Annotated in this window: 101 protein-coding genes and 2 tRNA genes (2 of these 103 cut by a window edge); 50 read left to right on the forward strand and 53 right to left on the reverse strand. The window is 60.5% G+C overall.

The window, feature by feature from the left end:
• From purH to AC1D19_RS14370, 4 genes are all read left to right on the forward strand, one after another.
• On the forward strand, positions 1-1,453 hold the 3' portion of the coding sequence (gene purH, locus AC1D19_RS14355; protein WP_477763614.1) for a bifunctional phosphoribosylaminoimidazolecarboxamide formyltransferase/IMP cyclohydrolase. The gene continues 155 nt to the left of window position 1, outside the view; the window shows 1,453 of its 1,608 coding nt (coding positions 156-1,608); its start codon lies beyond the left edge, outside the window; it ends in the stop codon at positions 1,451-1,453.
• A 189-nt stretch (positions 1,454-1,642) separates the two neighbouring features.
• On the forward strand, positions 1,643-2,938 hold the full coding sequence (gene purD, locus AC1D19_RS14360; protein ID WP_477753243.1) for a phosphoribosylamine--glycine ligase: 1,296 nt from the start codon (positions 1,643-1,645) through the stop codon (positions 2,936-2,938).
• A gap of 100 nt (positions 2,939-3,038) precedes the next feature.
• On the forward strand, positions 3,039-5,816 hold the full coding sequence (locus tag AC1D19_RS14365) for a hybrid sensor histidine kinase/response regulator (protein WP_477763615.1): 2,778 nt from the start codon (positions 3,039-3,041) through the stop codon (positions 5,814-5,816).
• A 65-nt stretch (positions 5,817-5,881) separates the two neighbouring features.
• Entirely contained in the window at positions 5,882-6,478 is a 597-nt protein-coding gene (locus AC1D19_RS14370) for a MarC family protein (protein ID WP_111284385.1), read from the forward strand.
• 85 nt (positions 6,479-6,563) lie between these two features.
• Here the strand turns inward: AC1D19_RS14370 and AC1D19_RS14375 are convergent, their stop codons facing one another.
• The 6 genes from AC1D19_RS14375 to cobG form a co-directional block, all read right to left on the reverse strand.
• Entirely contained in the window at positions 6,564-7,214 is a 651-nt protein-coding gene (locus AC1D19_RS14375; RefSeq protein ID WP_477763616.1) for a hypothetical protein, read from the reverse strand.
• Between the two features lie 57 nt (positions 7,215-7,271).
• A complete protein-coding gene (locus AC1D19_RS14380; RefSeq protein ID WP_477763617.1) occupies positions 7,272-8,087 on the reverse strand; it encodes a hypothetical protein in 816 nt (271 codons plus the stop codon).
• A gap of 207 nt (positions 8,088-8,294) precedes the next feature.
• The gene (gene cobJ / locus AC1D19_RS14385) at positions 8,295-9,998 is read right to left on the reverse strand and encodes a precorrin-3B C(17)-methyltransferase (RefSeq protein ID WP_477763618.1); all 1,704 of its coding nucleotides are present in this window, start codon (positions 9,996-9,998) and stop codon (positions 8,295-8,297) included.
• The gene (locus AC1D19_RS14390) at positions 9,998-10,729 is read right to left on the reverse strand and encodes a precorrin-2 C(20)-methyltransferase (RefSeq protein WP_477763710.1); all 732 of its coding nucleotides are present in this window, start codon (positions 10,727-10,729) and stop codon (positions 9,998-10,000) included. The genes cobJ and AC1D19_RS14390 overlap by 1 nt, the downstream gene beginning before the upstream one ends.
• Positions 10,729-11,355, reverse strand: coding sequence for a precorrin-8X methylmutase (locus tag AC1D19_RS14395; RefSeq protein ID WP_477763619.1), 627 nt, complete (start codon positions 11,353-11,355; stop codon positions 10,729-10,731). Before AC1D19_RS14395 ends, AC1D19_RS14390 begins: the two co-directional genes overlap by 1 nt.
• Complete coding sequence (gene cobG, locus AC1D19_RS14400) at positions 11,348-12,670, reverse strand: precorrin-3B synthase (RefSeq protein ID WP_477763620.1); 1,323 nt, start codon at positions 12,668-12,670, stop codon at positions 11,348-11,350. Before cobG ends, AC1D19_RS14395 begins: the two co-directional genes overlap by 8 nt.
• Positions 12,671-12,838: 168 nt before the next feature.
• Between cobG and cbiE the strand changes: the two genes are divergently transcribed.
• The 22 genes from cbiE to ureC all read left to right on the forward strand — a co-directional run bounded on the left by cbiE (position 12,839) and on the right by ureC (position 34,674).
• Positions 12,839-14,050: a precorrin-6y C5,15-methyltransferase (decarboxylating) subunit CbiE gene (gene cbiE / locus AC1D19_RS14405; protein WP_477763621.1), complete on the forward strand. Its 1,212-nt coding sequence runs from the start codon at positions 12,839-12,841 to the stop codon at positions 14,048-14,050.
• Positions 14,043-15,140 carry a cobalt-precorrin-5B (C(1))-methyltransferase gene (locus tag AC1D19_RS14410; RefSeq protein WP_477763622.1) on the forward strand — a complete coding sequence of 366 codons (1,098 nt, stop codon included), beginning with the start codon at positions 14,043-14,045 and terminating at the stop codon, positions 15,138-15,140. Before cbiE ends, AC1D19_RS14410 begins: the two co-directional genes overlap by 8 nt.
• Positions 15,137-15,865: a cobalt-precorrin-6A reductase gene (locus AC1D19_RS14415; RefSeq protein ID WP_477763623.1), complete on the forward strand. Its 729-nt coding sequence runs from the start codon at positions 15,137-15,139 to the stop codon at positions 15,863-15,865. The genes AC1D19_RS14410 and AC1D19_RS14415 overlap by 4 nt, the downstream gene beginning before the upstream one ends.
• A 253-nt stretch (positions 15,866-16,118) precedes the next feature.
• Entirely contained in the window at positions 16,119-16,517 is a 399-nt protein-coding gene (locus tag AC1D19_RS14420; protein WP_477763624.1) for a DUF2946 domain-containing protein, read from the forward strand.
• Between the two features lie 47 nt (positions 16,518-16,564).
• Positions 16,565-17,044, forward strand: coding sequence for a copper chaperone PCu(A)C (locus tag AC1D19_RS14425; RefSeq protein ID WP_477763625.1), 480 nt, complete (start codon positions 16,565-16,567; stop codon positions 17,042-17,044).
• 21 nt (positions 17,045-17,065) lie between these two features.
• Positions 17,066-17,521, forward strand: coding sequence for a DUF2946 domain-containing protein (locus tag AC1D19_RS14430; RefSeq protein ID WP_477763626.1), 456 nt, complete (start codon positions 17,066-17,068; stop codon positions 17,519-17,521).
• Positions 17,522-17,605: 84 nt separating this feature from the next.
• Complete coding sequence (locus AC1D19_RS14435; RefSeq protein WP_477763627.1) at positions 17,606-19,723, forward strand: TonB-dependent copper receptor; 2,118 nt, start codon at positions 17,606-17,608, stop codon at positions 19,721-19,723.
• 130 nt (positions 19,724-19,853) lie between these two features.
• The gene (locus AC1D19_RS14440) at positions 19,854-21,233 is read left to right on the forward strand and encodes a PepSY-associated TM helix domain-containing protein (protein WP_477763628.1); all 1,380 of its coding nucleotides are present in this window, start codon (positions 19,854-19,856) and stop codon (positions 21,231-21,233) included.
• 136 nt (positions 21,234-21,369) lie between these two features.
• Positions 21,370-22,158, forward strand: a complete 789-nt coding sequence (locus AC1D19_RS14445; RefSeq protein WP_477763629.1) for an ABC transporter ATP-binding protein — start codon at positions 21,370-21,372, stop codon at positions 22,156-22,158.
• Positions 22,155-23,114, forward strand: coding sequence for an ABC transporter substrate-binding protein (locus tag AC1D19_RS14450; RefSeq protein ID WP_477763630.1), 960 nt, complete (start codon positions 22,155-22,157; stop codon positions 23,112-23,114). Before AC1D19_RS14445 ends, AC1D19_RS14450 begins: the two co-directional genes overlap by 4 nt.
• Complete coding sequence (locus tag AC1D19_RS14455) at positions 23,111-24,121, forward strand: FecCD family ABC transporter permease (RefSeq protein ID WP_477753261.1); 1,011 nt, start codon at positions 23,111-23,113, stop codon at positions 24,119-24,121. Before AC1D19_RS14450 ends, AC1D19_RS14455 begins: the two co-directional genes overlap by 4 nt.
• A gap of 248 nt (positions 24,122-24,369) precedes the next feature.
• On the forward strand, positions 24,370-25,635 hold the full coding sequence (gene urtA / locus AC1D19_RS14460; RefSeq protein WP_477753262.1) for an urea ABC transporter substrate-binding protein: 1,266 nt from the start codon (positions 24,370-24,372) through the stop codon (positions 25,633-25,635).
• Between the two features lie 164 nt (positions 25,636-25,799).
• On the forward strand, positions 25,800-27,302 hold the full coding sequence (urtB, locus tag AC1D19_RS14465) for an urea ABC transporter permease subunit UrtB (protein ID WP_477763631.1): 1,503 nt from the start codon (positions 25,800-25,802) through the stop codon (positions 27,300-27,302).
• The gene (gene urtC / locus AC1D19_RS14470) at positions 27,302-28,381 is read left to right on the forward strand and encodes an urea ABC transporter permease subunit UrtC (RefSeq protein ID WP_477763632.1); all 1,080 of its coding nucleotides are present in this window, start codon (positions 27,302-27,304) and stop codon (positions 28,379-28,381) included. Before urtB ends, urtC begins: the two co-directional genes overlap by 1 nt.
• Positions 28,378-29,247 carry an urea ABC transporter ATP-binding protein UrtD gene (urtD, locus tag AC1D19_RS14475; protein WP_477763633.1) on the forward strand — a complete coding sequence of 290 codons (870 nt, stop codon included), beginning with the start codon at positions 28,378-28,380 and terminating at the stop codon, positions 29,245-29,247. The genes urtC and urtD overlap by 4 nt, the downstream gene beginning before the upstream one ends.
• Before the next feature lie 120 nt (positions 29,248-29,367).
• On the forward strand, positions 29,368-30,066 hold the full coding sequence (gene urtE / locus AC1D19_RS14480) for an urea ABC transporter ATP-binding subunit UrtE (protein WP_477753266.1): 699 nt from the start codon (positions 29,368-29,370) through the stop codon (positions 30,064-30,066).
• 30 nt (positions 30,067-30,096) lie between these two features.
• Positions 30,097-30,936 (forward strand): urease accessory protein UreD, encoded by an 840-nt coding sequence (locus tag AC1D19_RS14485; protein WP_477759992.1) that lies wholly within the window; start codon positions 30,097-30,099, stop codon positions 30,934-30,936.
• Between the two features lie 174 nt (positions 30,937-31,110).
• Positions 31,111-31,413 (forward strand): urease subunit gamma, encoded by a 303-nt coding sequence (gene ureA / locus AC1D19_RS14490; RefSeq protein ID WP_477753268.1) that lies wholly within the window; start codon positions 31,111-31,113, stop codon positions 31,411-31,413.
• Between the two features lie 9 nt (positions 31,414-31,422).
• On the forward strand, positions 31,423-31,956 hold the full coding sequence (locus AC1D19_RS14495) for an N-acetyltransferase family protein (protein WP_477753269.1): 534 nt from the start codon (positions 31,423-31,425) through the stop codon (positions 31,954-31,956).
• Positions 31,957-31,962: 6 nt separating this feature from the next.
• Positions 31,963-32,496, forward strand: coding sequence for a GNAT family N-acetyltransferase (locus AC1D19_RS14500; RefSeq protein WP_477759993.1), 534 nt, complete (start codon positions 31,963-31,965; stop codon positions 32,494-32,496).
• Positions 32,496-32,804, forward strand: a complete 309-nt coding sequence (locus AC1D19_RS14505; protein WP_477753484.1) for an urease subunit beta — start codon at positions 32,496-32,498, stop codon at positions 32,802-32,804. The genes AC1D19_RS14500 and AC1D19_RS14505 overlap by 1 nt, the downstream gene beginning before the upstream one ends.
• A 169-nt stretch (positions 32,805-32,973) precedes the next feature.
• Positions 32,974-34,674, forward strand: a complete 1,701-nt coding sequence (gene ureC, locus AC1D19_RS14510) for an urease subunit alpha (protein ID WP_477763634.1) — start codon at positions 32,974-32,976, stop codon at positions 34,672-34,674.
• Between the two features lie 44 nt (positions 34,675-34,718).
• Here the strand turns inward: ureC and AC1D19_RS14515 are convergent, their stop codons facing one another.
• From AC1D19_RS14515 to AC1D19_RS14525, 3 genes are all read right to left on the reverse strand, one after another.
• Positions 34,719-39,806: an NEL-type E3 ubiquitin ligase domain-containing protein gene (locus tag AC1D19_RS14515; protein WP_477763635.1), complete on the reverse strand. Its 5,088-nt coding sequence runs from the start codon at positions 39,804-39,806 to the stop codon at positions 34,719-34,721.
• Positions 39,807-40,148: 342 nt separating this feature from the next.
• Complete coding sequence (locus tag AC1D19_RS14520) at positions 40,149-40,454, reverse strand: chaperone modulator CbpM (protein ID WP_477753459.1); 306 nt, start codon at positions 40,452-40,454, stop codon at positions 40,149-40,151.
• A gap of 23 nt (positions 40,455-40,477) precedes the next feature.
• Positions 40,478-41,425 carry a DnaJ C-terminal domain-containing protein gene (locus AC1D19_RS14525; RefSeq protein ID WP_111284472.1) on the reverse strand — a complete coding sequence of 316 codons (948 nt, stop codon included), beginning with the start codon at positions 41,423-41,425 and terminating at the stop codon, positions 40,478-40,480.
• Positions 41,426-41,723: 298 nt separating this feature from the next.
• Between AC1D19_RS14525 and AC1D19_RS14530 the strand changes: the two genes are divergently transcribed.
• Positions 41,724-42,998 carry an Hsp70 family protein gene (locus AC1D19_RS14530; RefSeq protein ID WP_477753460.1) on the forward strand — a complete coding sequence of 425 codons (1,275 nt, stop codon included), beginning with the start codon at positions 41,724-41,726 and terminating at the stop codon, positions 42,996-42,998.
• Between the two features lie 114 nt (positions 42,999-43,112).
• Here the strand turns inward: AC1D19_RS14530 and AC1D19_RS14535 are convergent, their stop codons facing one another.
• The 3 genes from AC1D19_RS14535 to AC1D19_RS14545 form a co-directional block, all read right to left on the reverse strand.
• Positions 43,113-44,126 (reverse strand): AI-2E family transporter, encoded by a 1,014-nt coding sequence (locus tag AC1D19_RS14535; RefSeq protein ID WP_477763636.1) that lies wholly within the window; start codon positions 44,124-44,126, stop codon positions 43,113-43,115.
• Between the two features lie 233 nt (positions 44,127-44,359).
• A complete protein-coding gene (locus tag AC1D19_RS14540) occupies positions 44,360-44,668 on the reverse strand; it encodes a PsiF family protein (RefSeq protein WP_007990866.1) in 309 nt (102 codons plus the stop codon).
• 64 nt (positions 44,669-44,732) lie between these two features.
• The gene (locus AC1D19_RS14545) at positions 44,733-45,527 is read right to left on the reverse strand and encodes an AraC family transcriptional regulator (RefSeq protein WP_477763637.1); all 795 of its coding nucleotides are present in this window, start codon (positions 45,525-45,527) and stop codon (positions 44,733-44,735) included.
• Between the two features lie 97 nt (positions 45,528-45,624).
• Between AC1D19_RS14545 and AC1D19_RS14550 the strand changes: the two genes are divergently transcribed.
• Complete coding sequence (locus AC1D19_RS14550) at positions 45,625-46,500, forward strand: DMT family transporter (RefSeq protein WP_477763638.1); 876 nt, start codon at positions 45,625-45,627, stop codon at positions 46,498-46,500.
• 15 nt (positions 46,501-46,515) lie between these two features.
• Here AC1D19_RS14550 and AC1D19_RS14555 read toward each other — a convergent pair whose 3' ends face one another.
• The 3 genes from AC1D19_RS14555 to AC1D19_RS14565 all read right to left on the reverse strand — a co-directional run bounded on the left by AC1D19_RS14555 (position 46,516) and on the right by AC1D19_RS14565 (position 48,447).
• A complete protein-coding gene (locus tag AC1D19_RS14555; protein ID WP_477763639.1) occupies positions 46,516-47,406 on the reverse strand; it encodes an esterase/lipase family protein in 891 nt (296 codons plus the stop codon).
• Between the two features lie 96 nt (positions 47,407-47,502).
• Entirely contained in the window at positions 47,503-47,808 is a 306-nt protein-coding gene (locus AC1D19_RS14560) for a DMT family transporter (RefSeq protein WP_477763640.1), read from the reverse strand.
• A complete protein-coding gene (locus AC1D19_RS14565) occupies positions 47,809-48,447 on the reverse strand; it encodes an FMN-dependent NADH-azoreductase (protein ID WP_477763641.1) in 639 nt (212 codons plus the stop codon).
• A 110-nt stretch (positions 48,448-48,557) separates the two neighbouring features.
• On the opposite strand from AC1D19_RS14565, the gene AC1D19_RS14570 reads away from it, so the two are divergent.
• Positions 48,558-49,472: a LysR substrate-binding domain-containing protein gene (locus tag AC1D19_RS14570; RefSeq protein WP_477763642.1), complete on the forward strand. Its 915-nt coding sequence runs from the start codon at positions 48,558-48,560 to the stop codon at positions 49,470-49,472.
• A gap of 137 nt (positions 49,473-49,609) precedes the next feature.
• Here the strand turns inward: AC1D19_RS14570 and AC1D19_RS14575 are convergent, their stop codons facing one another.
• Positions 49,610-51,685: an AsmA family protein gene (locus AC1D19_RS14575; protein WP_477763643.1), complete on the reverse strand. Its 2,076-nt coding sequence runs from the start codon at positions 51,683-51,685 to the stop codon at positions 49,610-49,612.
• A gap of 387 nt (positions 51,686-52,072) precedes the next feature.
• Between AC1D19_RS14575 and AC1D19_RS14580 the strand changes: the two genes are divergently transcribed.
• From AC1D19_RS14580 to AC1D19_RS14610, 7 genes are all read left to right on the forward strand, one after another.
• On the forward strand, positions 52,073-52,501 hold the full coding sequence (locus AC1D19_RS14580) for a hypothetical protein (protein ID WP_477753470.1): 429 nt from the start codon (positions 52,073-52,075) through the stop codon (positions 52,499-52,501).
• 170 nt (positions 52,502-52,671) lie between these two features.
• Positions 52,672-53,304, forward strand: a complete 633-nt coding sequence (locus AC1D19_RS14585; protein WP_046039880.1) for a TetR family transcriptional regulator — start codon at positions 52,672-52,674, stop codon at positions 53,302-53,304.
• A gap of 286 nt (positions 53,305-53,590) precedes the next feature.
• Positions 53,591-54,091 carry an urease accessory protein UreE gene (ureE, locus tag AC1D19_RS14590; protein ID WP_477763644.1) on the forward strand — a complete coding sequence of 167 codons (501 nt, stop codon included), beginning with the start codon at positions 53,591-53,593 and terminating at the stop codon, positions 54,089-54,091.
• On the forward strand, positions 54,088-54,762 hold the full coding sequence (locus AC1D19_RS14595; RefSeq protein ID WP_477763645.1) for an urease accessory protein UreF: 675 nt from the start codon (positions 54,088-54,090) through the stop codon (positions 54,760-54,762). Before ureE ends, AC1D19_RS14595 begins: the two co-directional genes overlap by 4 nt.
• A 23-nt stretch (positions 54,763-54,785) precedes the next feature.
• Positions 54,786-55,400, forward strand: coding sequence for an urease accessory protein UreG (gene ureG, locus AC1D19_RS14600; RefSeq protein WP_007979691.1), 615 nt, complete (start codon positions 54,786-54,788; stop codon positions 55,398-55,400).
• Positions 55,401-55,429: 29 nt separating this feature from the next.
• The gene (locus AC1D19_RS14605; protein WP_477763646.1) at positions 55,430-56,002 is read left to right on the forward strand and encodes a HupE/UreJ family protein; all 573 of its coding nucleotides are present in this window, start codon (positions 55,430-55,432) and stop codon (positions 56,000-56,002) included.
• Positions 56,003-56,232: 230 nt separating this feature from the next.
• Positions 56,233-57,366 (forward strand): AGE family epimerase/isomerase, encoded by a 1,134-nt coding sequence (locus tag AC1D19_RS14610; protein WP_477763647.1) that lies wholly within the window; start codon positions 56,233-56,235, stop codon positions 57,364-57,366.
• Positions 57,367-57,389: 23 nt separating this feature from the next.
• Here AC1D19_RS14610 and AC1D19_RS14615 read toward each other — a convergent pair whose 3' ends face one another.
• The 10 genes from AC1D19_RS14615 to amaB form a co-directional block, all read right to left on the reverse strand.
• Complete coding sequence (locus AC1D19_RS14615) at positions 57,390-58,295, reverse strand: cation diffusion facilitator family transporter (RefSeq protein ID WP_477763648.1); 906 nt, start codon at positions 58,293-58,295, stop codon at positions 57,390-57,392.
• Positions 58,296-58,467: 172 nt separating this feature from the next.
• Positions 58,468-59,229: an SDR family oxidoreductase gene (locus AC1D19_RS14620; RefSeq protein ID WP_477763649.1), complete on the reverse strand. Its 762-nt coding sequence runs from the start codon at positions 59,227-59,229 to the stop codon at positions 58,468-58,470.
• A 297-nt stretch (positions 59,230-59,526) separates the two neighbouring features.
• Positions 59,527-59,775 (reverse strand): hypothetical protein, encoded by a 249-nt coding sequence (locus AC1D19_RS14625; protein ID WP_477763650.1) that lies wholly within the window; start codon positions 59,773-59,775, stop codon positions 59,527-59,529.
• A gap of 297 nt (positions 59,776-60,072) precedes the next feature.
• Complete coding sequence (locus tag AC1D19_RS14630) at positions 60,073-60,789, reverse strand: ABC transporter ATP-binding protein (RefSeq protein ID WP_477753479.1); 717 nt, start codon at positions 60,787-60,789, stop codon at positions 60,073-60,075.
• Complete coding sequence (locus AC1D19_RS14635; protein ID WP_477753480.1) at positions 60,786-61,661, reverse strand: ABC transporter ATP-binding protein; 876 nt, start codon at positions 61,659-61,661, stop codon at positions 60,786-60,788. Before AC1D19_RS14635 ends, AC1D19_RS14630 begins: the two co-directional genes overlap by 4 nt.
• Positions 61,658-62,941, reverse strand: coding sequence for a high-affinity branched-chain amino acid ABC transporter permease LivM (livM, locus tag AC1D19_RS14640; RefSeq protein WP_477753481.1), 1,284 nt, complete (start codon positions 62,939-62,941; stop codon positions 61,658-61,660). Before livM ends, AC1D19_RS14635 begins: the two co-directional genes overlap by 4 nt.
• A gap of 3 nt (positions 62,942-62,944) precedes the next feature.
• Positions 62,945-63,859 (reverse strand): ABC transporter permease subunit, encoded by a 915-nt coding sequence (locus AC1D19_RS14645; RefSeq protein WP_223462544.1) that lies wholly within the window; start codon positions 63,857-63,859, stop codon positions 62,945-62,947.
• Between the two features lie 239 nt (positions 63,860-64,098).
• Positions 64,099-65,232, reverse strand: a complete 1,134-nt coding sequence (locus AC1D19_RS14650; protein ID WP_477763651.1) for a branched-chain amino acid ABC transporter substrate-binding protein — start codon at positions 65,230-65,232, stop codon at positions 64,099-64,101.
• 363 nt (positions 65,233-65,595) lie between these two features.
• Entirely contained in the window at positions 65,596-66,879 is a 1,284-nt protein-coding gene (gene amaA / locus AC1D19_RS14655; RefSeq protein WP_477763652.1) for an L-pipecolate oxidase, read from the reverse strand.
• Between the two features lie 144 nt (positions 66,880-67,023).
• Entirely contained in the window at positions 67,024-68,514 is a 1,491-nt protein-coding gene (gene amaB / locus AC1D19_RS14660) for an L-piperidine-6-carboxylate dehydrogenase (protein WP_477763653.1), read from the reverse strand.
• Between the two features lie 174 nt (positions 68,515-68,688).
• Between amaB and AC1D19_RS14665 the strand changes: the two genes are divergently transcribed.
• The 3 genes from AC1D19_RS14665 to nadE all read left to right on the forward strand — a co-directional run bounded on the left by AC1D19_RS14665 (position 68,689) and on the right by nadE (position 71,756).
• On the forward strand, positions 68,689-69,600 hold the full coding sequence (locus AC1D19_RS14665) for a LysR family transcriptional regulator (RefSeq protein WP_477763654.1): 912 nt from the start codon (positions 68,689-68,691) through the stop codon (positions 69,598-69,600).
• A gap of 97 nt (positions 69,601-69,697) precedes the next feature.
• Entirely contained in the window at positions 69,698-70,924 is a 1,227-nt protein-coding gene (pncB, locus tag AC1D19_RS14670; protein WP_477763655.1) for a nicotinate phosphoribosyltransferase, read from the forward strand.
• Positions 70,925-70,928: 4 nt separating this feature from the next.
• Positions 70,929-71,756 (forward strand): ammonia-dependent NAD(+) synthetase, encoded by an 828-nt coding sequence (gene nadE / locus AC1D19_RS14675; RefSeq protein ID WP_477753182.1) that lies wholly within the window; start codon positions 70,929-70,931, stop codon positions 71,754-71,756.
• Between the two features lie 151 nt (positions 71,757-71,907).
• Here nadE and azu read toward each other — a convergent pair whose 3' ends face one another.
• Positions 71,908-72,354 carry an azurin gene (azu, locus tag AC1D19_RS14680; RefSeq protein WP_477763656.1) on the reverse strand — a complete coding sequence of 149 codons (447 nt, stop codon included), beginning with the start codon at positions 72,352-72,354 and terminating at the stop codon, positions 71,908-71,910.
• A gap of 343 nt (positions 72,355-72,697) precedes the next feature.
• On the opposite strand from azu, the gene AC1D19_RS14685 reads away from it, so the two are divergent.
• Together AC1D19_RS14685 and AC1D19_RS14690 are read left to right on the forward strand one after the other, a co-directional pair.
• Entirely contained in the window at positions 72,698-73,285 is a 588-nt protein-coding gene (locus AC1D19_RS14685; protein ID WP_477753180.1) for an LOG family protein, read from the forward strand.
• A gap of 68 nt (positions 73,286-73,353) precedes the next feature.
• The gene (locus tag AC1D19_RS14690; protein ID WP_110660080.1) at positions 73,354-73,545 is read left to right on the forward strand and encodes a hypothetical protein; all 192 of its coding nucleotides are present in this window, start codon (positions 73,354-73,356) and stop codon (positions 73,543-73,545) included.
• Positions 73,546-73,758: 213 nt separating this feature from the next.
• On the opposite strand, the gene AC1D19_RS14695 is transcribed toward AC1D19_RS14690, so the two are convergent.
• The 11 genes from AC1D19_RS14695 to rnr all read right to left on the reverse strand — a co-directional run bounded on the left by AC1D19_RS14695 (position 73,759) and on the right by rnr (position 90,480).
• Positions 73,759-74,649: a transglutaminase family protein gene (locus tag AC1D19_RS14695; protein ID WP_477763657.1), complete on the reverse strand. Its 891-nt coding sequence runs from the start codon at positions 74,647-74,649 to the stop codon at positions 73,759-73,761.
• Positions 74,649-77,135 (reverse strand): circularly permuted type 2 ATP-grasp protein, encoded by a 2,487-nt coding sequence (locus AC1D19_RS14700; RefSeq protein WP_477763658.1) that lies wholly within the window; start codon positions 77,133-77,135, stop codon positions 74,649-74,651. Before AC1D19_RS14700 ends, AC1D19_RS14695 begins: the two co-directional genes overlap by 1 nt.
• Before the next feature lie 88 nt (positions 77,136-77,223).
• On the reverse strand, positions 77,224-80,499 hold the full coding sequence (locus AC1D19_RS14705) for a transglutaminase family protein (RefSeq protein WP_477763659.1): 3,276 nt from the start codon (positions 80,497-80,499) through the stop codon (positions 77,224-77,226).
• Positions 80,500-80,768: 269 nt separating this feature from the next.
• Positions 80,769-83,072, reverse strand: a complete 2,304-nt coding sequence (locus tag AC1D19_RS14710) for a YgiQ family radical SAM protein (protein ID WP_218430973.1) — start codon at positions 83,070-83,072, stop codon at positions 80,769-80,771.
• Between the two features lie 105 nt (positions 83,073-83,177).
• Positions 83,178-84,572: a replicative DNA helicase gene (dnaB, locus tag AC1D19_RS14715; protein WP_477753176.1), complete on the reverse strand. Its 1,395-nt coding sequence runs from the start codon at positions 84,570-84,572 to the stop codon at positions 83,178-83,180.
• Positions 84,573-84,694: 122 nt separating this feature from the next.
• Positions 84,695-85,141, reverse strand: coding sequence for a 50S ribosomal protein L9 (gene rplI / locus AC1D19_RS14720; RefSeq protein ID WP_034149636.1), 447 nt, complete (start codon positions 85,139-85,141; stop codon positions 84,695-84,697).
• 19 nt (positions 85,142-85,160) lie between these two features.
• On the reverse strand, positions 85,161-86,054 hold the full coding sequence (locus AC1D19_RS14725; RefSeq protein WP_223462530.1) for a YybS family protein: 894 nt from the start codon (positions 86,052-86,054) through the stop codon (positions 85,161-85,163).
• 36 nt (positions 86,055-86,090) lie between these two features.
• Positions 86,091-86,321, reverse strand: a complete 231-nt coding sequence (gene rpsR, locus AC1D19_RS14730; RefSeq protein ID WP_002551829.1) for a 30S ribosomal protein S18 — start codon at positions 86,319-86,321, stop codon at positions 86,091-86,093.
• A gap of 28 nt (positions 86,322-86,349) precedes the next feature.
• Positions 86,350-86,772, reverse strand: coding sequence for a 30S ribosomal protein S6 (rpsF, locus tag AC1D19_RS14735; RefSeq protein ID WP_008048087.1), 423 nt, complete (start codon positions 86,770-86,772; stop codon positions 86,350-86,352).
• Between the two features lie 307 nt (positions 86,773-87,079).
• Positions 87,080-87,847: a 23S rRNA (guanosine(2251)-2'-O)-methyltransferase RlmB gene (gene rlmB, locus AC1D19_RS14740; protein ID WP_110661045.1), complete on the reverse strand. Its 768-nt coding sequence runs from the start codon at positions 87,845-87,847 to the stop codon at positions 87,080-87,082.
• The gene (gene rnr, locus AC1D19_RS14745; protein ID WP_477763660.1) at positions 87,844-90,480 is read right to left on the reverse strand and encodes a ribonuclease R; all 2,637 of its coding nucleotides are present in this window, start codon (positions 90,478-90,480) and stop codon (positions 87,844-87,846) included. The genes rlmB and rnr overlap by 4 nt, the downstream gene beginning before the upstream one ends.
• Positions 90,481-90,704: 224 nt before the next feature.
• Here rnr and AC1D19_RS14750 point away from each other — a divergent pair.
• From AC1D19_RS14750 to AC1D19_RS14765, 4 genes are all read left to right on the forward strand, one after another.
• Positions 90,705-90,791: transfer RNA gene (locus AC1D19_RS14750), tRNA-Leu, on the forward strand.
• A 167-nt stretch (positions 90,792-90,958) separates the two neighbouring features.
• A tRNA-Leu gene (locus AC1D19_RS14755) sits at positions 90,959-91,045 on the forward strand.
• A 262-nt stretch (positions 91,046-91,307) separates the two neighbouring features.
• The gene (locus tag AC1D19_RS14760; protein ID WP_477763661.1) at positions 91,308-92,318 is read left to right on the forward strand and encodes an extracellular solute-binding protein; all 1,011 of its coding nucleotides are present in this window, start codon (positions 91,308-91,310) and stop codon (positions 92,316-92,318) included.
• Positions 92,318-93,874 carry an ABC transporter permease gene (locus tag AC1D19_RS14765; protein ID WP_477763662.1) on the forward strand — a complete coding sequence of 519 codons (1,557 nt, stop codon included), beginning with the start codon at positions 92,318-92,320 and terminating at the stop codon, positions 93,872-93,874. The genes AC1D19_RS14760 and AC1D19_RS14765 overlap by 1 nt, the downstream gene beginning before the upstream one ends.
• Before the next feature lie 90 nt (positions 93,875-93,964).
• Here the strand turns inward: AC1D19_RS14765 and AC1D19_RS14770 are convergent, their stop codons facing one another.
• From AC1D19_RS14770 to AC1D19_RS14825, 12 genes are all read right to left on the reverse strand, one after another.
• Positions 93,965-95,899, reverse strand: a complete 1,935-nt coding sequence (locus tag AC1D19_RS14770; protein ID WP_477763663.1) for a methyl-accepting chemotaxis protein — start codon at positions 95,897-95,899, stop codon at positions 93,965-93,967.
• Positions 95,900-96,048: 149 nt separating this feature from the next.
• Positions 96,049-97,338: an adenylosuccinate synthase gene (locus tag AC1D19_RS14775; protein ID WP_477753169.1), complete on the reverse strand. Its 1,290-nt coding sequence runs from the start codon at positions 97,336-97,338 to the stop codon at positions 96,049-96,051.
• Between the two features lie 54 nt (positions 97,339-97,392).
• Complete coding sequence (locus tag AC1D19_RS14780; protein ID WP_477753168.1) at positions 97,393-98,580, reverse strand: ATP phosphoribosyltransferase regulatory subunit; 1,188 nt, start codon at positions 98,578-98,580, stop codon at positions 97,393-97,395.
• 310 nt (positions 98,581-98,890) lie between these two features.
• Positions 98,891-99,760, reverse strand: a complete 870-nt coding sequence (gene hflC, locus AC1D19_RS14785; RefSeq protein ID WP_007973264.1) for a protease modulator HflC — start codon at positions 99,758-99,760, stop codon at positions 98,891-98,893.
• Positions 99,760-100,935, reverse strand: a complete 1,176-nt coding sequence (gene hflK, locus AC1D19_RS14790; RefSeq protein ID WP_477763664.1) for an FtsH protease activity modulator HflK — start codon at positions 100,933-100,935, stop codon at positions 99,760-99,762. The genes hflC and hflK overlap by 1 nt, the downstream gene beginning before the upstream one ends.
• A 96-nt stretch (positions 100,936-101,031) precedes the next feature.
• A complete protein-coding gene (gene hflX / locus AC1D19_RS14795; RefSeq protein WP_008048071.1) occupies positions 101,032-102,333 on the reverse strand; it encodes a ribosome rescue GTPase HflX in 1,302 nt (433 codons plus the stop codon).
• Positions 102,334-102,345: 12 nt separating this feature from the next.
• Positions 102,346-102,606, reverse strand: coding sequence for an RNA chaperone Hfq (gene hfq, locus AC1D19_RS14800; RefSeq protein ID WP_007902656.1), 261 nt, complete (start codon positions 102,604-102,606; stop codon positions 102,346-102,348).
• A gap of 92 nt (positions 102,607-102,698) precedes the next feature.
• Positions 102,699-103,670 carry a tRNA (adenosine(37)-N6)-dimethylallyltransferase MiaA gene (miaA, locus tag AC1D19_RS14805; RefSeq protein WP_477763665.1) on the reverse strand — a complete coding sequence of 324 codons (972 nt, stop codon included), beginning with the start codon at positions 103,668-103,670 and terminating at the stop codon, positions 102,699-102,701.
• Complete coding sequence (gene mutL / locus AC1D19_RS14810; RefSeq protein WP_477763666.1) at positions 103,670-105,580, reverse strand: DNA mismatch repair endonuclease MutL; 1,911 nt, start codon at positions 105,578-105,580, stop codon at positions 103,670-103,672. The genes miaA and mutL overlap by 1 nt, the downstream gene beginning before the upstream one ends.
• Positions 105,577-107,007 carry an N-acetylmuramoyl-L-alanine amidase gene (locus AC1D19_RS14815; RefSeq protein ID WP_477754993.1) on the reverse strand — a complete coding sequence of 477 codons (1,431 nt, stop codon included), beginning with the start codon at positions 107,005-107,007 and terminating at the stop codon, positions 105,577-105,579. The genes mutL and AC1D19_RS14815 overlap by 4 nt, the downstream gene beginning before the upstream one ends.
• Positions 107,008-107,478, reverse strand: coding sequence for a tRNA (adenosine(37)-N6)-threonylcarbamoyltransferase complex ATPase subunit type 1 TsaE (gene tsaE / locus AC1D19_RS14820; RefSeq protein WP_150727883.1), 471 nt, complete (start codon positions 107,476-107,478; stop codon positions 107,008-107,010).
• Positions 107,466-108,965 carry an NAD(P)H-hydrate dehydratase gene (locus AC1D19_RS14825; RefSeq protein WP_477763667.1) on the reverse strand — a complete coding sequence of 500 codons (1,500 nt, stop codon included), beginning with the start codon at positions 108,963-108,965 and terminating at the stop codon, positions 107,466-107,468. Before AC1D19_RS14825 ends, tsaE begins: the two co-directional genes overlap by 13 nt.
• Before the next feature lie 63 nt (positions 108,966-109,028).
• Between AC1D19_RS14825 and queG the strand changes: the two genes are divergently transcribed.
• On the forward strand, positions 109,029-110,108 hold the full coding sequence (gene queG, locus AC1D19_RS14830) for a tRNA epoxyqueuosine(34) reductase QueG (protein WP_477763668.1): 1,080 nt from the start codon (positions 109,029-109,031) through the stop codon (positions 110,106-110,108).
• Here the strand turns inward: queG and AC1D19_RS14835 are convergent.
• Together AC1D19_RS14835 and orn are read right to left on the reverse strand one after the other, a co-directional pair.
• Positions 110,090-110,701, reverse strand: a complete 612-nt coding sequence (locus tag AC1D19_RS14835) for a trimeric intracellular cation channel family protein (protein ID WP_057712247.1) — start codon at positions 110,699-110,701, stop codon at positions 110,090-110,092. The two genes, queG and AC1D19_RS14835, sit on opposite strands and share 19 nt — an antisense overlap.
• Positions 110,702-110,857: 156 nt before the next feature.
• On the reverse strand, positions 110,858-111,400 hold the full coding sequence (orn, locus tag AC1D19_RS14840; RefSeq protein ID WP_477763669.1) for an oligoribonuclease: 543 nt from the start codon (positions 111,398-111,400) through the stop codon (positions 110,858-110,860).
• Positions 111,401-111,506: 106 nt separating this feature from the next.
• Here orn and rsgA point away from each other — a divergent pair, with 106 nt between their 5' ends.
• From rsgA to AC1D19_RS14860, 4 genes are all read left to right on the forward strand, one after another.
• Complete coding sequence (gene rsgA, locus AC1D19_RS14845; protein ID WP_095943175.1) at positions 111,507-112,538, forward strand: small ribosomal subunit biogenesis GTPase RsgA; 1,032 nt, start codon at positions 111,507-111,509, stop codon at positions 112,536-112,538.
• 198 nt (positions 112,539-112,736) lie between these two features.
• On the forward strand, positions 112,737-113,144 hold the full coding sequence (locus AC1D19_RS14850) for a TIR domain-containing protein (protein ID WP_477763670.1): 408 nt from the start codon (positions 112,737-112,739) through the stop codon (positions 113,142-113,144).
• Positions 113,145-113,146: 2 nt separating this feature from the next.
• Positions 113,147-114,106, forward strand: coding sequence for a caspase family protein (locus AC1D19_RS14855; protein ID WP_477763671.1), 960 nt, complete (start codon positions 113,147-113,149; stop codon positions 114,104-114,106).
• Positions 114,106-114,597 (forward strand): toll/interleukin-1 receptor domain-containing protein, encoded by a 492-nt coding sequence (locus AC1D19_RS14860; RefSeq protein WP_477754986.1) that lies wholly within the window; start codon positions 114,106-114,108, stop codon positions 114,595-114,597. Before AC1D19_RS14855 ends, AC1D19_RS14860 begins: the two co-directional genes overlap by 1 nt.
• Positions 114,598-114,648: 51 nt before the next feature.
• On the opposite strand, the gene motB is transcribed toward AC1D19_RS14860, so the two are convergent.
• A protein-coding gene (gene motB, locus AC1D19_RS14865) for a flagellar motor protein MotB (protein ID WP_477763672.1) crosses the window boundary here: on the reverse strand, positions 114,649-114,676 show its final stretch. 1,001 nt of this gene lie beyond the right edge of the window; the window shows 28 of its 1,029 coding nt (coding positions 1,002-1,029); the start codon falls outside the window, past its right edge — the gene reads right to left on this strand; it ends in the stop codon at positions 114,649-114,651.

Below are 114,676 nucleotides of genomic sequence, written 5' to 3' on the forward strand. Positions count from 1 at the left end.
TGCCGCAGTGGAAGTCGCTGATTACACCGGCTTTGCCGAAATGATGGACGGTCGGGTGAAGACCCTGCACCCGAAAATCCACGGCGGGATCCTCGGTCGTCGCGGTATCGACGACGCCATCATGAACGAGCACGGCATCAAGCCGATCGATCTGGTTGCGGTCAACCTGTACCCGTTCGAAGCCACCATCAACAAGCCAGGTTGCGACCTGCCGACCGCCATCGAAAACATCGACATCGGCGGCCCGACCATGGTCCGTTCCGCTGCCAAGAACCACAAGGATGTGGCCATCGTGGTCAACGCCAGCGATTACGCCCGCGTCCTGGAAAACCTCAAGGCCGGCGGCCTGACCTACGCTCAGCGTTTCGACCTGATGCTCAAGGCCTTCGAGCACACCGCCGCCTATGACGGCATGATCGCCAACTACATGGGCACCGTGAACCAGGCTGCTGACACCCTCAGCACAGAAGGTCGCAGCGAGTTCCCGCGCACCTTCAACAGCCAGTTCATCAAGGCCCAGGAAATGCGCTACGGTGAGAACCCGCACCAGAGCGCGGCGTTCTACGTGGAGGCCAAGCCTGCCGAAGTCGGCATCGCCACCGCGACCCAACTGCAAGGCAAGGAACTGTCGTACAACAACGTGGCCGACACCGATGCCGCGCTGGAGTGCGTGAAGAGCTTCGTCAAGCCGGCTTGCGTGATCGTCAAGCACGCCAACCCGTGCGGCGTGGCTGTCAGCCCTGATGCCGAAGGCGGCATCCGCAAGGCCTACGACCTGGCCTACGCCACCGACACCGAATCCGCCTTCGGCGGCATCATCGCCTTCAACCGCGAACTGGACGCCGAGACCGCCAAGGCCATCGTCGAACGTCAGTTCGTCGAAGTGATCATCGCTCCATCGGTCAGCGAAGAAGCCCGCGCCATCGTCGCCGCCAAAGCCAACGTACGCCTGCTGGCCTGCGGCGAGTGGTCGGCTGACCGCGCGGCGGCCTGGGACTACAAGCGCGTCAATGGAGGCCTGCTGGTACAGAGCCGCGACATCGGCATGATCGGCGCCGACGACCTGAAAGTGGTCACCAAGCGCGCACCGTCCGAACAGGAAATCAACGACCTGATCTTCGCCTGGAAAGTCGCCAAGTACGTGAAGTCCAATGCCATCGTCTACGCCAAGAACCGCCAGACCATCGGTGTCGGCGCCGGCCAGATGAGCCGCGTGAACTCCGCGCGAATTGCTGCAATCAAGGCAGAACATGCCGGCTTGCAGGTTCAAGGTGCGGTCATGGCATCCGACGCGTTCTTCCCGTTCCGCGACGGCATCGACAACGCGGCCAAGGCCGGTATCACTGCGGTGATCCAGCCGGGCGGTTCGATGCGTGACAACGAAGTGATTGCAGCAGCTGACGAGGCTGGTATCGCCATGGTCTTTACGGGCATGCGCCACTTCCGCCACTGATACCCGCTCCCTCTGTGTGTAGGAGCTCTGCAGGAGCTGTCGAGTGAAACGAGGCTGCGATCTTTTGATCTTGTTTTTAAAAGGCAAGATCAAAAGATCGTCCGAACGCGGCCCGAGCCTTCGGCAGCTCCTACACAGTAGTTACACAGGGGTTTTGCAGCGCACCCACAGAATTTTGAGGTTTTTGAAATGAATGTTTTGATCATTGGCAGCGGTGGCCGTGAACACGCCCTGGCCTGGAAAGTGGCTCAGGATCCGCGCGTGCAGAAGGTGTTCGTGGCTCCGGGCAACGCCGGTACCGCCATCGAAGCCAAGTGCGAGAACGTCGCCATTGACGTACTGGCGCTTGAGCAACTGGCAGACTTTGCCGAGAAAAACGTTTCCCTGACCATCGTTGGCCCTGAAGTGCCTCTGGTTGCCGGTGTTGTGGATCTGTTCCGCAGCCGCGGCCTCGATTGCTTCGGTCCGACCGCCGGCGCTGCACAGCTGGAAGGTTCGAAAGCCTTCACCAAGGACTTCCTGGCTCGCCACAAGATCCCGACTGCCGACTACCAGAACTTCACCGAAATCGAGCCAGCCCTGGCCTACCTGCGTGAAAAAGGCGCTCCGATCGTGATCAAGGCCGACGGCCTGGCCGCCGGCAAAGGCGTGATCGTCGCCATGACCCTGGCTGAAGCCGAAGACGCCGTGCGCGACATGCTGGCGGGCAATGCCTTTGGCGATGCGGGTTCGCGCGTGGTCATCGAAGAATTCCTGGACGGCGAAGAAGCCAGCTTCATCGTCATGGTCGACGGCAAGAACGTGCTGCCGATGGCCACCAGCCAGGACCACAAACGCGTCGGTGACGGCGACACCGGTCCAAACACCGGTGGCATGGGGGCTTACTCCCCGGCACCAGTGGTCACCGCCGACGTGCACAAGCGCGTCATGGACCTGGTGATCTGGCCGACCGTGCGCGGCATGGCCGAGGAAGGCAATGTCTACACTGGCTTCCTGTACGCCGGCCTGATGATCGACAAGGCTGGTAACCCAAAAGTCATCGAATTCAACTGCCGTTTCGGCGACCCTGAGACCCAGCCGGTGATGCTGCGCTTGCAGTCGAGCCTGGTGCTGTTGGTCGAAGCGGCTCTGGCGCAGGCGCTGGACAAGGTCGAAGCGCAATGGGATCCACGTCCGAGCGTCGGTATCGTGCTGGCCGCAGGCGGCTATCCTGGTGACTACGCCAAAGGTGTGGCCATCAACGGCCTGGATGCAGCAGCTGCACTGGAAGGCAAAGTCTTCCACGCCGGTACTGCGCTCAAGGACGGTCAAGTCGTAACGGCCGGTGGTCGAGTGCTTTGTGCCACGGCCATGGGCGCCAGCGTCGACGCTGCACAGCAGCAGGCTTACAAACTGGCGGCATCGATTGACTGGGAAGGCTGTTTCTATCGCAAGGACATTGGCTACCGTGCCATTGCCCGCGAGCGTGGCGAAAATCAGGAATAAGGTAAACACCGCGCCAGGCAATGAACACGGTTTATTGCCTGGCTGTTCCGGCGTCGCGCATCGTTATATTCTGGCATCAACCTAACGAAGGGATTTCGCCGTGCGCTGGCTCAGGATTGCCATAAGCTTGACCGTCACTTTGCTGACCTTGCTCTGCATGCTACCGGCCCAGGCCACGCAAGGCAGTGGCTGGGCGGTATTGCTCGACGAACAGGGCGACTTGCAACTGAGCGACATCCGTTCCGCACGCTATACCAATCAATTCAGCCCTATCGAACTCGACCGCATTACCGCGGCCGAACCCGATGGCGCGTTATGGTTGCGATTCAGGCTTGCGCCGGGTAACCACGAACAGTTGCTGCGAGTGTTCGCGCCTGACCTGCGCCAGTTCAACATGTACGTGCTGGACGGCGACAAGCTGATCGATCAATCCAGCACGGGCAACGAACAGCCGCAATCCGAGCGACCATTGCCCAGCAGCGACTTCATGCTGGCCCTGCCGCAAAGCGACACTCCCCTCGACGTTTACCTGCGACTGACCTCCGACCACCAGTTACGCCCCTATATCACCCTGCAATCGGCGATCCTCGCGGCTGCCAACCAGAACCAGACGCTGATCTATGGCCTGCTTTTCGGTTGCATCGCCATGTTGATCCTGCACAATCTCATCCGCTACACCTACACCCGCTCGCACAGCGCCCTCTGGTTGGCGACGTGCGAAGGGTTGTTGATGCTCAGCCTGCTGCTGTTGCTGAACCTCGCTGGTCCCTGGCTGCCGGACTGGCATGCACTGCAAACGCCGGGGGCTTACCTGGCATTGTTAATGACGGCGCCCTGCGGTCTGATGCTTGCCTATCGCTTCTTCTCCCCGCTCGGGCCGCACCCGCTGAACCGGTTGCTGCTCGGCGAGATCCTGCTCATCATCATCTGCGGCCTGATGCTGCTGTTCGTCAATACCTTGCCGCTGAACTTCATTACCTACGGCCTGGTAGCCTTGGCAGGCCTGACCATGCTGTTCATCAGCGTCTATCACTGGCAAAAAGGTTATCGCCCGGCTCGCCTCTTCGTGGTGGCCATGGTGGTGTTCAACCTCGGGACACTGATCATCCTGCCCGCCCTGTTGGGGCTGACCCTGATCGAGCCCCATGGCCTGCTCACCACCTTGCTGGTGTTCATCTGCATCAGCGGCCTGCTGATGAGCATTGCATTGAGCGAGCGCCAGCGCCGCATCACCGAAGACCGTTTCAGCATCAGCCGTGACCTGGCGGCCAGCAACGCCGAGATCAACGCCAAGGCCGAGTTCCTGGCGAAAATCAGCCATGAGATCCGCACACCGATGAACGGCGTCCTCGGTATGACCGAGCTGCTGCTGGGCACGCCGCTTTCGGTCAAGCAACGCGACTATGTGCAGACGATCCACAGCGCCGGCAACGAGCTGCTGACACTGATCAACGAAATTCTCGACATTTCAAAACTCGAGTCCGGGCAGATCGAGCTGGACGATGTGCAGTTCGACCTCAACGCGCTGATCGAAGACTGCCTGAGCATCTTCCGCGCCAAGGCCGAGCAGCAAAACGTCGAGTTGATCAGCTTCATCCAGCCGCAAGTGCCGCGGGTGATCAGCGGTGACCCGACACGCTTGCGCCAGACCCTGTTGAGCCTGCTGGAAAACGCCCTGAAAAAAACCGATGAAGGCGAAATCCTGATCGTCGTGGCGCTCGACGAGCGCAACAACAAACCACGCCTGCGTATTGCCGTGCAGGACAGCGGCGAGCCCATGGACGCCGAAGAACGAGACGCCCTGATGCACGCCGAACTGCACAGCCGGCATTTCCTTTCGGCCACCCATCCGGGCGGCAACCTGGGGCTGGTGATTGCCCGCCAGCTGATCCGCTTGATGCAAGGGGAGTTCGGAATCAAGAGCGGCAGCAACCAGGGCAGCACGCTGTGGCTGACCCTGCCGCTGGACCCGGATCGCCTCGAACACCCGACCTCCGACCTCGACGGCCCTCTGCAAGGTGCGCGGGTATTGGTGGTGGACGACAATGACACCTGTCGCAAGGTACTGGTGCAGCAATGCAGCGCCTGGGGCCTGAACGTCAGCGCTGCGCCTTCCGGCAAGGAAGCGCTTGCACTGCTGCGCACCAAGGCTCATTTGCGTGATTACTTCGATGTGGTCCTGCTGGACCAGAACATGCCCGGCATGACCGGCATGCAACTGGCGGCCAAGATCAAGGAAGACCCGAGCCTGAACCACGACATCCTGCTGATCATGCTCACCGGCATCAGCAACGCACCGAGCAAGATCATTGCGCGCAATTCCGGGATCAAGCGCATCCTCGCCAAACCGGTAGCCGGCTACACCCTCAAGACCACTCTGGCCGACGAACTGACCCAACGCAACAAAGGTCTCGTCGCTACCCAGCCCGTGCCAAGCGGCCAGGTCCTGCCGGTCAAGGTCCCCTGCGACTTCCGCATTCTGGTGGCCGAAGACAACAGCATCTCGACCAAGGTGATCCGCGGCATGCTGAGCAAGCTCAATCTGCAACCGGATACTGCCTGCAACGGCGAAGAAGCCTTGCAAGCGATGAAAGCCCAGCGTTACGACCTGGTGCTGATGGACTGCGAAATGCCGATCCTCGACGGCTTCTCGGCCACCCAGCAATTGCGTGCCTGGGAAGTCAGCAACCAGCGGGTCCGAACCCCCGTGGTGGCATTGACCGCCCATATCCTGGCCGAACACAAAGAACGTGCGCGGCAGGCCGGCATGGACGGGCACATGGCCAAACCGGTGGAACTGTCGCAGCTGCGCGAACTGATCGAGCACTGGGTCGCCCAGCGTGACCAGCAGAATCGCGCAACGACCCAAACGTCCTGAGCCGACAGACTGCGCAACCCCTGATAGACTCCCCCTCGACTTCCCTCGCCAGTGAGCCCGGCACCATGCTCCATGTGTTGTTCAGCGTTTACCTGAAGATGCTGGTGCTCTACAGCCCATTCTTCGTGTTGTCCTGCTTCATCAGCCTGACCCGTGGTTATTCGCGCAAGGAACAGCGTCGGCTGGCCTGGAAAGTAGCGGTCGCCACCCTGGTCTCCAGTGTTCTGCTGTACTTGTTCGGCCGAGTGATTTTCAGTGTTTTCGGCATCACCGTGGACGCATTCCGCATCGGCGCAGGCAGTGTCCTGTTCATCTCGGCACTAGGGATGGCACAAGGCAAATCGGCGGTACAGACCGACAACGTGCAGCAGGATGTGACCATTGTCCCGCTGACCATTCCGCTGACGGTCGGCCCCGGCACCATCGGTGCCTTACTCGTGATGGGCGTGAGCCAGCCGCACTGGGACGACAAACTCACCGCCATTGTCAGCATTGCCCTTGCCAGCTTCACCGTGGGGGTGGTGCTTTATCTGTCCAGCCGCATCGAACGCATTCTCGGCGATCAGGGCTTACAGATAGTCAGCCGATTGATGGGATTGTTTGTGTGCGCGCTGGCGGCGCAGATCATCTTCACCGGAGTCAAGGGTTACCTGGTGCCTTGAAGCGACGGCTTGTCCAACCCCGAAAACAAGGCCCTGTGCATCAATCACAGGGCCTTGCCTTTTTATTGTGTGTAAAGCCTTTCAGTCAGGACTGGAGTTTGCGCACGAACACCTTGTTCGAATAAGCTTCGATTTTTTCGTGGACCCGTTTACGGTAGTTTTCAAACACCCGTCGGTTGAACACAAACACCCCGCCATTGGGAATGATCGCCAGCTCTCGATTGAACTCGCTCCACAGGAAAAAGTCGCGTTCAATCACGGTCGCGATGTAGCGCAAGCCAAGCAGGCAGACGACCACTTCACCCGAGGCGAGCCGCTCGCAAGGCGCGCACTTGAGGATGCCCGAGCCGCCATTGGCGACATTGCCGCGAAAGAAGTTCCAGGCAAACTCATCCAGCCGCAACGCCTGATAGGTGTCCTCGAGGAGCTGGCCCAAGCTCTCCACGCCCAAGCGGCCAATCACGCTATAACTGGCGCTGAGCAATTGTCGGACACTCGTGACCAGGATCGGTTCGGCCGGAACGATGGTCTTGAGCGTGTATCCCGCCTTGAGCAATCGCCCTTGAAAATAGTCGAACCAGACCTTCCTCGACACCTGGCCCGGGTATTTCTCATTGGCCGCCAGTTCCGCGTACAACAGGCAGTCCTGTATATCCTCCTGGTCTTGCAAACTTACCCGCTGGGTAAAGGACAACAGGCAACCACCCACTACGACAGCATTAACAGACTCGGGCATATTTACCCCCATACAGCCAGTGCTTTAATCGGTTACTTCGATCAAAGCCTGCCCACCTTATTGACCTGTCAATTGTTTGAAAAGACCATCGGCAAATTGGTCGTTATAGGCATACACCATATTTTTCTTTCGCTCGAATGCACGCCGATTAAAGTTGCGCACACCGGCGCCCTGGAAAACCTGCAAACCTTGAGTCTTGTAAGTCACGAATAAAAAGTTTCCGTTATATTCCTTATCCACCAAGTCAAGGCCGCCCATCAACATGGCCATGCCACCGCCTGGCGTCGTAATGCAAGGCACAGCCTTGAAGCTGACGACATCGTTTTTCTTGCTGCCGGCATCGACAATCTTCAGTGCATCCTTATCGCCCTTAAGCTTGCTGAAACCCGACGCCACCAGGTTCAGGACACTGCTCGCACCACTGGAAATGACGGTCTCCAGTACCTGCAACACTGCCTCATTCATCGTGATGGTGAGCTGCTTGCTGACGTATTTCTTGTAGGTGAAGCTTTCCGTCACCCAACCCACTGCCAACAATGCCTGGTTGTACTTATGGTACCGCTCTTCGTTGCTGGTTCCCTTGGGCAGGCGCCGGACCACCGCTTCAGCAAACTGCTGGCAGTCCAGCGCATCCTGCCTGTCTTCCTCCGAAAGCGCCTGGTCGAACACCACCAGCGAGGGCCCTACTACCGAAGTCCCGACACCTTGCGCCGACGAATCACTCGATGCTGCGCTCAGGATCGAGGTGGAGCGCTTGGTCCGCCCCCGTGGCGCGACGTTTTTCAGTTCTGCCGCAATGCCTTCGAAATACTTGTCCTGCATGGCATCATCAAATGCGACTTGAGCCACTGAGTGAACACTTATATCAGTCATTTAAATTTCCATTTTATTAATAAGTCGCCTCATGCGACCACCTGAAAATTAAAGCACAGGGTTGAACCGGTCAAAGCAAAAACACTTAGAACTTATTTCAGGAGTTATCAGAAAACAAAAGGGCCCGCGATAACTTTCGTTATTCACAGGCCCTACCGTTAGTTGCTACTTTGAACATCAGCGACCTTCGAACAAAGCCGCTTTCACTCAAGTGGCTGGCTTGCTTGGGTACCAGCGTGGCGTGTAAATCCAGTCACCTCCGCCAACCCGCGGAAAAGCACAGGTCAGGGACGAGCCGATCAATACCATGGTGCGCATGTCGACCTGATCCGGGGTCAACTGGCCAAGGGAGGTAACCCGCAGTGTCTGCCCCGGGCGCCCGATATCCCGACCCAGCACCACAGGCGTCTCGGGTACGCGGTGTCGGGCGACGATGTCCAGCGCCTGGCCCAATTGCCATGGACGTGCACGCGAGATCGGGTTGTAGAAAGCCAGGGCCAGATCGGCTTGAGCGGCCAGGTCCAGGCGCTTTTCGATGATTGCCCAGGGCTTGAGGTTATCTGACAGCGACAGCACACAGAAGTCATGTCCCAGCGGCGCGCCGGCCTGCGCGGCAGTCGCCAGCGAAGCAGAGACGCCCGGCAGGATCTCGAGATCAACGTTGTGCCAATGGACGTCGGTGGACTCGTGCAGCGCCTCCAGCACCGCAGCGGCCATGGCGAAAACCCCCGGATCTCCCGAGGAAACCACCACCACCGAGAGCCCCTGAGCCGCCAGTTCGAAGGCGTGGCGGGCGCGTTGCATCTCTTCGCGGTTGTCGGTGCAGTGCAGCACCTGATCGGCGCGAAACGGCCCGGCCATGCGCACATAGGTTTCGTAGCCCAGCACGTCGGTTGCGCGAGCCAGTTCAGCCTTTACTGCCGGCACCATCAGTTCAGCAGCGCCCGGCCCGAGGCCGATCACCGCCAGCCGTCCACGCGGGCGGCCGATTTGCAATGGGGCCAGCGGCTGCTCTGCCACCGCAATGGCAACGGTGTCGCTACCAAGCATGGAAAATGGCTGGCCTATGGCAGTACGCAGACGTTCGCCAAGCGCCTTCTCAGCGCCGGCAAAACGCAACGGCACGCCCAATTCAAGCGCTGCCTCACGCAACGCCGGACTGGCCATTTCCGTATCGGCGGCCAACAGACAGGCCAGCGACTGCACGGCGATTTTTCCCTGATGCAATGCCTCGCGCACCGCCGCCGCGACATTCACCAGGCCAGTATCCACAGCGACCGCCACATTGCGCGGATAGATCAACAGTTCGTTGGCAGCAGGTGCCCGCTCGACATGACTGACATGCACCGCCAATCGGGCCTGCGCATTTTCGGGCAACTGCGCCCGCGCCAGCCAAGGGGCCTCACCCTCAATTCGCACCGCTTCCCCGGCGAGCAAATCGGAGACAAAACGCTTGCCCAGTTCCAGATCGCCCAGGGCATAGCCGCTGGGCGGGTTGAGCAGGCACGTGCCGAAACGCAACTCACCGCTGGTGGTGATCGCCGCGGAAACTTCCAGTGCGGCGGCAATCTCCCGCGCCATCACATTCACCCCGCCGAGACCACCCAGCAGTGGAACCACGGCGCTGCCGTCTTCGGCCACCGCCAATACCGGTGGCTCGGCGCCTTTTTCCAGCAACAAGGGCGCCAGCGTGCGGATCACGATCCCCGCCGCGCACAGGGCAATGATCGGTGTGCCCTGCTGATAGAGCTCGCGCAGGGTCGCGCCGAATTCGTGATAGACCCGATCCGCGCCTTCGACCCGTTCGGCCAGGCCATGGATCAGGGCTGCAGGGTACACCTGCTGAATGCTGCGTGCGGTAGCGAGGCTGCCATTGCCGAGAATGACAATCGCCGGAACTGGACGAGTCATCAGCCTTGCCACCTTTCGCCGGGAACGATGATCAACGAGAAGTACGGTGAAGACATCGGCTCGACCTGATCCAGCGGCACGATCTTCTGATTGGCCATGGTCGCGCGTTCGACGTATAGCGCACGCTCGGCCAGGCCGAGTTCTTCCAGCACCTGGCGGACCTTGGGAAAGTTGCGCCCCAGTTTCATGATCACCGCCGCATCGGCATCGGCCAGGCGACGCTTGAGTTCGTCGTGCGGCAACACACCGGACAACACCGACAGACTCTGATTGCGATACACCAGCGGTGCACCGAGCACCGAGGCGCCGCCGAGCATCGAGCACACACCGGGCACGACTTCAGCCTGATAACGTTCGGCGAGCCGGTCGTGCAGGTACATGTAGGAGCCGTAGAAGAACGGATCACCCTCGCAGATCACCGCCACATCACGGCCTGCGTCGAGATGCGTGGCCAGTTCTTCGGCAGCGTCATCGTAGAAGTCGCTGATCACTTGTTCGTAGGACAGCGGCGCCGGCAAGGCTTCGGTGGTCACCGGGTACACCAGTGGCAACAGATTCTGTGCGTCTTGCAGGTGGGCTTCGATGATGCCGAAGGCGTTGCCTTTCTTGCCCTTGGCGACGAAGTACGCCACCACCGGCGACTCGCGCAGCAAACGCAGGGCCTTGACGGTAATCAGTTCCGGATCACCGGGGCCGACGCCGAGGCCGATCAAACGTCCAGGTTGCTGCATCATTCGATCTCCGTGGCGAGGGCATTGACGGCGGCGGCGGCCATGGCGCTACCGCCCAGGCGACCTTGCATGATGACAAAAGGCACGCCACGGCTGTCGGCCGCCAGCGCTGCCTTGGATTCGGCGGCGCCGACGAAGCCCACTGGAAAACCGAGGATCAGCGCCGGTTTCGGTGCACCGGCGTCGAGCATTTCCAGCAAGTAAAACAGCGCCGTCGGCGCATTGCCGATGACCACCACACTGCCTTCCAGGTGCGGGCGCCACAGTTCCAGCGCGGCGGCGGAGCGGGTGTTGCCCAGCTCGCGAGCTAGTGCTGGAACACTGTCATCGCGCAGGGTGCAGATCACTTGGTTGTTCGCCGGCAACCGCGCGCGGGTCACGCCTTCGGAGACCATCCGCGCATCGCACAAAATCGGCGCGCCGGCCGCCAGCGCATCACGCCCGGCCTTGCCTGCCCCCTCGGAAAACTGCAACCCGTCGATGGCCTCGACCATGCCGCAGGCGTGAATCACCCGAACGGCGAGTTTCTCCAGATCGGCCGGAATGCGCTCGAGGTTGGCCTCGGTGCGAATGATCGCGAAGGAGTTGCGATAGATCTCCTGACCGTCGCGGATGTAATCAAGCATCGATGGGGCTCCGTGAGCGGGCGTCGAGCAAGGCCGCGACCGCTTCAATAGTAAGGTTGCGTGCGTGCAGCGCGCCGAAACCCGGCTGCGCTGCATCGCGTAAATAGAGATCGTAGTGACCGGGGGCCACGGCCAGCAAGGTGACGGGCGCCGTATGCGCGGCGGCGCAGGAACGCGGGCAACCGCTCAAATGTACGTTCGGCGCTTGTCCGTGACGCTGCAGCAATTCGGCCAATTTCAGGGCATCACCCTTGGTTTCGGCCACCCCCTTGGCGCAACCGTTGGAACCGGTGCAGGCGATCAACCGGGACAATGGCTGATCGGCTTCGCACTGCAAGCCCAGACATTTCAATTGCCGAATGACCTCGGCGGCGTTTTTCGCGTGGACATTAGGCAGCAGCAGGCTTTGCCAGGGTGTGAAGCGCAGACTGCAATCACCGAACTCGCGTGCCAGTTGCGCCACACCCCGCAGCATCGTCGGATCGAGCCGACCCAGCGGCGGGACAGCCCCCACATAGACAACACCCGGCTCGGCCTGGGGATGGGCGCCCAAGTGCACATCACTGGAACCCGAAACCCGCTGCCAACCGACAACCGCTTGCATCGATACACGCTCAGCCAACCGAAGTAGAACGTCCTCGACCGAATACCCGACCAGCAAATGACGCATCCGCGTCTGCTCGGGGCGCGCCAGCTCCAGGAACAACTCAAGGACCGCGACCACCAGAGAGTACCCGTCAGCCAGCGCAACCGAACCGGCGGGGCTGTCCGTCGGGCATCCCGTCAGACCGAACGCCAGCCGTCGCTCGCCATCTTGTTCAAACGCCGAGAGCCACAGGTCATGGGGATGTTCGAGCATCGCCAGGTCTTCGCCGCCATCGAGCTGCACGGCGAACTTGGCACTGAGGTCGTGGAACACTTCGTGGCCTTGCAGTGTGGCGAGGATCTGCGCTGCCAGCGGGCGAGTGTCGAACAGCATGCGCAGGTCGATCCCGGCGCCGGGGCTGAGCATCAGGTTACGCACATCGTCGCCGGCCGCGTTTTGCGGTCCCAGATCGGCGGCCAGCAAGCTGTCGATCAACGCCGTTTGCTCGCTACCAATGCCGCGGATCTGCAGGTTGGCCCGGTTGGTCGCCTCGATCGCCCCGCTGGCGTACCGCTCGGCCGCAGCCGCCACGGCCTCGGCCTGGACGCTGCTGATCGAACCGCCGTTCAACTTGATCCGGCAGATACCGCCATCCAGTGCCGGGACAATACGCAGTAACCCCGGGCAAGCCGAGGGGCGTAAGGCAGCGGACAGCGGACGTTGGTTCAAGGCGGACCCGTTCAGGTGGCGAGGCGATTCACGGCGAAAGTGCGCGGTATTATGCCTGCTTTACTTCGCCGCATGAAAAGACTCCGGTCGGGAAGAGAAGGCAGTCAGCTCAAGGAACCCGCGCTATCATGCCGCCCAACAACGTTTAACGCGTGATTGAGGAATGGCATGACACCCTGGCTGACGGTAGTGGGCATCGGCGAAGACGGTTTCAAGGGTCTGGGCAAGAACGCCCGGCATGCGCTGTTGCGCGCAGCGAAAATCTTCGGCGGCCAGCGGCATCTGGATTTGCTCCCGCCGTGCATACGCGGCGAGCGCCAGCCATGGCCGAGTCCCTTCTGCCTTGAGTCGCTGCTGTCATACCGTGGCGACCCCGTTTGCGTCCTGGCCAGTGGCGACCCGATGTTCTTCGGCGTCGGCGCCAGCCTCGCCCGGCAACTCCCTGCAGCCGAGATGCTGACGCTTCCCGCACCGTCCTCCTGCTCGCTGGCCGCTGCACGAATGGGTTGGCCCTTGCAGGAGGTGGTCACACTGTCCGTGGTGGCCCGGCCTTTCGCCGCACTCAACGCCCACTTGTCCAGTGGCGTGCGCTTGCTGGTGTTGAGCAACGACGGCCGCAGCCCCGCCGCCATCGCGGCCCTGTTGCGCGAACGTGGCTTCGGCCCTAGCCGTCTCACCGTGCTGGAACACCTGGGCGGTGAAGCCGAGCGGCGTATCGACGGTATCGCCAGCGACTGGAACGATCCGCTGATCGCCGACTTGAATCTGATCGCCATCGAATGCGTCGCCGAGCCGAACACGCTGCGGCTGTCGCGACTGGCCGGCCTGCCGGACTCGGCCTTCCAGCACGACGGCCAACTGACCAAACGCGATGTGCGCGCCATCACCCTCGCACGCCTGGCCCCGGTCCCTGGCGAACTGTTGTGGGACGTCGGCGCCGGCAGCGGCTCGATCGGCATCGAATGGATGCGCGCTCACCCCAGTTGCCGCGCACTGGCCATCGAGGCGGATGCGGGCCGACAAACGTTGATCGAACACAACCGCGATGCGCTCGGCGTTCCCGGCCTGCAATTGGTTCGCGGCAGTGCGCCAATGGCCCTGGCCGGGCTGGAGCGACCGGATGCGATTTTCATCGGCGGCGGTGTCACCCGCGAAGGCGTGCTCGATACGTGTTGGGCCGAACTCAAAGCCGGGGGCCGGCTGATCGCCAACGCGGTCACCCTGCAAAGTGAAATGACCCTGATGACCTGGCGCGAGCAACACGGCGGGGAGCTGACGCGCATTCATATCGCACAAGCACAACCGCTGGGCGACTTTGACACCTGGCGCCAGGCCTTGCCGATTACCTTGCTGGACGTGACGAAACCCTTCGATGCGTGACGAAACCGCCGAACAACCCGCACCACTGCGCAGCGGCCTGACCACCGGCAGTTGCGCCACGGCCACCAGCCTCGCCGCCGCGCGTCTGCTGCTGGATGGCACATCGGCCGATGCGGTGGAAATCGTGTTGCCCAAGGGCAAACAGGTGCAGATGCGCCTGGAGTTCTGCCGCCTCACCGAGGACGGCGCCGAAGCGGGAACACTCAAAGACGCCGGTGACGATCCGGACGTGACCCACGGTGCCCTGCTCTACTCCCAGGTGCGCCTGAGTAGCGAACCCGGGACTCGCTTCAAGGCCGGTCGCGGCGTCGGCACAGTGACCCGGCCCGGGCTGGTGCTGGGTGTCGGCGAACCGGCGATCAACCCGGTGCCGCGCAAAATGATCAGCGAGCACCTGGCCCGGCTGGCCGACGAACTCGGCTACAGCGGCGGCTTCGAGGTCACGGTCAATGTCGAGAACGGCGAGGCGCTGGCATTGAAAACCATGAACCCGCGCCTGGGCATTCTTGGCGGCTTGTCGATACTCGGAACCAGCGGTATCGTCCGGCCGTTTTCCTGTGCGGCCTACATCGCCTCGATCCACCAGGGCATCGACGTGGCGAAAACCAACGGTTACCTGCACATCGCCGCCTGCACCGGCAACGCCAGCGAAGACACCATGCGCCGGGTCTACAACCTGCCGGAAATCGCCCTGATCGAAATGGGCGACTTCGTTGGCGCCGTGCTTAAGCACCTGCGCAAAGTACCGGTGGAAAAACTCAGTCTGTGCGGTGGTTTCGGCAAGATCAGCAAACTGGCGGCCGGGCACATGGATCTGCACAGTCGCCATTCGAGCATCGACCTGCCGCAACTGGCGCTATGGGCGGCACAGGTCGGCGCTGATGCGGCGTTGCAGCAGAGCATCCGCGAGGCCAACACCAGCCAGCAGGCACTGGCCATGGCCGCCGCAGCCGGGGTCGCCCTGGGTAATGCAGTCTGTCAACACGCCCTGGATTTTGCCCGCAGCGTGGTGCCGGCGCAGGTTCAGGTGGAAGTCTTTGCCATCGATCGCCAGGGCGGGATCGTTGGCCATGCGGGAGCCTTTCAATGAAGCGCATTCTCCTGCTAGGCGGCGTGACCGAAGCCATGGCCATTGCCCGCACGCTGGGGCCGCAGCACATCTATAGCCTGGCCGGTATCGGTCGGGTGCCGACGGACCTGCAATGCCAGGTTCGTGTCGGCGGCTACGGCGGCGCCGAGGGCCTGGCGCAATTCATTGGCGATGAAGGCATCGATCTGCTGCTCGATGCCACTCACCCCTACGCCGCCCAAATCAGCCAGAACGCCGCGACCGCCGCGCGCTTGAGCGGCATTCCCTGCTGGGCGCTACGGCGTCCGGCCTGGCAAGCCCAGGCAGGGGATGACTGGCGGGAAGTCAGCGATTGGGCCGAACTGATCGAAGCCCTGAAACCCTTCCGTCGACCGCTGTTCACTCTCGGCCGCGAGCCCCTGCAACACCTGGACGAAATTCCTGCGGAGCAATTCTGGACCCTGCGCGCACTGGACACGTATCCGGGCAACGAGCGCTGCGAAGTGATCGGCGCACGGGGACCCTTCCTGATTGACGATGAACGTGAGTTGTTCGAACGGCGAAACATCGACGTGCTGGTCAGCAAGAACAGCGGCAGCACGGCGACCGAGCCCAAGCTGGAAGTCGCGCGTGAGCGTGGTGTGCCGGTAATTGTCTTGAAGCGGCCGGTGTTGCCGGGGGTTGATCGGGAGTTTGAGGGTGTGACAGAAATCCTGATGGCCCTGTCGCTCTTCGACGGCTCCTGATCCCCCGTCCGCCGGGACTTTTCCTACGACACCTTCGGAGTACGCCGATTATCCATTCCAGGTCTCCAACCCTATAGTCCGGCGGATTCTGAACAAAGCTCCAGCACTACTGGCGCTTTGAAATTCACGACTATCATGAAGGCTACGAAAGGATGGCGCTGCGACACCAAACCGCACGCCGCCTTTTTACTTATCGGCCCCGATCAGGCTAAATAGCCCGCGCCTGATCGCCCACCCAAACGGATTTTGTCCCATGTCCCGACAACGGCTCGCAATTGCCTGGATAGCCTGCTTCGCAGTGCTGTTCAACATGCTCGCCATGCCGATGTCCGGAGCGATGGCACAAACGGCTAATTCACCTGCCGAACAGTTGTTGTGGGGCAGTTTCTGCAGTTCCAGCGGCACCAGGATGGTGGCGATTTCCATCGGGGACCTTGAACAGAAAGCCCCGCAAAACGACGATCATTCCAACATGCAGCATTGCTGGTGCTGCTCCGGTTCTGCGCCATTGGTGGCGTTGCCGGGGCATTCGCCACAGCTGTATTTCGCGCACTTCGAATCCAACCGAAGCCTGCCCGCCACCTCGCTCGACAGCCCGTCACCGCGCCAGCAATGGCCGAGCCTCAACCCCCGCGCGTCCCCTCTGGTGTGATTTTTTCTCGCAATTGACTGCGTTTTAAATCGTTCCGGAGAACTGCCATGTTGAACAAACTTATCGTTCTGGGCGCGTTGCTGCTGCCTGCCTGCTTTGCCAATGCCCATGATTACAAGGTCGGCGCACTGGAAATCGCGCATCCGTGGTCCCAGGAGTTGCCACCCAATGCGCCCACCGTTGCGGCGTATTTCGTGATCAACAATGAAGGCAAGACCGCCGACCGCCTGCTCAGCGTCGACACCCCCATTGCGGGCGAAGCGCAATTGCATGAGCACGTGATGCAAGGCGACATGATGAAAATGCAGCACGTACCGAGCGTGGAAGTGCCCGCCGGTGGCGAGGTCACTTTCGCACCGATGGCCTATCACGTGATGTTGCTGGGCCTCAAGGACCGCAGCCTGCTCACTGACGGCAAGCGTTTCCCCATGACGCTGCACTTCGAGAAGTCCGGTGACGTGACGGTCGAAGTCGCGGTGCAGAAGCAGGCGCCGGACACCATGCAAGCGCACGTGCACAAGCCGTAATCGCCTGAACTGAAAACGCCCATGCGCCCGCTTAGCGCCAGGTCATCCAGGTCACGCGATCAGGCATTGAGCCTGACACGCGGCAGCTGGATCAGCCTGTTCGCCATGCTGATGATCTTTATCGGTCCGCTGATTTCTCAGTCGATGCCGATGGATTCGCGCGCCATGTCGATGACCATGCCTGTGGGTATGAGCATGGACATGAGCATGGACATGTCGGCGATGGAACCTGCCGACCATGGCACGCTAGCCACCGCCGAGCATTGTCCGCCCGCCCCGGGGCACCCTGTGTTATGGGAAAAGTGCGGCTATTGCAGCCTGCTGTTCAATTGCCCGGCGCTGACCGGTGGCGTGTCTTTCGCCAACTTCGTCATCTCACCCGTCAACACGTTCACCACGCCTTCCCCACGCTTGGGCCATGCCCGGCAAACCTTCTTTCCCGGCGCCCGCACCCGCGCCCCGCCTGTCGTCGCGTAAACACTCACTTCTGATTTCACACGGTTGAGAAGACAGCCTCAGGCTGCCGGCCGTGTCGTTTACGACTGTTCGATGGAAATTGTCATGTCCAGGTTTTCTGCTGTCCCGTGCTTGAGCCCTGCCCAAGCCTCTTATGCCCTGAACGAATCCGGCGTTCGTTTCAGGCACGCCACCGCGATCCTGTGCGGTGCATTGCTGGCGCCCTCTGCGCTCGCCGATGAGCATGCCGGTCACAGTGAAGAACTGAGCCCGACAGTGATTACCGCCGTTGCCCCCAGTTCACCATTGACCATCGTCACCAACCCCAAGGAACCGCGCCAACCGGTGCCGGCCAGCGACGGTGCCGATTACCTGAAAACCATCCCGGGCTTCGCCATGGTGCGCAATGGCGGCACCAATGGTGACCCGGTGCTGCGCGGCATGTTCGGCTCGCGGCTGAACATCCTCACCAATGGCAGCATGATGCTCGGCGCCTGCCCGGGGAGGATGGACGCTCCCACTTCCTACATCTCGCCGGAAACCTACGACAAGCTCACTGTGATCAAAGGCCCGCAAACCGTGCTGTGGGGGCCGGGTTCTTCGGCCGGCACTATCCTGTTCGACCGCGAACCGGAGCACTTCGGCGAACTCGGTACACGGGTCAATGCCAGCGTGCTGGCCGGTTCCTACGGCCGCTTCGACAAACTGCTGGACGCTGCCGCCGGTGGCCAGTCGGGTTACGTGCGGGTCATCGGCAACACCGCGCACTCCGACGACTACCAGGACGGCAACAACGACACCGTGGCGTCGCGCTATGAAAAATGGAACGGCGACGTGGCCGTCGGCTGGACGCCGAATACCGACACCTTGCTGGAACTGACCGCCGGCCATGGCGATGGTGAAGCCCGGTACGCCGGGCGCAGCATGGACGGTTCGCAGTTCCTGCGCGAAAGCCTCGGCCTGCGCTTCGAGCAGTCCAACATCGGCGAGGTACTGGACAAGGTCGAGGCGCAGGTCTACTACAACTACGCCGATCACGTGATGGACAACTACACCCTGCGCACGCCGTCCGGTACCGGGGTGATGGCCGGGCCCATGGCCTCCAACGTCGACCGCCGCACCCTCGGCGCCCGGGTCAAGGCCACCTGGCGCTGGGCTGATGTGCAACTGATCAGCGGCATCGAAGCGCAGACCAACGAACATCGCCAGCGCAGCGCCATGGGTGTCGACACCTACAAGGACCTTCCGTACACCAAGGATGCCGACTTCCATAACTACGGTGTGTTCGGCGAACTGACCTGGTACGCCGCCGACCGTGACCGCCTGATCAGCGGCGCACGCCTGGACCGCGCCTCGGCCAAGGATTATCGGCAGACCACCGGCTCGGGCATGATGACCCGCCCGAATCCAACCGCCGACGACACCCGCACCGATACCCTGCCGAGCGGCTTCATCCGCTACGAGCATGACCTGGCCGACAGCCCGACCACCTTGTATGCAGGCATAGGTCACACCCAGCGATTCCCGGATTACTGGGAGCTGTTTTCACCCAAATCCGGCCCCGTCGGTTCGGTGAATGCCTTCGATTCAATCAAACCGGAAAAAACCACCCAGCTCGATTTCGGCCTGCAATACAAGACCGAAAAAATCGAAGCCTGGGCCTCGGCTTACGTCGGACAGGTTCGCGATTACATCCTGTTCAACTACACCCCGACAATGATGGGTACGACCTCGCAAGCCGAAAACATCGACGCGCGAATCATGGGCGGCGAACTGGGCGCCGCTTACAACTTCACCGACAACTGGAACGCCGACGCGGCCCTGGCCTACGCCTGGGGCAAGAACAGCAGCGATGGTAATCCGTTGCCGCAGATGCCGCCGCTGGATGCCCGTTTCGGCCTGACCTACAGCGAAGACAACTGGAGCGCCGGCGCACTGTGGAGAGTGGTCGCCGCGCAAAACCGCATCGACCAGAACAAGGGCAACGTGGTCGGCAAGGATTTCGGCAAGACGCCGGGCTTCGGCGTGTTCTCCCTCAACGGTGCCTATCGGATCAACAGCAACTGGAAGGTCAGCAGCGGCGTCGACAACCTGTTCGGCAAGGCTTACGCCGAGCACTTGAACCTGGCCGGCAACGCCGGTTTCGGCTACCCCGCCAATGACCCGCAAGCCATCAAGGAACCGGGGCGCACGCTCTGGACCAAGGTGGACATGAGTTTCTAACAAAAAAAGTCAAAAGATCGCAGGCTTCGCCAGCTCCTACATTGGAGCGCGTACGCCCTGTAGGAGCTGTCGAGTGAAACGAGGCTGCGATCTTTTACAAACAATTGATTCGCCAAGCGGAGCACAACCGATGAAACAGCCCAAAGTGAACTTCTACAACCTGGCGTGGCGCTGGCATTTCTATGCCGGATTGTTCGTTGCGCCATTCATGGTGATGCTGGCCCTGACCGGCATCATCTACCTGTTCAAACCGCAGCTCGATTCGCTGATGTACAGCAGCCTGTTCAACGTCCCGTCCGGTCATCACATCGTCCCGGCCGACGACCTGCTGACGCGGGTGAAAACGGCTTACCCACAAGGCCAGGTCACCCAATACCTGCCGCCGGTCAACGCCGAGCGTAGCGCGCAGTTTGTCGTGCTCAACGATGGCAAGGAGCTGAACGTTTTCGTCGACCCCTACCACGGCGACATCCTCGGTGAGCAAGACGCCAAGAAGAATCTGCAAGCCATTGCCCGAGCGATTCACGGTGAGCTGATGATCGGCACTGTTGGCGATCGGCTGATCGAACTGGCCGCCGGTTGGGGCGTAGTGCTGGTGGTGTCCGGGATTTTCCTGTGGTGGCCGCGTGGTCAGGCGGCAGGCATCTTGTGGCCGCGCCTGAACAGTCGCGGTCGCATATTGTGGCGTGACCTGCACGCCGTCACCGGGTTCTGGGGCGCGTCCCTGCTGCTGGTGATGCTGCTCAGCGGCATGACCTGGACCGGCTTCTGGGGCAAGCAATACGCCGAAGTGTGGAACGTGTTCCCGGCGGCCATGTGGGATGACGTACCGAAGTCCGATGTCGAGGCGCGCAGCCTCAACACCGCGACCCGCCAGACCGTGCCGTGGGCCATGGAAAACACGCCGATGCCGATGTCCGGCGACCATGCCGAACACATGGCTCACGATGGAGCGTCGGCCGGCCCGGCCTCGCCGTTGATCCGCCTGCAGGACGTACAAAACATCGCCAGCGAACGCAAGGTCGAACCGGGTTACAGCATCACCCTGCCGACCACCGCGACCGGCGTATTCACCATCGCCGTGTTCGCCGACGACCCGCGCAATGACGCCACGCTGCACATCGATCAATACACCGGCAAGGTCCTGGCCGATGTACGTTTCGAGCACTACGGCACCGTCGCCCGTGCCACGGAAATCGGCGTGATGCTGCACGAGGGCAAGATGTTCGGTGTGTTCAATCAAATCGTGGTGTTGCTGATCTGCCTGTTGATTTTGCTCAGCGCGGTCAGCGGCGTGGTGATCTGGTGGAAGCGCCGTCCGCAAGGAAAACTCGGCGTGCCGCCACTGCGCCATGACCTGCCGAAATGGAAAACCGCGATGTTGATCATGTTCACCCTGGCGGTGGCCTTTCCGTTGGTGGGCGCGTCGCTGGTGGCGGTGTGGGTGCTGGATCGTGTACTGCTGTCGCGTTTCACCCGGCAGACTGAAAGCGCCTCATCTTCATCTTGAAACAGGCGAGATGCGCGGGGCTCAATGGGCTGTAAACTCCCCCGCGCGTCACCCTCTCGCATTCTGGGTGTCCTTTCGGGCCCCTTCGCGGGCAAGCCCGCGAAGGGGCCATCAGCATCACCTCAAGAGTCACTGCATGTCCTCGCTGAACCTCACAAACCTCACCTGGTCCCCACTGGGCCACGGCCATTGCCACCATCAGTTCCAGCTCCGTGATGCCTCGTTACACGTGGCTGCCGGTGAGTTCGTCGGGCTGATCGGCCCCAACGGCAGTGGCAAGACCAGCCTGTTGCGTTGTGCCTGGCGCTTCAGCAAACCGCAAAGCGGTGAGGTCAGACTCGATCACCACAACGTCTGGAAGCAATCCTCGCGCTGGTGCGCGCAACGCATCGCCGTGGTCTTGCAAGAGTTCCCCGACGCCTTCGGCCTGACCGTCGAGGAAGTGGTCGCCATGGGCCGCACGCCGCACAAAGGCTTGTTCGATGGCGACACCCTTGAAGACCGCGATCTTATCAATCAGACCCTGGAATCTGTCGGTCTCAAGGGCTTCGAAAACCACGGCTTCGCCACCCTCTCCGGTGGTGAAAAACAGCGGGTCATCCTCGCCCGCGCACTGGCTCAGCAACCACAGTTGCTGATACTCGACGAGCCAACCAACCACCTCGATCCGCGTTATCAGCTTGAGCTTTTGAAGCTGGTCAAGCGCTTGAACATCGGCACCCTGGCGAGCATCCACGACCTCAATCTGGCGGCGGCTTTTTGTGATCGGCTGTACGTGATCAACCATGGTCGTATCGTCGCCAGCGGCACACCGAAAGAAGTCCTGACGGCTGCGCTGCTGCGCAATGTGTTCGGCGTCGAAGCGCTGATCGATGAGCATCCACTGCACGGCTACCCACGAATCACCTGGATAACCCAACCATGACTTTGCGTTCCCTGCTGCGCTGCGGCCTCTCTCTCGTGATGCTGCTGGGCTGCACCCAGGCATTGGCCGAAGCCACCCGTTACCCGCTGACAATCAAAAGCTGCAACCGCGAGGTGACCTTCAAGCAGGCACCGCAACACGCCCTCAGCCACGACATCAACATGACCCAGATGATGCTCGCCCTCGGCCTCAAACCACAAATGGCCGGTTACAGCGGCATCAGTGGCTGGAAGGCCGTGACGCCCGAGATGCACAGCATTCTCGAAGGCCTGCCGGAACTGGCGGCCAAGTACCCGTCGGTGGAAACCCTGCTCAATGCCAACGTCGATTTCTTCTTCGCCGGCTGGGACTACGGTATGCGTATCGGCGGCGATCTCACGCCACAAACCCTGCAACCGCTGGGCATCAATGTGTATGAGCTGAGCGAGTCCTGCGCCTTCGTGATGAAGCGTCCACCGGCCAGCCTCGAAGACACCTATAACGACCTGCGAAACCTCGGCAGAATCTTCGACATACAGGACCGCGCCAATGCCCTGATCGCCAACATGCAGGCGCAAGTGGCGGACATTGGCAAAGGCCTGCCCGCGGAAAAACCGCGGGTCTTCCTGTACGACAGCGGCGAAGACCGGGCCATGACCTCGGGGCGCCTGGGCATGCCGCAAGCACTGATCGACGCCGCTGGCGGACGCAATATTCTGGAGGATGTCGACGCGAGCTGGACCCGGGTCAATTGGGAAACCGTGGTCGAGCGCAATCCGCAGGTGATCGTGATCGTCGACTACAGCGAAGTCACCGCAGAGCAGAAGATTCAATTTCTGCTGGACAACAAAGCCCTGCAATCGGTGGATGCGATCAAGCACCGGCGCTTCATCGTCATTCCTTACGTGCAGGCCACGCCGGGGATCGATAACGTGCTGGCGGTCGCAACCCTGGCCAAGGGTTTCCACGGCGAATGATCAACCGTCGCTACGCCCTGTTGTTGATCGCCCTCGGTGCGCTGTTGCTGGTGTCGTGCGTGGTGTCCCTGGGTTTCGGCCCGGCACGGGTGCCGGTGGACGTGGTGTGGCGCATCCTGTTGTACAAACTGTTCGGATTAGCTGTGCCGGACTGGAACCCCGGACAAGAGTATATCGTCTGGCTGATCCGCGTCCCGCGCATGCTGCTCGGCGCGCTGGTGGGCGCCGGCCTGGCATTGATCGGCGCGGTGCTGCAAGCGGTCACGCGCAACCCCTTGGCTGACCCGCATTTACTCGGCGTCACGTCCGGCGCGACGTTGGGCGCAGTGATTGTGGTGCTGCATGTCGGTGAGATCGCTGGCCGGCTGAGCCTGCCAATCGCGGCATTTATCGGTGCATTGCTGAGCATGCTGGTGGTGCTGATGATCGCCAGTCGCCACGGTCGCCTCGACAGTGATCGTTTGTTGTTATGCGGTGTGGCGGTGTCATTCGTGATGATGGCGATTGCCAATTTGCTGCTGTTCCTGGGCGACCATCGTGCCAGTTCGGCAGTGATGTTCTGGATGCTCGGCGGGCTCGGGCTGGCACGCTGGGAGCTGCTGGCGGTGCCGACAGCCAGTGTGTTGCTCGGGCTGATTTTGCTGTTGGGCATGGCGCGACCGCTGAATGCGCTGATGGCCGGTGAACAGACGGCGGTGACCCTGGGCTTGAATGCGCGCACCGTGCGCCTGCGGGTGTTTTTGATTGCGTCACTGATGACCGGGGTGCTGGTGTCGATCAGCGGCTCGATCGGTTTTGTCGGGCTGATGGTGCCGCACATTGCGCGGCGTCTGGTCGGGGCCGAACACCGACGTGTGCTGCCGGTGTGCGTGGTGCTCGGCAGTGTATTCCTCGTTTGGGTCGACGTCGCCGCCCGGACACTGATCGCTCCGGAAGACCTTCCTATCGGCGTCGCCACCGCTGCGATTGGCGGGTTGTTCTTCATCGGCCTGATGCGCCGCCGCTGATTCACACAGATCAAGCCCGCCCCCACATTTGATTTGTGTTGCTCATAAAATCCGCGCCCCAATGTGACGCACCTCAGCGCACCAGACCACTGACCATGTCCTCTCATGGTGCGCTTGAGAACCGTGCAACCGCTCTGGAACGACGTTTCCCTGCCTTTTTCCGACCGGGCACAGCCCTTGCAAAACACACCTTCAGTAGTCCGCATCTGCCAACCATAAAAAACTTTAACGTTCATGGAGATCGCACAATGAAGCGTCGCAGCTTGATCAAGGCTTTCACACTCTCGGCATCCATTGCCGCGATGGGCATGACCTGGACCGTCCAGGCCGCCGAGACCATCAAGGTCGGTATTCTGCATTCGTTGTCCGGAACCATGGCGATCTCCGAAACGTCGTTGAAAGACATGGCGCTGATGACCATCGACGAGATCAATGCCAAGGGCGGCGTGAACGGCAAGATGCTCGAGCCGGTGGTGGTCGACCCGGCCTCGAACTGGCCGCTGTTCGCCGAGAAGGGTCGTCAGTTGCTGACCCAGGACAAGGTCGCCGTGGTGTTTGGTTGCTGGACTTCCGTGTCGCGCAAATCGGTACTGCCGGTGTTCGAAGAACTCAACGGCTTGCTGTTCTACCCGGTGCAATATGAAGGCGAAGAAATGTCGCCAAACGTCTTCTACACCGGCGCTGCGCCGAACCAGCAGGCGATCCCTGCCGTTGAATACCTGATGAGCGAAGAAGGCGGCAGTGCCAAACGCTACTTCCTGCTCGGCACCGATTACGTCTACCCGCGCACCACCAACAAGATCCTGCGTTCGTTCCTGCACTCCAAAGGCGTGGCCGACAAGGACATCGAAGAGGTTTACACCCCGTTCGGTCATAGCGACTACCAGACCATCGTCGCCAATATCAAGAAGTTCTCGGCGGGCGGCAAGACCGCGGTTATCTCCACCGTCAACGGCGACTCCAACGTGCCGTTCTATAAAGAACTGGCCAACCAGGGCCTGAAAGCCACCGACGTTCCGGTCGTGGCGTTCTCGGTCGGCGAAGAAGAACTGCGCGGCATCGACACCAAGCCACTGGTGGGCAACCTGGCGGCGTGGAACTACTTCGAATCGGTCGAGAACCCGGTGAACAAGAAGTTCGTCGATGACTGGAAAGTCTACGCGAAGAAACACAACCTGCCGGGCGCCGACAAGGCGGTGACCAACGACCCGATGGAGGCCACTTATGTCGGCATCCACATGTGGGCGCAAGCGGCGGAAAAAGCCAAATCCACCGACGTCGACAAAGTCCGCGAAGCCCTGGCCGGCCAGACCTTTGCCGCGCCGTCCGGCTACACCCTGACCATGGACAAGACCAACCACCACCTGCACAAGCCGGTGATGATCGGCGAAATCCAGTCTGACGGTCAGTTCAACGTGGTGTGGCAGACAGAAGGGCCAATCCGCGCCCAGCCGTGGAGCCCGTTCATCCCGGGTAACGACAAGAAGCCGGAGTATGCGGTGAAGAGCAACTGAGTCATTGGGTGTCGTGCCTGAGCACGTTGCTCATGCCCGACACAAATCCCTGTAGGAGCGAGCCTGCTCGCGAAGAGGCTCTGACAGTCGACATTGAAGGTGAATGTCAGACCGCTTTCGCGAGCAGGCTCGCTCCTACAATGTCCGCGTCAAGGCGACTCTTTATGCCCACTGCCATTTACCGCTTCATCCTCGCCATCGCACTGCTGTTGCCGATGGCCTCCCACGCCGGTGACGCCGAAGACTTCGTCGCCGCCAATCCCGTGCAGCAGGCCAAGTTGCTGGAAACCTGGGCCGCGCAGCCCGACCCGGCCCGTAGCAAGTTGATCAATGCCCTGCAACAAGGCGAATTGACCATCGACGGCCAACCGAAAACCCTGCGCCTGAACAACCGCCTACGGGGGCTGATCGACACCGCGCTGGCCAGCCATCAGTTGCTCACCGCCGACGCCAAAACTCGTCTGGTAGCTGCGCAGCATTTACAGAAAAGCGCCAAACCGGCGCAGTTGAAATTCCTCGACCAGCAGCTCGCTGGCGAACGGGATGAAGGTGTTCACGCGGCATTGAGCCTCGCCTTGGCCAACTTGCAATTGGTGGACGCCGATCCGGCCGTACGCCTCGCCGCTGTACGTCTGCTCGGCGAAACCGGCGACCCGTTGGCCCGCACCCGCCTCGAAGGTTTGCTCGATCCCGGCGTTGAAGCCGATGCCAATGTGCATACCGCCGCTGAAACCAGCCTCGCTCAAGTCAAACGCAAACTGCTGGTCGGCGAGATGCTCGGCCAGGCATTCAGCGGTATGTCGCTGGGCTCGATTCTGCTGCTCGCCGCCCTCGGTCTGGCGATCACTTTCGGCCTGCTCGGCGTGATCAACATGGCCCACGGCGAGATGCTGATGCTCGGCGCCTACTCGACCTATGTGGTGCAACTGATGTTCCAGCGCTTCGCTCCGCAGGCCATCGAGTTCTATCCGCTGATCGCGCTGCCCGTGGCGTTTTTCGTCACCGCTGCCATCGGCATGGCGCTTGAGCGCACGGTGATTCGCCATCTCTATGGCCGCCCACTGGAAACCCTGCTCGCCACCTGGGGCATCAGCCTCATGCTGATTCAGCTGGTTCGACTGGTGTTCGGCGCGCAGAACGTCGAAGTGGCCAACCCGGCGTGGCTGTCGGGCGGCATTCAAGTGCTGCCCAATCTGGTGCTGCCGTACAACCGCATCGTCATTATTGCCTTTGCGCTGTTTGTGGTGGTGCTGACCTGGCTGCTGCTGAACAAGACTCGCCTCGGCCTGAATGTTCGCGCCGTCACGCAGAACCGCAACATGGCCGCCTGCTGCGGCGTCCCGACCGGGCGCGTGGACATGCTCGCCTTCGGCCTCGGCTCGGGCATCGCCGGCCTCGGTGGCGTGGCCCTGAGCCAGATCGGCAACGTCGGCCCGGACCTCGGCCAGAGCTACATCATCGACTCGTTCCTGGTGGTGGTGCTCGGCGGTGTCGGTCAGTTGGCCGGTAGCGTGTTGGCGGCGTTCGGCCTGGGGATCGCCAACAAGATTCTCGAACCGCAGATCGGTGCCGTGCTCGGCAAGATCCTCATCCTTGCGCTGATCATTCTGTTCATCCAGAAACGTCCGCAAGGCCTCTTCGCGCTCAAAGGACGGGTGATCGACTGATGAACCAGCCCCTGATGCTCAAGGCCACACAAAAAGCCGGCCCGAAAGTCACGATTGCCGTAGGTGTGGTGATCCTCGTTCTGTTGCTGGCATTGCCGCTGCTGTCGCTGTTACCGGCGGACAGTACGCTGCATGTCTCCGCCTACACGCTAACGCTGGTGGGCAAGATTCTTTGCTACGCCATCGTCGCACTGGCGCTCGATCTGGTCTGGGGTTATGCCGGCCTGCTGTCCCTCGGCCACGGCCTGTTCTTCGCCCTCGGTGGTTATGCCATGGGCATGTACCTGATGCGTCAGGCCTCGGGCGATGGCCTGCCGGCGTTCATGACCTTCCTGTCGTGGACCGAAATGCCGTGGTTCTGGACCGGCACCAGCAGCTTCCTCTGGACCCTGTGCCTGGTGGTATTGGCGCCGGGGTTGCTGGCGTTGGTGTTCGGTTTCTTCGCCTTCCGTTCGCGGATCAAGGGCGTGTATTTCTCGATCATGACCCAGGCCCTGACCTTCGCCGGGATGCTGCTGTTTTTCCGCAACGAAACCGGCTTCGGTGGCAACAACGGCTTCACCAACTTCCGTACGATTCTCGGCTTTGGCATCACTGAACCGGGCACCCGCGCGGTGCTGTTTTTCGCCACTGTGCTGTTGCTGGTGGCGAGCCTGTACATCGGCTGGCGCCTGGCGCAGAGCAAGTTCGGCCGGGTCTTGACCGCGCTTCGCGATGCGGAGAACCGCCTGATGTTCTGCGGCTACGACCCGCGCGGTTTCAAGTTGTTCGTCTGGGTGCTGAGCGCGGTGTTATGCGGTCTGGCCGGCGCGCTGTACGTGCCGCAAGTCGGGATCATCAACCCGAGCGAGATGTCGCCGACCAACTCGATCGAAGCAGCGGTGTGGGTGGCCCTTGGCGGCCGCGGCACGTTGATCGGTCCGCTGCTCGGTGCCGGCGTGGTCAACGGCATGAAGAGCTGGTTCACCGTGGCGTTCCCCGAGTACTGGCTGTTCTTCCTCGGCGCGCTGTTCATCGTCGTGACCCTGTACCTGCCCAAGGGTGTGATCGGCCTGTTGAAGAAAAGAGGTGAGCAATGAGAGTCACTGCAACCGCTGAATTCATGCTCGAACCGGCTTTTTTTCCTGTGGAGCCCAACAAGGACGCCGGCAGCAGCCGCGATGCCATCGGCCTCGGCCAGCGTGTCGGCCCCGGCCTCAACACCCGCCACGGCACCATCCTGACCCTGGAAGACATCAGCGTCAGCTTCGACGGCTTCCGCGCGCTGAACAATCTGAACCTGTACATCGGCGTCGGCGAACTGCGCTGCATCATCGGCCCCAACGGCGCGGGCAAGACCACGCTGATGGACGTGATCACCGGCAAGACCCGTCCCAGTCACGGCAAGGCCTGGTACGGCGAAACCCTGGACCTGACGCAAATGAGCGAAGTGCAGATCGCCCAGGCGGGTATCGGCCGCAAGTTCCAGAAGCCGACGGTGTTCGAAGCCTTGAGCGTGTTTGAAAACCTTGAGCTGGCGCAGAAAGCCGACAAGTCGGTGTGGGCAAGCCTGCGGGCGCGTTTGAGCGGCGAGCAGAAAGACCGCATCGACGAAGTGCTGGAGACCATTCGCCTGACCTCTTCGGTCAATCGCCCGGCGGGCCTGTTGTCCCACGGCCAGAAGCAGTTCCTGGAGATCGGCATGTTGTTGATGCAGGACCCGCAATTGCTGCTGCTCGACGAGCCGGTGGCGGGCATGACCGATGCCGAAACCGAATTCACCGCCGAACTGTTCAAGACCCTGGCCGGCAAGCACTCGCTGATGGTGGTGGAGCACGATATGGGCTTCGTCGGTTCGATTGCCGACCACGTTACTGTGCTGCATCAGGGCAGTGTGCTGGCCGAAGGATCACTGGAGCAGGTGCAGGACAACGAGCGGGTGATCGAGGTGTATCTCGGTCGCTGATTTGTATCCCTTGTAGGAGCTGTCGAGTGAAACGAGGCTGCGATCTTTTGATCTGTCTTTTGAAGATCAAAAGATCGCAGCCTTCGGCAGCTCCTACGGGGATTTGAGGAGTATTTGAAAATGCTGCAAGTCGACAAACTGCACCAGTATTACGGCGGAAGCCACATCCTGCGCGGCCTGACATTTGACGTGAAGGTCGGCGAAGTCACCTGCCTGCTCGGGCGCAACGGCGTAGGCAAGACCACCCTGCTCAAATGCCTGATGGGTTTGCTGCCGCCCAAGGAGGGCGCAGTGAACTGGGAAGGTAAACCGATCACTACGTTCAAGCCGCACCAGCGTGTGCATGCCGGCATCGCTTACGTACCGCAGGGCCGGGAAATTTTCGGCCGCCTGACCGTGGAAGAAAACCTGCTGATGGGGCTGTCGCGCTTTCCCGGCAGCGAAGCCAGGGAAGTCCCTGCCTTCATCTACGAACTGTTCCCGGTGCTGCTGCAAATGAAGCAACGGCGCGGCGGCGACCTGTCCGGTGGCCAGCAACAGCAACTGGCCATTGGCCGGGCGCTGGCCAGCCGCCCTCGTCTGCTGATCCTCGACGAGCCCACCGAAGGCATCCAGCCGTCGGTAATCAAGGAGATCGGTGCCGTGATCAAAAAACTCGCAGCCCGGGGCGACATGGCGATTCTGCTGGTGGAGCAGTTCTACGATTTCGCCGCCGAACTGGCTGACCAGTACCTGGTGATGTCCCGAGGCGAGATCGTGCAACAGGGTCGCGGAGAAAATATGGAAGCCGAGGGTGTGCGCGGTCTGGTTACGATCTAATCTTTAGCGACCTAACGATAATTAGAAATCATGAATTTACCTGCCCAAACAACGCTGTTCACCCCGAGCTGGCACGCCGAGCTGGAGCTGGGTTACGCCCGCTTCGGCGATAGCACACGTCCGGTCCAGCGCCGCCACTTGGGCCCGCTGCGGGTACAGAAGCATCTGTATGCCGAAGGGCCTGAAGTCTGCCAACACATCATCGTCCACCCGCCAGGCGGGATTGCCGGCGGTGATCGGCTGGATATTTCAGCCCGCGTCGAGCGCGATGCCTGGGCGCAGATCACCAGCCCCGGCGCGGCCAAGTGGTATCGCGCCGCCGGCCCCGCCTATCAGCAGCTGAAGTTGAAGGTGGCAGCCGGTGCGACACTGGAATGGCTGCCCCAGGAGACGATCATTTTCAGCGCGGCCCAGGCTGAACTCAGCACCTGCATCGACCTTGAAGGCGATGCACGGCTGTTCTATTGGGACGTCGTGGCGCTGGGCCGGCCGGCCAGTGGCGAGCGCTTCGACCTTGGGCACTTCCAGGCACATCTGGATATCCGCCGCGACGGCCAGTTGCTCTGGCATGAACGCCAGCGCGTTGTCGGGGCGGACGGCTTGCTCGATTCGCCCATCGGGCTGGACGGGCAACCGGTGTTTGCGACGTTGTTGGTGACGGGTGAGATCGATAGCGAACTGCTGGAAACCTGCCGCTCGCTGCCCGACGACGTGCGCGGGGATTTGACCCAATTGCCGGGGTTGCTGGTTGCCCGATGCCTGGCCAGTGAAGCGCTGTTGGCGCGGGGATGGCTGATTGAATTGTGGCGACTGCTCAGGCCGGCGTTGCTCGGTCGCGAAGCGGTCCCCCCCAGAATATGGAGCACCTGAGTATGCATACCTTGTAGGTGCTGCCGAAGGCTGCGATCTTTTGATCTTGATCTTCAGCGGCACGGGAAAGACCTGGATTAAAAGATCGCAGCCTTGTTGCACTCGTCAGCTCCTACAGTCCTGTGGGTTGCAAGATTTGACACCTTTTTAACTGCCGATTATGGATCTCAAACGATGGACCTGACCCCACGCGAAAAAGACAAGCTGCTGATCTTCACCGCAGGCCTGGTGGCCGAGCGGCGTTTGGCTCGCGGCGTGAAACTCAATTACCCGGAAGCCATGGCCTACATCTGCGCCGCGCTGCTTGAAGGCGCACGCGACGGGCAGACGGTGGCCGAGCTGATGCACTTCGGAACCACCCTGCTGACCCGCGAACAAGTGATGGAAGGAATCCCGGAAATGATCCCGGAAGTCCAGGTCGAGGCCACCTTCCCCGACGGCACCAAACTGGTCACCGTCCACCAACCCATCGCCTGAGGCCGCGCCATGACTTACCACATCCGCGATGCCGTGCATGCCGATCTGCCGGCCATCCGCGACATCTACAACGACGCGGTGCTCAACACCACGGCGATCTGGAACGAGCACGCGGTCGACCTCGACAACCGCCAGGCCTGGTTCAACGCCCGGCAATCCCAGGCTTATCCGATTCTGGTGATCGTCGATGCCGACGACACGGTGCTCGGGTACGCCTCGTTCGGCGACTGGCGGCCCTTCGACGGTTTCCGCCACACCGTCGAGCACTCGGTCTATGTGCGCAGCGACCAGCGCGGCAACGGCCTCGGCCCGCAACTGATGCAAGCGCTGATCGAACGCGCCAAAGGCTGCGACAAGCACGTGATGGTCGCGGCTATCGAAAGCGCTAACGCTGCCTCCATTCGCTTGCATGAGCGCATCGGCTTTATCACCACCGGGCAAATGCCGCAGGTCGGCACCAAGTTCGGTCGCTGGCTGGACCTGACCTTCATGCAACTGACCCTGAATCCCGGCGCGCAGCCGCCAAGCATCAACCAGGAGTAATCCCCGATGAACGCCGCCCAACTGCGACGCGTCAACGTAGAAAGCTTTGCGCATTATCGTCAGGGCCTGATCGACCTGCTGCTCGATGCCGTCGGCTATGGCGCCAGTGTCGGCTTCATGGCTGAACTCGATGCCATCCAGGCGCGTGCGTATTTCGATGAGGTTCAGGAGAACCTGAACAAGGGCAATGTGTTGCTGTGGGTGGTGGTCAAGGACGAACAGGTCCAGGCCAGCGTGCAGTTGGGTTTGTGCCAGAAAGCCAACGGCCTGAACCGCGCCGAAGTGCAGAAGCTGCTGGTGCGCGAACATGCGCGGCGTCGCGGTCTGGGCCAGCAACTGATGAGTGCCCTGGAGGCGGCCGCCCTGCAGCACAAGCGCGGCATGCTTTATCTCGACACCGAAGCCGGCTCGCCCGCCGAAGACTTCTACCAATCGCTGGGCTATACCCGCGCCGGTGAAATTCCCGATTACGCCTGCGACCCGAGCGGCCGCTACAAGCCGACTGCCCTCTACTACAAGATTCTCCAAGGAGCCCATTGATGATTCCCGGTGAATACCAGATCCAGCCAGGCGAGATCGAGCTCAACGTCGGTCGGCGCACGATCAGTCTGAAAGTGGCCAACAGTGGTGATCGGCCGATCCAGGTCGGCTCGCATTACCACTTTTTCGAAACCAACGACGCGCTGTCGTTCGACCGCAACGCCAGTCGTGGTATGCGCCTGAACATCCCGGCTGGCACGGCGGTGCGTTTCGAACCGGGGCAGACCCGTGAGGTGGAGTTGGTGGATTTGGCGGGGCATCGTCGGGTGTTCGGCTTTGCCGGGCGAATCATGGGTGACCTCGACTGACAAATGCGGTGCTCCCAAAAGATCGCAGCCTCGCTTCGCTCGACAGCTCCTACAGGGACCGGGCGCGCGAATGCTGTGTGAACACCCGTAGGAGCTGCCGAGCGCAGCGAGGCTGCGATAGCGAGTAATGCGAGCGGTCTCCAAATCAATTGAATCCCAAGGCAAGCGCATGAAAATCTCAAGACAAGCCTACGCCGACATGTTCGGCCCCACCGTCGGTGACAAGGTCCGTCTGGCCGATACCGAGTTGTGGATCGAAGTGGAACAGGACTTCACCACCTACGGCGAAGAAGTGAAATTCGGTGGCGGTAAAGTCATCCGTGACGGCCAGGGTCAGAGCCAGTTACTGGCCGCCGAGGTCGTCGATACCCTGATCACCAACGCGCTGATCATCGATCACTGGGGCATTGTCAAGGCCGACGTCGGACTCAAGGACGGGCGCATCGCGGCGATCGGCAAGGCCGGCAACCCGGACATCCAGCCCAACGTCAACATCGCCATTGGCGCCAGCACTGAAGTGATCGCCGGTGAAGGCATGATCCTCACCGCCGGCGGCATCGATACCCACATCCACTTCATCTGCCCACAGCAGATCGAAGAGGCGTTGATGAGCGGCGTTACCACCATGATCGGCGGCGGCACCGGGCCGGCCACCGGCACCAATGCGACCACGTGCACCTCCGGGCCATGGCACCTGGCGCGCATGCTTCAGGCTGCCGACGCGTTCCCGATGAACATCGGCCTGACCGGCAAGGGTAACGCCAGCCTGCCGGAGCCGTTGATCGAACAGGTCAAGGCCGGCGCCATCGGCCTCAAGCTCCACGAAGACTGGGGCACCACGCCGGCGAGCATCGACAATTGCCTGAGCGTGGCCGATCAGTACGATGTGCAGGTGGCGATCCACACCGACACCCTCAACGAGTCGGGCTTCGTCGAAACCACCCTCGCCGCCTTCAAGGGCCGCACCATTCACACCTATCACACCGAAGGTGCCGGTGGCGGTCACGCGCCGGACATCATCAAGGCCTGCGGTTTTGCCAACGTACTACCGAGCTCCACCAACCCGACCCGGCCGTTCACCCGCAACACCATCGACGAACACCTCGACATGCTGATGGTCTGCCACCACCTCGACCCGAGCATTGCCGAAGACGTGGCCTTCGCCGAAAGCCGCATTCGTCGCGAGACGATTGCCGCCGAAGACATCCTCCACGACCTCGGCGCGTTCTCGATGATCAGCTCCGACAGCCAGGCCATGGGCCGCGTCGGCGAAGTCATCACGCGCACCTGGCAGACCGCCGACAAAATGAAAAAGCAGCGTGGCCCATTGCCCGCTGACGGCGAAGGCAACGACAACTTCCGCGCCAAGCGCTACATCGCCAAATACACCATCAACCCGGCGATCACCCACGGCATCAGCCATGAAGTGGGCTCGGTGGAAGTGGGTAAATGGGCCGATCTGGTGCTCTGGCGCCCGGCGTTTTTCGGCGTGAAACCGACGCTGATTCTCAAGGGTGGTGCCATTGCGGCCAGCCTGATGGGCGACGCCAATGCCTCTATCCCGACGCCACAACCGGTGCATTACCGCCCGATGTTCGCCAGCTTCGGCGGTTCGCTGCACGCCACCAGCATGACCTTTATCAGCCAGGCTGCACAGAAGGCCGGACTGCCTGAAGCCTTGGGTTTGAAGAAAAAAATCGCCGTGGTCAAAGGTTGCCGCGACGTGCAGAAAACCGACCTGATCCACAACGATTACCTGCCGGACATCGACGTCGATCCTCAAACTTATCAGGTCAAGGCTGACGGTGTGTTGCTGTGGTGTGAGCCGGCGGAAAGCTTGCCGATGGCCCAGCGCTACTTCCTGTTCTGAGCAATGCAAGAAGCCCCGGACGCCAGGCGTTCGGGGCTTGTGGGTCAGCTACCGATTTTGGTGTTCACCTTGTCCAGTTTGGCTCGGCCCAGAGCCTGCTGGGTCAACGTTTTTTCGAGTGCCTTGATGGCCTGAAATATGTCTTCATCCTCAGCGTTTTCCAGCCTCAGCTTGAGGGCATCGAATTCTTGCCGATAGGTCGTTTCCATGAAGGTTTGCCAGATCGGTTGCTCAAGGATCCGCTCAGTCAGCAAGCCCCCTTCTTCCAGAGCCAGCACGCGTTGACAGGCCGCCTCGATCATCTCCTTGCTCACCTTGGAAATAGCCCGAAACTGCATGCCTCGCGCTTGCCATGGCAGATCCAGGCGTTCCGCCAGATCCGTCATGTAAGCCAAATGCACCTCGACTTCATCGATGGTTCCACCTTCAGCTCCAGGGCGATAAAAAGTTTCTCCGGCCCGCAAGCGCTCAGCGACACGCTCGCGGGCAATCCTGCCCAGTTCGTCCAGACGCGCCTTGCCCCTCGCCAGCTGCAGCAGCTCGGCTTCCACCAGCCCCGGATTGGCCAATGCACGGGCCTCGTGCACTAATACCTCGACGCCCATGGCATTGAACAACTGAGTACCACCATCAACACAGTTGGTGGTGCTGGTCGCCTCGGCAAACAGCTTTTCCCGTAACTCGGTTCTTTCGGCCATGGCTTCTAGCATGCGCCACACTTTGGCGGTGAGTCCGATACGATAACTTTTGTCGTCGGCCTTGAAATCATAGGACTCGGTCAGCCGCCGGATTTCATTGAAAAACGGCAGCGAGCCATACTCGTCTTCGACGCTGTCCCAGATCTCCTGTTTCGCATTCCATTCTGCGTTGCTCAGCCCTTCCCCCCATTCGGAACTGTCGAGAACACCGCGTGGGGGATAGGCTCGATCAGGGTCCAGACCGATCGATTCGATGTACGTGCGCACCCGTTCAAGGTTCTCGGGCGAAATCCAGCCCTCCTCACGAGTAAAGAATGTGCGCGCCAGCAACTCCGCACGGAAGGAACCGGGCGCCACTTCGGGAATTTGCGTAAGCACGTTGAACTCAAGGTTCAGATAAATGCTACGCGGGCGATTGCGGCCAAGATAACCCGTGGGCCAGGTATTGAGCTGGCCATGGTTAAGGGTAATCGCCTGCAAGTTGGGCATACGACTGACATCAGGCGGCAAGCGTAACGGGTTGTTATCCAGGCGCAACAGGTGCAAGCGGGTCAGTCCCCTGAGGTGGGCGATTCCCTCGCTGTCCAGGGAGATGTTGTTATCGCTGAGCACCAGATGAGTCAGCTGGCGCATGTTGCCGATCTCTTGAGGAAACCGGGTCAATCTGTTTTGCGTCATGTTCAACTGCCGCAATTGCCGGAATGGCCGCAGGAATCGGACATGCTCATCACGCAGTCGTACATTGTTCAGGCTGAGTTCGGTTACATGATCAAAACTGACCGACAGTTCAGGCATCGTCGCCAAATGCCTGTCCAGAGGAAAACCATCCAGATTCAGTGCCTGCGGCGCCACGATGCCGGGTACCTCAACGCCCGCCGGTCCGGTGCGCTGCAAGCAGCGGCGGAGCTTCGTGTAGAGATCGTTTCTGGATTTCCACTCCGCGACTCCCTCGGGCGAAAGACGCCAGGATTGGGTAGGTTGGTTGACCCAAGAACGCATCGAATCATTGAAGCGGTCGAACCCGGTTTCCAGCGCAGTCACTCGCTGGTCGGCCCACTCACCAAAAGTATTCAGAAGCGCCTGTACCTGACTGTCATCCAGACCTGGAAGCAGTGAGCTTATACGCATTCGCAAAAGATCCGGGTCTTGTGAGCGCCCCCTGTAAGCGCGCATTCCGCCACGCAAACGCATGATCTGCGGGTCGTAAGCGGGCTTGCGTATCGGATGATCCAACAGGGTTTTCGAGAACGTGTCGTGTGACAGCGGCGATTGTTTAACAGCCTGACGCAGTTGCGCCCCCTGATTGATCTCAAACCCCAGCGTTTTGCGGTCGGCATCGGGCAAGGCATGCAGCAATGCCCCGTGCAGATCGTCCGCTCCATGCAGATGGCCACCCTCATGGTCGTAAGCTTCATAGCGCCCGTCTTCGCGCATGACCAACACCTTGCGCACCGAGGCATCGACCGGACCAACGCTGTCATGCAGTGCGCCGGTGAAGGAGAACGCACGGACTTCGATGCGCATCTCCTTTGGCCATTTCGGCCAGTTTGCCAGGGTATGCAGCGCCAGCCGGTCGGTGTCGGCATTACTCAATCCGTCTAGATAAAGCCCTTCATAGGCGCGACTCAAACGCAAGCCGAACACAGACTTGCGCGCCATTTCGCGCAAGCGCAACGGGATCCGTCTGTTTCGGGTCAACTTCAACAACTCGGCTTCAGCGGCATCGTCCAGCAGGGCTTGTGCGGCGGCGTTCGACAGCTCCGGAAAATCCCGCTTCAGCAGGTTTATCCGTGCATCGCTGGTGGTTTCCCGGGCCTCGTACAACGTATCGAACAGTGTTTTTTGGCTGTCTTGCGCCTGGCGGGCGATGCGTTTTTTCAGCTCGGCAATACGCGCCGAGCGTTCTTTCGCAACTTCACTGCCGAACCAGTCCTGCAATTGCGCCTCGCTGAGGGCGTCAACCACTCGTGTCGGCAGTCGGCCTTCGCAAACATCAGCCCGGGAAATGTTGAGGGTATTTTCAGGCGTAGCCTCAGCTGCACCGAAACTCAGTGACGGTCGGCCCGAAGCGGCATCGGCTTCCAGCACCAGGGCCCTGGATTCTGGCCAGCCATGTAACGCAGTAACAAACCCCGTCACTTTCTCCGACAGTTCCTGCGGCACCTGACCATTCAGGATTTGCGCACTGAGCTTGTCGGCGTCCGCGTAAGCCTTGAAGCGCTTCAGCGTATCCATGAGCAAGGGCGCCGGTGGATCATTTTCGACATGCATACGACGTAGTACGCCTTCCTCGACACCGCTGACATGCCGCACCTGCTCCAGCACTTCGTCACTGATCCCATCCACTGATGGACCGAGACGCCGCAACAGCTTGCCCTTGTCCCATTCCATCGGTTGTTCGAACTCCGTGTGCCAGGCGCCAGCACCGTTGTGTTCGATGTTCGGCTGATAGGCATCCGGCCGCCTGGGATGTTGCAGTCGAGGCTGTCCGGTGAGCGGATCCTCCTTGAGCACGAATTGCTTGCCCTCGAGCGGCAGCACTTTGCGCCCGTCATGCTCGATGACGCCGAGGTCATCGGGTGTTGCGGTTTCGGGCAGCGTCAGGCGGTGCGCATAAGGTGCATGATCGGGTTTGATCAGACGCGTTTTTCCGTTGGACAGTTCCACCGGTTTAAGGCTGTCGATCAGGGGTGATGGTCTGATCGGCGTGGGGCCTTTGGGCAGCACGTACCCCATGAACATCAGGGCCAATTGCGCACCGTTGATCAAGAAACTGTTGATATGCGCCGCGCCCTCTTCGACGTCACCCTTGCTCCAGTCTTCAATGCCCTCGACCAGCTCCGCCAGCAATTGCGCAGCCATCAGGCCCAGCATGGCCGGCCCCAGCACTGGCACCAGCATTGCGCCAAAGTTGAACAGGTTCCAGGCGATGTCCAGATAGCCGCTCAGGCGTTTCCAGCGAGCATTGGCGTCTTCGTCATCGGTCGGCACCGCGATCAATCGGGCATCGGCGATGGCTTTGTCGCGGCGCTCACGAAACAGACGGTCCCACAGGTCGTCGCTGATCAGATGAGTGACAGGTTCCGCATCAGGGTTTTCGACCGGCGTTTCTCGCCACCATGGCCCCATGTCCAGCGGTTCGCGCTGTTGCCAGGTGATGGTCTTGAGCCGTTCATTGACCCGGCTGAAAAAAATCGCCTTGTCTTTCTGCGCGACAAAACGACTGAAAAAACCCTGGTAGTCACTTTCACGCAGTTGGCCGATCAGCGTTTTCATGAAGTCGGTGAGCGAGGCATATTCCTTCAGCGGATGATCCGGGTCATCCGGTACCCAGGCGATCAAATGCCCGCTCAGCCGATTCTGGCTGTAGATTTCGTCCTTGCGCAGCATCTCTTCCACCACGCCTTTCGGGCCGTTGGCGAAAAAAGCCTTGAGCAGGCGAAAGGTATCGAAGCCATTGGGTAGCGAGGAAGTTGCCCGTCGGGAGAAATCAAGCCATTGCTTGCGTGCATCGGGCGTCAGCTCATCAATGGCGCTTTTGACCGCCGTTGGTTCGGCCACCGCGCTGAACAGCACAACGCCGGTCATCTGGCAGCCCATTAGCGACAAACGATGACTTTGCAGCGGACGGCCATACCACTGGATATCAGACTTGCCGTCGATCAATCCGCCGATCGTTGCGTAACCGTGCAGGCCGATATCGCCCTTGAGATACGCCGTCGTCGACGCCAGTTTGAGGGCCGCTTTGTCACTGGCGATCGAATGCTCCTTGAGCAGGCGAGCGGCATTGGCATCTGCGGGGGTGAGCAATGACTTGATGTGGGTCTGGTATTGCCCGCCAATGTCGAGGCGCCGACACAGCGTCGCCAATCTTTGCGGGGTGATGACCTTGATCTCGTGCAGGTCGCCACGAAAGTCCTTGCGTAACACCGCGGAGCCGCTGCGAAACGCATCATCACGGGTTTCATCCTCTTCGAAGTTGTGCAGCGCCGCTTCGAGCAGCGTGGAGTGACGGATGGTACTGGCCTGGGTATCGATTACACCGGCGATGTTGTTCGGCACATACAGGCGCAATTGCAGGTCATTAGGATTGCCATGTTCGTTGAAGTTCGAGAGCAACAGGGTTTTGAGCAACGGCTCGGCAAAGGCCTTGATGTCGTGCTGCAAATCGCCGAGCAATTCATCCAGCCGCCCTTGCAGGCGCCAGCGCTCGTCGATGAGTTGCTTGAGATAGTCGCGGTCCACCGGCCGGGCTTTCAGATACCAGGCAGGGAACGTCGGCGGTACATCCACCGCCGTCAGGAGCCTGGCCCGTGGTGCTTCGGTAATCGCCTTGGGGATCAACGGTTTTATCCGTTGGTGATGAACCCCGTTGTCTTCCTTTGTTGCCGGACTTGACGGCCCTGTTGGATTGCTTCCTTGCAATTCAGGCATGTCTTGAACACCTTCAAACCATTGATTGGGGCCCTATCGTTATGCGTTTGTCCCGTGAACAAAAGCGCAAATAATCGTTGGTTCAATGTACAAAAACAGCCCTGTGCATTCGAAAATCCAGGTGCCGAAAATATCTATTTACCGCACCACACAACCACGAATGTGCCTGCTTTTATCGGCGGTGGTGTTCCCCAGGACAATATGGGGCAGGGGGACCGCGTTATCGTTCATCGCGAGCAAGCTCGCTCCTGCAATGGATCGTGCTGTTCACAAATCCTGTGTTCACAGCAATCACCTGCTTGCGAAAGCAACCTGGCAGCCAACACAAAAACACCAGAACTCTTACTCGATCAGCAGCCGCCCCAACCGCTGTTTGAGCATTCGATTCTCCGCCCGCAGCTGCTGGACCTCTTCAAGCAGGTCCAGCGCCAGGGCGACGCCTTCCCATTCCAGCTCCAGATCGCACCGCAGCTTGACGGCGCGTTTGGCCAGGGTCAGCTCATAATCGTTGAATCGCCAGTCCTTGGGCTGGGCGCCCTGAGGTTCGAGGATGCCGTGTTCGACGATTTCGATCACATGGACGTCCGACAAATCGGCCGCCTCACAAAATTCTGCCAGGTTCAGTTGAACGATCAGGGGGCTGCTCATGACGGGCTACTCCATGTCTGGGTTCAGAAGTGTTCTCTCGGATCGAACGCGGCTTTTTTCGCCAGTTCCTGCCACAGGGCCTTGATGTCATCGTCGGACTTCTTGGGCATGACAGCCTTCAGTTGTACGAACAGGTAACCGCGCTCACCGGCCTTGTTCATCAGGCCATGGCCCTTGGCGCGCATGCGCTGGCCGTTCTGGCTGCCCGCCGGTACCTTGAGGTTGATCTTGCCGGTCAGGGTCGGCACGGCGACTTCGGCACCCAGTGCCAGTTCCCACGGTGCCAGCGGCAAGGTGATGATCAGGTTCTCGCCTTCGACATCGAATTTCGGGTGCGGGGCAAAACGGATCGTCAGGTACAGGTCGCCATTTGCGCCGCCACCCACGCCCGGAGCGCCCTGCCCCTTGAGGCGAATGCGCTCGCCGTCGCTCACGCCGGCGGGGATCTTCACGTTCAGGCTTTTGCTGGTGTTGCTCACATGCTGGCCGGCCGCGTTGTACTGCGGTACCTGGAAGGTGACCTTCTTCGACTCGGTCGACAGTGTTTCTTCGAGAAAAACCCCAAGCTCCATTTCCACGTCTTGCCCTCGGCGTCCGGTGCTGCGACGCGACTGTCCACCACCACCAAAGCCTGGCCCACGATTACCGAATATCGAACTGAAAAAGTCCGAAAAATCGCCCGTGTCCTGGCCGCCACCACCGAAACCGCCACGGCTCTGCCAGCCCGGTGGCCCCTGGAATGGCTGGCCGTGCTGGCCATAGCGGCGCAAATCATCGTATTCGGCGCGTTTATCGGCGCTTTTCAGCGCTTCATAGGCTTCCGAGGCGTCCTTGAACTTGGCCTCGGCGTCCTTTTCCTTGCTGACGTCGGGGTGATATTTGCGCGCCAGCTTGCGATAGGCGGCCTTGATCGCCTTGTCGTCTGCGGTCGGCTCCACACCGAGAATCTTGTAATAGTCTTTGAAGTCCATCGAAGGAATCACCATCCGTTATCAGAATCGCGCCACAGGCCACAGCATGCGCTTGTTTGCAGCCATTGGTTTGACCGATCTCAAATTTGTGACCGGGCAGCGCAGCAGAAGTTTATCGGCAGCAGGCGGGGCTTCTTGCGAGCACTCCCGCGGCTGTCCGGTTGATGCAGGGTAGTTTGGGGGGGATGCCCCATCTTTCAAGGCATTGTCTGCGAAGAATTAGCAGATAACCGGCCTTCGAATCTGGCGCGCTCTGACATACACTGCGCGGCCGTTTTTTAACCGGAACCTGAAAGACATGAACAACGCATCTCCAGCCTGTGCCTTGGGTATCGACTTTGGCACGTCCAACTCCACTGTCGGCTGGCTGCGCCCCGGCGTGGAAACGCTGATCGCGCTGGAGGACGACAAGATCACCCTGCCGTCGGTGGTCTTCTTCAATATCGAGGAGCGTCGCCCGGTGTACGGCCGGCTGGCGCTGCACGAGTACCTGGAAGGCTACGAAGGCCGCCTGATGCGCTCGCTCAAGAGCCTGCTGGGTTCCAAGCTGATCAAGCACGACACCAGCGTCCTGGGCACGGCGATGCCGTTCAAGGACCTGCTCGGGCTGTTCATCGGCCAGCTCAAGAGCCGCGCCGAAGCGGCCGCCGGTCGGGAGTTCGAAGAAGTGGTACTGGGTCGGCCGGTGTTTTTTGTCGACGATGACCCGATGGCCGACAAAGAAGCCGAAGACACCCTGGTAGACGTGGCGCGCAAGATCGGTTTCAAGGAAGTCTCGTTCCAGTACGAGCCGATTGCCGCCGCGTTCGACTACGAGTCGACCATCGAGAAAGAAGAGCTGGTACTGATCGTCGACATCGGCGGTGGTACCTCCGACTTCTCGCTGGTGCGCCTGTCGCCGGAGCGTCGGGGTGTGGATAACCGTCACGAGGACATCCTCGCCACCGGCGGTGTGCACATCGGCGGAACCGACTTCGACAAACAGCTCAGCCTGCAAGGCCTGATGCCGCTGTTCGGCTACGGCAGCCGCATGAAGAGCGGCGCCTACATGCCCACCAGCCACCACATGAACCTGGCGACCTGGCACACCATCAACTCGGTTTACTCGCAGAAGTCGCAACTGGCCCTGGGCAGCATGCGCTACGACATCGAGGACACCGGCGGCATCGATCGCCTGTTCAAGCTGATCGAACAGCGCGCCGGGCACTGGCTGGCCATGGAAGTGGAAGAAACCAAGATCCAGCTGACCCACGCCGACAACCGTCACGTGCCACTGGATCGCATTGAAGCGGGCCTGAGCGTGGACTTGAGCCGTGCACTGTTCGAGTCGGCCATCGACAGCCTGCTGGAGCGGGTGCGCAACAGCGTCACCCAACTGCTGGCAGACGCCGATGTGCGGGTCGATCAGGTCGATACGGTGTTCTTCACCGGTGGCTCGAGCGGGATTCCGGCGCTGCGCAACAGTGTTTCGGCGATGTTGCCGAATGCGCGGCATGTGGAAGGGAATATCTTTGGCAGTATCGGCAGTGGTCTGGCGATTGAAGCGGCCAAGCGTTACGGCTCGATGGACTGATCCAGATTCAGTGGTTCCCCCTTCGCTGGCAAGCCAGCTCCTACAGGATTGCGTCGCCCTTGTAGGAGCTGGCTTGCCAGCGAAAGCGTCAGACCAGAGCCTGCATCTTTCGGATCAAACCATCCCCACCTGCTTCAACTCACTCTTCAGATACGCGTAGTAAATCGGCCCCGCCACCACTCCCGGCAGGCCGAACGCGGCCTCGAACACCAGCATCGCCAGCAGCAACTCCCACGACTTGGCACTGATCTGCCCGCCGACGATGCGCGCGTTGAGGAAGTATTCGAGCTTGTGGATAAAAATCAGATAACCCAGCGCCGCCACGGCAACCCAGATCGACAGCGACAGGCCGACGATGGTGATCAGGGTGTTTGACATCAGGTTGCCGATCACCGGCAGCAGGCCGAGCAGGAACGTCAGCACGATCAGGGTTTTGGTCAGCGGCAGCTTGATGCCGAACAGCGGCAGGATCACCGCCAGGAAAATCCCGGTGAAGAAGGTGTTGAGCAGGGAAATCTTGATCTGGGCGAACACGATGTTGCGAAACGCCTGGACCAGCAGGTGCAGACGATCGAACAGCGCTGCAGCCAGCGGTTTGCGCTTGGTCAGGTCCGGCACGCGCTGCAAGGCAATGATCGCACCCAGCACCATGCCGATCAGCAACGTGACGAACATGTGCGCCGCGTCCTTGCCCACCAGTTGCAACTCGCTGAGGTGCTTGCTGACCCATTCGCCAATCGCCACGCGAAACTCAGCGGCACTGGCCGGCAGATAGGCGTCGATGAACGGCGGCAGTTGCCCGCGTGCGCGGTCGACCACACCCATGAATTTGTCGAGGGAAGCGCCGGGGTTTTCCGCCTCGTGCAGCAGGAAGCTGATGGCACCGGCGAAGATCAGCGACAGCACGCTGACAATCAGAGTCCCCAGCAACGCCACCGCCAGCCAGCGCGCGCGCCGGCCTTCGATCAAACGTTGCAGTTGCGGGGTGAGCATGTTGACCAGCTCGAACACCAGCAACCCGGCGAGCAGGCTGGGCAGCAATCGCAGCGGGATGACCAGCAGCAGCCCGCCAAAAATGATGACCCAGCTGATGACCAGCAAAACTTGACGCTGAGAAAACGTTGGCATACAGCCTCAAAAACGAACGGCATAAAAAGGATTGGCAGTCTGCCAGCGATCCGGTGCGAGCACTAGGGATTGTGTGGGGCGACCTTAGTGGGGACTCTGGATGTTTGCAGTCTCTCGACTGGCCTTATCGCGAGCAGGCTCGCTCCCACAGTGGAACCGGGTACACCTGGCAAATGTGGGAGCGAGCTTGCTCGCGATGGCGCCAGCACAGCCCCCACAGATCCTGACCGGGTTTATTTTTTCTTCAGGCAATCGCTCATGAACGCCTTGCGCTCATCACCCTTGAGGGCTTTGGTGGCGGCGTCGGCGTTGCAGGTTTTCATTTTCTCTTGCTGTGGGGTCAAGGCCTTACCGGCATCGTTTGCCGCCGGAGTCGCCTTCAGGCAGGTGCTCATGAATGCTTTGCGCTCGTCGCCCTTGAGGCTTTTAGCCGTAGCGTCGGCATTGCAGGTGGTCATCTTTTCCTGCTGGGCTGTGGCGGCGAAGCCCTGGGAACAGAGCAGCAAACCGATCATCAACAAAGGGGCACGCAACATCTTCATGGAGTTCTCTCCTTATCGCCACACCGAGGGGCGCGGCCTTGTACTGGAGTGTAGACAACCCCTGTTACACCTTCCTGTTCTCCAGATGGCTGCGTCGATACTGCTCCGGCGTACACCCGGCCTGACGCTGGAACATTGCGATAAACGCCGAGCCGGTGCTGTAGCCCATGTCGAAGGCGATCTCTTGAATGCTGCGCGGGCTATCCAGCGCTTCGATCGCCGCCAGAAAACGCAGGCGCTGGCGCCACTCACCGAAACTCATGCCCAGTTCCCGCACGAACTGCCGTGCCAGTGTGCGCTCGCTGACATGGATGCGTGCAGCCCATTCCGACAGCGGTCGGTTATCCCCCGGTTCGGCCTGCAATGACTCCAGAATCCCCAGCAGTCCGGGGCTGCTGGCGTAGGGCAGGTAGCACTCGTGCACCGGGGCCTGTTGCAGTTGATCCACCAATACCTGGGCCAGACGCTGGTCGGCGACCTGCTCGGGGATTTTCACGTCACGGGCGGCGAAGTCCTTGAGGATCGCCTTGAGGATGTCGCTGATGGCCAGGGTGCAGGCTCGCGGCGGCAGATCGGCGCACACCTTGGGGGCCAGGCACACCGCGCGGTAGTTGACCGGTTGGTGACTGTAAAAACTGTGCTGGATCTGCGGCGGCACCCACACCGCGTATTGCGGCGGTGACATGAAGCGGCTGCCCTCGACGTCCATGTGCAGCACGCCGTGGGCTGCGTATTCCAGCGTCCCCCAGGGATGCCGGTGGGGCGCGGCGTATTCGTGGGCGTCGAAATCGGCGTAGCGGAAGTACACCGCCGACGGCAGTTCGCTGAAATCCAGCAGGTCGATGTGTTTACTGCTCATGCTGTCCGTCATCAAGGGCGGGTTGTCTGGATTGAAGTATAGACTTGCATCCAGACAAGCGGATAATTGCCCCTCATTAACGTTCTGGTTTTTCCCGATGCAATACGCTTACCCCCTGCTGGCCATTTTTATCTGGGCCGGCAACACCGTGATCACCAAAATGTCGGCCGGGGCGATCTTCCCCGCCGAGATCGGTTTCTACCGCTGGCTGCTGGCCGGGTTGCTGTTCACGCCCTTCATGCTCAAACCGGTTCTCACCCATTGGCCGCTGATCCGCCCGAAACTGGGCAAGATCTTTGTCCTTGGTGTTCTCGGCATGGCGGTCTACCAAAGCCTGGCGTACTTTGCTGCGAGCCTGACCTCGGCCACCAACATGGGCATCATCCTGTCGCTGATGCCGCTGATGTCGCTCGCCATGGCGATCATCAGCCTCGGCCAGCGCCTGACCATGGGTGCCCTGGCCGGTGCGGTGCTGTCATTCGCCGGTGTCCTGGTGGTGGTGTCGTCCGGCAGCCTTGGCGCATTACTCGAACACGGGGTCAACCTGGGTGACGCGATGATGTTGATCGCCACCCTGGCCTACGCGGTCTACAGCACCCTGTTGAAAAAATGGCAGCTGAAACTGCCGCCGCTGGTGCTCCTGTATCTGCAGGTGCTGGTAGCCGTGTTGGTGCTGTTTCCGCTGTTCCTCGCCTCACCGAAAGTCGGCCCGACCCTGCAGAACATTCCGCTGGTGCTGTACGCCTGCCTGCTGGCTTCGATGGTCGCGCCGCTGGCGTGGATGCAGGCCGTGGTACGTTTGGGGCCGAGCCGGACCACGCAGTTTTTCAATTTGCTGCCGTTGATTACCGCATTGATTGCGGCGGTGGTGCTGCATGAACAACTGGCGATATATCACTTGGTCGGTGGGGTGTTGACCTTGGGTGGGGTGATTGTTTCCGAGCGCTGGACGACGGTGTTGGGTCGCACCTAGCTTTTTTGTGGCGGTCTAAAGCCCTACCGCGCTCAGCCGCGCCGCATGCTCGACAAACAACCGAATCGGTTCGGCCCCCTTGCCCACCAGCCCCAGCGACTGGTTGACGATATCGAAGTGATCCAGCGGATACTCATCGCCAATCACCGTCCCCAGGTGCGAGCTGTAGCGCCCGACCATGCCGTCGCAATGCCCGGCTTCGCGGACGAAGGTTTTAGCGAACACCCGGCAACTGCGGTTGGTGCCGTCCAGCAGATTGCGCCCGCGATCGGTAATCCCCGGTTGCAAGGTGCCGGACCAGGAGTAATAGCGCACGCCGTTGACCTCTTCGGCACCGTGACCGCCCCAGGTTTCAGGCAAGCCCTGTGGATAACACTGGTTGAACAGCGCCACGCCAGCGGTAGTGAGGGAGTGATGGGATGCAGGGATATCCACCGGCAGCTTCGGCCCGCGGTAACCGGTATCCAGCAAAGCCATCAACGCGCCAACCATCCGCAGAAAAAAGCACAGCAAACGACCACGGACGCTGTCATGGGGATAATGCCTGTGCAGATAATCGGCGAGCTCCGAGCCGTGGTTCGGCCCCGCCACCGAGGTCACCGATGCCACCAGGTCAGGACGCTTGGCGGCGGCATAACGGGCGGTCAGCGAGCCCTGGCTATGGCCGATCAGGTTGACCTTGTCGGCCCCGGTCTCCCGCAGAATTTCGTCGATACGTACCAGCAGTTGCTCGCCGCGCACTTCGTTCGAGTTCAGCGGCGAGACCTGCACCGCGAACACCACGGCACCACCACGGCGCAACGCCTCGACGATCCCGTACCAGTAGGGATAAAGCACCAGGCGGATGAACCCGAGCATTCCCGGGACCAACACCAACGGGTAGCGCGGGGCAGAACCTTGCGACATGGGCGGACATCCTGGTGGTCGGGTGGTGACGCAAGGCGGGATGCAAGACATCCGCCAAGCATCGCCAGCGAAGATGACAAGTCTATGTCATCCGCCCTACTTCAACCCCGCCACGCCCGCCACGATTAGCCCGATCGAGACCAGCTTGATCACGGTCAGGCTTTCGCCCAGCAGCGCGAAACCGAGAAACACCGTGCCCAGCGAACCGATGGCGGTCCAGATCGGGTACGCAATGCTCACCGGCAACTCGCGCATGGCCAGGGTCAGGAAGTAGATCCCGCCCACAGCGGCCACCACGGTGATCAGCGAAGGCCAGGGCCGGGTGAAGCCCTCGGCGTACTTCATGCCCATGGCGAAGGTGACTTCGAACCCGGCGGCGACCAGCAGAAACAGCCAGGCCATCTAGAACTCCCCGGCCAGCGCCAACAAGCGCTGCTCAGCCTCGATGGCAGAGATTTCAAAGCTGCGCTCGGCGGACTCTTCGCCCTCGACAGCCACCACGGTGACGTCCGTGATGCCGATGAATCCGAGCACCGTGCGCAGCAGCTTGTCGGCATGGTTCATGGTTTCCAGCTCGCCTCCCGGGCCAAAACCGAAGCCGCCACGGCTGGTGATGATCAGGGCTTTTTTGCCCTGCACCAACGGTTGGTACTGGGCCACGCCATTGTCCAGGGTGTGATCGAAGGTCACCCCGATGCGCACGACCTGATCGATCCAGGCCTTGAGGCCGCTCGGTACGCTGAAGTTGTGCATCGGCGTGGAAATCAGCAATACATCATGGTCGAGCAGTTCGCCGACCAGGTCGTCGCTGAGCGCCAGGTCGGCCTGCATCGACAGTGGCCGAGCGTCGGGCTCGGGGTAAAACGCGGCGGCTACGAACGCCTCGTTGACCGGCGGTATCAACGCCCGCCCGACTTCGCGTCGGGTCAACTGTGAGTGGGGATGACGGGCCTGCCAGGCCGACAGAAATACTTCGGCCAAACGGCGCGAGTGCGAACGGTCACCACGGGGGCTGGCATGAACAGCAAGAATTCTACTCATCTGAATCGCCTCAAGGACTAAACTAAAACCACTTGTGGCTTGCAGCTTGAAGCTCACAGCTGCTCTCATTCAAATGAGTAGAAATCAGTCTGGATGAATCCATTTCATCCATGGAGTGTTCAATGTTTGCCTCGTTGCCGTTGACCGCCCTGCGGGCCTTTGAGTCCGCCTCACGCCTGTTGAGCTTCAAGGCCGCCGCCGAAGAACTGTCCGTTACCCCGACGGCGGTGTCCCACCAGATCCGCTCCCTGGAGAGCTGGCTCGGCGTGCCGTTGTTCGAGCGCCTGCCGCGCCAGGTACGCCTGACCGAATGTGGCGAAAGGTTGTTCCACAGCCTGCACGGGGCGTTTCTGGAAGTGGCTCAAAGTGTCGATACCCTGCGCCCGCAACGCAGCGGCGCCAACCTCACGGTCTCCACCACCGCTGCCTTCGCCGCGCTGTGGCTGGTACCGCGCCTGGGACGTTTCTACGCTCGGCACCCGAACATCAACGTGCGCCTCGATACCCACTGCGAAGTCCTCGATCTGCATCAGGACGCCAGTGTCGATCTGGTGCTGCGCTACAGCCTCGACGATTACCCCAATCTGTACGGCCAGTGCCTGTTCGATGAAACCTTCGGCGTCTACGGTTCGCCCGAACAAGTGGCCCTGGCGTCGAGTCGCGCCCCGACGTTGATCAGCGTGCGCTGGCACAACTCCAAACTCTATGTCCACGGCTGGGAGGCCTGGTGCGCTTGCTCCGGCGAAACCTGGCTGAGCGGCCGGCCAGCAGTGCGCGAATACGACGAAGAGCATTACGCCCTGCAAGCGGCGATTGCCGGGCAAGGTCTGGTATTGGCAAGCAATATTCTGGTGTCGGAAAGCGTGGCCAGTGGTCTGTTGTTGCCGTACCGGGGGGAAATCCAGGTCGATGGCGCCGGCTACAGTGCCCTGTGCGTGCCGGGACGCGAACGGCACCCACCGGTTCGGGCGTTTTTTGCATGGCTGCGTGAAGAGGCATTGGCGTCGGGACATGCATTGACATAAGCAACCAAATGCAGTGCCTGCAAAACCGCCATCGCGAGCAGGCTCACTCCCACATTAGTCCAGCATGCACAGATCCCCTGTGGGAGCGAGCCTGCTGCGGGCGGCGCTCCGACGATGGGGCCTGTATAGACGCCCGATTATTTGGCTGGCTTGACGGTGACAGGCACCTTGCCCGCCTTCATCTGCTCCAGCAACGGCGCACACTGGTTCGGCTCACCTGCGCTCGGCGCCACCAGCGCCAGCAACCCTGCCGCCGGTGCAGCGATCACGCCCAGCGCCACCATCCCGGCTCCGCGCAGCATCAACGGCACGGCCTTGACCCCGGCATCGGGCTTGATGAACTTGCCGCGCACATACAGCGGCGAACGCAATGATATCAGGCGCCAACCCTTGGATTCCGGGGTGATGGTCAGGTCCAGCTGTTCAGTCGCCATGTTCGCGGTGCCGTCGATGTAGACGATGGCGTTCTCGGTGTCGAATACAAACAAGCGGGTACTCGCCAAGCCGGACTGGATGCCGAAGTCGGCGGCTGCGCAGTTGATCTTCACTTCCTTGTCGCCAAAGATCTTGCCGACCACATAGTTGCCGACATTCAGGCCCGCCAGCTCCATCAATTCGCGACTGATGGCGCCATCGTTGATGAGCATTTTCAGGCTGCCATTGGCACTGCCCAGCAGCTTGGCCACCGAATTGCCGCGTCCGCTGATATCAGCATCGCCGTTGAGTTCGCCAAAACTGGTTTTCATCGGTTCAAAGCCGGGGAACAACTGCTTGAGTTTGAAGCCCCGCGCCGTGAGCCTGGCCTGGCCTTCCAGTGGATCGGTGTGGCCGTTCAGGCGAATCTGCGCATCCAGCTTGCCGTCGGCCACGCCGAAGCGCAGCGGCTCGAAGCTAAGCACGCCATCGGTGAGTACCAGATGGGTATAGAGGTCGTTGAACGGCAATTTTTCGCTGTGCACGATGCGCTTGCCGGTGAACTCGACATCGGCGTCCATATCGCGCCAGCGATCGGTCTTGAACTCTTCGACCGGCAGCACTTTGTCCGCCGGTTGTTTGCTGTCGCCGCCTCGCTCCTTCTGTTTGGCGTTGGAGTCGGCACCAATCAGCGGCGCCAGATCGGCGAACAGCAATTGATTGGACAACAGCGAGCCGCTGAGTTTTGGCCGTGGCTGGCTGGCCACATAAGTCAGATTGCCATGGATGTCGCTTTCGCCGATCTTGCCGTTGAATTCTTCGTAGCGGAACACCGCGCCACCCGCCTCGTGCAACTTGGCGACCAGGTGGCCGTCGGTGGCATAGGGTGGCGTGTCCGGCAGGGTCACGCCGGTCAGCGGGTAGAGGTTGCCCAGGCTGGTGCCGGCAAGTTTCAGGCGCAGGTCCAGGGCGCCGAGATTGAGTGGGTCGGTCAGGGTCCCGGCCAATTCGACGCTTGAGTCGGCGATCTTCACCTGTGCCTGAAGCGGAAACGGCCGTGCCGCGTCCTGCAGCGCCAACAGCCCGCCAATCTTGCCCTGGCCCGCGAGTTTCTGGCCGTGGTACTGGCCGTTGACCTTGAGGGCGAACGCATAATCCTGGGGTGACGAGCCTTTTTCCTGCGCGGCTTTCGCCGCTTTGTCGCCAACGATATCGCTGAACGGAACCGGTTTGCCCAATGGATCGATCAGCACGTCGAGTTGAGTCTTCAGGCTCTGGTCGTCGAGGGTAACGTGGCTCTTGTCGAAGCCGATCGCGCCGATATCCACCACCCAGCTCGAAGGCTCGGCGTTGGGGTCTTTTGGGTCGAATTTGAAGGTCCAGTTGGCGCGCCCGTCAGCCAGGCGTTGCAGCTCGGCATTCGGCTCGGTGAGATCGATGCGCGGGATCACCACCCGCTGCGCCAGCAACGCCAGGGGTGAAATACGCAGTTCTACCCGCTTGAGGGTGACCATCTGCGGTTGCTTCGACCAGTCCGGGTTGCCCAGGCTGAGGTCCTCGGCTACTACATGGGGCCACGGCACCCAGGCGCGCCAGCCGCTTTCATCGGGTTCGGGCCGCCAGACCACCGACAGATTGCCGTTGATGGCGAAAGCGCGATGCAGCTCTTCGGAAACTTTGGCGTTGAGCGGCGGTTTGATCCGGTTCCAGTCGAAGAACACGATGATCAGTACCAGCACCATCAACAAGGTAAGGAAGGTGGAAAGGGTCCAGACAATCGTCTTTTGAGTGCGCGTCATTGCACAGGGCTCCTGATACGACTGAGCGCCCCGACTGCGACGCACATGTGAAACGGTGAGCCGCAAGCGACCCGCCATGAACTCTACGACTGATAAAAACCCGGCAGGTTTAATCGATAGACCGAATTCGCCGAATTCGCCAAGTCCAATACTGACCAATCAGTCATTCAGCGTTACCACCTCCGCACTTTTGCATGTCAGAGATGGGTCGAAAATACCCACTCCGGTGCAAAACCATCCGTGGGAAGCGCCCGCTCTAGAGCCTCCGCAGCAAACAATCAATTCCGTTGATTATTACCATTGCGTTTATGAACTTTCATATCGACTTATCGAGAGTAGCATTGCTTTCGTACCCACTTATTCGCCCTCCCAAGGAGCAAAACAATCATGAAACGCCAATTACTGCTTAGCCTTACCCTCTCGATGCTGGCAAGCACTGCTTTTGCCCTGCCAGCCGCTGACCAGGCCACGCCACAAGTGAAACAAAACCACTCGGTGTTCAGCCAGACCGTCGCCGCTGATGGTTCCGACCGTACTCCACAAGGCCAGACCCTTGCCGAAGGCGGTAATGATCGCCTGAAAGAAAAAGGCCTGATCACTCAGGATGGCTCGGACCGTACCCCACAAGGTCAAACCCTGGCTGCCGATGGTTCGGACCGCACCCCACAAGGTCAGACCCTCGCTGCTGACGGTTCGGACCGCACCCCACAAGGCCAGACCCTGGCTGCCGACGGTTCCGATCGTACTCCACAAGGTCAAACCCTCGCTGAAGGCGGTGGTGACCGTGTGATCGAACGCAACAGCGATCTGAGCTAAGCCTCATGGCCGCCCTGAAAAAAAGCCCAATCCCCGGATTGGGCTTTTGACTTTTCAGCGATCCGCTTGATAAATGCGGCACTTCCCTGCTTGATCCCCCACAGTCGTTCGACGCCGGCAAAGCCGATTTGCTAGAGTGCGCGCGTCCCTGTCCAGAAAACACCCCTGCGATGCTGCCCCGCGCCGAACAGAAACAACAAACCCGTAACGCCCTGATGGACGCTGCCCGGCGCCTGATGGATGGCGGCCGAGGATTCGGCAGCCTGAGCCTGCGCGAAGTCGCGAAAACCGCCGGCATCGTACCGACCGGTTTCTACCGCCATTTTGCCGATATGGATGAACTGGGCCTGGTGCTGGTCAGCGAAGTCGGCCAGACATTCCGCGAAACCATTCGCCTGGTACGACACAACGAATTCGTGATGGGCGGCATCATCGATGCCTCGGTGCGGATCTTTCTCGACGTGGTCAGCGCCAACCGTTCGCAGTTCCTGTTTCTCGCCCGTGAGCAATACGGCGGTTCGCTGCCGGTGCGCCAGGCCATCGGCCGTTTGCGTGAAGACATCAGTTCGGACCTCGCGGCGGACTTGTCACTGATGCCGAAGCTGCAGCATCTGGACATCGCCGACCTGAGTGTCATGGCGGATCTGATCGTCAAAAGCGTGTTCGCCACCCTGCCGGACATCATCGATCCGCCAGCCGAAGCCTTGCCCGAGCACCTGACGCCCCAGGCGAAAATCACCCAGCAACTGCGGTTTATCTTTATCGGCCTCAAGCATTGGCAAGGGCTCGGAAGTACCGAGTAACGTCGTTTGTAGGAGCGAGCTTGCTCCGGGCGGCGTTCCGACGAAGGCGGCGACATCTTCGACATTCATGTGACAGACAAACCGCTTTCGCGAGCAAGCTCGCTCCTACGATGATGCGCATAGCATCATCTTGGTGCGCAAATCAAAAACAACGCACCAACTTCAACCAAAAAACTCACTCCATCGATACCAGTCCCACGTCCCCTTCAGCCATTTCCTACGGATCATGTCGATTGGCAAGCCCCTTGCTCTAGCCTGAGCATTGTCCATTGCTGGAAGCCTTCCGATGCTGGTGATTCATCGCAGAATCGACCCTCAACCCGTTTGGGCCGCCGAACTGCACCTGACGTTCGAAGCCCGCAGCAAAAGCCGTTTGCGCTGTTTCAGTGCCGAGGGCGAAGACGTCGGATTGTTTTTGGAGCGCGGCCAGCCGCCGTTGCATGACGGCGAATGCCTGCAAGCCGAAGACGGGCGAATCGTGCGTGTCTGCGCCCGCCCCGAACAATTGCTCCACGTCACCTGCGCCAATACCTTTGAACTGACCCGCGCGGCCTATCACCTGGGCAATCGCCATGTCGCCCTGCAAGTCGGCGACGGCTGGTTGCGCCTGCTCGACGATTACGTGCTCAAGGCCATGCTCGAACAACTCGGTGCCGTTGCCGTGAATATCGAGGCGCCATTCCAGCCGGAACATGGCGCCTACGGCGGTGGCCATCACCACTCGCGCCACGGCGATGAAGACTTCAACTACGCGCCGAAACTGCACCAGTTCGGCGTACGCGCATGAACCCGGCCTGGGCGCTGTTGCGTCTGGCCAGCCCGCAACTGCCGATTGGCGGCTACAGCTACTCCCAAGGGCTGGAAATGGCTGTGGATAACGGTCGCGTAAACGACCGCGACAGCGCCCGGCGCTGGATCAGCGATCAGTTGTTGTTAAACCTGGCACGCTTCGAAGCACCGTTGCTGCTCGCACATTGCCTGGCCGCCAGCGAGGACAACTGGGGTGAATTGCTGCAACGCTGCGAGGAACACCGTGCCAGTCGCGAAACCCGCGAGCTGCATCAGGAGAGCCGGCAAATGGGCTACTCCTTGCAGCAATTGCTCAATGGCTTGCCGGAACTCGACGCGCCGGCCCGTGCCTTCCTCGAACAACGCAGCGAGCCACATCTGGCTCTGGGTTGGGCCTTGGCCGCGCGCGCCTGGCAGATCAGCCCGCAGGACGCCCTGGCCGCGTGGCTCTGGAGCTGGCTGGAAAACCAATTGGCGGTGCTGATGAAGACCTTGCCATTGGGTCAGCAAGCGGCCCAGCGCCTGACCAGCGAACTGTTGCCGCTGTTGCAGCAGGCCCAGCAGGACGCCAGCCACATCCACCCCGATCACTACGGCAGCGCCGCTTTCGGCCTGTCCCTGGCGTGTATGGCCCACGAGCGCCAGTACAGCCGTCTGTTCCGCTCCTAGGGCCCCTAATTTTGGAGAATCACATGAACACACAACCCCTGCGCGTCGGCATCGGCGGCCCGGTCGGCTCCGGCAAAACCGCCCTGACCCTGGCCCTGTGCCTGGCCCTGCGCGAGCGCTACAACCTGGCCGTGGTGACCAACGACATCTACACCCGCGAAGACGCCGACTTTCTGGTGCGCAATGAAGCCCTGGCGCCGGAACGCATCATCGGCGTGGAAACCGGTGGTTGCCCGCACACGGCCATCCGCGAAGACGCCTCGATCAACCTCGAAGCCGTGGATCAACTCAATCGCCGTTTTCCGGGGCTGGATCTGATCCTGGTGGAGTCCGGTGGCGATAACCTCTCCGCCACCTTCAGCCCGGAACTGTCGGACCTGACGATCTACGTGATCGACGTCTCGGCCGGCGACAAGCTGCCACGCAAGGGCGGACCGGGGATCTGCAAATCCGACCTGCTGGTGATCAACAAGATCGACCTCGCGCCGCTAGTCGGTGCCTCGCTGGAGATGATGAACAGCGACACCCAGCGCATGCGCAACGGCAAGCCGTTTGTCTTCAGCAATCAGAAAACCGGCCAGGGTCTGGAACAGATCATCGCCTTCATCGAACGCCAGGGTTTGCTGACCGCGGCCTGATCACCACTTATCAACAAGGAAGCTTATCCATGACACTCAAACGCATTCTCGGCGCCCTGGCCCTGCTGCTGACCCCAGCCCTCGCCTTCGCCCATCCGGGACATGGCGACAACGGCTTGATCGCCGGTATCAGCCATCCGCTTGGCGGCCTCGATCACTTGCTGGCGATGCTGGCGGTCGGTCTTTGGGCCGCGCAGCAACAAGGCGCCGCACGCTGGGCGCTGCCGTGCACCTTTGTCGGCACTCTGCTGATTGGCGGGCTGTTGGGTTTTGAAGGATTGAACCTGCCGGCACTGGAGAGCGGGATTGCCGCTTCCGTGTTGGCTTTGGGGCTGGCGGTTGCCTTGGCAGTGCGTCCACCGTTGGTGATGGCGGTGGGTGCGACGGCGTTGTTTGCATTGTTTCATGGTGTCGCGCACGGGCTGGAACTGCCAGACATGTCGAGTCCCTGGACCTACGCCGCAGGCTTTGTCGCCGCGACGGCGGTGTTGCACGCGGCGGGTTATGCGCTGGTGCGGATGTTGCCGCAGGCGGCAGCGCCGCTGGTGCGATTGGCGGGTGCGGCTTCGGCGGCGACCGGGGTGTGGTTGCTGGCGGGCTGATTCCTCAGCGCCTGACCTGACCTCTTCGCGGGCAAGTCGGATCGCCGCACCGCCGCTCCCACAGGTTTTTGTGGTGTGGTTACGATCGCATGTACACCGCGAGTCCCTGTGGGAGCGGGCTTGCTCCGGGCGGCGTTCCGACGAAGGCGGCCAGACAGACACCGCATCGCTCATGCCGACCTCTCTGCTAACATGTCGCGCAATCGCCCCTGCCGTGACGACGCCAGCCAATGCCGCCTGTTTCCCGCTCTGCCTCCCAGCCTGAATTGACCGCCCTGTTCACCTCGGTGCAACAGCACTTCCTGAACGTCATCGTGCCGCTCTGGCAAGGCCCGGGCTGGAACGCCGACATGGCGTTGCCCTACGAGGCGCTGGATGCCGAACACCAACCGCTGCCACCGCAACGCTACCGGGCCATGGCCTGTGCGCGACAGCTGTATCTGTTTGCCAACCTGATCGGTCAGGTGCCGGGCGCCGAAGAGCGTGCCGCCGCGTTGTTCCGCTCGTTGCAGCGGCACTTCCACGATGCCGAGCACGGCGGCTGGTTCTACAGTGTCGATGCGCAAGGTGCGCCGCTGGATCAGCGCAAGGACCTCTACACCCACGCCTTCATCCTGTTCGCCTGCGCCCATTACTGGAACAAGGTCCGCGAGCCGCTGGTGGAGTCGGTGCTCAATGCCTCGCTGGAAGTGATTGCGCAGCGTTTCGCCACGGACGACGGTCTGTACGAAGCCACGCTCGACCGCGACTGGGCATCGCTGGACAGCGGCCCTTTGCAAAACCCGCTGATGCACCTGGCCGAAGCATTCCTCGCCACACTGCAAGTCCGTGAAGACCTCGACGTGCAACAGGCGCTCGTCGAGTTATGCACAGCCATGCACGCGCGCTTCATCGATCCGCAGCGCGGCGTGTTGATGGAAAAGCCGCTGGGGTCTGTGGATAACTGGTTTGAACCTGGGCATCAGTTCGAGTGGTATTTCCTGCTGGAATCCTCGGCGCTGTTACGCCATTCGGCGCTGCATGCCGATCTGGAGCGGGCCTTCGCCTTTACCGAGCAAATGGGCGTCGATCAGCAGACTGGCGCCGTGCGGGCGATGCTCGACTTCGCAGCGGATCACGGCGTCCGGGACGCCACGCAGCGTATCTGGGCGCAGGCCGAGTACCTGCGCGCGTTGACACTGCGACCGCACAGCGAAGCAGATGTGCTGCGCCAGTTGCAGGCGTTGCAGCAACGCTCGCTGCATGCCGGCGGCTGGTTTGAGTGCCGTGACGAGCACGGTGAAGTCAGCCGCCGCGACATGCCGTCGACCACGCCCTATCACCTGGCGACTTGTTATCGCGGGTTGGCGCAATATCTCGGCTGACTGTGTGGCGAGGGGCAATCCAATCACTCAGTCCACTTGCGATCCCCGGTAAAGCTGATGGTCAGCCATCGCGCGGCATCCGGCTTACCGAGTTTCGCGGAAATTTCCTCGCGCAAACTGTCCAGTTGCCCCACACCGTCCAGCCAGTAATCCTTCGGCAATACGATGTGAATCTCGATAAAACAGGCCCTGCCGTGTTTCTGCACGTAGGAAATGTAATCGTCGAAACCATGCTCGACCTTCGCCACCTCCATCACCTGACGCACCTTGTCGTCCAGTTGATCCGGGACGATGCCCAACACATCGCGCAATGCCGGTCCGAGGATTTTGAACGCCGGAGGAAGCATGCCCAGGGCCAGCAGAATCAGAATCATCGGATCGACATACACCGCCCACTTGTCGTAACCCTGAGTCTTGAGCAGCAGCGCGATCAGGAAACTCACCAGCAGTCCCGCCGACAGCATCGCGTCCACCAACCAACTGATGTTGTCGAACTGGATCAGCGACGACTTGAGTGTGCGATTGCGATGGCGGACGTAGAAGAAGTAAATCAGTTCAACGACGGTAAACACCGCCGCGTAGAGGATCACCAGACCGAGCTCGACCTCGCGGCCGCCACTGATGATGCCAAACACACCGTTGAGAAAGGCATAAATGGCAACCAGGAACAGGAAGCTGCCCTCGATCACCAGTACCATGGGTTCCAGGTGCCAGTAACCGAACTGGAAGCGCTGGTTGCTTTCCTTGGCGATCAGCCTGGCGGTGATCAGCATCAGGACCTTGATGAAGGCCGCGATTAACGAAAAGAAGCCATCGAACAGGATGGATTGAGCGCCCGAAACAAAACCGGTGATGATCCCGGCGAATGTCACAGCGAGCATCAGGAAGGTCGATTGTTTGAGCAGCGACTGCTCGCCTCGATTACTCACTTGATCTCCTTTAAAGCCTCTAGACCGCCGGGTGCGGCGGATTGCTTGAGGGAGGAGTCTAGCTGAAGCTTTGTGTCGCCTGAGCCGGCCCCTTCGCGAGCAGGCTCGCTCCCACAGGTTCAATGCGATCCATGTGGGAGCGAGCCTGCTCGCGAAAGGCCGTTACTCGGTCTTAAGACTTGCGCTCGATAGCAAACCCGGACCAGGTCTGACTCACCGGCATCAGCTCCAGGCTGTTGATGTTGATGTGCGCCGGGGCATTGAGCACCCAGAAGATTGTTTCGGCGATGTCTTGCGGCTGAATCGGCTCGGCGCCGGCGTAAGTGGCGTTGTAGCGCTCCTGGTCACCGGCAAAACGCACCAGCGAGAACTCACTCTCGCACAGGCCCGGCTCGATGTTGCTGACCCGTACGCCCGTGCCTTGCAGGTCGCAGCGCAGGTTCAGCGAGAACTGTTTGACGAACGCCTTGGTCGCGCCATACACGTGGCTGCCCGGGTACGGGTAGTTGCCGGCGATGGACCCCAGGTTGACGATACCGGCACCACGACCGTGGGCAATCAGGCGTGGCAGCAGCAGACGGGTGCTGTACATCAGGCCTTTGACGTTGGTATCGACCATGGTGTCCCAATCGTCCAGGTCGCACTTGGGCGCCGGATCAACGCCCAGGGCCAGGCCGGCGTTGTTGATCAACCCGCGCAGTTTGGCGAAGGATGGCGGCAGACTGGCAATCGCCTCTTCCATGGCCTTGCGATCACGCACATCGAGCACCAGACCATGGACTTCGGTCTGCTTCGACAGCTCGGCGCATAGCGCATTGAGGCGCTCCTCACGACGGCCTGTCAGCACCAGTTTCCAGCCGGCCTCGGCAAAACGACGGGCACAGGCTTCACCAAAACCGGAGGTCGCGCCGGTAATAAACAGGGTGTTGGACATCGTGTTCTCCTTGCTTCGGCTGACGCTCAGCCATTGGAATAGAAAATCAGCAGGCAGCATGCCCGGCCTTGTTCACAGCGGCAACCACCGCTCAAACTGTTCAAAAAACGTACAACCCCGGCAAGCCCTTGACCAGCGTGGCCTGCAGCCATGTGCGCGCACGTTATCCACAGGCCGGTCCACAGTCTCTGGGGGCAAGTGGAAAAGCTGCAAGCCGCTATCCACAAGGCTTTGCGCGGGGTTTTGAAACTTTTTTGCTTGACCCTCAACCGCCTGCTGTGTAGCCCTTGGCCATTTTCATGACTGACGGGTCAAACCGACGATGGCGCCAAGCCAGTAACCACGGCCTTCAGCCGAGTCTTTCCAGAGTTTAATCACAGACTTATCCACAGGCTTGTCCACGCCGATTTCATGCATTTTCATCCCGAACAAAAAGGTTGACAAAGCGGCCTGCAAGCTGAGCAAAAACACCTGATCAAAAAACAACCACACCTCTGCAAGCCACGGTTTAAAAGGCGTCCAGCCAGCTACTCCCACGTTATTCACAGCCGGTTCCACAGCAAACGGGGACAAGTCAAAACTGTGACAAAACAACTATTTGCAGCGGCTTTATGTCGCGCTTTGCGAGCTTGGGAATATTGTTTTCCACAATTTTACTTTACGTCACATCGCCGCTCTTGTAGGAGCTGCCGAAGGCTGCGATCTTTTGATCTTGACCTTTCAAAACAAGATCAAAAGATCGCAGCCTCGTTTCACTCGACAGCTCCTACCACGGCCTTTACAGAGCGGGCATAAAAAACGCCCTGACACTGAGAGCGGCAGGGCGTTTTTTAACGCTGAGGATCAATGCCCGCCGAGATAGGCGTTACGCACGTCCTCGTTGACCAGCAACTCCTTGCCGGTACCAGTCATGCGGATTTCGCCGTTGACCATCACGTACGCCCGGTCCGACAACCGCAGGGCGTGGTTGGCGTTCTGCTCCACCAGAAAGATGGTCATGCCGGTCTTGGCCAGTTCCCGCAGGGTGGCGAAGATCTGCTTCACCACGATCGGCGCCAGGCCCAGGCTCGGCTCATCCAGTAGCAACAACTTGGGCCGGCTCATCAGGGCACGGGCGATGGCGAGCATTTGCTGCTCGCCACCGGACATGGTCATCGCCCGCTGGGTACGCCGCTCTTCGAGCCGCGGGAACAGCTCGAACATGCGTTGCATGTCTTCCTTTGCGTACTTGTCACCGATAGGGATGGTGCCCATCAGCAGGTTCTCCTCGACGGTCATGTCGGGAAACACCCGCCGCCCTTCCGGCGATTGCGCGATGCCGTTGGAGGCGATGTAGTGGGACGACTTGTGGGTGATGTCCACGCCCTGGTAGAGGATCTGCCCGTCGGCGGCCCGTGGCTGGCCGAAGATCGACATCAGCAGGGTCGACTTGCCGGCACCGTTGGAGCCGATCAGGCTGACGGTTTCCCCTTCGTTGATGTGCAGCGAGACTTTCTTCAGGGCCTGGATCGGCCCGTAAAACACATCCAGTTCCTTGAGTTCGAGGATGGGTTGACTCATAGCACCACTTCCTCTTCATCGGCGCCCAGGTAGGCCGCAATCACTTTCGGATCGTTACGAATCGCTTCAGGCCCGCCTTCGGCGATGACAACGCCGTGGTCCAGCACCACAATGTGGTCGGAAATGCTCATTACCATGCCCATGTCGTGCTCGATCAGCACCACGGTCAGATCGTGCTCGTCGCGCAGCAGCCGGATCATCGCGCTCAGCGCTTCGGTTTCCTGGGGGTTGAGGCCGGCGGCCGGCTCGTCGAGGCAGATGATCTGCGGACGGGTGCACATGGCCCGGGCGATTTCCAGGCGGCGTTGCTGGCCGTAGGACAGCTCACCGGCCAGACGGTTGGCGCAATCCACCAGGTCCACCACCTCCAGCCAGTAGAACGCGTGGTCCAGCGCATCGCTTTCAGCCTTGCGATAGCCCTTGGTGTTGAGGATGCCGGCCAGCATGTTGCGGTTAACCCACATGTGCTGTGCCACCAGCAGGTTTTCCAGCACCGACATTTCCTTGAACAGGCGAATGTTCTGGAAGGTCCGCGCCAGCCCGGCACGGTTCACCAGGTGGGTGCCGCCGAATGCCTTGTAGAACAGCCGACTGGCGAAGGATTTCGGCGAAACGAAATCCGTTGGTTTGAACGATTCGCCCAGCAATTTGATGACGTTGGTCTGCTGACCGCGCACGTTGAGTTCGATCTTGCCACCGGAGGCCTTGTAGAACCCGGTCAGGCAGTTGAACACCGTAGTCTTGCCGGCGCCGTTGGGGCCGATCAGGGCGAAGATCGAATTGCGTTTGACCTTCAGGCTGACATCGTTCAACGCCTTGATGCCGCCGAAGTGCATCATCAGCTTTTCGACACTGAGTACGACTTCGCTCATGGCGCTACTCCTTTACGCGGGGTCACACCGGTACGGCTGATCCGAATCAGGCCGCGCGGTCGCCAGATCATCATCAACACCATCAGGATGCCGAACAGCAACACACGATACTCCGCGAAGCCACGCAGCAGTTCCGGGGCGACGGTCAGCACGAAGGCTGCCATCACTACGCCGATGGTCGAACCCATACCGCCCAGTACCACAATGGCAAGGATCAGGGCCGATTCGAAGAAGCTGAACGAGGTCGGGTTGACGAAGCCCTGGTAGGTGGCGAAGAACACACCGGCCAGACCGGCCGTCGAAGCACCGATGGTGAACGCCGAGAGCTTCACCAGCACGTGGTTCAGGCCCATGGAGCGGCAGGCGATTTCGTCTTCACGCAAGGCTTCCCATGCGCGGCCGACCGGCATACGGGTCAAGCGGTGTTTGATGTACAACACGGCCAGCACGACCATGAACAACACCGCGTAGATGAAGTAGTACTTCACGTCGGGGTTGTAGGCGATGCCGAAGAACTCGTGAAACGGCACACCACCGTCTTTCGCCCGTTTGCCGAACTCCAGACCGAAGAACGTTGGCAGCGGCGCAGGCATACCGTTCGGACCACCGGTCAGCGACAACCAGTTGTTGAGGATCAAGCGAATGATTTCACCGAAGCCCAGGGTCACGATTGCCAGGTAGTCACCGTGCAGACGCAAAACCGGGAAGCCAAGGATGCAACCCGCAAGGCCGGCGGTGATCGCCGCCAGTGGCAGCACCGTCCAGAAGCCCAGCCCAAGATACTGGTAACCAAGCGCCAAACCATAGGCACCGATGGCGTAGAACGCCACGTAACCCAGGTCGAGCAGGCCGGCCAGGCCCACCACGATGTTCAGCCCCAAACCGAGCAACACATAGATCAACCCGAGGATGACCACGCCTAGCAGGTAGGAGTTGGAGAAAAACGGAAACACCACGGCAATGACGATCATCAACGGGATGATCCAGCGCAAGCGGGATTTGTAATCGGGTGGCAGTACATGAACCCCGGAGCCAGTGGTTTCAAACCCTTCGAGAATTCTCAAACCCTTGGGTGTTTGCAGGAACAGGCTCAAAGCAAAGCGGCCAGCCATGACGATGGCGACAATCCACGCCACTCGCGTTGGTTGCAGGTTGAAGCCATAGCCGTCGAGGACGATGCCGACAATCGGACCAAATACGATGAGCGCTACAAGGCCGGCAAGAATCGCGTCAACCAGACTTCTTTTGATATCAATGGTTTTTTTAGTGGTTGAAGACATCGCTTACACCTTCGACACAAGAGGACGGCCGAGCAGGCCTTGAGGCCGAAAGACCAGAACGAGAACAAGCAACGAGAAGCTGAAAACGTCTTTGTAGTCGGAGTTGACCAGACCGGAAAACAGCGACTCGGAGATCCCCAGAATGATCCCGCCAAGCATCGCACCCGGCAGCGAGCCGATCCCGCCGAGTACCGCTGCGGTGAACGCCTTGATGCCGATGACGAAACCTGCGTAGAAGTCGAACGTGCCGTAGTTCATGGTGATCAGCACGCCGGCCAACGCCGCCATCGCGGCACCAATGATGAACACGTAGGAAATGATGCGATCGGTGTTGATCCCCAGGATCGAGGCCATCTTGCGGTCTTGCTGGGTTGCGCGGCACATGCGGCCGAGCTTGGTGTACTTGATGACATAGGTCAGCAGGCCCATCCCGACAAACGCTGCGACCAGAATGAAGATCTTGGTGTAAGTGAGCTGGACGAAGCCGGTCCCGACTTCTACTCGCAATGCACCAGTCAACAGCGTCGGAACGCCTTGTTGGCGGGCACCCTGGGCGATCTGTGCATAGTTTTGCAGGATCAGCGAGATCCCGATGGCGCTGATCAGCGGTGCCAGTCGGGTGGAGTTACGCAGGGGTTTGTAGGCAACACGCTCGATGACCCAGCCATACACCGCCGTGACCACGATGGTGAAGATCAGTGTGCCGAGCATCAACAGAGGGAAGGATTCAATACCGAAGTATGCCAGCAGAGCCAGACTGATTGCCGCGAGGTAAGCGGAAATCATGTAAACCTCGCCGTGGGCGAAGTTGATCATGCCGATGATGCCATAGACCATTGTGTAGCCGATGGCGATCAGGCCATAGACCGACCCGAGGGTCAGGCCGTTGACCAGTTGCTGCAGGAAAATACCATCCATAACGCAATCTCACGCAATGAGAACCTGCACATGTGGCTGTGCGGTTCTTCTAAGGAAAATACAGATTTACGTCGGAGCAATGTCGGCCACGATCAGAAAGGCCACCACAACCCTTGTAGGAGCTGGCTTGCCTGCGATAGCGGTTAAACATTCAACAAAGTTGTCGACTGCCAGTCCGTCATCGCGAGCAAGCTCGCTCCTACAAGGGATCTGTGGGGTTCATCCGATCGAGCCAGCCCTTACTTCTGTTTTTCCAGCTGGTGGTACTTGCCGTCCTTGTCCCACTGGTAAACCACGTAGTCGGAGACTTTCAGGTCGCCCTTGCTGTCCCAGGTCTTCTCGCCCATGACGGTTTTGACCGGGTTGGCTTTCAGCCATTTGGCAGCGTCTTCGCCCTTGTTGGACTTGGCGCCATTGAAGGCAGCGGCCAAGGTCTGGACCGAAGCGTAAGCGTAGAGGGTGTAGCCTTCAGGCTCGGTACCGGCCTTGCGGAATGCGTCTACCACGGTCTTGCTGTCCGGCAGCAGGCGCGGGTCGGCACCGAAGGTCATCAGCACGCCGTCGACGTATTGCGGGCCCCCAGCGGTGGTCACCAGTTCGTCGGTCACGATGCCGTCGTCGGACATGAATGTCACGTCTTTGAGGCCTTCGGTACGCAGTTGTTTAACCAGTGGACCGGCCTCTGGGTGCAGACCGCCGAAGTAGACCACGTCGGCACCGGCCGCACGGATCTTGGTCACCACGGCGCTGAAGTCTTTCTCGCCGCGGGTCAGGCCTTCGTACAACACCGGCGTTACGCCGCGCTTGACCAGTTGCGCTTTGGTGGCGTCCGCCAAACCTTGGCCGTAGGTGTCTTTGTCGTGCAGCACGGCGACTTTCTTGCCCTTGAGCACGTCGACGATGTAGTCGCCAGCCACGATGCCTTGCTGGTCGTCACGCCCGCACATACGGAACATGGCGCTCAGGCCGCGCTCGGTCACCTTTGGGTTGGTGGAACCCGGGGTGATCGTGATGATGCCCGCTTCGTCGTAGATCTCGGAGGCCGGGATGGTCGACGAGGAGCAGAAGTGACCGACCACGCCGGCGACTTTCTGGTTGGTCAGGTCCTTGGCGACTGTCACAGCCTGCTTCGGCTCGCAGGCGTCATCGCCCTTGACCAGTACGATTTTTTCCCCGTTCACGCCGCCCGATGCGTTGACCGCGTCGGCCGCCGCCTGTGCACCCTTCATGTACTGTTCGCCAAATGCCGCGTTGGCGCCCGTCATTGGTCCCGCTACACCGATCTTGATGTCAGCCTGAGCAAACGCAGAAACACCCAGCGCAGTTGCCACTGCGAGGGCCAGAAAGCCTTTCTTGTAAAACGTCTGGGACATGAGGTGGTGCTCCATGGTTTTTTTTAATTGGCACTGCGACTTCACTGAATGCTCAGAGCAAGGGCCGTGCCATCGGTTTTTTATTCTGAAAAAAGTCGCTGCTTTCTTGTTATTTCGACTGTTTCGGGCCCATTTTCATTGGGCGTGCAACCGTCTAAACCGCGGAAGGTAGAACCATTATTTTTTTGAGGCGCAACCCGCCTGCGCCATCATTGCAACCGCGGCTTTAAACGACGTGCAACCAGCCTGTAACAACGTGCGTCACCGAAGTGCACACTGCTGGTGCGAGACTGCTACAACCCGCACCACTACAGGCTAGCTGCAGATCGAAAAAGCGCCGCTTCCTACGGCAAAAATCAACCTTCAGATCACGATCCGAAGGCACTGGCCTGCGTGATACAGCGAGAATCCCGCCTCATACAGACAGCTGCGCAACCCCACCCCGGCCAATGGCTGCATGGGCGCGAAAGGAATCGGTAGTGCTTGAGGATTTCCGTTACACAGGTAATCGGCAAAGGCCTTGCCGACCACCGTTCCCGTGGTCACGCCCCGCCCGTTGTAACCGGTGACTGCCACCAAACCGGGCGCCGGTTCGAACAGGCGCATCAAATGATCGGGGGTGAAGGCGATGCAGCCGGTCCAGGTGCACTCCCACTCCACCGGTTTGAGGTACGGGAAATAGTGCTGCTGCACCCGGTCGGCCCAGGCCTTGAGAAACCAGGCTGGTTTCTGATTGCCATTACCGAGACTGCCCAGCAGCAGGCGTCCGTCTTTATCCCGACGAATACTACTCAAGACCTGGCGGGTGTCCCAGGAACCCTGGCCGCCGGGAAGAATTTGCCGGGCGGCTTCGTCGGTCAGCGGGACCGAGGCCACCTGGTAGTAATAACCGGGGAAAAAATTGCGCCGCAGTTCCGTCCAGTCGCCTTCGGTGTAGGCATTGGAGGCAATCACCACTTTCTCGGCCATGACCGAGCCCTGGGCGGTTTGCACAGACCAGCGCTGGCCCTGACGCTCAAGTCGGGTGACCGGGGAGTGATCGTATAATTGACCGCCCAGGCCGATGGCCGCTTTGGCCAGCCCCGTGGTATAGGCCATCGGGTTGAGCGTGCCGGCGCGGCGATCGAGCAGCGCGGCGGCGATCTTTTTGGTGCCCGTCGCTTGCTCGCAAGCCTGGCCAGTCAACAACTCCACCGGCGCCCCGCGGCGTTTCCATTGTTCTTCACGACTGCGCAAGTCAGCTTCGCCACGGGCGTTGTGCGCCATGTGCAGCGTGCCTTCGCGGCGCAACTGGCAATCGATGTTGTACTTGTCCACAAGGCTGAACACCAGGGATGGCGCCGCCCCAAGCATGCGGTTGAGCTGGCTGCCAACCTCCTTGCCAAACCCGGCTTCGATCTCGTCCGGGGGAATCCACATCCCGGCATTGACCAGCCCGACGTTACGCCCCGAACCACCGTGGCCGGCGCGATGGGCCTCCAGTACACAAACGGTCTTGCCTTGCTCCAGCAGATGCACCGCCGCCGACAAACCGGTAAAACCGGCGCCGATGACGCAGACATCCACCGTGATCTCACCCTTGAGGGCCGAATTGTCCGGCCTTTGCGGCGTCAGTTTTTCCCACAGACACTCTTCGCGTAACGGCATTGCCAGACTCCAACAGAAACCTAACCCACCTCGTTGTCGCCGCCAAAAGATCGCAGCCTGCGGCAGCTCCTACAAAATCGCAGCCAGTCACAGTCCTGTAGGAGCTGCCGAAGGCTGCGATCTTTCCAGCTTCACAATCAATACTTAATCGAACGTAATACCCTGCGCCAACGGCAATTCCAGCGAATAGTTCACGGTGTTGGTCTGGCGGCGCATGTAGCCGCGCCATGCATCGGAGCCGGACTCACGACCACCGCCGGTTTCTTTCTCGCCACCAAATGCACCACCAATTTCAGCGCCGCTCGGGCCGATATTGACGTTGGCGATGCCACAGTCGCTGCCCACCGCCGACATGAACTGCTCGGCTTCACGCACGTCGGTGGTGAAGATGCACGAGGACAGGCCTTGTGGCACAGCATTGTTCAGGCGCAGGGCTTCCTGGAAATCGCTGTAGCCGACCACGTACAGGATCGGGGCGAAGGTTTCGTGGCAGACCACATCGCTCTGCTCCGGCATTTCGACGATGGCCGGCGACACGTAGTAGGCATTGGGGAACTTGTCTTCCAGCTGACGTTTGCCGCCGAACACCCGGCCGCCTTCGCTCAGGGCTTGTTCCAGCGCGTCCTGCATGTTGTCGAAGCTTTGCTTGTCGATCAGCGGGCCGACCAGATTGCCTTCCAGCGGATGGCCGATACGTACTTTCGAGTACGCGGCTTTCAGGCGGGTTACGATTTCTTCTTTCACCGATTCATGGGCGATCAGGCGACGCAGAGTGGTGCAGCGCTGACCGGCGGTGCCGACGGCGCTGAACAGGATCGCGCGAACGGCCATGTCCAGGTCGGCGCTTGGGCCGAGGATCATTGCGTTGTTGCCGCCCAGCTCCAGAATGCTGCGGGCGAAACGTGCGGCGATTTTCGGCGCCACTTCACGGCCCATGCGGGTACTGCCGGTGGCGCTGACCAGCGCGACACGCGGATCATCGACCAGGGCTTCGCCGGCATCGCGACCGCCAATGACCACCTGGCTCAGGTGCGGTGGAGCATCGCTGAAGTTCTTCAGCACACGATCGAACAGCGCCTGGCAAGCCAGTGCGGTCAGCGGAGTCTTTTCCGACGGTTTCCAGATCACCGGGTTGCCGCAGACCAGCGCCAGCGTGGCGTTCCAGGCCCAGACCGCAACCGGGAAGTTGAACGCACTGATCACCCCGACAACGCCCAGCGGATGCCAGGTTTCGCGCATGTGGTGGCCAGGACGCTCGGAAGCGATGGTCAAACCGTACAGCTGACGGGACAGGCCGACGGCGAAGTCGCAGATATCGATCATTTCCTGAACTTCACCCAGGCCTTCCTGGGTGATCTTGCCGGCTTCCCACGACACCAGCTCGCCGAGGTCGGCCTTGTATTCACGCAGGATGTCACCCAGTTGCCGCACCAGTTCGCCACGGCGCGGTGCCGGGACCTTGCGCCACAGTTCGAACGCATGATCTGCGCGACTGATGTGCTGCTCGACTTCAGCAGCGCCTTCCCAGTTCACGGCGGCGATCCTGCTGCCATCGATGGGCGAATGCACCGGCACTTTGCCATTCTGGTACAGGGCCGGGTTCACACCTAGACGATCAAGCAATGCGGCAACCATGAGTCACTCCTCAAGCAAAAGACAGAACACGTGCAGCCGGAAATTCACGGCTGATCAGACCTGTAGTTTTAGCTGCCCGGAGGTTACTCAACAAACGACCTTTAAGAGAGATATCATTCCGTTTATTCATGCTGTGCATTGCTGGCAATAAGAAACAAGAACCAAGGACCGCCCATGCTGAATAAACGCTACTTGCCATCGATCGCTGCGTTGCAGTGCTTCGAGGCCGTCACCCGGCATTTGAGCTTCACCCGGGCCGCCGAAGAGTTGAACCTGACCCAAAGCGCCGTGAGCAAACAGGTCGCGCAACTCGAAGAGCTGTTGCAACACCTGCTGTTTCGCCGGGTGCGCCGCCGCCTGCAGATGACGCCGGCCGGTGATCTGTATCTGGTTGAGGTGCGAAAAATCCTCACGCAGGTCGAGATGTCGACCCATTACCTGCGTTCCTACGGTGGCGAAACAGAAGTCCTGCGGGTTTCGACGCCTCCCACCTTCGGCGCACGCTGGCTGGTGCCGCGCCTGAAAGGCTGGCGCCTGCGGCACCCGTCGATCCACCTGGACCTGTGCAGCGAACAGGAAGCCGACGATCTGCTGCAAGGTCGCAGCGACCTGGCGTTCTACTTCGGCCAGGGCTCGCGGCCGGGCACCGAATGCCTGAAGCTGTTCGGCGAAGAGCTTGTTCCTGTATGTGCTCCGGGCAGCTTGCCTGCCCAACCGTTCACCGATCCGACGCAACTGTCCGATCTGGTACTGCTGCAAAACGCCTCCCGCCCCCAGGCCTGGCACGACTGGTTCGAGCATCAGGGCTACCACACCGAGCACAGCTACCACGGCCCGCGTTTCGAAACCTTTTATATGTGCATCCGCGCCGCCCAGGTCGGTTGCGGCGTTGCGTTGTTGCCACGCTTTCTGGTGGAAGAGGAACTGGCTGACGGCAAACTGGTCATTCCCTGGCAGCATGCAATGCCCAGCAGCGATGCCTATTACCTTGCCTACCCTGAACACTCGGCGGAAGTGCCCAAGGTGCGGGACTTTGTGAAGTGGATGCTGGAGCAGATCGATAGCCCGGATGCGGTGCCGCATTAAGCCCTCCCACAAGGATCTGCTGCAGTCTAAAAAATTGCTGGCAATCCCCTTCACCGTTATGCGCCACTAGCTCTATTCAATGTGGAGAACCCCCGTTATGAGCGAGAGTGTGTTTGCCGATCGCATCGTGCAGAACCTGCTCGACACCGACTTCTACAAACTGACGATGATGCAGGCGGTGCTGCACAACTACCCGAACGTCGAAGTCGAATGGGAGTTTCGTTGCCGTAACAGCGAGGACTTGCGCCCGTACCTGGCGGAAATCCGCTTCCAGATCGAGCGCCTGGCCGAGTTGAGCCTGAGCGCCGACCAGTTGAGCTTTCTCGAGCGCATCAGCTTCCTGAAGCCGGACTTCCTGCGTTTTCTCGGGTTGTTTCGCTTCAACCTGCGCTACATCCACACCGGCCTCGAAAACGGTGAGCTGTTTATTCGCCTGCGGGGCCCCTGGCTGCATGTGATCCTGTTCGAAGTGCCGCTGCTGGCGCTGGTCAGCGAGGTGCGCAACCGCTATCGCTACCGCGAAGTCGTGCTGGAGCAGGCCCGCGAGCAGCTCTACCGCAAGTTCGACTGGCTGAGCGCCAATGCCAACAGCGATGAATTGTCCGAATTGCAGGTGGCCGATTTCGGCACGCGCAGACGTTTTTCTTACCGCGTGCAGGAAGAAGTGGTGAATGTGCTCAAGCACGACTTTCCCGGACGCTTCGTCGGCACCAGCAACGTGCACCTGTCCCGGGAGCTGGACATGAAACCGCTGGGCACCATGGCCCACGAGTGGATCATGGCCCACCAGCAACTCGGCCCGAGGCTGATCGACAGCCAGATCGCCGCACTCGATTGCTGGGTCCGCGAATATCGTGGCCTGCTGGGGATTGCCCTGACTGACTGCATCACCATGGATGCCTTCCTCGGCGATTTCGATCTGTTTTTCGCCAAGCTTTTCGACGGTTTGCGCCATGACTCGGGCGATCCGGTGGTATGGGCGGAAAAGGCCATCGCCCACTATCACAAGCTCGGCATCGACCCGATGAGCAAGACGCTGACCTTCTCTGACAGCCTGACCCTGCCCAAGGCTCTGGAGATATTCCGGGTGCTGCGCGGTCGGATCAATGTCAGCTTCGGCATCGGTACCAACCTGACCTGTGATATTCCGGGTGTCGAACCGATGAGCATCGTGCTTAAAATGGCCGCCTGCAACGGCCAGCCGGTGGCGAAGATCTCCGACGAGCCAGGAAAGACGCACTGTAAAGACCCGAATTTCGTCGCTTACTTGCGACACGTTTTCCAGGTTCCTGCCGCCCTTTCAAATACATCAAGCAAGGAGTGAATTCATGCAAGCCGTACAGCGTGAGATTGCTGAACAGCTCAAGGTCCAGCCGCCATTCGCCGACGAAGCCGCCCTTGAGGCCGAAGTCGCCCGGCGGGTGACCTTCATTCAGGACTGCCTGGTCAATTCCGGGCTCAAGACCCTGGTGCTGGGCATCAGTGGCGGGGTCGACTCCCTGACCGCCGGTCTGCTGGCCCAGCGGGCCGTCCGTGAACTGCGCCAGCGCAGCGGTGATGCCGCGTACAAATTCATCGCCGTACGCCTGCCCTACGAAACCCAGTTCGATGAACACGACGCCCAGGCTTCGGTGGATTTCATCAAGCCGGACGAGCGCCACACCGTGAACATCGGCCCGGCGGTCAAGTCCCTGGCCAATGAAGTCGCGGCCTTCGAAGGCAAACATGCGGTGTCGGTGGACTTCGTGCTCGGCAACACCAAGGCACGCATGCGCATGGTCGCCCAGTACACCATCGCCGGCGCGGCCCATGGCCTGGTGATCGGCACCGATCACGCGGCGGAAGCGGTGATGGGGTTCTTCACCAAGTTCGGTGACGGCGCCTGCGACCTGGCGCCACTGAGTGGCCTGGTAAAAAACCAGGTCCGCGCCATCGCCCGCAGCTTCGGCGCGCCGGAGTCGCTGGTGGAGAAAGTCCCGACCGCCGACCTCGAAGACCTGTCGCCCGGTAAACCGGACGAAGCTTCCCACGGCGTGACCTACGCCGAGATCGACGCGTTCCTGCACGGCAACCCGGTGCGTGAAGAGGCGTTCAGGATCATTGTTGATACGTACAACAAGACCCATCACAAGCGGGTGATGCCGTTTGCGCCGTAACGCCTGCGCGCAGGAGCGTGTAGGAGCTGTCGAGTAAAACGAGGCTGCGATCTTTTGATGTTCAAGATCAAAAGATCGCAGCCTGCGGCAGCTCCTACAAGCGCAAAAAAAAGCGTCCACTACGGACGCTTTTTTTATGACTGCGATTCAATTACTTCAGGGTCACGGTGCCTTTCATCATCGAGATGTGCCCCGGGAACGAGCAGAAGAATCCATACTTTTCAGCCGCATCCAGCTTGGACACATCGAAGGTCACCGAGTCTGTCTCGCCAGCGCCGATGATCTTGGTGTGAGCGATGATGCGAGCGTCGCCTTCCTTCAGGTAGTTCTTGTCGATACCGGCGCTCAGGCCGTCGGTGGCGATCGGCTGCATGTCAGCTTCTTTACTCAGCACCCAGTTATGGCCCATGACGTTCTTCGGCAAGCTGCCGGAGTGCTTGAGTTCCACGGTAAACGTCTTGCAGCTCTTGTCGATTTCAATGGCCTTGGTGCTAAAGGACATTTGATCGGTGGAGTCAATGGTGGTCTTGCACTCGGCAGCCATCAATTGGCTGCTAGCCAGTGTCAACAGGGATACCGCAACAAGTTTGGCAAACATGGTGAATCTCCAAGGCAGGGTTAACGAAATCGCGAATGGACAGAAGACTGCCTGAAAATTTCGCAAGTTCATATGACTTGAATCAAAAATTGTATACAACTTTCGGGCTATGACACCGATGCAAACTATCTACCGGCCAAGTGCCTGGTCCGGGCCTATCATCAGACCGTCCCCTTCAAATGGAACGTCTGTCATGTCGATCAACAGCCTGTTGTGCAGTTTGCTCGCCGCCTACGCTTGCGGCGCCAGCGGTACGTACGAACCCCCAGAACACCAAGTCTAGCCCTTGGAGTACCGTGCGCCTGCCTTTACTCTGTGGCCCTGATCGACCATGGAGCAAAGCATGTCTTTAACATCCGTTTGTGTATTTTGTGGTGCCAGCACCGGCACCAACCCGGCTTACCGTGAAGCGGCCGTGGCCCTTGGCCGGGCGTTGGCCGAACGCAAGCTGACCCTCGTTTATGGCGGCGGCGCCGTGGGCCTGATGGGCATCGTCGCCGATGCCGCGCTGGCGGCCGGCGGTGAAGTGATCGGCATCATCCCGCAAAGCCTCAAGGACAAGGAAATCGGCCACAGCGGCCTGACTCGCCTGGAAGTCGTCGATGGCATGCACGCCCGCAAGGCCCGGATGGCCGAGCTCAGCGATGCCTTTATCGCACTGCCCGGTGGCCTTGGCACCCTCGAAGAACTGTTCGAAGTCTGGACCTGGGGCCAGCTCGGCTACCACGGCAAACCGCTGGGTTTGCTGGAAGTGAACGGTTTCTACAGCAAATTGACGTCTTTTCTCGATCATATCGTCGGCGAAGGCTTCGTTCGCGGGCAGCACCGTGACATGCTGCAAGTGAGCGAATCGCCGCAAACCCTGATCGATGCTCTGGATGCCTGGCAACCGTCCATAGCGCCAAAATGGGCCGAGCAAAAACCCAGCTAACGGCTTGGCACCGATACAGGGCAGAATATGCGCCGCTCAACCTCACCTTCGACCCCAGAGGATCGCCCATGGCCAAACCTAATTATTCCTTCGCCAAACGTCAAAGAGACTTGGCCAAGGAGCAGAAGAAAGAGGAAAAGCTTCAGCGCAAGAAAGCTACAGCTGAAGAAGAAGCAGCCGCACTGAACCCGGAAGCAGAAGGTGAAGTGGCCGCAGAAAGTGATGTTGAAGCACCGAAAGATCAGGCGCCCGACGCCTGAGACCCTCAGGGCCCGATGATCTGATCAGGCCCACCGGATCTGTGTCCAGGGTTGGCAGCTTTGCTGCCAACCCTCACAGGCCAATCGAATGACTCCAACACACCACCATTCCCTGTAGGAGCGAGCTTGCTCGCGAAAGTGGTGTGTCAGACAACATCCTTGTGAATATGAAATTGCTTTCGCGGGCAAGCCCGCTCCTACATTTGATCTTTGTTACTCCAGTGGCATCACCGTTACCCGAACTTCCGGATCGTGATTGCCCCCGCCCAGAATCACCCCCCGCAATGGCGACACATCAGAAAAATCCCGGCCCCAGGCCAGGGTGATGTGCTCCAGCGCCGGTTGCACATTGTTGGTCGGATCGAAATCCACCCACCCCAGCACCGGGCAAAACACCGAGACCCAGGCGTGGGACGCATCAGCACCGATTAGCCGTGGCTGACCCGGCGGTGGCTGGGTCAGCAGGTAGCCGCTGATGTACCGCGCCGCCAATCCACGGGACCGTACGCAAGCGAGCATCAGGTGGGCAAAGTCCTGGCAGACCCCGCGTCGGCGCTCCAGCACCTCCACCAGCGGCGTCGCCACCTGGGTCGCTTCGGCATCGAAGGTGAACTCGCTGAAGATTTTCTCCATCAGCGCCTGCACGCCGAGCAACAACGCTCGACCGGGCGGAAAACAGCTTTGCGAAAACTCGACGAAGTTTTTCTTCAAATGCACATACGGCGATTCAAACCGGTATCGGCAGGCCTCGAGTAGCTCGGGCGACAGCGGTTGGCTGCTGTAGGTCAGCGCGCTTCGGGTCTGTTCCCACGCTGGTGACCGATTGAAGTCCAACGCAGGTCGGGGCAGCACTTCAATGGTCAGGCTGGCGTTGACCAGCAATTCATCGTGGGGACGCTCGAACGCCAGCCGGGTCAGCGGATTGCCGAATACATCCAGTTCATCGCGACGCGAGGTCGGCTGCGGACTGATCTGCAATTGCCGGTCGGTGCAGCGCTGCCAGGCACAAGGCCGCGGCCACAAATGCGCCAATTGCTGGGCCAGGGACACCGGGCTGTCATAGTGATAATGGGTGTCGTGGAAAATCTGGTAGTGGGCGCTCATCAGACGGACACCGTGCGCTGGCTGACATCGTCGACATGGGCGAAATGCCGCAGCGCCAGGCGATCGGAAACTTGCCCGCTGGCGTCGGCGATCTCCTGCAACAGCGCGGCCAGCCCCTCGATGGCGGCGCGAACACTCGCGTCGCCGAACAGCGGGTTTTCCAGGCAGCCCAGATCGAATCGCGCCAGACGCTCGACCAATTGCGGCAGCGCCGTTTCGCGCGGCACGCCAAAGTCGTCGTTGAGGCGCTTGAGGGTGCGGGTCACCAGTTTCAACTGGAACAACACGGCGTGAGGGTTCTGCTCGTCGAGCAACAACAAGTCGAGCACCGGGATCATCTGTGCCACCGCCAGGTATCGAGAACGATAGGTGATACTGCTGTTGCCCAGTTCCAGCAACCACTCCAGGCCGGCCTGATCGAAAGCCCCGGCGCCCCGCAGGAACGCCGCCAGGCTGCCGCTGAGAAACTGCAGACGCTCGAGCCGCCGGCCAATCATCAGGAAACGCCAGCCTTCGTCCCGGGTCATGTCGTCCAGGGCAAAGCCGGACAGTGCCGCCAGGGACATCACCAGACGGTTGAGGAAATCCAGCAACTCGCCGAAATCCGGCTCTTCGGTTTCCAGCTCCATGGCTTCACGCTGCAACTCCACCAGTGCCTGCCAGTTTTCCCGCGAGAGTTTGCCGCGTACCTGTGAAGCAGCCCACTGCAAGCGTTGCAGGTTGGAGCGCAGGCTGAACGGCCAGTCATCGCCGAGCAGCGCCGCCAACAGGCGCTCCGGCAATTCGCCCTCATCGGGTAACAACATCAGCCGTTCACCGAGATCCACCGCAGCCTGCAGGGCTTGCGGGTCGTCGCCGTCGACATAGCGCGCCAGCATGATGCGCAGCAAACGGGCGCTGTCGTCGCAACGCTCGCAGTAACGGCCAAACCAGAACAGGTTTTCTACCACCCGCGACGGCAGGTATGGATCGCGCCGCACCAGGTCATGCACGCCGATATTGCGCTGGGCCTTCCATTGTTCGCCGCTGGGCGCACGATCGCCCAGCACCCAGGTATCTTTACTGGCGCCGCCGCGCTGCATCGACACCACTTCGGCATCGGCTTGCGCGGCGACCCGGGTCAAGCCACCGGGCAGCACCCGGTAGCCCTCGCGGCTGGCCACCGCATACACGCGCATGCCGATGGCACGGGGCTGCAGTTGACCGTCTTCGGCTTGCCAGATCGGCGCCTGGGACAATTGCGCGAGTTCTTGTGCCACATAAGCGTAAGGCCGTGCCTGCATGCGCTCGGCGAGTTCCTGGCGCTGTTTTTCACCCAAATCACGGCCAAATACCGGTGCAAAGCTTTGGGACGGAAACGCCGGTTTGATCAGCAGCTCTGGCAGTTTTTCCAGGGCCTGGGCCAATACCGACGCTTCGCCGCACCACCAAGTGGCGATGGACGGCAGGATCAGCTCTTCGCCGAACAGGAATTGATTGATCTTCGGCAGAAACCCCAACAACCCCGGCGATTCCAGCACACCACTGCCGAGGGCGTTGGCCACCAGCACCCGCCCCTGCCGCACTGCTTCCAGCAGGCCCGGCACGCCGAGGGCTGAGTCGGTTCGCAGCTCCAGCGGGTCGCAGAAATCATCGTCGAGCCGGCGCATGATCGCGTGAACCCGGCGCAGACCACTCAGGGTCTTCAGGTAGACCGTCGCATCGCGCACTGTGAGGTCGCCGCCCTCCACCAGTGGGTAGCCGAGCTGGCGAGCGAGGTACAGATGTTCAAAATAGCTTTCGTTGAAACGCCCTGGCGTCAGCAGCACCACCAACGGTGCGTCCCCGTCGTTCGGGGCCTGACGAGCGAGGGTTTCCTGCAAGGTGCGAAAGAACCCGGCCAGGTGCTGCACTTTCAGATCGCGGTACAGCTCGGGAAAGGCCCGGGACACAATCGTGCGGTTTTCCAGCGCATATCCGGCTCCCGAAGGCGCCTGGGTACGATCCGCCGTCACCCACCAGCGGCCATCGGGTGTGCGCGCCAGATCCACGGCATACAGATGCAGAAAGGCTCCGTCAGGCGGGCTGATGCCCTGACAGGGCCAAAGGAAGTTGTTGTGACCGAACACCAGCTCGGCGGGCAAAAGACCTTCGGCAATCAGCCGTTGCGGACCGTAAAGGTCAGCAAGCACGGCATTGAGCAACCTGGCCCGTTGCGCGATGCCGGCCGCAAGGTGCTCCCACTCCTCGGCGGCAATGACATGGGGCAGCAGGTCCAGTTCCCATGGTCGGTCAGCGCCTTTGGGATCGGCATAAACGTTATAGGTAACGCCGTTCTCCTGGATTTGCCGGGTCAGCAGGGCCTGACGCTGCACCAGTTGCGCCGGCGTGCTGCGTTGCAACTGCTCGAACAACCGGCGCCAGTGCGGGCGCACGGCGCCACTGTCGTCGAGCAGTTCGTGATAGGTGCCCGCCGTCAGCGGGTAGCGGTCTAGCAGGTCAGGCATGGAAAGCTCGGCAGACAGCAATGAACGGTCAGACTAACGCAGGCTCGTGACGCCCGGATATACGTAAAATCCGAGCGTCGCGTACGGTTTAGAAACGTCGCAAATCGAGCGTCATCGGCAGCTCGTCGCTGATTTCCAGATTGGGTATAGGAAGTTTCCCTGGCGTGTGTCCGATGCGGAAGAAGCGCGCCATTCGCCGGCTCTCCGCTTCATTGGCGTTCACCGGCAAGCTGTCGTAATTGCGCCCGCCCGGGTGGGCGACGTGGTACTGGCAGCCGCCCAACGAACGCTGCATCCAGGTATCGAGCAAGTCGAACACCAGGGGCGCGTGGACCGGGATGGTCGGTTGCAGGCAGTTGGCCGGTTGCCAGGCACGAAATCTCACGCCAGCAACGAATTCGCCTACACGCCCGGTGGGTTGCAATGGCACGGGCACGCCGTTGCAGGTCAGCAGATAACGCTGGGGCGGCAAGCCGCTGAGCTTGACCTGCAAACGCTCCAGCGACGAATCCACGTAACGCACCGTACCGCCCATGGCGCCCTCTTCGCCCAGCACGTGCCAGGGCTCGAGCGCCTGGCGCAACTCCAGCGCAATGCCACTGACGGCGTAGTCGCCAACCTTGGGAAAACGGAACTCCAGATGCGCGGCGAACCATTCGGCCCGCACCGGATAACCGGCGGCGTTGAGGTCGACGATGACATCGGCGAAGTCTTGCTCGATAAAGTGCGGCAACAGGAAGCGATCGTGCAGCTCCGTACCCCAGCGCGCCAGTTTCGGCGGCGCATAGGGCTCGCGCCAGAACCGCGCGACCAGCGCCCGCAGCAACAATTGTTGCGCCAGGCTCATGCGGGCATGGGGCGGCATCTCGAATGCACGCAGCTCCAACAATCCGAGGCGCCCGGTGGCACCGTCCGGCGAATAGAGTTTGTCGATGCAGAACTCGGCGCGGTGGGTGTTACCGGTCACATCGATCAGCAGATTGCGCAGCAGTCGATCCACCAGCCATGGCGGGCATTCCTCACCCGCTTCAGGCATTTGTGCGAAAGCAATTTCCAGTTCGTACAAGGCATCGTTGCGTGCTTCATCGACACGGGGCGCCTGGGACGTCGGGCCGATGAACAATCCGGAAAACAGGTAGGACAGCGACGGATGGTTGTGCCAGTAGCTGATCAGGCTGCGCAGCAGATCCGGGCGACGTAGAAACGGCGAGTCCCCCGGGGTCGCGCCACCCAGCACGAAATGGTTACCGCCGCCCGTGCCGGTATGCCGGCCGTCGATCATGAATTTCTCGGTGGTCAGCCGGGTCTGGCGTGCTTCTTCGTAGAGGAATTCGGTGCGTTCGACCAACTCATCCCAGGTCGCGGACGGCTGCACATTGACCTCGATCACCCCCGGATCCGGGGTAATGCGAAAGTTGCTCAGGCGTGGGTCGCTCGGCGGCTCGTAGCCCTCAAGCAACACCGGGCACAGCAACTCTTCGGCGGTGGCTTCGATGGCAGCGACCAGTTCGAGGTAATCCTCGACCCGCTCCAGCGGCGGCATGAACAGGTACAACCGGCCTTCCCGCGCTTCGGCGCAGAAGGCAGTACGGGTCAGCCAGTCGGCGGATTCGTCGAGCTTCGGCGCGCGCTCTTGTACCTCGGCAGCTTCGCTTTGGCTTTGCAGTTGCGCAGTGTCGGGCAGCGGCGGGAAGTCTTGATTCGGGTCTTGCGGATGAATGAACGGATATTCCGCCGCTTTCACCCAAGGCTGCGACCCCAGCGGCAAGCGATAACCCAGCGGCGAGTCCCCCGGCACCAGGCGGCAGTGCTCGTCGCGCAGATACCAGCGCCCGCTCTGCCACTGGTCGCCCTTGGCGGTGCGCGCCAGCGGCAGGACCTGGCCGATGACCTTGTCCAGCCCCTGGCTGAATACTTTGCGCAGGCGTGCCCGTTCCAGGGGTTCTTCCAGACGCGAGTCTTCGGCGCTGACGTTTTGCGGCAACAGCCCTTCGCGCCAGAGGTAATAAAAATTGTCTTCGTAGGCTGGGAACACAAAGCGTGTCGGAATCTTCAGGCGTTCGGCGACACTCGCCAAAAATCGCCCGGCAAGTGCGCCATCCGCGCCGTAGTCTTCCTGCTCGTCGGCGATCAGCGCGCTGTTGTGCCAGATCGGCACGCCGTCACGGCGCCAGTAGCAATTGAGCGACCAGCGCGGCAGTTGCTCGCCGGGGTACCACTTGCCCTGCCCGAAATGCACCAGCCCCTGGGGCGCGTAATGCTTGCGCATGCGCCGGAACAGTTCAGCAGACAACCGCCGCTTATCCGGCCCCAGTGCCGCGGTATTCCACTCGGCGCCGTCCGGATCATCGATGGACACAAAGGTCGGCTCGCCACCCATGGTCAGGCGCACATCGCCTTCCAGCAAGTCGGCATCGATCTGACGGCCCAGGGCCTGGATCGCCAGCCACTGTTCGTCGCTGTAGGGCTTGGTGACCCGCGGCGCTTCCCAAATCCGCTCCACGGACATTTCGTGGCTGAATTCGCACTCGCAGGGTTCCACCAAGCCACTGATCGGCGCCGCAGAGGACGGATCGGGACTACAGGCCAACGGAATATGCCCTTCACCGGCAAACAGCCCGGAAGTCGCATCCAGGCCGATCCAGCCGGCGCCGGGCAAATACACCTCGCACCAGGCGTGCAGGTCGGTGAAATCCACTTCGGTGCCGGAGGGACCGTCGAGACTTTTGACGTCGGCGGTCAGCTGGATCAGGTAACCCGACACGAAACGCGCCGCCAGCCCCAGGTTGCGCAGCAGTTGCACCAGCAACCAAGCGGAGTCGCGGCACGAACCGGAGGCCTGGTCGAGGGTGTGCTCAGGTGTTTGTACACCGGGCTCCATGCGGATCAGGTAGTCGATGTCTTCGCTCAGGCGCTGGTTGAGTGCGACGAGAAAATCCACGGCGGGCAACGGTGTGCGGTCGATGCCATCCAGATAGGCCTTGAACTTCGGCGTCAGGGGCAAGGTTTCCAGGTACGGCGCCAGTTCCTTGCGCTCATCGGCGGCATAGGCGAAGGGGATCTTTTCCGCATAGGGCTCGAGAAAGAAGTCGAACGGATTGAAGATCGCCATTTCTGCCAGCAGATCGACCTCGATTCGCAATTCCTCGGTTTTCTCCGGGAACACCAGCCGCGCCAGGTAATTGCCCTGAGGGTCCTGTTGCCAGTTGATGAAGTGCTGTTCGGGGGAGACTTTCAGCGCATAAGACAGAATCCGCGTGCGGCTGTGGGCGGCAGGACGCAGACGAACGATCTGCGGGCCGAGCTCGACAGCGCGGTCATAGCGGTAATGCGTGACGTGGTGCAATGCGACATGAATCGACACGGCGTGCCTCCTGCGAGCCTTGAACGTATAGGAAAGCGCGCAAGACTTATGCCATCCAGCAGCGCTGGCGCTTTCTTCGGTTGCCTGAGGCAGTACAGCACCAAAATCGGGCGATGCCGGAAAATGGTTTGGAGCAATTGCACGAATATGTCGCAAAGATCAAAAGATCGTCCGAAGGCTCGGGCCGCGTTCGGACGATCTTTTGATCTTCTGGTGAAATGCAAAAACGCCAACCCGAAGGTTGGCGTTCTGTTCAGCTCAAGCGCGGCTTAGCGCGGCACGACCGGCTTGCGGGTCGGCTTGGGGCCTTTGCCCTTGGCCGCGTCCTTGCGTTCCTTGGCCGCTTGCTGGTTGCGGGCGAACGCCGCAGCCTTGGCCTGTTCACGCTTGTCCCACGGGTTGCCGCCATCGCTGGCACGTGGTGGCAGGCCGGTATGCTGGGTCAGGATCTTGGTGGTCTTTTCCCCTGCAACCTTGTGGCTGCCGGCCGGCGTCGAGTTCTTGCGACGGGCGCTCTGGTAGCTGTCGGTCGACGGCTGGTGCAAAGGAATCAGCTGGTTCTTGCCCGGCCCGATCAGGTCGGCGCGGCCCATGCGGGTCAGGGCCTCACGCAGCATCGGCCAGCCTTTCGGGTCGTGATAACGCAAGAACGCCTTGTGCAGACGACGCTGCTCTTCGCTCTTGACGATGGTCACCGCGTCACTCTTGTAGGTGACCTTGCGCAGTGGGTTCTTGCCCGAGTGGTACATCGCGGTGGCGGTGGCCATCGGCGACGGGTAGAACGCCTGCACCTGGTCGGCACGGAAGCCGTTGCCCTTGAGCCACAGGGCCAGGTTCATCATGTCTTCGTCGGTGGTGCCCGGGTGCGCCGCGATGAAGTAAGGAATCAGGTACTGCTCTTTGCCCGCTTCCTTGGAGTACTTCTCGAACATGCGCTTGAACTTGTCATAGCTGCCGATGCCCGGTTTCATCATCTGGTTGAGCGGACCTTCCTCGGTATGTTCCGGGGCGATCTTCAGGTAGCCACCGACGTGGTGAGTCACCAGCTCCTTGACGTATTCCGGCGACTCGACCGCGAGGTCGTAGCGCAGGCCGGATGCGATCAGGATCTTCTTCACACCCGGCAATTCACGGGCACTGCGGTACAGCTGGATCAGCGCCGAGTGGTCGGTGTTCAGGTTCGGGCAGATGCCGGGGAACACGCACGATGGCTTGCGGCACGCGGATTCGATTTCCGGGCTCTTGCAGGCAATGCGGTACATGTTCGCGGTCGGGCCGCCAAGGTCGGAGATCACGCCAGTAAAACCGGGAACCTTGTCACGAATTTCTTCGATTTCACGAATGATCGATTCATGGGAACGGTTCTGGATGATCCGGCCTTCGTGCTCGGTGATCGAGCAGAAGGTGCAGCCGCCGAAGCAGCCACGCATGATGTTCACCGAGAAGCGGATCATGTCGTAGGCAGGAATTTTTTCCTTGCCATACGCCGGGTGCGGAACACGGGCGTAAGGCATGCCGAACACGTAGTCCATTTCTTCGGTAGTCATCGGAATCGGTGGCGGGTTGAACCAGACGTCCACTTCGCCATGCTTCTGCACCAGCGCACGGGCGTTGCCCGGGTTGGTTTCCAGGTGCAGCACGCGGTTGGCGTGAGCGTAGAGCACCGCATCGTTGCGGACTTTTTCCACCGACGGCAGACGGATCACGGTCTTGTCGCGGGTCATGCGCGGGCTGGCCAGGATCTGCACGACCTTGGCTTCCTGCGGATCTTCAACCGGACCCTTTTCCTGCTCGATGGCGCAGGCCTGGGTGTCCTGGGTGTTCACGTACGGGTTGATGATCTTGTCGATCTTGCCCGGACGGTCGATGCGCGTTGAGTCGACTTCGTACCAGCCTTGTGGCGTGTCACGACGGATGAACGCGGTGCCGCGCACGTCGGTGATGTCTTCGATCTTGTGACCGTAGGACAGACGCTGGGCGACCTCGACGATGGCCCGCTCGGCGTTGCCGTAAAGCAGGATGTCGGCGCTGGCGTCGATCAGGATCGAGTTGCGCACACGGTCCTGCCAGTAGTCGTAGTGGGCGATGCGGCGCAGGGACGCTTCGATGCCGCCGAGCACGATCGGCACGTGCTTGTAGGCTTCCTTGCAGCGCTGGCTGTAAACCAGGCTGGCGCGGTCAGGACGCTTGCCTGCCAGGCCACCCGGCGTGTAGGCGTCGTCGGAACGGATTTTCTTGTCCGCGGTGTAGCGGTTGATCATCGAGTCCATGTTGCCGGCCGCGACACCGAAGAACAGGTTCGGCTCACCGAGCTTCATGAAGTCGTCTTTGGACTGCCAGTTCGGCTGGGCAATGATCCCGACGCGGAAACCCTGGGACTCCAGCAACCGGCCGATGATCGCCATGCCGAACGACGGGTGATCGACGTAGGCATCACCGGTGACGATGATGATGTCGCAGGAATCCCAGCCAAGCTGATCCATCTCCTCCCTGCTCATGGGCAGGAATGGCGCTGGCCCGAAACATTCGGCCCAGTACTTGGGATAGTCAAATAACGGCTTGGCTGCTTGCATGTCGATAACCGGTGTTGGCTTTCATTGAATTTCGCGGGCGCGGAATATAGCACAAATTTTGACCAATTCCGATGGCTATGGTCGGAAATTGGTGTACCGAATAACTTACTCGTCGTCGAAGTTGTAACTACCCGGCGCCAGGTTTTCGAAGCGGGTGTACTTGCCGATGAACGCCAGACGTGACGTACCGATCGGGCCGTTACGCTGTTTACCGATGATGATTTCAGCGATGCCTTTATGCTCGGTTTCCGGGTGATACACCTCATCCCGGTACACGAACATAATCACGTCAGCATCCTGCTCGATCGCTCCGGATTCCCGCAAGTCGGAGTTGATCGGGCGTTTGTTCGGTCGCTGCTCCAGGGAGCGGTTGAGCTGGGACAATGCCACTACCGGGCAGTTGAATTCCTTGGCCAGTGCCTTCAAGGAACGGGAGATCTCGGAAATCTCGTTGGTCCGATTGTCGCCGCCTGAACCTGGAATCTGCATCAATTGCAGGTAGTCGATCATGATCAGGCCGACATCGCCATGCTCACGGACCAGACGTCGGGTTCGGGCGCGCATTTCCGACGGGCTGATGCCGGCGGTATCGTCGATGAACAGCTTGCGGTCATTGAGCAGGTTGACCGCCGAGGTCAGACGCGGCCAATCATCGTCCTCCAGCTGACCGGAACGAACCTTGGTCTGGTCGATCCGCCCCAGGGACGACAACATACGCATGATCAGCGACTCGCCTGGCATCTCGAGCGAGTAAACCAGTACGCACTTGTCGCTGCGCAACACGGCGTTTTCCACCAGGTTCATCGCAAAGGTGGTTTTACCCATGGACGGACGGCCGGCAACGATGATCAAGTCGGCAGGTTGCAGGCCGCTGGTTTTCTCGTCGAGGTCAGTGTAGCCAGTAGAAAGCCCGGTGATAGCGTTGTCAGTATTGAACAAGGTGTCGATGCGGTCGATGGCCTTGGTCAGGAGGTCGTTGACACCTACCGGGCCGCCGGTTTTTGGCCGGGCCTCGGCGATCTGGAAGATCTGCCGTTCGGCTTCGTCGAGAATCTCTTCAGCCGTACGACCTTCCGGGTTGAAGGCGCTGTCGGCAATCTCCGTGGCTATGCCGATCAACTGCCGCAAGGTAGCCCGTGCGCGAACAATCTGTGCATAGGCCTTGATGTTGGCGACGGACGGGGTGTTTTTCGCCAGTTCGCCCAAGTAACCGAGACCGCCGACCTGTGAAGTCTGACCTTCCTTGTCCAGTTGTTCGGACAGGGTCACGACGTCGATCGGCATGTTCTGATCGGCCAGCTTGGCGATCGCGCGGAAGATCAGACGGTGGTCATGTCGATAGAAATCGCCGTCGGAGACTTGATCGAGCACACGCTCCCAGGCGTTGTTGTCCAGCATCAGACCACCGAGTACAGCCTGTTCGGCTTCGATGGAATGCGGCGGCACTTTCAGCGCGGCGGTTTGCAGATCGTATTGCTCAGGAGCGGAGATATCGTTCATGGCCACTTGATTCTTGGTGATAAAAAGCAGGGGTTTCAGAAAGACAAAGGGCACGACCTGTAAACAGGATCGTGCCCGATGTTACCGACAAGCACCCGAGGGTGCCAGCCGACAAGTGCTGCTTAAGCTGCTACCACGACAACGCGTACGGTGGCTTCAACTTCAGCGTGCAGGTGCACGGCTACGTCGAATTCGCCTACGTTGCGGATGGTGCCGTTCGGCAGACGAACTTCGCTCTTCTGCACTTCAACGCCGGAGGCGGTCAGTGCGTCAGCGATGTCGTGAGTACCGATCGAACCGAACAGCTTGCCTTCGTCGCCAGCGGTGGCAGTGATGGTCACTTCCAGCTCGGCCAGTTGGGCAGCGCGGCTTTCAGCCGACGATTTACGATCTGCTGCAGCTTTTTCCAGCTCAGCGCGACGCTCTTCGAACGCAGCCAGGTTGGCTGGGGTCGCAGCGGTAGCTTTGCCGTAAGGCAGCAGGTAGTTACGACCGTAACCAGCCTTAACGTTCACTTTGTCACCCAGGTTGCCCAGGTTGGTGACTTTTTCCAGAAGGATCAGTTGCATGTGAAAATCCTCTTAACTTTTAACCTTCACCGTTCGCGTTATCGGCATCTTTCGGTGCCGAACGACCGCGAAAATCAATCAGGCTGTCGACGATGGCCAAGACCACCAGCAACGGATAGATCAGTTGCATGAACAGCAACAGCGTCACGTACAACCCCACCAGCCAGAACCTGGCCAGTCGCTTCTGCGCCACCAGCCCGTGAATCAGGGCCAGCCCGGCGAACACCAGCGGTACGCTGCACAACGGCGTCAACATGGCCATCTGCGGACCGATGTTCGGCCCCAGAAGCATGCACGCCAGCAGCAACATCGCCGGCAACAGCGGGAAGCGGATGGCGCGAAACTCGCGACCAAAACCGCCCGGGTTGTACAACAACGCCTGCCAGTAACGCCCGACAAGCAGGCTCAGCAAGCTGACGATTTGCAACAACGCCGCAATCAGGCCGGTCAGGACCGGTGCAATCAGGGACGCGAAACGCGCTTGTTCGTCTACCGACAACTTCTGGTAGACATCGCCGAGTAGCGACGGCATGACTTTGATCAAAGCCTGCGCCAGCATCTCGATCTGGGGAGCAAAAGCTGTCCCCAACACCACTGAAAACACCACTCCCATCGCTATGCTGACCAGCAGCACGCGGTTCCAGGACTCGCTTGCGCGCAAAACCAACGCAAGGCTCGCAGACCCCAGCAGCACCAGAAGTGCCCGTGGGTCGTCGGAGTAAAGCCACCAGGCCAATGCCGGCAGCAGCCCCAGAGCAAGAACGCCCAAGGCGTCCCTCAATCCGCGCCGCAGGAGCACAAGGCATCCGGCGGCAGCACCCAACCAATACAACAACGGCATCGCCGCGCATCCAGCCACTACGAGAGTGGCCTGCATACGGCCGCGCATGATGAACTCAGCTATGGCCCGCATGCATTCAATCCTTTGCTACGTGTCGACTGCCCGGTCTCAGCGGCCGTGGCTGTCGGTGTAGGCCAGCAGGGCCAGGAAGCGGGCGCGCTTGATAGCGGTGGCCAGCTGACGCTGATAACGAGCTTTGGTACCGGTGATGCGGCTTGGAACGATTTTGCCGGTCTCGGATACGTAGGCTTTCAGAGTGTTGAGATCTTTGTAATCGATCTCTTTCACGTCTTCAGCGGTGAAGCGGCAGAATTTACGACGACGGAAGAAACGTGCCATGTAATTGGCTCCTTAAAAGGTCCGTGGATTACTCGTCAGCGTTATCGCTGTTGTCGCTGTCATCACTATCAGCGCTTTCGGCGCCTTCGTGCTCAGGACGGTCGCGACGCTCACGGCGCTCACTGCGGTTTTCTTCAGCCTTGAGCATCTCGGACTGGCCGGTAACGGCTTCGTCGCGACGGATGACCAGGTTACGGATCACTGCATCGTTGTAGCGGAAGTTGTCTTCCAGCTCGGCCAGGGCCTTGCCAGTGCACTCAACGTTCAGCATCACGTAGTGAGCCTTGTGAACATTGTTGATTGCGTAGGCCAGTTGACGACGGCCCCAATCTTCCAGACGGTGGATTTTGCCGCCGTCTTCTTCGATCAGCTTGGTGTAACGCTCAACCATGCCGCCGACTTGCTCGCTTTGATCCGGGTGGACCAAAAAGATGATTTCGTAATGACGCATGAATGCTCCTTACGGGTTGTAGCCTGCCGCTCAAAAGCGGTCAGACAAGGAGTGAATGACACTTATGGACTTGCGGACGCTAGACACGTTGGTGCCTGCCATCACAGCAAGGGGCGCAATTGTAGAGAAGGGGCGAGGGAGGCGCAAGGTAATTGGTGATTAATTGAACAACCACCAACTCATGCCACACCACAAAACACTGTAGGAGCGGGCTTGCCCGCGAAAGCGGCATTCCATCCGGCATCGTTGCTGAATGTTGCTGCGCTTTCGCTGGCAAGCCAGCTCCTACATTGGATGTGCGTTCAGCTTAGGGCTTTTTGACGGCAGCCTTGGCTTTGACACTGCGCTGACGCTGCGCTTCGAACAGGCATACACCCGTCGCTACGGAAACGTTGAGACTGCTGACGCTACCGGCCATCGGCAGGTTCACCAGGTAGTCGCAATGCTCGCGGGTCAGGCGACGCATGCCCTTGCCTTCGGCGCCCATGATCAGGATGGTCGGGCCGGTCAGATCCTGGTCATACAGGCTGACCTCAGCCTCACCGGCCGTACCGACAACCCACAAGCCGCGCTGCTGGAGCTTTTCCAGGGTGCGCGCCAGGTTGGTCACGGCAACCAGCGGAATCACTTCCGCCGCACCGCAGGCGATTTTTCGTACAACCGGAGTCAGGGTCGCCGACTTGTCCTTCGGCACGATCACTGCCAGCGCGCCCGCCGCATCGGCCGAACGCAGGCAGGCGCCGAGATTGTGCGGATCGGTCACGCCGTCGAGCACCAGCAACAACGGCGCGCCGTCGGTGCGATCGAGCAATTCGTCGAGCATCGCCTCGCCCCAGACCTGGCTCGGACTCACGTCCGCGACCACACCCTGGTGCACGCCTTCAACCCAGGCATCCATTTCGCGGCGCTCGGCCTGACCGACCTGGACCCGGTTTTCGTTGGCCAGCTCGATCAGTGTCTGGACCCGAGGGTCATTGCGACCTTCGGCCAACCAGATCTGCTTCACGCGTTTCGGGTGGTGACGCAACAACGCTTCTACAGCATGTACGCCGTAGATCTTTTCCAACTGACTCATGGCTTGGCCTTAGGTTTACGCGCCCCGCCACTCTTGGCTGGAGCCGAGCCCGCTTTTGGCGGGCCTTTACGATGTTTGCTCGGTTTGGCTGGCTTGCCGCCGGCAGCCTTTTCAGGCGCCGACCGTCCGGTCTTTCCCGTAGACGCCGCTTTACCGCCGCTTTTCGCGCCGGCGAGCAACGCCTGCTTCATTTCACGGCTCTTGCGCACTTCAGCGTTTTTCGCCGCTGCATCGCTCGGGCGATAGGCCTCGACCGCCTTTTCCTTGGCAGGACGACGACCGGTTTTCGCCGGGGCCGGTTCTGCGACTGTTTTTGTAGAGAGGGCCGCAGGTGCTGCCGCTTCCGTGCCACGTTTTTTGCGGCCGATCGGTGCGCTGATGGTTTTTTCGGCCATCTCGAAGTCGATCTTGCGTTCGTCGAGGTCGACGCGCATGACCCGCACTTCCACAGTGTCGCCCAAGCGGAAGCTGCGACCGGTACGCTCACCGGCCAGGCGGTGGTGCACAGGATCGAAGTGGTAGTAATCGCCAGGCAGCGCGGTGACGTGCACCAGGCCTTCGACGTAGATATCGGTCAGTTCGACGAACAGACCAAAACCGGTCACGGCGGTGATCACACCCGGGAACGATTCGCCCACGCGGTCCTTCATGAACTCGCACTTGAGCCAGTTCACCACATCGCGGGTCGCTTCGTCGGCACGGCGCTCGCTCATCGAGCACTGCTCGCCGAGTTGCTCCAGGGCCGCCTCGTCGTACGGATAGATGCGCGCTTTCGGAATGGTCATCGCACCGGCACGGCGAACGTGCGGGGTGTTCTGCTTCGAATGGATCACGCTGCGAATCGCCCGGTGTGTGAGCAAGTCCGGGTAGCGGCTGATCGGCGAGGTGAAGTGGGTGTAAGCCTCATAATTCAGGCCGAAGTGGCCCTGGTTATCGGCGCTGTACACCGCCTGGCTCAACGAACGCAGCATGACGGTCTGGATCAGGTGGAAATCCGGACGATCCTTGATACCAGCCAGCAGTGCCTGGTAATCCTTCGGTGACGGGCCGTCCTTGCCTTTGTGCAGGGACAGGCCGAGCTCGCCAAGGAACGCGCGCAGTTTTTCCAGGCGCTCCGGCGGCGGGCCGTCGTGAACGCGGTACAACGCAGGGATTTCGTGTTTCTTCAGGAACTCGGCGGTGGCCACGTTGGCCGCCAGCATGCATTCCTCGATCAGCTTGTGCGCGTCATTGCGGATTGTCGGACGGATTTCGGCGATCTTGCGCTCGGAGCCGAAGATGATCCGGGTTTCCTGGGTTTCGAAATCGATCGCGCCACGCACATGACGAGCCGCCAGCAACACCTTGTACAGCGAGTACAGCTGCTTGAGGTGCGGCACCACGTCGGTGTATTCGCCGCGCAGCTTGCGCGCCTCGGTCGCCTTCGGCGTTTCGAGCATGGCACTGACCTTGTTGTAGGTCAGGCGCGCATGGGAGTGGATCACCGCTTCGTAGAAACAGTAGTCGGTCATTTCGCCGGATTTGGAGATGGTCATCTCGCAAACCATGGCCAGGCGGTCGACCTGCGGGTTCAGCGAGCACAAGCCGTTGGACAGCTGCTCAGGCAGCATCGGAATCACGCGCTCGGGGAAGTACACCGAGTTGCCGCGAACCTGCGCTTCGGCATCGAGTGCCGAACCGAGCTTCACGTAACTGGATACGTCGGCAATCGCCACGTACAACTTCCAGCCGCCCGAGAACAGGCGCAGCTTGCCCGGACGGGCTTCGCAATAGACCGCATCGTCGAAGTCGCGGGCATCTTCGCCGTCGATGGTGACGAACGGCAGATGACGCAAGTCGATGCGTTTCTCTTTGTCTTTCTCTTCGACTTCCGGCTTGAGCTTGCCGGCTTCCTTGAGCACGGCATCAGGCCAGACGTGAGGAATGTCGTAGGTACGCAGGGCGACATCGATTTCCATGCCCGGCGCCATGTAGTTGCCCACGACTTCAACCACGTCGCCTTGCGGCTGGAAGCGTGGCGTCGGCCAGTGAGTGATCTTCACTTCGACGAACTGACCGATCTGCGCGTTGGCGTTACGACCCGGCGTCACCAGCACTTCCTGCTGGATCTTCGGATTGTCGGCAACCACGAAACCGATGCCACCCTCTTCGAAATAGCGGCCGACGATGGTTTCGTGAGCGCGGGACACCACCTCGACGATCATGCCTTCGCGGCGACCACGACGGTCAAGGCCAGATACACGGGCCAGCGCACGGTCACCATCGAACACCAGGCGCATCTGCGCCGGGCTCATGAACAGATCGTCACTGCCGTCGTCCGGCACCAGGAAGCCGAAGCCATCACGGTGACCGCTGACGCGACCCAGGATCAGGTCGAGCTTGTCCACCGGCGCATAAGTGCCGCGACGGGTATAGATGAGTTGAGCATCGCGCTCCATGGCGCGCAGACGGCGGCGCAGGGCTTCGATCTGGTCTTCTGTGGTCAGACCAAACTCTTCGACCAGTTGCTCGCGGTTAGCAGGCGAACCTCGATCAGCAAGGTGCTGAAGGATCAGTTCACGGCTAGGAATAGGGTTTTCATATTTTTCCGCTTCACGAGCGGCCTCGGGATCGAGGGACTGCCAATCGGCCATTAGAGAGTTTTCACCTTGTCTATATGCGGGTTAGTTTGGCATAGGCGTAATGAAACGGGAAATTTCAGGCTAAGACGCCCCATCTAAAGCCCTGTATCGACACCGCAAAGCTGTTTTGAAGACCGCTGGCGAAATTTTCCAGGTTTTTTTGATGTCGGGGGTTTACAGTTAAAAAGACGCTCCGTATAGTGCGCGCCATCGACGACGGAGACGTTGCCGATACTGCCCAGATGGTGAAATTGGTAGACACGCCAGCTTCAGGTGCTGGTGACCGCAAGGTCGTGGAAGTTCGAGTCTTCTTCTGGGCACCACTTTCGAGCTTGAGATTAGATGAATTTCAAGGCTCACACAAAAACCCGCGAAAGCGGGTTTTTGCATTCTGGGCCACTGGTTTATTAATTTTAAAATCAGGGGTTTACAGATCAAAGTGCTCTCCGTATAGTACGTCACATCAACAGCGGCAACGCTGAAGATGAATGCCCAGATGGTGAAATTGGTAGACACGCCAGCTTCAGGTGCTGGTGACCGCAAGGTCGTGGAAGTTCGAGTCTTCTTCTGGGCACCAATTCAAATTCAAGGTCACGGCCTTGAATTTCACAGAAACCCGCGAAAGCGGGTTTTTGCGTTTCTGGCCCACAAAAATCCTCGAATCTCCGTAGGAGCTGCCGAAGGCTGCGATCTGTTGATCTTAAAAATCCAAAGTCAAAAGATCGCAGCCTTCGGCAGCTCCTACCAAAGTATCGCTCACCTCACAAGGCGCATTTGAGAAACAATATCGTTTATCATTGTTGCAAGTTTTTGCAATGCGACAGTGAGGAACCCTGCGAATGATGTTTCGAAATACCCTGCGCCGCGGCTTGACCATTACCCTGCTAGGCCTGGCGCTCGCCACTCCCCTCACCCAAGCCGCCGATCCGGTTGCCCTGACCCTCTACAACGGTCAACACAAAGAAGTCGGCGACGCGGTCGCCAAAGCCTTCGAAGCCAAGACCGGCATCCACGTCAATGTGCGCAAAGGCAGCAGCAACCAGCTCGCCAGCCAGATCGTCGAAGAAGGCGATCGCTCCCCCGCCGACGTGATCTACACCGAAGAATCGCCACCACTGAACAAACTTGGCGAACAAGGCCTGCTGGCCAAGGCGGATGACGCCACGCTGGCCGTTCTGCCCAAGGAATACGTCGCCGGCAATGGCACCTGGATTGGCGTGACCGCCCGGGTACGCGTTGTGGCCTACAACCCGAAACTGGTCGATGAAAAAGACCTGCCGAAGTCGGTGATGGAATTCTCCAATCCAAAATGGCAAGGCAAGGTCGGCTTCGTACCCACCAGTGGTGCCTTTCAGGAACAGGCCGTTGCGATCATCAAAGTTCACGGCACGGACGCAGCCGAAGAGTGGCTGACCGGCCTGCGTGCATTCGGCAAGACCTACAGCAACAACATGGTTGCATTGAAAGCGGTGGAAAATGGCGAAGTCGCCACTGTACTGGTCAACAACTACTACTGGTTCGCCCTGCAGCGTGAAAAAGGCCAACTCGACTCGAAACTGCATTACTTCACCGGCGGCGATGTCGGTGGACTGATCACCGTGTCCAGCGCTGCCGTCCTGAAATCCAGCAAACATCCAAAACAAGCCCAGCAATTGCTCGCCTACATGGCCAGCGAGGAAGGCCAGCGCGTGATCACCCAGACCACCGCCGAATATCCGCTGCACAAAGGCATGGAGTCTGATCGTGGGCTCAAGCCATTCAGCGAACTGGAAGCACCAAAAGTCACGCCTGCCGACCTCGGCAACGCCGAAGAAGCGCTGGACCTGGAACGTGACGTTGGCCTGAATTGATGGGTGCCTCACTGTCCGCGCATCACGCGTACGCACCACGGCGCAAGCGGCCGTCTATCTGGCTGATACTGCCCGTGTTGCTGTTGGTGGTGCTCAGCCTCCTGCCTCTGCTGTACGTCGGCCTGAAAACCTGGCAGGCAGGCTGGGCAGAAGCGCTGCATTTGCTATGGCGACCTTATGTGTTCGGCTTGCTGCGCAACACACTCGCATTGATGATTGGCGTCACCGCTGCTTGCGGAGTAATCGGCCTGTCGCTGGCCTGGTTGCTGGAGCGCAGTAATCTGCCGGGCCGACGATTGTGGGGCGTGATCCTCTGCTTGCCGTTCGCCGTTCCGGCATTTGTCAGCAGCTTCACCTGGGTTTCCCTCAGCGCTCATTTCGAGGGACTTGGCGGGGCTATCCTCGTGATGAGCCTGTCCAAATACCCGCTGATTTTCCTGCCCGTGGCGGCAACGCTGCGCAACCTTGACCCGTCCCTCGAAGAGTCCGCGCGCACACTGGGGCAGAATCGTTGGGGCGTATTTTTCAAGGTCACCCTGCCCCTGCTCTGGCCTTCGCTGCTGGCGGGTTCGTTGCTGATCGCCCTGCACATGCTGGTGGAATTCGGCGCGCTGTCGATCATTGGCCTGCAAACCTTCACCACCGCGATCTATCAGCAGTTCGAACTGGAGTTCAGCAACGCCAACGCGGCGATGCTCTCCGCCGTACTGCTGATGTTGTGCCTGGCGCTGCTGTGGCTGGAGCTGCGCGTACGCGGCAAGGGTCGACACGTGCGCACCGGCCAAGGTGCGGCGCGACGCGCGGAACAGGTTCAACTGGGCCCCTGGGCCGTGGCGGGACAGCTTTATTGCCTGCTGCTGGCAATCATTGGCAGCGGGATTCCGCTGGGCATGCTGGCCTACTGGTTGGCAGTGGGATCATCGGCAGCCTTTCCCGTGGCGGCAATCGGCGAAGCATTGCTGTCATCCCTCGCACTGTCGCTGGGCGGCGCTGCGCTGTGCCTGGTGCTGGCGGTGCCGGTCGGCCTGCTGGTCGTGCGCTACAAAGGTCAACTGGCGATCTGGGCCGAGCGCCTGCCGTATCTACTGCACGCCCTGCCGGGGCTGGTCATTGCCCTGACCCTGGTGTATTTCGCCCTGCACTACGTGCCGATGCTTTACCAGACGTCCGCCTTGCTGCTGATCGCCTATGCCCTGCTGTTTCTGCCACTGGCCCAGGCGCCGATCCGCACCGCCCTGAACAAGGCGGCACCACAACTTGAGGAGGCCGCTCGCACACTGGGGGCTTCGTCATTCAGTGCCTTCTGCCGAGTGACACTGCCGATTATTTTCCCGGCGCTGGGGGCGGCTTTTGCCCTGGTGTTCCTGGATGCGATGAAGGAGCTGACGGCGACCTTGCTGTTGAGTCCAACCGGGCTGAATACACTGGCAACGGAAGTCTGGGCACATACCGCGAATGTGGAGTTTGCGGCGGCGGCGCCTTATGCGGCGTTGTTGATACTGGTGTCGGGGTTGCCGGTCTATTTGTTGACGACCCGGATGTATCTGAGCCGCTGACAAAGCAAAAGATCGCAGCCTTCGGCAGCTCCTACAGAGAAACGCAAAGCCCCCTGTAGGAGCTGCCGAAGGCTGCGATCTTTTGATCTTTTAAGCCCTGAACTGCCCCAGGCTCGCCTTCAACTGCGCCGCCAAGCCATCCAGCACCTTGCCGCTCGCCGTGGTTTCCACAACCGCTTGAGCTGCCTTCTCAGCCTGGGCGTGAATGGTCTGGACCCGCCCCCGCACTGCCTGCGCGCCCTGCGCCTGATGCGCCGCCGCCTGGGTGGCCAGACCGATCGCTGCATGGACCTGCTCGACCGATGCCTGCACCGACTGCTGCAACCGCGCACTATCACGCAGCACCAGCAAACCCTCACTGGCCTGGCGCCCGGCCTGACCAATCGCCGCCACCGCCTCACGCGCACCTTGCTGCAACGCCACGATGTGCGCCTGGATATCGCCAGTGGAGCTCTGCGTCTTGCTCGCCAGCGCCCGCACCTCATCGGCCACCACCGCAAACCCGCGCCCCGTCTCGCCGGCACGCGCCGCTTCGATGGCCGCGTTCAGCGCCAGCAGGTTGGTCTGCTCGGCGATGCCGTGAATCACCGTCAGCACCACTTCAATCTGCTCACTTTGCTGCGCCAGGCGCTCGATCACTTGCGCGCCGATATTGACCTGACCCGCCAGCTCCTCGATCAGGCTGCCGACTTTCGTCGAGGTGCGGGTGTTTTCATCGGTGGCCTGGCGAATGTCCACGACCTGCTTGAGCGCCGCCTGCATGGCGTGGCTTTCCGACTGCGCCTCATCAGCCATTTGCGACAGTGCGCGCAAACTCTCCGCCACCTCGTCGCGCTGCATGCCAGCCGCCGCGTCCGCACCAGCGTTGCGCAAGGTCATGGCGCCAATTTCCACGCCGGTACGCTGGGCCACATCGCCCGCCTCGCGCACGATCGGCTGCAACTTGTCCACAAAGCGATTGACCGCCGAGGCCATGTCGCCGATTTCATCCTGGCTGTTGATCTGCACGCGCTTGGTCAGATCGCCCTCGCCCGCCGCCAGGTCATCCATGGCTACGATCAGCATTTTCAGGCGATTGACCACTCGGCGACCGAGCACCACCGCCAACAACAGCAGGACACCGAAACCCACCACCGCCAGACACACACCGATGCGCCAGCGCAATGTCGCAGCGGCTTCCTGCACCGTATTGGTGGTGTTGGCTTTCATTTCAGCCGCCGTGGACTGTGCTGACTGCAGACGCGAGCCCATGGCCGCCGCGCTGTCGGCTGCCGCGCCTTTGAGACTGTCGCCCACCAACTGATCGCTGCTGGCGATCAGGGCCAAGAAGCGCTTGTCGAGAGCCGCGAGATCAGTCTCCACCGAAGCAGTCGAGACCCCCATCAGGACCTTGCCGATTTCCACGCCATTGGGATTGATCGAAGCCTCGACGTAGAAGACCGAAGGATCGCTCTTCGCCGCATCCAGCACCTTGTCCAGCGCACGCTCGCCCTGGCCTTTTTCCAGCAGCGCCTTGTTGATCGGGTTTTCCCGGTTGAGGTAGCGCGTCAGGTGCTGGCCGGTGGCGTCGTCATACACCACGAACAGCACATTGGGATTGCGTTGGGCCCGGCGGGCGAACTCGGAAAGTGTCGGAACGTCGTTGTCCCACATGGCGCGGGGCGCGACGGAAGCCAGAAGCTGCGCCATGTCGCTGGCGGAGTCCTTCAGGTCTTTTTCCAGCGTTGAGCGTAACTGCGCCTGTTCGTCCTTCAGTCGCGAGGACAAACCAGCTGTCAGGCGCTGACGCGTACTGGTGGAGAGGCTGTTGAGGCTCGACGTGACTTCGCGCCCCGCCTGCTCAAGCTCAGCGGAAAGCTTTTGACTGTCCGCACCCAGGCGCTGGCCCAAGTCGGCTTCCAGCGCGGTCACCGTGCTCCGGGTCAGAGCAACAGCTACCAGCACCTGCACCAAAAGGGCGATACCAAGGGTAACGAACACGGGCCGCAACAAACGGCTCTGTAACAACGAGAGAACGGCCGACATTTGAAATCCCTCTGCTTTGGCGCCATTAAATTGATAGCACGCCGGAAGCAATGCTTTTTTAATGTTCACAGCAAAGGTCATGCCGTCCTGCAGACAAATACGACAAAGGCCCCGATTAAGGAGCCTTTGTGTTTTACATCAACGACTTATCAAGCAAACGGATGGCGCAGAACGATGGTTTCGTTGCGGTCCGGGCCCGTCGAAATAATGTCGATCGGCGCACCGATCAGCTCTTCGACGCGCTTGATGTAAGCACGGGCGTTAGCTGGCAGCTCTTCCAGGGTTTTGGCACCCACGGTCGACTCGGTCCAGCCCGGTACTTCTTCGTACACAGGCTGCAGGCCCACGTAGCTGTCAGCGTCAGTCGGGGCAACGCCATTACCTTCCGCATCCTTGTAGCCGACGCAGATGTTGATTGTTTCCAGACCGTCGAGCACATCCAGCTTGGTCAGGCAGATGCCCGAGATGCTGTTCACATCGATAGCGCGACGCAGGATAACAGCGTCGAACCAGCCACAACGACGAGCGCGGCCGGTAGTCGCGCCGAACTCATGACCTTGTTTAGCCAGGTGCGCACCGACTTCGTCGAACAGCTCAGTCGGGAATGGACCCGAACCTACACGGGTGGTGTAAGCCTTGGTGATGCCCAGGATGTAGTCCAGGAACATAGGGCCAACACCCGAACCGGTAGCAACGCCGCCAGCGGTGGTGTTGGAGCTGGTCACGTACGGGTAGGTGCCGTGGTCGATGTCCAGCAACGAACCCTGGGCGCCTTCGAACATGATGTCTTTGCCTGCGCGACGCAGGTCGTGCAGCTCGGCAGTAACGTCCAGCATCAGCGGCTTGAGCAGCTCAGCGTATTCTTTGCATTCGGCCAGGGTCTTGTCGAATTCGATGGCTGGCTCTTTGTAGTAACCCACCAGCATGAAGTTGTGGTAATCCACCAGTTCACGCAGCTTGTCTTCAAAGCGCGGCATGTTAAGCAGGTCGCCCACACGCAGGCCACGACGTGCAACCTTGTCTTCGTAGGCCGGGCCGATGCCGCGACCGGTGGTACCGATCTTCAGCTCGCCACGGGCCTTTTCACGGGCCTGGTCCAGCGCAACGTGGAAGGACAGGATCAGCGGGCAGGACGGGCTGATACGCAGGCGCTCGCGCACCGGCACACCTTTCTCTTCCAGCTTGGTGATCTCGCGCAGCAGGGCGTCAGGTGCAACCACCACGCCGTTACCGATCAGGCACTGCACACCTTCGCGCAGCACGCCCGACGGGATCAGGTGCAAGACAGTTTTTTCGCCATCGATCACCAGAGTGTGACCAGCGTTGTGGCCACCCTGGTAGCGCACTACGGCGGCAGCATGTTCGGTCAGCAGATCAACGATCTTGCCTTTGCCCTCATCACCCCATTGGGTGCCCAGGACTACGACATTCTTACCCATAACACTTGTCCTCATTCGCGCAAACTTGGTGCCGGCGGCGGCCGGCAGGAAAACTCAAGAAGCCAGTGGCGAAACTTGCCAAAGCCCATTCTGCTGAATCAATTGCCGGTCGCAGTCCGCTTCACGGGCGGCGGCCAAAGGTTGCCCAGGCAAGGCCTGAACGACACGCTGACCCTCACTGCGCAACTGGCAAACCTGCTGCCAGAGTGCTGCATCCGTACTGTCAGGCATCCAGATACCGCCAGACGGTAGCTCGATCTCAGCACGCCCCAGGGTCACCAGGGTTTTCAAATCAGTGGAAAAACCGGTCGCCGGACGGGCGCGACCGAAGTCGGCGCCGATGTCGTCGTAACGACCGCCCTGGGCAATGGACTGGCCAACACCCGGTACGAACACGGCGAACACCACACCGGTGTGGTAGTGGTAACCGCGCAACTCGCCCAGGTCGAAATACAGCGGCAGCTCAGGGAAACGCACGGACAGCCGTTCGGCAATCGCCAGCAAGTCGTCCAGCGCTGCCAGAACAGGGGCCGGAGCCTTGGCCAGGCGCTCGCGGGCCGCAGCCAGCACTTCACGATTGCCACACAGATCGACCAACGCCCGCAGCATGCCCGACAGATCGGCAGGCAAGCCCTCGGTCAAGGTAATGACCTCATCGATGGCCTTGCGTTGCAAAGCATCGAACAACTGTTGCTCGACTTCACCGGACAAACCGGCAGCGCGGGCCAGGCCACGGTAGATACCGACATGGCCGAGGTCCATGTGCACATCCGGCACATCGGCCAGTTGCAGCATGGCGAGCATCAGGCTGATGACTTCGACGTCGCTGCTTGGGCTGCCATCGCCGTACAACTCGGCACCCAGCTGAATCGGGCTGCGCGAGGACGACAGGGCACGAGGCTGAGCGTGCAGAACGCTACCGGCATAGCACAGGCGGCTTGGGCCTTCACGACGCAGGGTATGCGCATCGATGCGCGCCACTTGCGGCGTGATGTCGGCACGGAAACCCATCTGCCGGCCCGATTGCGGGTCGATGACCTTGAAGGTGCGCAGATCCAGGTCCTGGCCCGCGCCGGTCAGCAGGGATTCCAGGTACTCGATATGGGGAGTCACGACAAACTCGTAACCCCAGCTCTGGAACAGATCCAACACCTGACGGCGCGCGACTTCAATACGCGCAGCTTCCGGTGGCAGTACTTCTTCGATGCCATCTGGCAGAAGCCAGCGGTCTACCGTTGCCATTACGCCTTCCCCTATATCCGGGCGACCAGCCTGTCGGCGATCCTTGAGTGAAGCAGAAAATGATCGGCTTGTGCGCAAACCACGCGCATGAGCGACGGAGCGAAAAGCCCTTCTACCGGCTTCGCTGACCACTTTCCTCGAAAAACTGTCGAGCCCATCGGCCCGGCATCTGCTTAAAAACAGCAATCAAACATGCAGACGCAAAAAAGCCGGGAATTTCCCGGCTGCCGCATCATACACACGTTTTCCCAAAGGATCACCCCGCCAGAGGTTTTAGCCGCCCGGCGGGAGGATTCAGGTCAACGTCGTATCAAGGCTTGGCTTTTTCCAGGTAGTGGAAGAAGTCGCTGCTTGGGTCGAGGACCATGACGTCGGATTTGTTCGCGAAGCTTTCACGGTAGGCGCGCAGGCTACGATAGAACGCGTAGAACTCCTGATCCTGACCGTAGGCCTTGGAATAGATCGCAGCGGCCTGGGCATCACCATCACCACGAACCTCCTCGGATTCACGATAGGCTTCAGCCAGCAGCACGCGGCGTTGACGATCGGCGTCGGCTCGAATGCCTTCGGCCAGCTCGTTACCCTTGGCGCGGTGCTCACGAGCTTCACGCTCACGCTCAGTGCTCATACGTTCGAACACGCTGCGGTTCACTTCTTTCGGCAGGTCGATGGTCTTGACCCGAACATCGACCACTTCGATGCCCAGTTCTTTTTCAGCCATCTTGTTCAGCGAAGCCGTGATATCCGCCATCAGCGCATCACGCTCACCCGACACCACTTCGTGCAAGGTGCGCTTACCGAACTGGTCACGCAGGCCCGATTCCAGACGACGGGACAGACGTTCGTCGGCGATCTGCTTGAGGCCGGAAGTCGCGGTGTAGTAACGCTCTGCGTCCTTCACGCGCCACTTGGCGTAGGCATCGACCATCACGGCTTTCTTTTCCAGCGTCAGGAAGCGTTGTGTCGGTGCATCCAGCGTCATCAGGCGTGCGTCGAATTTACGCACCTGGTTAACGTAAGGCACTTTCACATGCAGGCCTGGCTGAACATCGGTCTGGACCACGCGACCGAACTGCAGCAACACCGCACGCTCGGTCTGAGCCACGATGTAGAAGCAGTTCCAGGCAGCGATCGCCACGACGACGCCGACAATAAGGGCGATCAGCGATTTATTGCTCATCAGCGACTCTCCCTGGTACGTGCTTGCTGTTGCTGCAGATCTGCTGCCGCACGCGTATTCGCTTCATTGCTGGTGGCTGCCGCACCGCTCATTGGAGTGCTGGTATTGCGACCACTTTCGACCATTTTGTCCAGCGGCAGGTACAACAGGTTGCTCTGGCCGTTCTTGTTGCCGGTCACGAGAACCTTGCTGGTGTTGCTGAAGACTTCCTGCATGGTGTCCAGGTACAGACGCTGGCGGGTGACTTCAGGAGCCTTGCGGTACTCGGCGACCAGTTTGGTGAAGCGATCGGCCTCACCCTTGGCGCGCGAGACGGTTTCGTCTCGGTAACCATTGGCATCCTCGAGGATGCGCTGGGCCTGACCACGGGCTTCCGGCACGACGCCGTTGGCATAGGTTTCGGCCTGGTTGCGCGAACGCTGCTCGTCTTCCCGGGCACGGATCACGTCATCGAAGGCTTCCTGGACTTCGCGCGGTGCCGCTGCGCTCTGAACGTTGACCTGGGTAACGGTGATACCGGTGCGGTAGGTGTCCATGAAGCGTTGCAGACGCTCCTTGATCTCGCTGGCCATCAACTCACGACCTTCGGTCAGGACCTGGTCCATCGCGGTGGAACCCACCACATGGCGCAAGGCGCTGTCGGTCGCGTGCTGCAGGCTGATTTCCGGCTGATCGACGCTCAGCACGAAGTCCTGCAGGTTGCTGATCTTGTACTGCACGGTCAGCGGCACTTCGACGATGTTCTCGTCTTCAGTCAGCATCTGGCCCTGCTTGGTGTAGGCACGCTCACGCGTGACGTTTTCCATGTACTTCCTGTCGATCGGCGGGAAGTAGATGTTCAGGCCCGGACCCACGGTTTCGTAGTACTTGCCGAAGCGCAGCACCACTGCCTGCTCCTGCTCGTCGACAACATAGACCGCGCTGTACAGCCAAACGGCGGCCAACACGACCAGACCGATACCGAGCAGGCCGCCAAAGCCGCCACTCTTGCCCGGACCACCGCCGTCGTCGCCACCACGTTTCTTACCGCCACCGAACAAACCGTTCAGGCTTTCCTGCAGCTTTCGGAAGGCCTCGTCGAGATCCGGTGGCCCCTTGCGGTCGCCGTTGTTACGACGCTTGCCACCCCAAGGATCCTGATTATTCGAGTTGCCACCCGGCTCATTCCAAGCCATAGCGCTCTCCATCTGATAAAGCAAAGACGCACCCACGGCGCGCCGACCAATGCTACAGAATGCCTGTCACCACGGCACAACCGCTTTCCCAGGCTTTTATTGCAAAGTGTGTTGCTCGATGAACTCCATCGGCTGCAATCCCTCGCGGCTTACCAGTCGATTCAACTCGACCCGGGGCAAACGAACGGCCAGCAAACTGATGCCTTCTTCGTCGTGTTCTTCTTTCTGCACCGCACCGAGTTCGAAGAACTGCGCACGCAGTCGAGCGAATCGTTGCGGCAAGCGCAAGGTACCGACAAACAAATCACTGCCCAGTAACTCGGCAATGGCTTGCTCAAGCAATTCCAGACCACTGCCATCACGCGCCGACAGCCAGACCCGTTGGGGCTTGCCGTTTTCGTCGCGCTGGATTTGTGGCTCAACGCCTTCAAGCAAATCGAGTTTGTTATAGACCTCGAGGATCGGCAAGTCCTGAGCACCAATCTCCCCGAGCACCACCATTACCTGCTCGATCTGCAACATGCGATCTGGTTCGGCCGCATCGATCACGTGCAACAACAGATCGGAGTTGCTCGACTCTTCGAGGGTAGACCGAAATGCTTCGACCAGCTTGTGGGGCAAGTGGCGAATGAAACCCACAGTGTCCGCCAGGACAATCGGCCCCAGATCGTCTATATCCAGACGACGCAGGGTCGGGTCCAGCGTGGCAAACAATTGGTCAGCTGCGTAGACGTCGGATTTCGTCACGTTATTGAAGAGCGTGGATTTACCGGCGTTGGTGTACCCCACCAGAGACACGGTAGGAATATCCGCACGCGATCGGCCACGGCGCGACTGTTCTCGCTGGCTGCGCACTTTCTCCAGCCGACCCTTGATCTGCCGCAGGCGAACCCGCAGCAAACGGCGGTCGGTTTCCAGCTGGGTTTCACCCGGGCCACGCATACCGATACCGCCACCCTGGCGCTCAAGGTGAGTCCAGCCACGAACCAGCCGGGTGCTCATGTGGTCAAGCTGGGCCAGTTCGACCTGGAGCTTGCCTTCATGGGTACGGGCGCGCTGGGCGAAAATATCGAGAATCAGACCGGTACGGTCGATCACGCGACACTCGAAAACACGTTCGAGGTTACGTTCCTGACTGGGTGTGAGGATGTGATTGAAAATCACCAGATCGGCCTGTTCGGCTTTGACCAGGTCGCGCAGTTCCTCGACCTTGCCACTGCCAATCAGGGTCTTGGCGGTTGGCCGATGACGCGGCACGTTAAAAAACGCGACGGTCTCGGCACCCGCCGAGTTAGCCAATTCCTGAAACTCCTGCGGATCTTCGCGCGCCTCAGGGTCCTGTCCATCCAAGTGAACGAGGATTACTCGCTCACCACCACCGTGGCGCTCAAAGAACAAAGGAGACTCCTATCAGGCGTTACCTGGCTCAGCGTCACCTGCTTCGGATTCGGTTGCGCTAGGCAGACGAATTGGACGAACCGGCACCACTGTAGAGATAGCGTGTTTGTAGACCATTTGGCTGACGGTGTTTTTCAGCAGGATAACGAACTGGTCGAAAGACTCGATCGTGCCTTGCAGTTTGATACCGTTGACCAGGTAGATGGACACCCCAACTTTCTCTTTACGTAACGTATTCAAGTAAGGGTCTTGTAGCGAATGCCCTTTTGACATGTGCCGCACTCCTTTAAGGATTCAATATAAAAATAGGTAAACAGATGGCTTTGGCCGTCACACCCCCAAGGATAGACGGCAATTGCAAGGACTCAGCTCAATATGGAGACGGTCCCCAGGTATTTCAAGGCGCGCGGCAGATTGTCGCAATCCAGACTGTCCAGCCAATGCAGATCAGTCCAACTGCGCAGCCAGGTGAACTGACGTTTCGCCAATTGGCGCGTGGCAATGATTCCACGCTCCTGCATCTCGGCTGACGTCAGCTTGCCATCCAGGTAGTCCCAGACTTGGCGGTAGCCTACTGCACGTATAGACGGCAACCCGGCATGCAGGTCACCTCTCTTGCGCAGGGCTACGACCTCGTCAATGAATCCCTGTTCCAACATTAAAGTGAATCTTTGTTTAATTCGTTCGTGCAGTACCTGACGATTTGCCGGGGCAATGGCCAAGTTCGCGACAGTATAGGGCAATTGTTGTCGTCCCGAAGCGGCTGCTTCAGTACTTTGCGCAGATTGTTGCATACGCAGGGCAGTCATGCTTTGACCGCTGACACGATAAACTTCCAGCGCCCGACTGAGGCGCTGGGGATCGTTCGGGTGAATCCGCGCCGCAGACTCCGGATCGATCACCGCCAATTGTTCATGCAAGGCTTGCCAGCCAAGGCGTGCAGCCTCTTCTTCGATTTGCGCGCGGACGTCGGGATCGGCCGCCGGCATATCTGCCAGACCTTCAACCAAAGCCTTGTAATAGAGCATGGTGCCGCCCACCAGCAGCGGAATTTTTCCGCGTGCGGTGATCTCCGCCATGGCTTCCAGGGCGTCACGGCGGAAATCCGCAGCCGAATAGCTCTCGGCCGGGTCGAGAATATCGATCAGACGATGCGGATACTGCGCCAGCAGCTCTTTGGAAGGCTTGGCGGTGCCAATGTCCATGCCACGGTAGACCAGCGCCGAATCGACGCTGATCAACTCGCACGGCAGGACCTTGGTGAGTTCGATGGCCAGATCGGTCTTGCCGGCGGCGGTCGGGCCCATCAGGAAAATCGCAGGTGGGAACTGGCTCATCAACGACCGCGCAAGAAGAGTTTGTCCAGATCGTCCAGGCCCAGCTGGGTCCAGGTCGGTCGGCCATGGTTGCATTGACCGCTGCGCTCGGTGCTTTCCATGTCACGCAGCAGAGCGTTCATTTCCGGCAGGGCCAAACGCCGATTTGCACGAACCGCACCGTGGCAGGCCATGGTCCCGAGCAATTCGTTCAGGTGCGCCTGAATGCGGTCGCTGGTGCCGAACTCCATCAGGTCGGCCAGGACGTCGGCGACCAGCCGGTTGGCCTCGGCCTGTTTGAGCAGTGCCGGAATCTGCCGGATCGCCAGGGTTTCCGGGCCCAAACGCTGCAATTCAAAGCCCAGACGCTGGAACCAGGCGACATGTTCCTCGGCGCAATCGGCTTCACGCTGACTGACGGCCAGGGACTCCGGCACCAGCAACGGCTGGCCGCTCAGGCCCTCGCTGGCCATCGCCACCTTCAGACGCTCATACATGATCCGCTCGTGGGCGGCGTGCATGTCCACCAGCACCAAGCCCTGGGCGTTTTCCGAAAGAATGTAGATGCCCTTGAGTTGTGCCAGTGCATAACCGAGCGGCGGGATGTCGTCCTGCCCGGCCGGTAGCGCAACGGCATTGGCCTCGGGCAGCGGCGCAAAGAACTCGCGATAGGCGGCCTGCGCTTCGGCGACAGGCACACCGGACTGCGGACGCGGCGTGTATTGATATTGATAACCCGCGCCAGCTCCCGAACCCGCCGGCGTACTGAACGACGGCTGAGCCTGAGGCTGTTCCAGCAGCGCATTGGCGGCCAGGCGCATTTCGCCCTGGGGCCCGAACTCACCGGCTTCGAGACCGGTAGGCCGGACGATGGCCGTGGCAACTGGCGCCGCCAGATGATCGTCCGGCCGCACATCGCCCAAGGCACGGTGCAAGGTGCCATAGAGAAAATCGTGAACCATGCGTCCTTCACGGAAGCGCACTTCGTGCTTGGTCGGGTGCACGTTGACGTCGACGCCGGTCGGATCGACTTCGAAAAACAGCACGAAGGTCGGGTGCCGACCATTGAACAGCACGTCGCGATAAGCCTGGCGCACAGCGTGAGCCACCAGTTTGTCGCGCACCGCACGGCCATTGACGAAGAAATACTGCAAGTCCGCCTGGCTGCGGTTGAAGGTCGGCAGCCCGACCCAGCCCCATAGATGCAGGCCGTTGCGCTCGATCTCGATCGGCAGCGCCTGTTCCAGGAAGCCCGGCCCGCAGATCGCTGCCACGCGCCGGGCACGGGCCGCATCATCATGGGCCTCGTGCAGGCTGAGGATGGTCTTGCCGTTGTGGCGCAGATGGAACGCCACATCGAAGCGCGCCAGGGCCAGGCGCCTGATCACTTCTTGCAGGTGATCGAATTCGGTTTTTTCTGTCTTGAGAAATTTGCGCCGCGCCGGCGTATTGAAGAACAAGTCGCGCACTTCAACCGATGTGCCCACCGGATGGGCCGCGGGCTGCACGCGAGGCGCCATGTCCCGGCCTTCGGTCTCGACCTGCCAGGCCTGATCGGCGTCGCGGGTGCGGGAGGTCAGGGTCAGGCGCGCCACGGAGCTGATCGATGCCAGGGCCTCACCACGAAACCCCAGGCTCATGACCTGCTCGAGGTCTTCCAGGTTGCGGATCTTGCTGGTGGCGTGACGGGCCAGCGCCAGCGGCAGGTCATCAGCGGAAATGCCGCTGCCATCGTCGCGCACCCGCAGCAGCTTGACGCCGCCCTGCTCCACATCGACATCGATACGCTTGGCGCCGGAGTCGAGGCTGTTTTCCAGCAACTCCTTGATCACCGAAGCCGGGCGTTCGACCACCTCACCCGCCGCAATCTGGTTCGCCAGTCTCGGGCTGAGCAGCTCGATGCGAGCGCTGTTGTTCACAACCTGATTCATTCTTTGGCCGCCAGTTCAGTGCCCGGAATAGTCAGGTGCTGACCGATCTTGAGCTCATCGCTCGACAGGTTGTTGGCACTGCGCAGGGTGGCGGGCGACACTTGATAGCGCACGGCGATCATCGCCAGGGTCTCGCCCGGGTTGACGCGGTGGTCACGTGGACCTTGCACAATCTTGCCGGAGTCGCGCAGCCAGGCAATGTAAGTGCCCGGCGGCGGGTTCTGCTGGAAGAACTGGCGCACGCCGCTGCTGATCGAACGCGCCAGCGCCTGCTGGTGGCTGGACGCAGCAAGCTTCGAGGCTTCGTCAGCGTTGGAGATAAACCCGGTTTCCACCAGGATCGACGGAATATCCGGCGACTTCAGCACCATGAACCCGGCCTGCTCAACCCGTTGCTTGTGCAAAGGCGTAACCCGGCCAATGTTGCTCAGCACCTTCTGGCCAACGTTCAGGCTGGACGTCAGGGATGCGGTCATCGACAGGTCGAGCAGCACGCCAGCGAGCATGCGGTCCTTGTCATCGAGGCTGACGTTGCCGGCACCACCGATCAGGTCGGAACGGTTTTCGCTGTCGGCCAGCCAACGGGCCGTCTCCGAAGTCGCGCCGCGATCAGACAGGGCAAATACCGAAGCACCGAAAGCGGCGGCAGAAGGCGCGGCATCGGCATGAATCGAGACGAACAGGTCGGCGCCTTTCTTGCGGGCAATTTCGGTACGGCCGCGCAACGGAATGAAGTAGTCACCGGTACGGGTCAGTTCGGCGCGGAAGCCTTTCATGCCGTTGACCTGCCGTTGCAATTCACGGGCGATGGCCAGTACTACGTCTTTTTCACGCTGACCGCGAGAACCCGAAGCCCCCGGGTCTTCGCCACCGTGACCGGCGTCGATCACCACAATGATATCGCGCTTGCCAGCCGGGGCCGGTGGCAACTTGATCGCCGGTTCCGCAGGTGTGACCGGCACGGCGGGCACCGTGGCGACCGACGGTGTTGGCGCTGGAGGAGGAGCGGCATCCGCGGCGTTATCGAACAGATCGACCACCAACCGGTTGCCGTACTGGGCGTTCGGCGCCAGGGAGAAGCTCTTCGGCGTTACCGCCCTTTTCAGATCGATAACCACCCGTAGGTCGGTCGGCGTGCGTTGAGCCGAGCGCATGGCGGTAATCGGGGTGTTCGAGGTGTTGACGTTGAGCGGCGCACCGAGGGTCGCGCCATTGATGTCGATGACCAGGCGATCCGGAGCCGTCAGGGTAAAGACGCTGTGTTGCACCGGGCCGGTCAGGTCAAACACCAGTCGTGTGTTGTCCGGTGCCCGCCACAGACGAACACTGTTGACCTTCGAATCGGCCACAGCGTCGACGGTCACCGCCAAAAACAACACCCCTACGGCAGCCACCAACGCGCGAAAGCGCATACCTAACCCCATCATCTATTTGGATTCCAATGCCAAAGCGGCACACCAGGCCTCGCCACGCGAGCCCTGGGATAAAATTTTCAGCGAACGCCCGCTGTCTTGCGGGCTAATGGTAATGGTCAGGTCGGGCTTTGGCAAAAAGCCTGCACCTTTGTCGGGCCACTCGATCAGACACAGGGCATCGTCTTCGAAGTAGTCGCGGATACCGAGGAACTCCAGTTCCTCCGGATCGACCAGACGGTACAAATCGAAATGGAAGGCGCGAATGTCGCCGATCTCGTAGGGCTCAACCAGGGTGAAGGTCGGGCTTTTGACTGCTCCGACATGCCCAAAGCCGCGGATGATGCCTCGGGACAACGTGGTTTTGCCCATCCCCAGGTTGCCCTCGAGGAAGATCAGGCCATGGCCTTGGGTGATTCGGGCAATGCGTGCTCCAAAGTCGCTCATGGCCTGCTCATCGGCCAGGTACAGGGTTACTTCAGACACGGTGCTTGCTCCTCCAACAACTGACGAATGGCTGGGATCAGATCACTGGCCGCCAGCCCACGGCCGAATTTTCCTTGTTGCTCGCCGGCATTGGCGTGCAGCCAGACCGCCAGGCAGGCTGCGTCAAATGGCTCCATGCCCTGGGCCAGCAATGCGCCGATCAACCCGGCCAACACATCGCCCAAACCGGCGGTGGCCATGGCCGGGTGCCCCTGATGACACAGCGCCAGACGCCCATCGGGATGGGCGATCAGGCTGCCGGCACCTTTTAAGACGACGACAGCTGTATATTTTTTGCTCAATGCATGGGCCGCTGCCGGTCGATCGGCTTGAACCTGTAGCGTACTCATTCCAAGCAAACGCGCCGCCTCGCCCGGATGCGGGGTGATCACGCAACCCTTGGGCAAACTCACACGCTCCTCGGCCAACAGGTTCAGCGCATCGGCGTCCCAGACTTGCGGCAGCGGTGCGTTGGCGGCGGCCGACAACAAGCTGCGCCCCCAACCCGCCTGCCCCAGCCCCGGACCGACAACCAACACGGAAACTTTTTGCAGCAAAACCATCAACTGATTGGCCGACGAAGTGCCCAGCACCATCGCCTCGGGGATCCGCGCCAGCGCGGCGGACACGTGTTCGCTACGGGTCGCCACCGACACCATGCCCGCCCCGCTGCGCAGCGCACTTTGCGCGCTCAGCAGAATCGCGCCACCCAACCCGCGATCACCACCGATCAGCAGCACATGGCCGAATCGGCCTTTATGGGAGGTCGGGGTCCGGGGCGCTGGACGCGGAAGGTTAGCGGCCGTCAGACGACGAGCGGTGAACGCCGCGCCACCAATCAACTGCGAATCGGCGTGCAAGTCATTGAACACCAGTTCGCCCACCACATCCGCCGCACCACCGGTGAACAACCCCACCTTCAAGCCAATGAACGTGACCGTCAGGTCGGCATGCACGGCATGACCATGGATGCGGCCCGTATCAGCGCACAACCCTGACGGAATATCCACCGCCGCAACCGGCAGCCCGCTGGCATTGATCGCGCCGATGGCGCTGGCATACGGCTCACGCACATCACCGCTCAGGCCGGTACCAAGCAAAGCATCCAGCACAATGCCGCGCAATCCGGATTGTGCGGTCCAGGGCTCGATGAGCACGTTTTCGGACACCGCCTCGGCATGGGCTAACGCCGCATCGCCCTGCAAGCGCTGCGGATCCCCCACCGCCAGCACCCGCACCGACCAACCGGCACGCTGGGCCAGCGCTGCCACCAGGTACCCGTCCCCGGCATTGTTGCCATGACCGGCCAGAACGCTCAGCTCGTTCGCTGTCGGCCACTGCCGCACCAGCGCCCGCCACGTCGCCCGCGCCGCGCGCTGCATCAATTCGAAGCCCGCTGTGCCGGCGGCAATCAGGCTCGCGTCGAGTGCTCGCACCTGGGCGGCGCTATACAGCGCGTCGGGTAATTCATCTTTAGTGTGCGGCATGCGTCTTCAGGCTCCGATGTCTGGCAGAATTATACGCACCTCAGCTCCGGTTTCTCTTGTCTCATGCCCGCTATTACCACAGACCTGCCCGCCCTCGCCCAATCCATCAAGGACTGGGGCCGCGAGCTGGGCTTTCAGCAAGTCGGCATCAGCGGCCTCGACCTGGCCGAGCATGAGCAGCACCTGGAACGCTGGCTCGAAGCCGGCTACCACGGCGAAATGGACTACATGGGCGCCCACGGCAGCAAACGCTCGCACCCCGAAGAGCTGGTGCCGGGCACTTTGCGCGTGGTTTCGCTGCGCATGGACTACCTGGCCGGCGACACCCAAATGGCGAAAGTGTTGGCCAAACCGGAAAAAGCCTACGTCTCCCGTTATGCCCTGGGTCGCGATTACCACAAGCTGATCCGCAAACGCGTGCAACAACTGGCGGAAAAAATTCAGGCCGAGATCGGCCCGTTTGGGTATCGCGCCTTCGTCGACAGCGCGCCGGTGCTGGAAAAAGCCATCGCCGAACAGGCGGGGCTTGGATGGATCGGCAAAAATACCCTGGTCTTGAATCGCAAGGCAGGCAGTTATTTCTTCCTCGCCGAACTGTTCGTCGACTTGCCGCTGCCGGTCGACCCGCCCCACGCCACCGAACACTGCGGGCGGTGCAGCGCCTGCCTCGACATTTGCCCGACCAACGCCTTCGTCGGCCCCTATGTGCTGGATGCCCGACGCTGCATTTCCTACCTGACCATCGAACTCAAAGGCGCCATCCCTGAAGACCTGCGGCCACTGATCGGCAATCGTGTGTTTGGTTGCGATGACTGCCAGATCGTCTGCCCATGGAACCGCTTCGCCCGCCCGTCCGGGGAAAGCGACTTCAAGCCGCGGCACAATCTGGACAATGCCGGGCTGGCGGAACTGTTCATGTGGGATGAAGACAAATTCCTGAGCAGCACCGAAGGCTCGCCGCTGCGCCGGACCGGTTACGAAAACTGGTTGCGCAACCTGGCGGTGGGGTTGGGCAATGCGCCTTCAACGATTCCGGTGCTGGAAGCGCTGAAGGCGCGACGGCAGCATCCTTCGGAACTGGTGCGTGAGCATGTCGAATGGGCGTTGCGGCAACACGCCGAACGTCAGGCTTCGTCGTTGTAGACGAACTTGGGCATTTCCCAATGAAAACGGATTGCCAGCAAGCGCAGCAGAAAACCGCCGAACAAGGTGATCAGAATCGATTGCTCATCGGGTAATTGCAGATAGATGCAGAGCATGTAGCACCACGCCGCCGCAAACGAGACGCTGGCATAGAGCTCACGGCGAAAGATCAGCGGAATATCGTTGCAGAAGATGTCCCGCAGGATGCCGCCGAAGACGCCGGTAATCACGCCGCTGACCGAGGCCACCAACATGCCGTGGCCCATTTCCAGGGCGGTGATGCAGCCGATCAGGGTGAAAGCCACCAGCCCCATGGCATCGAGCACCAGAAACAGTGAACGCAGATGGCGCATCCAGCGCGCCGTGAACACTGTGATCATGGCGGCAGCCGTGGTCAGCACCAGGTATTCCGGGTGTTTGACCCACGTCAGCGGGTAATGCCCGAGCAGCACATCGCGCACCGACCCGCCCCCCAGTGCCGTGACGCAAGCGATCAACACCACACCGAACCAGTCCATGCCACGACGCCCTGCAGACAGGGCGCCGGTCATGGCTTCGGTGGTGATGGCGATCAGGTAGAGCATCAGCAGCATGGTGGCGATCCTTACAAAAAGGCGCGCAGTCTACTCACTTCACCAAAGCCCACAACCCCTGTAGGAGCTGCCGCAGGCTGCGATCTTTTGACTTTGGTGTTCAAGATCAAAAGATCGCAGCCTGCGGCAGCTCCTACACAAGGACCGTGGGCCGTATCAGAACTTGATGAAATGCTTGCGGTAGTGCTGCAACTCGGCGATGGATTCGCGGATGTCGTCCAGGGCCAGGTGGGTGCTGCCTTTCTTGAAGCTGTCACGCACGTCCGGTGCCCAGCGCGCAGCCAGCTCTTTGAGCGTGGACACGTCGAGGTTGCGGTAGTGGAAGAAACTTTCCAGGGATTTCATGTGGGTATAAAGGAAGCGCCGATCCTGACAGATGCTGTTGCCGCAGATCGGCGATTTGCCCTTCGGCACCCACTTCTCCAGGAATGCGATGGTTTGTGCTTCGGCTTCGGCCATGCTGATGCGGCTGTCGCGAACCCGCTGGGTCAGCCCGGAACCGCCGTGCTGACGGGTGTTCCACTCGTCCATGCCGGCGAGGATTTCGTCGCTGTGGTGAATGGCGATCACCGGGCCTTCGGCCAGGGTGTTCAGGTCACTGTCGGTGACGATGGTGGCCATTTCGATGATGACGTCGGTGTCCGGGTTCAGACCGGTCATTTCCAGGTCGATCCAGATCAGGTTCTGTGGGTTTTGCATGTTTGGCTCCTAGGCAATGCTGCGCAGTTTAGCCTAGGCCGGTAGCCGGGCGTGCTAAACTCGCGGCCGTTTTACCTAATCGCTGCATTCTTTATACGGAACACCCATGGCCAAACGCCAACTCAATCGTCGTCAAAACTGGCGCATCGAAAAGATTCAGGGCGAACGCGCTGCCCGCGCCGCCAAACGCGAGTCCTCGGCTGTCGAGGCGCTTGAGGGCGGCGATCTGGGCCCGGAACAGCACGGCCTGGTGATCGCGCACTTCGGCGTGCAGGTCGAAGTCGAAGCCCGTGATGGCGAACTGGCCGGCCAGGTGTTCCGTTGTCACCTGCGTGCCAACCTGCCGGCGCTGGTGACCGGCGATCAGGTGGTCTGGCGTGCCGGCAACCAGGGCATCGGCGTGATCGTGGCGCAACTGCCGCGCAACACCGAGCTGTGTCGCCCGGATAGCCGTGGTCAGCTCAAGCCTGTTGCGGCCAACGTCGACATGATCGTCATCGTGTTTGCACCGCTGCCCGAGCCCCACGCCAACCTGATCGACCGCTACCTGGTGGCGGCCGAGCATGCGGGCATCAAACCGTTGTTGCTGCTGAACAAGTTCGACCTGATCGACGACAACAACGCTCCTGCGCTGAATGCCTTGCTCGCGGTGTACCGCACCCTCGGCTATCCGGTGCTGGAAGTGTCGGCGCACCACGGCAACGGTATGGAGCAGTTGCAGAAGCAGCTGGACGGGCGTATCAGCGTGTTCGTCGGTCAGTCCGGTGTCGGCAAGTCATCGCTGGTCAACAGCCTGCTGCCGGAAGTCGAAACCCGCGTCGGTCCGTTGTCCGAACTGTCCGGCCAGGGCACTCACACCACCACCACCGCGCGGTTGTTCCACTTCCCCGGCGGCGGTGAGTTGATCGACTCCCCGGGTATCCGCGAATTCGGCCTGGGCCACGTCAGCCGTGCCGACGTCGAAGCTGGTTTCATCGAGTTCAACGATCTGCTCGGCACCTGCCGCTTCCGCGACTGCAAGCACGACCGCGAACCTGGTTGCGCGCTGCTCAAGGCCCTTGAAGACGGCCGCGTGCAGCAGCAACGGATGAACAGCTACCGCTCGATCATCGCCAGTCTGCCGGAAAACGGCTACTAAACAGACGTACCGGCCGCCCTGCCTTCAGCGGGGCGGCCGGTGGCTGGATCTTCCCCCGCTTAAACATCAGAACTTTCTGTAAGACGCGCGCACGCTCGCTTGTAGGGCATTTCTCTTTCCGCGCCGACACCTTGTGGCCGCCCTGTATTCACCTAAGTTCAAACCCTCTTCGCACTCCTGCGACACCGAGGGACACCCATGCAAACCTACCACCTGTTCATCAGCCACTCGTGGAACTACCCCGACGCCCACGACAATCTCGTACGCTTGCTCAACGCCTGGCCCGGTTTCACCTACAAGAATTTTTCGGTGCCACCGGACAACCCGATTGTCGGCGCGAAAACCGACAAACAACTTGAGGAGGCCATCGAAAACAAGATTCGCCCGTGTTCGGCGGTATTGATCATGGCCGGGATGTATTCCACCTACAGCAAGTGGATCAACAAGGAAATCGAGATCGCCAAGCGCATGGGCAAGGTGATCATTGCGATCAAGCCGTTCGGTGCCGAGCGCATTTCCACGGTGGTACGTGACGCGGCACATGCCGAATGTGCGTGGAACACCAACAGCATCATCGATGCGATTCGCCAGCATACGGCGGTGTAACCATGCGCAAGGGACTGTTTATCGGCATCAACGACTACACCCATGTATCGCGCCTGAGCGGTTGCAGCAATGACGCCATGGCCATGGCGTCCGTTTTGAAGACCGATGCCAATGGCGATCCGAACTTCAAGAACATCGTACTGACCTCCGCCGAGGACTACCTGAGCCGGGAAAAACTCGAAGACCAGATCCGCGAGCTCTTTGCCGGGGACTGCAACGTCGCGCTGCTGTATTTCGCCGGCCACGGCAGCTTCGATACCGACACCGACGAAGGCATGTTGATCCCGCAGGACTACAAGAGCGCCAAGGACGGGATTCGCCTCAGCGACATCCTCAACTGGGCGAGCAAGGCCACGAAGATCAAGAACAAAGTGATCATTCTCGATTGTTGCCAGAGCGGCTCGGCCGGCGAACTGCGCGCCTTGCGCAGTGAAGGCAGCGTGGTCGGCGAAGGCATGACCATCCTGACCGCCTGCAAAAAGGAAGAGCCGGCGATGGAGGGCGTGCAGCACGGCGTGTTCACCGGATTGCTGCTCCAGGCCCTGCACGGTGGTGCAGCGAACATCCTGGGCAAGATCACTCCCGGCAGCCTTTATTCGTTTGTCGACAATGCCCTCGACGCCTGGGAACAGCGTCCGGTGTTCAAGACTAACGTCTCGCAGTTCATTTCCCTGCGCGAAGTGTCGCCGCTGATCCCCAAGGAAATCCTGCGCAAACTCCCCGAATGGTTTGCCGAAGCGGAGTCGGTATACCCCCTCGCCCCCAGCTTTGAGCCCACCGAACCCGAGTTCAACCCTGAACACGGCGAAGTCTTCGCCCAACTGCAAAAGTGCAACCGCCACAGCCTGGTCGAACCGGTGGACGCCGAACACATGTACTACGCCGCCATCCACTCCACCGGCTGCCGCCTCACCGCCCTCGGCGCCTATTACCGCGAACTCGCGATCAAGGGACATTTCTGATGCCAGTGTTTATCAGCTACCGCCACATGGATCGCGCCCACGCGGTCAAAATCAACGGGCGCCTGATCCAGGCCAATATCAAGACCTACCTCGACGTACTGGATATCGAATCCCAGACCACCGATGACATCACCGGGGTGATCACCCGCAACATCAGCGAATGCACGCACCTGCTGGCGGTGGTGTCGGAGAAAACCGCGCTGTCCTGGTGGGTGCCGTTCGAAATCGGCGAGGCGACTATCACTAATCGGCGTATCTGCTCGTTCAAGACCGGCCCGACAGAGCTGCCGCTGTACCTCGATAAATGGCCGAAGCTGATCAGCGACCGGGACATCGAGTTCTTTATCGATGCCTATCGCAACGAAGCGACACTCAAGCGCTCGATGTCGCTGGAATCGGTGACCGGCAGCGAGTCGGTGCGCAGCGTCAACAAATCCAATGCGGATCGCTTTCACGCCGATCTCAAATCCCGAATCACCCGCGGCTTTTAACGTAGAAAACGCCGACAAAAAAGCCGACATCGCTGTCGGCTTTTTTGTCGGTCACTGCTTGGGCGGCTCACCCGGTTTC

It is taken from the genome of Pseudomonas sp. P1_C12, from assembly GCF_056406435.1.

What these genes read in the sequence shown, in the direction of transcription:
- AC1D19_RS14395 (WP_477763619.1), bottom strand. Translation starts at nt 11,355, where the DNA reads ATGCTTGATTACATCCGCGACGGTCAGGAGATCTATCGCAACTCCTTC.
- urtE (WP_477753266.1), top strand. Translation starts at nt 29,368, where the DNA reads ATGCTGCAAGTCGACAAACTGCACCAGTATTACGGCGGAAGCCACATC.
- cbiE (WP_477763621.1), top strand. Translation starts at nt 12,839, where the DNA reads ATGACACCCTGGCTGACGGTAGTGGGCATCGGCGAAGACGGTTTCAAG.
- AC1D19_RS14550 (WP_477763638.1), top strand. Translation starts at nt 45,625, where the DNA reads ATGCAATACGCTTACCCCCTGCTGGCCATTTTTATCTGGGCCGGCAAC.
- AC1D19_RS14825 (WP_477763667.1), bottom strand. Translation starts at nt 108,965, where the DNA reads ATGCCGCACACTAAAGATGAATTACCCGACGCGCTGTATAGCGCCGCC.
- ureC (WP_477763634.1), top strand. Translation starts at nt 32,974, where the DNA reads ATGAAAATCTCAAGACAAGCCTACGCCGACATGTTCGGCCCCACCGTC.
- AC1D19_RS14545 (WP_477763637.1), bottom strand. Translation starts at nt 45,527, where the DNA reads ATGAGCAGTAAACACATCGACCTGCTGGATTTCAGCGAACTGCCGTCG.
- hflK (WP_477763664.1), bottom strand. Translation starts at nt 100,935, where the DNA reads ATGGCTTGGAATGAGCCGGGTGGCAACTCGAATAATCAGGATCCTTGG.
- hflC (WP_007973264.1), bottom strand. Translation starts at nt 99,760, where the DNA reads ATGAGCAATAAATCGCTGATCGCCCTTATTGTCGGCGTCGTCGTGGCG.
- queG (WP_477763668.1), top strand. Translation starts at nt 109,029, where the DNA reads ATGCCCGCTATTACCACAGACCTGCCCGCCCTCGCCCAATCCATCAAG.
- AC1D19_RS14815 (WP_477754993.1), bottom strand. Translation starts at nt 107,007, where the DNA reads ATGATGGGGTTAGGTATGCGCTTTCGCGCGTTGGTGGCTGCCGTAGGG.
- AC1D19_RS14565 (WP_477763641.1), bottom strand. Translation starts at nt 48,447, where the DNA reads ATGAGTAGAATTCTTGCTGTTCATGCCAGCCCCCGTGGTGACCGTTCG.
- ureE (WP_477763644.1), top strand. Translation starts at nt 53,591, where the DNA reads ATGCTGGTGATTCATCGCAGAATCGACCCTCAACCCGTTTGGGCCGCC.
- AC1D19_RS14860 (WP_477754986.1), top strand. Translation starts at nt 114,106, where the DNA reads ATGCCAGTGTTTATCAGCTACCGCCACATGGATCGCGCCCACGCGGTC.
- AC1D19_RS14525 (WP_111284472.1), bottom strand. Translation starts at nt 41,425, where the DNA reads ATGGACTTCAAAGACTATTACAAGATTCTCGGTGTGGAGCCGACCGCA.
- ureA (WP_477753268.1), top strand. Translation starts at nt 31,111, where the DNA reads ATGGACCTGACCCCACGCGAAAAAGACAAGCTGCTGATCTTCACCGCA.
- AC1D19_RS14430 (WP_477763626.1), top strand. Translation starts at nt 17,066, where the DNA reads ATGCGCCCGCTTAGCGCCAGGTCATCCAGGTCACGCGATCAGGCATTG.
- AC1D19_RS14665 (WP_477763654.1), top strand. Translation starts at nt 68,689, where the DNA reads ATGCTGAATAAACGCTACTTGCCATCGATCGCTGCGTTGCAGTGCTTC.
- AC1D19_RS14455 (WP_477753261.1), top strand. Translation starts at nt 23,111, where the DNA reads ATGATCAACCGTCGCTACGCCCTGTTGTTGATCGCCCTCGGTGCGCTG.
- AC1D19_RS14380 (WP_477763617.1), bottom strand. Translation starts at nt 8,087, where the DNA reads ATGACTGATATAAGTGTTCACTCAGTGGCTCAAGTCGCATTTGATGAT.
- AC1D19_RS14770 (WP_477763663.1), bottom strand. Translation starts at nt 95,899, where the DNA reads ATGTCGGCCGTTCTCTCGTTGTTACAGAGCCGTTTGTTGCGGCCCGTG.
- orn (WP_477763669.1), bottom strand. Translation starts at nt 111,400, where the DNA reads ATGCAAAACCCACAGAACCTGATCTGGATCGACCTGGAAATGACCGGT.
- AC1D19_RS14570 (WP_477763642.1), top strand. Translation starts at nt 48,558, where the DNA reads ATGGAGTGTTCAATGTTTGCCTCGTTGCCGTTGACCGCCCTGCGGGCC.
- AC1D19_RS14775 (WP_477753169.1), bottom strand. Translation starts at nt 97,338, where the DNA reads ATGGGTAAGAATGTCGTAGTCCTGGGCACCCAATGGGGTGATGAGGGC.
- amaA (WP_477763652.1), bottom strand. Translation starts at nt 66,879, where the DNA reads ATGCCGTTACGCGAAGAGTGTCTGTGGGAAAAACTGACGCCGCAAAGG.
- rpsR (WP_002551829.1), bottom strand. Translation starts at nt 86,321, where the DNA reads ATGGCACGTTTCTTCCGTCGTCGTAAATTCTGCCGCTTCACCGCTGAA.
- AC1D19_RS14605 (WP_477763646.1), top strand. Translation starts at nt 55,430, where the DNA reads ATGACACTCAAACGCATTCTCGGCGCCCTGGCCCTGCTGCTGACCCCA.
- AC1D19_RS14560 (WP_477763640.1), bottom strand. Translation starts at nt 47,808, where the DNA reads ATGGCCTGGCTGTTTCTGCTGGTCGCCGCCGGGTTCGAAGTCACCTTC.
- AC1D19_RS14515 (WP_477763635.1), bottom strand. Translation starts at nt 39,806, where the DNA reads ATGCCTGAATTGCAAGGAAGCAATCCAACAGGGCCGTCAAGTCCGGCA.
- AC1D19_RS14555 (WP_477763639.1), bottom strand. Translation starts at nt 47,406, where the DNA reads ATGTCGCAAGGTTCTGCCCCGCGCTACCCGTTGGTGTTGGTCCCGGGA.
- AC1D19_RS14685 (WP_477753180.1), top strand. Translation starts at nt 72,698, where the DNA reads ATGTCTTTAACATCCGTTTGTGTATTTTGTGGTGCCAGCACCGGCACC.
- AC1D19_RS14630 (WP_477753479.1), bottom strand. Translation starts at nt 60,789, where the DNA reads ATGAGTCAACCCATCCTCGAACTCAAGGAACTGGATGTGTTTTACGGG.
- AC1D19_RS14415 (WP_477763623.1), top strand. Translation starts at nt 15,137, where the DNA reads ATGAAGCGCATTCTCCTGCTAGGCGGCGTGACCGAAGCCATGGCCATT.
- AC1D19_RS14695 (WP_477763657.1), bottom strand. Translation starts at nt 74,649, where the DNA reads ATGAGCGCCCACTACCAGATTTTCCACGACACCCATTATCACTATGAC.
- rsgA (WP_095943175.1), top strand. Translation starts at nt 111,507, where the DNA reads ATGGCCAAACGCCAACTCAATCGTCGTCAAAACTGGCGCATCGAAAAG.
- AC1D19_RS14700 (WP_477763658.1), bottom strand. Translation starts at nt 77,135, where the DNA reads ATGCCTGACCTGCTAGACCGCTACCCGCTGACGGCGGGCACCTATCAC.
- AC1D19_RS14645 (WP_223462544.1), bottom strand. Translation starts at nt 63,859, where the DNA reads ATGGATGGTATTTTCCTGCAGCAACTGGTCAACGGCCTGACCCTCGGG.
- AC1D19_RS14620 (WP_477763649.1), bottom strand. Translation starts at nt 59,229, where the DNA reads ATGTCCAACACCCTGTTTATTACCGGCGCGACCTCCGGTTTTGGTGAA.
- rplI (WP_034149636.1), bottom strand. Translation starts at nt 85,141, where the DNA reads ATGCAACTGATCCTTCTGGAAAAAGTCACCAACCTGGGCAACCTGGGT.
- urtD (WP_477763633.1), top strand. Translation starts at nt 28,378, where the DNA reads ATGAGAGTCACTGCAACCGCTGAATTCATGCTCGAACCGGCTTTTTTT.
- AC1D19_RS14585 (WP_046039880.1), top strand. Translation starts at nt 52,672, where the DNA reads ATGCTGCCCCGCGCCGAACAGAAACAACAAACCCGTAACGCCCTGATG.
- AC1D19_RS14575 (WP_477763643.1), bottom strand. Translation starts at nt 51,685, where the DNA reads ATGACGCGCACTCAAAAGACGATTGTCTGGACCCTTTCCACCTTCCTT.
- amaB (WP_477763653.1), bottom strand. Translation starts at nt 68,514, where the DNA reads ATGGTTGCCGCATTGCTTGATCGTCTAGGTGTGAACCCGGCCCTGTAC.
- AC1D19_RS14425 (WP_477763625.1), top strand. Translation starts at nt 16,565, where the DNA reads ATGTTGAACAAACTTATCGTTCTGGGCGCGTTGCTGCTGCCTGCCTGC.
- AC1D19_RS14530 (WP_477753460.1), top strand. Translation starts at nt 41,724, where the DNA reads ATGAACAACGCATCTCCAGCCTGTGCCTTGGGTATCGACTTTGGCACG.
- AC1D19_RS14375 (WP_477763616.1), bottom strand. Translation starts at nt 7,214, where the DNA reads ATGCCCGAGTCTGTTAATGCTGTCGTAGTGGGTGGTTGCCTGTTGTCC.
- AC1D19_RS14495 (WP_477753269.1), top strand. Translation starts at nt 31,423, where the DNA reads ATGACTTACCACATCCGCGATGCCGTGCATGCCGATCTGCCGGCCATC.
- AC1D19_RS14390 (WP_477763710.1), bottom strand. Translation starts at nt 10,729, where the DNA reads ATGCAGCAACCTGGACGTTTGATCGGCCTCGGCGTCGGCCCCGGTGAT.
- AC1D19_RS14725 (WP_223462530.1), bottom strand. Translation starts at nt 86,054, where the DNA reads ATGCGGGCCATAGCTGAGTTCATCATGCGCGGCCGTATGCAGGCCACT.
- AC1D19_RS14595 (WP_477763645.1), top strand. Translation starts at nt 54,088, where the DNA reads ATGAACCCGGCCTGGGCGCTGTTGCGTCTGGCCAGCCCGCAACTGCCG.
- dnaB (WP_477753176.1), bottom strand. Translation starts at nt 84,572, where the DNA reads ATGAACGATATCTCCGCTCCTGAGCAATACGATCTGCAAACCGCCGCG.
- AC1D19_RS14650 (WP_477763651.1), bottom strand. Translation starts at nt 65,232, where the DNA reads ATGTCCCAGACGTTTTACAAGAAAGGCTTTCTGGCCCTCGCAGTGGCA.
- AC1D19_RS14850 (WP_477763670.1), top strand. Translation starts at nt 112,737, where the DNA reads ATGCAAACCTACCACCTGTTCATCAGCCACTCGTGGAACTACCCCGAC.
- ureG (WP_007979691.1), top strand. Translation starts at nt 54,786, where the DNA reads ATGAACACACAACCCCTGCGCGTCGGCATCGGCGGCCCGGTCGGCTCC.
- urtA (WP_477753262.1), top strand. Translation starts at nt 24,370, where the DNA reads ATGAAGCGTCGCAGCTTGATCAAGGCTTTCACACTCTCGGCATCCATT.
- AC1D19_RS14535 (WP_477763636.1), bottom strand. Translation starts at nt 44,126, where the DNA reads ATGCCAACGTTTTCTCAGCGTCAAGTTTTGCTGGTCATCAGCTGGGTC.
- urtC (WP_477763632.1), top strand. Translation starts at nt 27,302, where the DNA reads ATGAACCAGCCCCTGATGCTCAAGGCCACACAAAAAGCCGGCCCGAAA.
- AC1D19_RS14540 (WP_007990866.1), bottom strand. Translation starts at nt 44,668, where the DNA reads ATGAAGATGTTGCGTGCCCCTTTGTTGATGATCGGTTTGCTGCTCTGT.
- pncB (WP_477763655.1), top strand. Translation starts at nt 69,698, where the DNA reads ATGAGCGAGAGTGTGTTTGCCGATCGCATCGTGCAGAACCTGCTCGAC.
- AC1D19_RS14610 (WP_477763647.1), top strand. Translation starts at nt 56,233, where the DNA reads ATGCCGCCTGTTTCCCGCTCTGCCTCCCAGCCTGAATTGACCGCCCTG.
- AC1D19_RS14635 (WP_477753480.1), bottom strand. Translation starts at nt 61,661, where the DNA reads ATGAGCGAAGTCGTACTCAGTGTCGAAAAGCTGATGATGCACTTCGGC.
- purD (WP_477753243.1), top strand. Translation starts at nt 1,643, where the DNA reads ATGAATGTTTTGATCATTGGCAGCGGTGGCCGTGAACACGCCCTGGCC.
- cobJ (WP_477763618.1), bottom strand. Translation starts at nt 9,998, where the DNA reads ATGACTCGTCCAGTTCCGGCGATTGTCATTCTCGGCAATGGCAGCCTC.
- AC1D19_RS14440 (WP_477763628.1), top strand. Translation starts at nt 19,854, where the DNA reads ATGAAACAGCCCAAAGTGAACTTCTACAACCTGGCGTGGCGCTGGCAT.
- AC1D19_RS14780 (WP_477753168.1), bottom strand. Translation starts at nt 98,580, where the DNA reads ATGGCAACGGTAGACCGCTGGCTTCTGCCAGATGGCATCGAAGAAGTA.
- nadE (WP_477753182.1), top strand. Translation starts at nt 70,929, where the DNA reads ATGCAAGCCGTACAGCGTGAGATTGCTGAACAGCTCAAGGTCCAGCCG.
- urtB (WP_477763631.1), top strand. Translation starts at nt 25,800, where the DNA reads ATGCCCACTGCCATTTACCGCTTCATCCTCGCCATCGCACTGCTGTTG.
- livM (WP_477753481.1), bottom strand. Translation starts at nt 62,941, where the DNA reads ATGTCTTCAACCACTAAAAAAACCATTGATATCAAAAGAAGTCTGGTT.
- hfq (WP_007902656.1), bottom strand. Translation starts at nt 102,606, where the DNA reads ATGTCAAAAGGGCATTCGCTACAAGACCCTTACTTGAATACGTTACGT.
- AC1D19_RS14420 (WP_477763624.1), top strand. Translation starts at nt 16,119, where the DNA reads ATGTCCCGACAACGGCTCGCAATTGCCTGGATAGCCTGCTTCGCAGTG.
- AC1D19_RS14445 (WP_477763629.1), top strand. Translation starts at nt 21,370, where the DNA reads ATGTCCTCGCTGAACCTCACAAACCTCACCTGGTCCCCACTGGGCCAC.
- AC1D19_RS14505 (WP_477753484.1), top strand. Translation starts at nt 32,496, where the DNA reads ATGATTCCCGGTGAATACCAGATCCAGCCAGGCGAGATCGAGCTCAAC.
- AC1D19_RS14520 (WP_477753459.1), bottom strand. Translation starts at nt 40,454, where the DNA reads ATGAGCAGCCCCCTGATCGTTCAACTGAACCTGGCAGAATTTTGTGAG.
- AC1D19_RS14500 (WP_477759993.1), top strand. Translation starts at nt 31,963, where the DNA reads ATGAACGCCGCCCAACTGCGACGCGTCAACGTAGAAAGCTTTGCGCAT.
- AC1D19_RS14765 (WP_477763662.1), top strand. Translation starts at nt 92,318, where the DNA reads ATGGGTGCCTCACTGTCCGCGCATCACGCGTACGCACCACGGCGCAAG.
- miaA (WP_477763665.1), bottom strand. Translation starts at nt 103,670, where the DNA reads ATGAGCCAGTTCCCACCTGCGATTTTCCTGATGGGCCCGACCGCCGCC.
- rlmB (WP_110661045.1), bottom strand. Translation starts at nt 87,847, where the DNA reads ATGAGTCAGTTGGAAAAGATCTACGGCGTACATGCTGTAGAAGCGTTG.
- AC1D19_RS14690 (WP_110660080.1), top strand. Translation starts at nt 73,354, where the DNA reads ATGGCCAAACCTAATTATTCCTTCGCCAAACGTCAAAGAGACTTGGCC.
- AC1D19_RS14435 (WP_477763627.1), top strand. Translation starts at nt 17,606, where the DNA reads ATGTCCAGGTTTTCTGCTGTCCCGTGCTTGAGCCCTGCCCAAGCCTCT.
- AC1D19_RS14710 (WP_218430973.1), bottom strand. Translation starts at nt 83,072, where the DNA reads ATGCAAGCAGCCAAGCCGTTATTTGACTATCCCAAGTACTGGGCCGAA.
- rnr (WP_477763660.1), bottom strand. Translation starts at nt 90,480, where the DNA reads ATGGCCGATTGGCAGTCCCTCGATCCCGAGGCCGCTCGTGAAGCGGAA.
- azu (WP_477763656.1), bottom strand. Translation starts at nt 72,354, where the DNA reads ATGTTTGCCAAACTTGTTGCGGTATCCCTGTTGACACTGGCTAGCAGC.
- AC1D19_RS14485 (WP_477759992.1), top strand. Translation starts at nt 30,097, where the DNA reads ATGAATTTACCTGCCCAAACAACGCTGTTCACCCCGAGCTGGCACGCC.
- AC1D19_RS14835 (WP_057712247.1), bottom strand. Translation starts at nt 110,701, where the DNA reads ATGCTGCTGATGCTCTACCTGATCGCCATCACCACCGAAGCCATGACC.
- AC1D19_RS14450 (WP_477763630.1), top strand. Translation starts at nt 22,155, where the DNA reads ATGACTTTGCGTTCCCTGCTGCGCTGCGGCCTCTCTCTCGTGATGCTG.
- mutL (WP_477763666.1), bottom strand. Translation starts at nt 105,580, where the DNA reads ATGAATCAGGTTGTGAACAACAGCGCTCGCATCGAGCTGCTCAGCCCG.
- AC1D19_RS14370 (WP_111284385.1), top strand. Translation starts at nt 5,882, where the DNA reads ATGCTCCATGTGTTGTTCAGCGTTTACCTGAAGATGCTGGTGCTCTAC.
- AC1D19_RS14580 (WP_477753470.1), top strand. Translation starts at nt 52,073, where the DNA reads ATGAAACGCCAATTACTGCTTAGCCTTACCCTCTCGATGCTGGCAAGC.
- AC1D19_RS14760 (WP_477763661.1), top strand. Translation starts at nt 91,308, where the DNA reads ATGATGTTTCGAAATACCCTGCGCCGCGGCTTGACCATTACCCTGCTA.
- AC1D19_RS14410 (WP_477763622.1), top strand. Translation starts at nt 14,043, where the DNA reads ATGCGTGACGAAACCGCCGAACAACCCGCACCACTGCGCAGCGGCCTG.
- AC1D19_RS14855 (WP_477763671.1), top strand. Translation starts at nt 113,147, where the DNA reads ATGCGCAAGGGACTGTTTATCGGCATCAACGACTACACCCATGTATCG.
- rpsF (WP_008048087.1), bottom strand. Translation starts at nt 86,772, where the DNA reads ATGCGTCATTACGAAATCATCTTTTTGGTCCACCCGGATCAAAGCGAG.